This is a genomic window from Tsukamurella pulmonis (assembly GCF_900103175.1).
Lineage (GTDB): Bacteria > Actinomycetota > Actinomycetes > Mycobacteriales > Mycobacteriaceae > Tsukamurella > Tsukamurella pulmonis.
In genome coordinates this window covers 3,783,253-3,892,938 of sequence record NZ_FNLF01000002.1, presented here as the reverse complement: position 1 = coordinate 3,892,938, position 109,686 = coordinate 3,783,253, and the positions used below count along the sequence as shown (strand labels likewise).

The 109,686-nt window shown below is 68.4% G+C and carries 120 protein-coding genes, 1 tRNA gene and 1 pseudogene (2 of these 122 cut by a window edge); 67 read left to right on the top strand and 55 right to left on the bottom strand.

What is annotated here, in order from left to right; translation table 11 throughout:
* The 8 genes from BLQ62_RS19115 to BLQ62_RS19085 form a co-directional block, all read left to right on the top strand.
* Window positions 1–12, top strand: partial view of a S1C family serine protease gene (locus tag BLQ62_RS19115; RefSeq protein ID WP_068528402.1) — the end only. It extends 1,251 nt beyond the left edge of the window; the window shows 12 of its 1,263 coding nt (coding positions 1,252–1,263); the start codon falls outside the window, past its left edge; the stop codon is at window positions 10–12.
* On the top strand, window positions 9–635 hold the full coding sequence (locus BLQ62_RS19110; protein WP_082756250.1) for a MogA/MoaB family molybdenum cofactor biosynthesis protein: 627 nt from the start codon (window positions 9–11) through the stop codon (window positions 633–635). The genes BLQ62_RS19115 and BLQ62_RS19110 overlap by 4 nt, the downstream gene beginning before the upstream one ends.
* The gene (locus BLQ62_RS19105; protein ID WP_068528407.1) at window positions 632–844 is read left to right on the top strand and encodes a hypothetical protein; all 213 of its coding nucleotides are present in this window, start codon (window positions 632–634) and stop codon (window positions 842–844) included. Before BLQ62_RS19110 ends, BLQ62_RS19105 begins: the two co-directional genes overlap by 4 nt.
* A gap of 430 nt (window positions 845–1,274) precedes the next feature.
* Window positions 1,275–1,934, top strand: coding sequence for an MspA family porin (locus tag BLQ62_RS19100; protein ID WP_068528408.1), 660 nt, complete (start codon window positions 1,275–1,277; stop codon window positions 1,932–1,934).
* A gap of 67 nt (window positions 1,935–2,001) precedes the next feature.
* The gene (locus tag BLQ62_RS19095; RefSeq protein ID WP_068528411.1) at window positions 2,002–2,700 is read left to right on the top strand and encodes an MspA family porin; all 699 of its coding nucleotides are present in this window, start codon (window positions 2,002–2,004) and stop codon (window positions 2,698–2,700) included.
* Window positions 2,701–2,846: 146 nt separating this feature from the next.
* Complete coding sequence (locus BLQ62_RS19090) at window positions 2,847–4,181, top strand: hypothetical protein (RefSeq protein WP_114653481.1); 1,335 nt, start codon at window positions 2,847–2,849, stop codon at window positions 4,179–4,181.
* Between the two features lie 103 nt (window positions 4,182–4,284).
* Window positions 4,285–4,641 carry a hypothetical protein gene (locus BLQ62_RS23530; protein ID WP_133298823.1) on the top strand — a complete coding sequence of 119 codons (357 nt, stop codon included), beginning with the start codon at window positions 4,285–4,287 and terminating at the stop codon, window positions 4,639–4,641.
* A 97-nt stretch (window positions 4,642–4,738) separates the two neighbouring features.
* Entirely contained in the window at window positions 4,739–5,437 is a 699-nt protein-coding gene (locus BLQ62_RS19085) for an MspA family porin (protein ID WP_068528415.1), read from the top strand.
* 86 nt (window positions 5,438–5,523) lie between these two features.
* Here the strand turns inward: BLQ62_RS19085 and mscL are convergent, their stop codons facing one another.
* Entirely contained in the window at window positions 5,524–5,976 is a 453-nt protein-coding gene (mscL, locus tag BLQ62_RS19080; RefSeq protein ID WP_068528418.1) for a large-conductance mechanosensitive channel protein MscL, read from the bottom strand.
* 68 nt (window positions 5,977–6,044) lie between these two features.
* On the opposite strand from mscL, the gene BLQ62_RS19075 reads away from it, so the two are divergent.
* Together BLQ62_RS19075 and BLQ62_RS19070 are read left to right on the top strand one after the other, a co-directional pair.
* Complete coding sequence (locus tag BLQ62_RS19075; RefSeq protein WP_133298824.1) at window positions 6,045–6,569, top strand: hypothetical protein; 525 nt, start codon at window positions 6,045–6,047, stop codon at window positions 6,567–6,569.
* Window positions 6,569–7,567 carry a PrsW family intramembrane metalloprotease gene (locus tag BLQ62_RS19070; protein ID WP_068564597.1) on the top strand — a complete coding sequence of 333 codons (999 nt, stop codon included), beginning with the start codon at window positions 6,569–6,571 and terminating at the stop codon, window positions 7,565–7,567. The genes BLQ62_RS19075 and BLQ62_RS19070 overlap by 1 nt, the downstream gene beginning before the upstream one ends.
* A gap of 2 nt (window positions 7,568–7,569) precedes the next feature.
* On the opposite strand, the gene BLQ62_RS24395 is transcribed toward BLQ62_RS19070, so the two are convergent.
* From BLQ62_RS24395 to BLQ62_RS19055, 3 genes are all read right to left on the bottom strand, one after another.
* A complete protein-coding gene (locus tag BLQ62_RS24395) occupies window positions 7,570–8,202 on the bottom strand; it encodes an SAF domain-containing protein (RefSeq protein WP_068528427.1) in 633 nt (210 codons plus the stop codon).
* A gap of 88 nt (window positions 8,203–8,290) precedes the next feature.
* Window positions 8,291–9,094: an acyl-CoA thioesterase gene (locus BLQ62_RS19060; protein ID WP_068564599.1), complete on the bottom strand. Its 804-nt coding sequence runs from the start codon at window positions 9,092–9,094 to the stop codon at window positions 8,291–8,293.
* Window positions 9,095–9,104: 10 nt separating this feature from the next.
* On the bottom strand, window positions 9,105–9,362 hold the full coding sequence (locus tag BLQ62_RS19055; protein WP_068528434.1) for an FmdB family zinc ribbon protein: 258 nt from the start codon (window positions 9,360–9,362) through the stop codon (window positions 9,105–9,107).
* Window positions 9,363–9,436: 74 nt separating this feature from the next.
* Here BLQ62_RS19055 and BLQ62_RS19050 point away from each other — a divergent pair, with 74 nt between their 5' ends.
* Window positions 9,437–10,000 (top strand): TetR/AcrR family transcriptional regulator, encoded by a 564-nt coding sequence (locus BLQ62_RS19050; RefSeq protein ID WP_160126298.1) that lies wholly within the window; start codon window positions 9,437–9,439, stop codon window positions 9,998–10,000.
* Window positions 10,001–10,018: 18 nt separating this feature from the next.
* Here BLQ62_RS19050 and BLQ62_RS19045 read toward each other — a convergent pair whose 3' ends face one another.
* Together BLQ62_RS19045 and BLQ62_RS19040 are read right to left on the bottom strand one after the other, a co-directional pair.
* Complete coding sequence (locus tag BLQ62_RS19045; RefSeq protein WP_068564601.1) at window positions 10,019–10,921, bottom strand: DUF559 domain-containing protein; 903 nt, start codon at window positions 10,919–10,921, stop codon at window positions 10,019–10,021.
* Window positions 10,922–11,100: 179 nt separating this feature from the next.
* The gene (locus tag BLQ62_RS19040) at window positions 11,101–11,646 is read right to left on the bottom strand and encodes a 5-formyltetrahydrofolate cyclo-ligase (RefSeq protein ID WP_068530290.1); all 546 of its coding nucleotides are present in this window, start codon (window positions 11,644–11,646) and stop codon (window positions 11,101–11,103) included.
* Window positions 11,647–11,717: 71 nt separating this feature from the next.
* Here BLQ62_RS19040 and BLQ62_RS19035 point away from each other — a divergent pair, with 71 nt between their 5' ends.
* The 5 genes from BLQ62_RS19035 to BLQ62_RS19015 all read left to right on the top strand — a co-directional run bounded on the left by BLQ62_RS19035 (window position 11,718) and on the right by BLQ62_RS19015 (window position 15,993).
* A complete protein-coding gene (locus tag BLQ62_RS19035; RefSeq protein ID WP_068528445.1) occupies window positions 11,718–12,617 on the top strand; it encodes a UTP--glucose-1-phosphate uridylyltransferase in 900 nt (299 codons plus the stop codon).
* A gap of 13 nt (window positions 12,618–12,630) precedes the next feature.
* Window positions 12,631–13,872 carry a molybdotransferase-like divisome protein Glp gene (gene glp, locus BLQ62_RS19030; RefSeq protein ID WP_068528448.1) on the top strand — a complete coding sequence of 414 codons (1,242 nt, stop codon included), beginning with the start codon at window positions 12,631–12,633 and terminating at the stop codon, window positions 13,870–13,872.
* Between the two features lies 1 nt (window position 13,873).
* Window positions 13,874–14,506 carry a GNAT family N-acetyltransferase gene (locus tag BLQ62_RS19025; RefSeq protein ID WP_068528449.1) on the top strand — a complete coding sequence of 211 codons (633 nt, stop codon included), beginning with the start codon at window positions 13,874–13,876 and terminating at the stop codon, window positions 14,504–14,506.
* A gap of 142 nt (window positions 14,507–14,648) precedes the next feature.
* Window positions 14,649–15,878 carry a divisome protein SepX/GlpR gene (sepX, locus tag BLQ62_RS23905; RefSeq protein WP_068564603.1) on the top strand — a complete coding sequence of 410 codons (1,230 nt, stop codon included), beginning with the start codon at window positions 14,649–14,651 and terminating at the stop codon, window positions 15,876–15,878.
* A 42-nt stretch (window positions 15,879–15,920) separates the two neighbouring features.
* Window positions 15,921–15,993 (top strand) — tRNA-Ala (locus BLQ62_RS19015).
* Between the two features lie 54 nt (window positions 15,994–16,047).
* Here BLQ62_RS19015 and BLQ62_RS19010 read toward each other — a convergent pair.
* Both BLQ62_RS19010 and BLQ62_RS19005 read right to left on the bottom strand, forming a co-directional pair.
* Entirely contained in the window at window positions 16,048–17,322 is a 1,275-nt protein-coding gene (locus tag BLQ62_RS19010; protein WP_082756252.1) for a tyrosine-type recombinase/integrase, read from the bottom strand.
* Complete coding sequence (locus BLQ62_RS19005; RefSeq protein ID WP_160126299.1) at window positions 17,306–17,824, bottom strand: helix-turn-helix domain-containing protein; 519 nt, start codon at window positions 17,822–17,824, stop codon at window positions 17,306–17,308. The genes BLQ62_RS19010 and BLQ62_RS19005 overlap by 17 nt, the downstream gene beginning before the upstream one ends.
* Window positions 17,825–18,417: 593 nt before the next feature.
* On the opposite strand from BLQ62_RS19005, the gene BLQ62_RS19000 reads away from it, so the two are divergent.
* From BLQ62_RS19000 to BLQ62_RS18990, 3 genes are all read left to right on the top strand, one after another.
* Window positions 18,418–19,530, top strand: coding sequence for a toprim domain-containing protein (locus BLQ62_RS19000; protein WP_068564610.1), 1,113 nt, complete (start codon window positions 18,418–18,420; stop codon window positions 19,528–19,530).
* Between the two features lies 1 nt (window position 19,531).
* Window positions 19,532–20,644 (top strand): DNA primase family protein, encoded by a 1,113-nt coding sequence (locus tag BLQ62_RS18995; RefSeq protein ID WP_068564612.1) that lies wholly within the window; start codon window positions 19,532–19,534, stop codon window positions 20,642–20,644.
* A 340-nt stretch (window positions 20,645–20,984) separates the two neighbouring features.
* A complete protein-coding gene (locus BLQ62_RS18990; RefSeq protein WP_139184256.1) occupies window positions 20,985–21,221 on the top strand; it encodes a hypothetical protein in 237 nt (78 codons plus the stop codon).
* A gap of 121 nt (window positions 21,222–21,342) precedes the next feature.
* Here the strand turns inward: BLQ62_RS18990 and BLQ62_RS18985 are convergent, their stop codons facing one another.
* Window positions 21,343–21,624 carry a hypothetical protein gene (locus BLQ62_RS18985; protein WP_068564615.1) on the bottom strand — a complete coding sequence of 94 codons (282 nt, stop codon included), beginning with the start codon at window positions 21,622–21,624 and terminating at the stop codon, window positions 21,343–21,345.
* Window positions 21,625–21,951: 327 nt separating this feature from the next.
* Between BLQ62_RS18985 and BLQ62_RS18980 the strand changes: the two genes are divergently transcribed.
* Both BLQ62_RS18980 and BLQ62_RS18975 read left to right on the top strand, forming a co-directional pair.
* Complete coding sequence (locus tag BLQ62_RS18980; protein ID WP_068564617.1) at window positions 21,952–23,220, top strand: hypothetical protein; 1,269 nt, start codon at window positions 21,952–21,954, stop codon at window positions 23,218–23,220.
* Window positions 23,217–23,609, top strand: coding sequence for a helix-turn-helix domain-containing protein (locus BLQ62_RS18975; protein WP_068564619.1), 393 nt, complete (start codon window positions 23,217–23,219; stop codon window positions 23,607–23,609). The genes BLQ62_RS18980 and BLQ62_RS18975 overlap by 4 nt, the downstream gene beginning before the upstream one ends.
* 310 nt (window positions 23,610–23,919) lie before the next feature.
* Here the strand turns inward: BLQ62_RS18975 and BLQ62_RS18970 are convergent, their stop codons facing one another.
* Window positions 23,920–24,933, bottom strand: a complete 1,014-nt coding sequence (locus BLQ62_RS18970) for an HNH endonuclease (protein WP_082756255.1) — start codon at window positions 24,931–24,933, stop codon at window positions 23,920–23,922.
* A gap of 605 nt (window positions 24,934–25,538) precedes the next feature.
* On the opposite strand from BLQ62_RS18970, the gene istA reads away from it, so the two are divergent.
* Window positions 25,539–27,296 (top strand): IS21 family transposase, encoded by a 1,758-nt coding sequence (gene istA / locus BLQ62_RS18965; RefSeq protein WP_231703188.1) that lies wholly within the window; start codon window positions 25,539–25,541, stop codon window positions 27,294–27,296.
* The gene (gene istB, locus BLQ62_RS18960) at window positions 27,293–28,120 is read left to right on the top strand and encodes an IS21-like element helper ATPase IstB (RefSeq protein WP_068526535.1); all 828 of its coding nucleotides are present in this window, start codon (window positions 27,293–27,295) and stop codon (window positions 28,118–28,120) included. The genes istA and istB (BLQ62_RS18960) overlap by 4 nt, the downstream gene beginning before the upstream one ends.
* Here istB (BLQ62_RS18960) and BLQ62_RS23520 read toward each other — a convergent pair.
* Both BLQ62_RS23520 and BLQ62_RS23515 read right to left on the bottom strand, forming a co-directional pair.
* Window positions 28,117–28,368, bottom strand: coding sequence for a hypothetical protein (locus BLQ62_RS23520; RefSeq protein ID WP_133298647.1), 252 nt, complete (start codon window positions 28,366–28,368; stop codon window positions 28,117–28,119). The two genes, istB (BLQ62_RS18960) and BLQ62_RS23520, sit on opposite strands and share 4 nt — an antisense overlap.
* A 69-nt stretch (window positions 28,369–28,437) precedes the next feature.
* Window positions 28,438–29,355: a DUF6602 domain-containing protein gene (locus BLQ62_RS23515; RefSeq protein ID WP_139184255.1), complete on the bottom strand. Its 918-nt coding sequence runs from the start codon at window positions 29,353–29,355 to the stop codon at window positions 28,438–28,440.
* A gap of 150 nt (window positions 29,356–29,505) precedes the next feature.
* On the opposite strand from BLQ62_RS23515, the gene BLQ62_RS23510 reads away from it, so the two are divergent.
* Entirely contained in the window at window positions 29,506–29,964 is a 459-nt protein-coding gene (locus tag BLQ62_RS23510; RefSeq protein ID WP_139184254.1) for a hypothetical protein, read from the top strand.
* Window positions 29,965–30,517: 553 nt separating this feature from the next.
* Window positions 30,518–30,877: a DUF6247 family protein gene (locus BLQ62_RS18945; protein WP_082756793.1), complete on the top strand. Its 360-nt coding sequence runs from the start codon at window positions 30,518–30,520 to the stop codon at window positions 30,875–30,877.
* A 110-nt stretch (window positions 30,878–30,987) separates the two neighbouring features.
* Here BLQ62_RS18945 and BLQ62_RS18940 read toward each other — a convergent pair whose 3' ends face one another.
* Window positions 30,988–31,911: a toll/interleukin-1 receptor domain-containing protein gene (locus tag BLQ62_RS18940; protein WP_068567942.1), complete on the bottom strand. Its 924-nt coding sequence runs from the start codon at window positions 31,909–31,911 to the stop codon at window positions 30,988–30,990.
* An 84-nt stretch (window positions 31,912–31,995) separates the two neighbouring features.
* A complete protein-coding gene (locus tag BLQ62_RS18935) occupies window positions 31,996–32,481 on the bottom strand; it encodes a hypothetical protein (RefSeq protein WP_068567944.1) in 486 nt (161 codons plus the stop codon).
* 129 nt (window positions 32,482–32,610) lie between these two features.
* On the opposite strand from BLQ62_RS18935, the gene BLQ62_RS23505 reads away from it, so the two are divergent.
* Entirely contained in the window at window positions 32,611–33,465 is an 855-nt protein-coding gene (locus BLQ62_RS23505) for a type II toxin-antitoxin system Phd/YefM family antitoxin (protein WP_139184253.1), read from the top strand.
* A gap of 733 nt (window positions 33,466–34,198) precedes the next feature.
* Complete coding sequence (locus tag BLQ62_RS23500; RefSeq protein ID WP_115391319.1) at window positions 34,199–34,402, top strand: hypothetical protein; 204 nt, start codon at window positions 34,199–34,201, stop codon at window positions 34,400–34,402.
* A gap of 133 nt (window positions 34,403–34,535) precedes the next feature.
* Here BLQ62_RS23500 and BLQ62_RS18920 read toward each other — a convergent pair whose 3' ends face one another.
* From BLQ62_RS18920 to BLQ62_RS18880, 10 genes are all read right to left on the bottom strand, one after another.
* Window positions 34,536–35,315: a hypothetical protein gene (locus tag BLQ62_RS18920; RefSeq protein WP_139184252.1), complete on the bottom strand. Its 780-nt coding sequence runs from the start codon at window positions 35,313–35,315 to the stop codon at window positions 34,536–34,538.
* A gap of 194 nt (window positions 35,316–35,509) precedes the next feature.
* Window positions 35,510–35,722 carry a hypothetical protein gene (locus BLQ62_RS23495; protein ID WP_139184251.1) on the bottom strand — a complete coding sequence of 71 codons (213 nt, stop codon included), beginning with the start codon at window positions 35,720–35,722 and terminating at the stop codon, window positions 35,510–35,512.
* Between the two features lie 152 nt (window positions 35,723–35,874).
* Window positions 35,875–36,264 (bottom strand): hypothetical protein, encoded by a 390-nt coding sequence (locus tag BLQ62_RS18910; RefSeq protein ID WP_068567956.1) that lies wholly within the window; start codon window positions 36,262–36,264, stop codon window positions 35,875–35,877.
* Window positions 36,264–36,605, bottom strand: coding sequence for a hypothetical protein (locus BLQ62_RS18905; protein ID WP_068567958.1), 342 nt, complete (start codon window positions 36,603–36,605; stop codon window positions 36,264–36,266). Before BLQ62_RS18905 ends, BLQ62_RS18910 begins: the two co-directional genes overlap by 1 nt.
* A complete protein-coding gene (locus BLQ62_RS18900; protein WP_139184250.1) occupies window positions 36,602–37,030 on the bottom strand; it encodes a hypothetical protein in 429 nt (142 codons plus the stop codon). Before BLQ62_RS18900 ends, BLQ62_RS18905 begins: the two co-directional genes overlap by 4 nt.
* A complete protein-coding gene (locus BLQ62_RS18895; protein ID WP_139184249.1) occupies window positions 37,030–37,509 on the bottom strand; it encodes a hypothetical protein in 480 nt (159 codons plus the stop codon). The genes BLQ62_RS18900 and BLQ62_RS18895 overlap by 1 nt, the downstream gene beginning before the upstream one ends.
* A gap of 33 nt (window positions 37,510–37,542) precedes the next feature.
* Window positions 37,543–38,067 (bottom strand): hypothetical protein, encoded by a 525-nt coding sequence (locus tag BLQ62_RS23490; protein WP_139184248.1) that lies wholly within the window; start codon window positions 38,065–38,067, stop codon window positions 37,543–37,545.
* A 473-nt stretch (window positions 38,068–38,540) separates the two neighbouring features.
* Window positions 38,541–39,041, bottom strand: a complete 501-nt coding sequence (locus BLQ62_RS23485; RefSeq protein ID WP_068567966.1) for a hypothetical protein — start codon at window positions 39,039–39,041, stop codon at window positions 38,541–38,543.
* A 15-nt stretch (window positions 39,042–39,056) separates the two neighbouring features.
* Window positions 39,057–41,378 (bottom strand): ATP-binding protein, encoded by a 2,322-nt coding sequence (locus tag BLQ62_RS18885; protein ID WP_068567968.1) that lies wholly within the window; start codon window positions 41,376–41,378, stop codon window positions 39,057–39,059.
* Window positions 41,365–42,012 carry a hypothetical protein gene (locus BLQ62_RS18880; protein ID WP_139184247.1) on the bottom strand — a complete coding sequence of 216 codons (648 nt, stop codon included), beginning with the start codon at window positions 42,010–42,012 and terminating at the stop codon, window positions 41,365–41,367. The genes BLQ62_RS18885 and BLQ62_RS18880 overlap by 14 nt, the downstream gene beginning before the upstream one ends.
* A gap of 176 nt (window positions 42,013–42,188) precedes the next feature.
* Between BLQ62_RS18880 and BLQ62_RS18875 the strand changes: the two genes are divergently transcribed.
* The 9 genes from BLQ62_RS18875 (at window position 42,189) to BLQ62_RS24505 (ending at window position 49,663) form a co-directional block, all read left to right on the top strand.
* On the top strand, window positions 42,189–42,761 hold the full coding sequence (locus tag BLQ62_RS18875; protein ID WP_197467322.1) for a recombinase family protein: 573 nt from the start codon (window positions 42,189–42,191) through the stop codon (window positions 42,759–42,761).
* Window positions 42,761–43,612, top strand: a complete 852-nt coding sequence (locus BLQ62_RS18870) for a DUF2637 domain-containing protein (RefSeq protein WP_068567972.1) — start codon at window positions 42,761–42,763, stop codon at window positions 43,610–43,612. The genes BLQ62_RS18875 and BLQ62_RS18870 overlap by 1 nt, the downstream gene beginning before the upstream one ends.
* Entirely contained in the window at window positions 43,609–43,842 is a 234-nt protein-coding gene (locus BLQ62_RS18865) for a hypothetical protein (RefSeq protein ID WP_083350821.1), read from the top strand. The genes BLQ62_RS18870 and BLQ62_RS18865 overlap by 4 nt, the downstream gene beginning before the upstream one ends.
* Complete coding sequence (locus BLQ62_RS18860) at window positions 43,839–44,150, top strand: hypothetical protein (RefSeq protein WP_068567976.1); 312 nt, start codon at window positions 43,839–43,841, stop codon at window positions 44,148–44,150. The genes BLQ62_RS18865 and BLQ62_RS18860 overlap by 4 nt, the downstream gene beginning before the upstream one ends.
* 12 nt (window positions 44,151–44,162) lie before the next feature.
* A complete protein-coding gene (locus BLQ62_RS18855) occupies window positions 44,163–44,666 on the top strand; it encodes a hypothetical protein (RefSeq protein ID WP_068567977.1) in 504 nt (167 codons plus the stop codon).
* Window positions 44,663–45,094 (top strand): hypothetical protein, encoded by a 432-nt coding sequence (locus tag BLQ62_RS18850; protein ID WP_068567980.1) that lies wholly within the window; start codon window positions 44,663–44,665, stop codon window positions 45,092–45,094. The genes BLQ62_RS18855 and BLQ62_RS18850 overlap by 4 nt, the downstream gene beginning before the upstream one ends.
* Before the next feature lie 420 nt (window positions 45,095–45,514).
* Window positions 45,515–45,781, top strand: a complete 267-nt coding sequence (locus BLQ62_RS18845; RefSeq protein WP_139184246.1) for a hypothetical protein — start codon at window positions 45,515–45,517, stop codon at window positions 45,779–45,781.
* Entirely contained in the window at window positions 45,778–46,377 is a 600-nt protein-coding gene (locus BLQ62_RS23900; protein ID WP_083350820.1) for a hypothetical protein, read from the top strand. The genes BLQ62_RS18845 and BLQ62_RS23900 overlap by 4 nt, the downstream gene beginning before the upstream one ends.
* A gap of 2,743 nt (window positions 46,378–49,120) precedes the next feature.
* Entirely contained in the window at window positions 49,121–49,663 is a 543-nt protein-coding gene (locus BLQ62_RS24505) for a CGNR zinc finger domain-containing protein (RefSeq protein WP_082756796.1), read from the top strand.
* A gap of 30 nt (window positions 49,664–49,693) precedes the next feature.
* On the opposite strand, the gene BLQ62_RS18830 is transcribed toward BLQ62_RS24505, so the two are convergent.
* Window positions 49,694–50,275 carry a CGNR zinc finger domain-containing protein gene (locus BLQ62_RS18830; protein WP_068567987.1) on the bottom strand — a complete coding sequence of 194 codons (582 nt, stop codon included), beginning with the start codon at window positions 50,273–50,275 and terminating at the stop codon, window positions 49,694–49,696.
* A 101-nt stretch (window positions 50,276–50,376) separates the two neighbouring features.
* On the opposite strand from BLQ62_RS18830, the gene BLQ62_RS18825 reads away from it, so the two are divergent.
* Window positions 50,377–50,934, top strand: a complete 558-nt coding sequence (locus tag BLQ62_RS18825) for an HPP family protein (protein WP_068567989.1) — start codon at window positions 50,377–50,379, stop codon at window positions 50,932–50,934.
* Here BLQ62_RS18825 and BLQ62_RS18820 read toward each other — a convergent pair.
* The 3 genes from BLQ62_RS18820 to BLQ62_RS18810 are packed head-to-tail and all read right to left on the bottom strand — an operon-like array spanning window position 50,922 to window position 54,735.
* Entirely contained in the window at window positions 50,922–52,466 is a 1,545-nt protein-coding gene (locus BLQ62_RS18820; RefSeq protein WP_082756798.1) for an acetate--CoA ligase, read from the bottom strand. The two genes, BLQ62_RS18825 and BLQ62_RS18820, sit on opposite strands and share 13 nt — an antisense overlap.
* On the bottom strand, window positions 52,463–54,325 hold the full coding sequence (locus BLQ62_RS18815; protein WP_082756799.1) for an FAD/NAD(P)-binding protein: 1,863 nt from the start codon (window positions 54,323–54,325) through the stop codon (window positions 52,463–52,465). Before BLQ62_RS18815 ends, BLQ62_RS18820 begins: the two co-directional genes overlap by 4 nt.
* Window positions 54,322–54,735, bottom strand: a complete 414-nt coding sequence (locus BLQ62_RS18810) for a cupin domain-containing protein (protein ID WP_068568326.1) — start codon at window positions 54,733–54,735, stop codon at window positions 54,322–54,324. Before BLQ62_RS18810 ends, BLQ62_RS18815 begins: the two co-directional genes overlap by 4 nt.
* A gap of 806 nt (window positions 54,736–55,541) precedes the next feature.
* Between BLQ62_RS18810 and BLQ62_RS18805 the strand changes: the two genes are divergently transcribed.
* Window positions 55,542–55,754, top strand: a complete 213-nt coding sequence (locus BLQ62_RS18805; RefSeq protein ID WP_068567996.1) for a cold-shock protein — start codon at window positions 55,542–55,544, stop codon at window positions 55,752–55,754.
* A gap of 623 nt (window positions 55,755–56,377) precedes the next feature.
* Here BLQ62_RS18805 and istB (BLQ62_RS18800) read toward each other — a convergent pair.
* Both istB (BLQ62_RS18800) and BLQ62_RS18795 read right to left on the bottom strand, forming a co-directional pair.
* Entirely contained in the window at window positions 56,378–57,199 is an 822-nt protein-coding gene (gene istB, locus BLQ62_RS18800; RefSeq protein ID WP_068567997.1) for an IS21-like element helper ATPase IstB, read from the bottom strand.
* Window positions 57,196–57,369 (bottom strand): annotated as a pseudogene (locus BLQ62_RS18795) (IS21 family transposase); the annotation flags it as partial. The gene istB (BLQ62_RS18800) and the pseudogene BLQ62_RS18795, both read right to left, overlap by 4 nt.
* A gap of 311 nt (window positions 57,370–57,680) precedes the next feature.
* Between BLQ62_RS18795 and BLQ62_RS18790 the strand changes: the two are divergent.
* The 4 genes from BLQ62_RS18790 to BLQ62_RS18780 all read left to right on the top strand — a co-directional run bounded on the left by BLQ62_RS18790 (window position 57,681) and on the right by BLQ62_RS18780 (window position 59,785).
* Window positions 57,681–58,325 carry a hypothetical protein gene (locus BLQ62_RS18790; RefSeq protein ID WP_068567999.1) on the top strand — a complete coding sequence of 215 codons (645 nt, stop codon included), beginning with the start codon at window positions 57,681–57,683 and terminating at the stop codon, window positions 58,323–58,325.
* A 143-nt stretch (window positions 58,326–58,468) separates the two neighbouring features.
* On the top strand, window positions 58,469–58,966 hold the full coding sequence (locus BLQ62_RS18785) for a hypothetical protein (RefSeq protein WP_139184245.1): 498 nt from the start codon (window positions 58,469–58,471) through the stop codon (window positions 58,964–58,966).
* Window positions 58,963–59,088: a hypothetical protein gene (locus tag BLQ62_RS24390; RefSeq protein WP_269451330.1), complete on the top strand. Its 126-nt coding sequence runs from the start codon at window positions 58,963–58,965 to the stop codon at window positions 59,086–59,088. Before BLQ62_RS18785 ends, BLQ62_RS24390 begins: the two co-directional genes overlap by 4 nt.
* Window positions 59,089–59,134: 46 nt before the next feature.
* Entirely contained in the window at window positions 59,135–59,785 is a 651-nt protein-coding gene (locus BLQ62_RS18780) for a hypothetical protein (protein ID WP_068568002.1), read from the top strand.
* A gap of 547 nt (window positions 59,786–60,332) precedes the next feature.
* Here the strand turns inward: BLQ62_RS18780 and mihF are convergent.
* The 5 genes from mihF to BLQ62_RS18755 all read right to left on the bottom strand — a co-directional run bounded on the left by mihF (window position 60,333) and on the right by BLQ62_RS18755 (window position 63,790).
* Window positions 60,333–60,644 carry an integration host factor, actinobacterial type gene (gene mihF / locus BLQ62_RS18775; protein WP_068568004.1) on the bottom strand — a complete coding sequence of 104 codons (312 nt, stop codon included), beginning with the start codon at window positions 60,642–60,644 and terminating at the stop codon, window positions 60,333–60,335.
* A gap of 112 nt (window positions 60,645–60,756) precedes the next feature.
* On the bottom strand, window positions 60,757–61,479 hold the full coding sequence (locus BLQ62_RS18770; RefSeq protein WP_068568006.1) for a hypothetical protein: 723 nt from the start codon (window positions 61,477–61,479) through the stop codon (window positions 60,757–60,759).
* Window positions 61,480–61,617: 138 nt separating this feature from the next.
* On the bottom strand, window positions 61,618–62,079 hold the full coding sequence (locus BLQ62_RS23470) for a hypothetical protein (RefSeq protein ID WP_139184244.1): 462 nt from the start codon (window positions 62,077–62,079) through the stop codon (window positions 61,618–61,620).
* Window positions 62,076–62,612: a hypothetical protein gene (locus BLQ62_RS18760; RefSeq protein ID WP_068568010.1), complete on the bottom strand. Its 537-nt coding sequence runs from the start codon at window positions 62,610–62,612 to the stop codon at window positions 62,076–62,078. The genes BLQ62_RS23470 and BLQ62_RS18760 overlap by 4 nt, the downstream gene beginning before the upstream one ends.
* A 647-nt stretch (window positions 62,613–63,259) precedes the next feature.
* On the bottom strand, window positions 63,260–63,790 hold the full coding sequence (locus BLQ62_RS18755) for a DUF4333 domain-containing protein (protein ID WP_068568012.1): 531 nt from the start codon (window positions 63,788–63,790) through the stop codon (window positions 63,260–63,262).
* Between BLQ62_RS18755 and BLQ62_RS24220 the strand changes: the two genes are divergently transcribed.
* Window positions 63,789–64,337 carry a DUF1801 domain-containing protein gene (locus BLQ62_RS24220; RefSeq protein ID WP_231857705.1) on the top strand — a complete coding sequence of 183 codons (549 nt, stop codon included), beginning with the start codon at window positions 63,789–63,791 and terminating at the stop codon, window positions 64,335–64,337. The two genes, BLQ62_RS18755 and BLQ62_RS24220, sit on opposite strands and share 2 nt — an antisense overlap.
* A gap of 16 nt (window positions 64,338–64,353) precedes the next feature.
* Window positions 64,354–64,536, top strand: a complete 183-nt coding sequence (locus BLQ62_RS18745; protein WP_068568014.1) for a hypothetical protein — start codon at window positions 64,354–64,356, stop codon at window positions 64,534–64,536.
* A 26-nt stretch (window positions 64,537–64,562) separates the two neighbouring features.
* Here BLQ62_RS18745 and BLQ62_RS18740 read toward each other — a convergent pair whose 3' ends face one another.
* Complete coding sequence (locus BLQ62_RS18740; RefSeq protein WP_068528468.1) at window positions 64,563–64,901, bottom strand: winged helix-turn-helix transcriptional regulator; 339 nt, start codon at window positions 64,899–64,901, stop codon at window positions 64,563–64,565.
* 99 nt (window positions 64,902–65,000) lie between these two features.
* Between BLQ62_RS18740 and BLQ62_RS18735 the strand changes: the two genes are divergently transcribed.
* The 5 genes from BLQ62_RS18735 (at window position 65,001) to BLQ62_RS18715 (ending at window position 69,089) form a co-directional block, all read left to right on the top strand.
* The gene (locus tag BLQ62_RS18735; protein WP_068528471.1) at window positions 65,001–65,432 is read left to right on the top strand and encodes a DoxX family protein; all 432 of its coding nucleotides are present in this window, start codon (window positions 65,001–65,003) and stop codon (window positions 65,430–65,432) included.
* The gene (locus tag BLQ62_RS18730; protein ID WP_068528473.1) at window positions 65,429–66,070 is read left to right on the top strand and encodes an NAD(P)-dependent oxidoreductase; all 642 of its coding nucleotides are present in this window, start codon (window positions 65,429–65,431) and stop codon (window positions 66,068–66,070) included. Before BLQ62_RS18735 ends, BLQ62_RS18730 begins: the two co-directional genes overlap by 4 nt.
* Window positions 66,071–66,128: 58 nt before the next feature.
* Entirely contained in the window at window positions 66,129–66,914 is a 786-nt protein-coding gene (locus BLQ62_RS18725) for a lysophospholipid acyltransferase family protein (protein WP_068568016.1), read from the top strand.
* A 57-nt stretch (window positions 66,915–66,971) separates the two neighbouring features.
* A complete protein-coding gene (locus tag BLQ62_RS18720; protein ID WP_414929929.1) occupies window positions 66,972–67,973 on the top strand; it encodes a hypothetical protein in 1,002 nt (333 codons plus the stop codon).
* Between the two features lie 126 nt (window positions 67,974–68,099).
* Window positions 68,100–69,089 (top strand): hypothetical protein, encoded by a 990-nt coding sequence (locus BLQ62_RS18715; protein WP_068568020.1) that lies wholly within the window; start codon window positions 68,100–68,102, stop codon window positions 69,087–69,089.
* A gap of 131 nt (window positions 69,090–69,220) precedes the next feature.
* Here BLQ62_RS18715 and BLQ62_RS18710 read toward each other — a convergent pair whose 3' ends face one another.
* The 3 genes from BLQ62_RS18710 to BLQ62_RS18700 are packed head-to-tail and all read right to left on the bottom strand — an operon-like array spanning window position 69,221 to window position 70,994.
* Window positions 69,221–69,964, bottom strand: a complete 744-nt coding sequence (locus BLQ62_RS18710) for an alpha/beta fold hydrolase (RefSeq protein WP_068568023.1) — start codon at window positions 69,962–69,964, stop codon at window positions 69,221–69,223.
* Window positions 69,965–69,979: 15 nt separating this feature from the next.
* Window positions 69,980–70,306, bottom strand: coding sequence for a branched-chain amino acid transporter permease (locus BLQ62_RS18705; RefSeq protein ID WP_068568025.1), 327 nt, complete (start codon window positions 70,304–70,306; stop codon window positions 69,980–69,982).
* Window positions 70,299–70,994 (bottom strand): AzlC family ABC transporter permease, encoded by a 696-nt coding sequence (locus BLQ62_RS18700; RefSeq protein ID WP_068530295.1) that lies wholly within the window; start codon window positions 70,992–70,994, stop codon window positions 70,299–70,301. The genes BLQ62_RS18705 and BLQ62_RS18700 overlap by 8 nt, the downstream gene beginning before the upstream one ends.
* An 81-nt stretch (window positions 70,995–71,075) precedes the next feature.
* Between BLQ62_RS18700 and BLQ62_RS18695 the strand changes: the two genes are divergently transcribed.
* The 5 genes from BLQ62_RS18695 (at window position 71,076) to BLQ62_RS18675 (ending at window position 75,228) form a co-directional block, all read left to right on the top strand.
* Entirely contained in the window at window positions 71,076–71,507 is a 432-nt protein-coding gene (locus BLQ62_RS18695) for an Lrp/AsnC family transcriptional regulator (protein WP_068528492.1), read from the top strand.
* A complete protein-coding gene (locus tag BLQ62_RS18690) occupies window positions 71,504–72,451 on the top strand; it encodes a phosphotransferase enzyme family protein (RefSeq protein WP_068568027.1) in 948 nt (315 codons plus the stop codon). The genes BLQ62_RS18695 and BLQ62_RS18690 overlap by 4 nt, the downstream gene beginning before the upstream one ends.
* A 4-nt stretch (window positions 72,452–72,455) precedes the next feature.
* A complete protein-coding gene (locus BLQ62_RS18685; protein WP_068568029.1) occupies window positions 72,456–73,730 on the top strand; it encodes an aspartate aminotransferase family protein in 1,275 nt (424 codons plus the stop codon).
* A gap of 114 nt (window positions 73,731–73,844) precedes the next feature.
* Entirely contained in the window at window positions 73,845–74,264 is a 420-nt protein-coding gene (locus tag BLQ62_RS18680; protein WP_068568031.1) for a VOC family protein, read from the top strand.
* Window position 74,265: 1 nt separating this feature from the next.
* Window positions 74,266–75,228 (top strand): sigma-70 family RNA polymerase sigma factor, encoded by a 963-nt coding sequence (locus BLQ62_RS18675; RefSeq protein WP_068568033.1) that lies wholly within the window; start codon window positions 74,266–74,268, stop codon window positions 75,226–75,228.
* A gap of 31 nt (window positions 75,229–75,259) precedes the next feature.
* Here the strand turns inward: BLQ62_RS18675 and BLQ62_RS18670 are convergent, their stop codons facing one another.
* The 6 genes from BLQ62_RS18670 to BLQ62_RS18645 are packed head-to-tail and all read right to left on the bottom strand — an operon-like array spanning window position 75,260 to window position 82,980.
* A complete protein-coding gene (locus BLQ62_RS18670; protein WP_068568035.1) occupies window positions 75,260–75,934 on the bottom strand; it encodes a response regulator in 675 nt (224 codons plus the stop codon).
* Entirely contained in the window at window positions 75,931–78,477 is a 2,547-nt protein-coding gene (locus BLQ62_RS18665; RefSeq protein ID WP_068528509.1) for an ATP-binding protein, read from the bottom strand. The genes BLQ62_RS18670 and BLQ62_RS18665 overlap by 4 nt, the downstream gene beginning before the upstream one ends.
* Before the next feature lie 23 nt (window positions 78,478–78,500).
* Entirely contained in the window at window positions 78,501–79,076 is a 576-nt protein-coding gene (kdpC, locus tag BLQ62_RS18660) for a potassium-transporting ATPase subunit KdpC (protein ID WP_068568037.1), read from the bottom strand.
* Window positions 79,077–79,088: 12 nt separating this feature from the next.
* Entirely contained in the window at window positions 79,089–81,236 is a 2,148-nt protein-coding gene (kdpB, locus tag BLQ62_RS18655; RefSeq protein WP_414929930.1) for a potassium-transporting ATPase subunit KdpB, read from the bottom strand.
* Entirely contained in the window at window positions 81,233–82,891 is a 1,659-nt protein-coding gene (gene kdpA, locus BLQ62_RS18650) for a potassium-transporting ATPase subunit KdpA (protein ID WP_068528516.1), read from the bottom strand. The genes kdpB and kdpA overlap by 4 nt, the downstream gene beginning before the upstream one ends.
* Entirely contained in the window at window positions 82,891–82,980 is a 90-nt protein-coding gene (locus tag BLQ62_RS18645) for a potassium-transporting ATPase subunit F (protein ID WP_082756801.1), read from the bottom strand. Before BLQ62_RS18645 ends, kdpA begins: the two co-directional genes overlap by 1 nt.
* 92 nt (window positions 82,981–83,072) lie before the next feature.
* Between BLQ62_RS18645 and BLQ62_RS18640 the strand changes: the two genes are divergently transcribed.
* The gene (locus BLQ62_RS18640) at window positions 83,073–84,272 is read left to right on the top strand and encodes an MFS transporter (protein WP_068528519.1); all 1,200 of its coding nucleotides are present in this window, start codon (window positions 83,073–83,075) and stop codon (window positions 84,270–84,272) included.
* 67 nt (window positions 84,273–84,339) lie between these two features.
* Here the strand turns inward: BLQ62_RS18640 and BLQ62_RS18635 are convergent, their stop codons facing one another.
* Window positions 84,340–85,938: a dolichyl-phosphate-mannose--protein mannosyltransferase gene (locus tag BLQ62_RS18635; protein WP_068568039.1), complete on the bottom strand. Its 1,599-nt coding sequence runs from the start codon at window positions 85,936–85,938 to the stop codon at window positions 84,340–84,342.
* 15 nt (window positions 85,939–85,953) lie between these two features.
* Here BLQ62_RS18635 and rsmI point away from each other — a divergent pair, with 15 nt between their 5' ends.
* The gene (gene rsmI / locus BLQ62_RS18630) at window positions 85,954–86,796 is read left to right on the top strand and encodes a 16S rRNA (cytidine(1402)-2'-O)-methyltransferase (protein ID WP_269451331.1); all 843 of its coding nucleotides are present in this window, start codon (window positions 85,954–85,956) and stop codon (window positions 86,794–86,796) included.
* On the opposite strand, the gene BLQ62_RS18625 is transcribed toward rsmI, so the two are convergent.
* Both BLQ62_RS18625 and BLQ62_RS18620 read right to left on the bottom strand, forming a co-directional pair.
* Window positions 86,769–87,266 carry a hypothetical protein gene (locus BLQ62_RS18625; protein ID WP_068568041.1) on the bottom strand — a complete coding sequence of 166 codons (498 nt, stop codon included), beginning with the start codon at window positions 87,264–87,266 and terminating at the stop codon, window positions 86,769–86,771. The genes rsmI and BLQ62_RS18625 overlap by 28 nt on opposite strands.
* 35 nt (window positions 87,267–87,301) lie before the next feature.
* Window positions 87,302–88,423, bottom strand: a complete 1,122-nt coding sequence (locus BLQ62_RS18620; protein WP_231857706.1) for an aminodeoxychorismate synthase component I — start codon at window positions 88,421–88,423, stop codon at window positions 87,302–87,304.
* A 167-nt stretch (window positions 88,424–88,590) separates the two neighbouring features.
* Between BLQ62_RS18620 and BLQ62_RS18615 the strand changes: the two genes are divergently transcribed.
* On the top strand, window positions 88,591–88,863 hold the full coding sequence (locus BLQ62_RS18615; protein ID WP_068568043.1) for a hypothetical protein: 273 nt from the start codon (window positions 88,591–88,593) through the stop codon (window positions 88,861–88,863).
* Between the two features lie 158 nt (window positions 88,864–89,021).
* On the opposite strand, the gene BLQ62_RS18610 is transcribed toward BLQ62_RS18615, so the two are convergent.
* Entirely contained in the window at window positions 89,022–89,849 is an 828-nt protein-coding gene (locus tag BLQ62_RS18610; protein ID WP_068568045.1) for an endonuclease domain-containing protein, read from the bottom strand.
* Between the two features lie 145 nt (window positions 89,850–89,994).
* Here BLQ62_RS18610 and metG point away from each other — a divergent pair, with 145 nt between their 5' ends.
* Window positions 89,995–91,545 (top strand): methionine--tRNA ligase, encoded by a 1,551-nt coding sequence (gene metG, locus BLQ62_RS18605; RefSeq protein ID WP_068568047.1) that lies wholly within the window; start codon window positions 89,995–89,997, stop codon window positions 91,543–91,545.
* A gap of 37 nt (window positions 91,546–91,582) precedes the next feature.
* Here the strand turns inward: metG and BLQ62_RS18600 are convergent, their stop codons facing one another.
* Window positions 91,583–92,752, bottom strand: a complete 1,170-nt coding sequence (locus tag BLQ62_RS18600) for a DUF7373 family lipoprotein (RefSeq protein WP_068568049.1) — start codon at window positions 92,750–92,752, stop codon at window positions 91,583–91,585.
* Between the two features lie 119 nt (window positions 92,753–92,871).
* On the opposite strand from BLQ62_RS18600, the gene BLQ62_RS18595 reads away from it, so the two are divergent.
* The 8 genes from BLQ62_RS18595 to glpK all read left to right on the top strand — a co-directional run bounded on the left by BLQ62_RS18595 (window position 92,872) and on the right by glpK (window position 103,403).
* Window positions 92,872–93,720 carry a TatD family hydrolase gene (locus BLQ62_RS18595; RefSeq protein ID WP_068530306.1) on the top strand — a complete coding sequence of 283 codons (849 nt, stop codon included), beginning with the start codon at window positions 92,872–92,874 and terminating at the stop codon, window positions 93,718–93,720.
* Window positions 93,721–93,827: 107 nt separating this feature from the next.
* Window positions 93,828–95,327 (top strand): resuscitation-promoting factor, encoded by a 1,500-nt coding sequence (locus tag BLQ62_RS24385; protein ID WP_115391322.1) that lies wholly within the window; start codon window positions 93,828–93,830, stop codon window positions 95,325–95,327.
* A gap of 15 nt (window positions 95,328–95,342) precedes the next feature.
* Window positions 95,343–96,233 carry a 16S rRNA (adenine(1518)-N(6)/adenine(1519)-N(6))-dimethyltransferase RsmA gene (gene rsmA, locus BLQ62_RS18585; RefSeq protein ID WP_068568051.1) on the top strand — a complete coding sequence of 297 codons (891 nt, stop codon included), beginning with the start codon at window positions 95,343–95,345 and terminating at the stop codon, window positions 96,231–96,233.
* Between the two features lie 10 nt (window positions 96,234–96,243).
* Window positions 96,244–97,158 carry a 4-(cytidine 5'-diphospho)-2-C-methyl-D-erythritol kinase gene (locus BLQ62_RS18580; protein WP_068568053.1) on the top strand — a complete coding sequence of 305 codons (915 nt, stop codon included), beginning with the start codon at window positions 96,244–96,246 and terminating at the stop codon, window positions 97,156–97,158.
* A 172-nt stretch (window positions 97,159–97,330) separates the two neighbouring features.
* Complete coding sequence (locus tag BLQ62_RS18575) at window positions 97,331–98,281, top strand: heavy metal-binding domain-containing protein (protein ID WP_068568334.1); 951 nt, start codon at window positions 97,331–97,333, stop codon at window positions 98,279–98,281.
* A gap of 27 nt (window positions 98,282–98,308) precedes the next feature.
* A complete protein-coding gene (locus BLQ62_RS18570) occupies window positions 98,309–100,774 on the top strand; it encodes a heavy metal translocating P-type ATPase (protein WP_083350819.1) in 2,466 nt (821 codons plus the stop codon).
* A gap of 251 nt (window positions 100,775–101,025) precedes the next feature.
* Complete coding sequence (locus BLQ62_RS18565) at window positions 101,026–101,793, top strand: MIP/aquaporin family protein (protein WP_068568055.1); 768 nt, start codon at window positions 101,026–101,028, stop codon at window positions 101,791–101,793.
* An 89-nt stretch (window positions 101,794–101,882) separates the two neighbouring features.
* Complete coding sequence (gene glpK / locus BLQ62_RS18560) at window positions 101,883–103,403, top strand: glycerol kinase GlpK (RefSeq protein WP_068568057.1); 1,521 nt, start codon at window positions 101,883–101,885, stop codon at window positions 103,401–103,403.
* Here glpK and BLQ62_RS18555 read toward each other — a convergent pair whose 3' ends face one another.
* Complete coding sequence (locus BLQ62_RS18555; protein WP_068568060.1) at window positions 103,404–105,206, bottom strand: ABC-F family ATP-binding cassette domain-containing protein; 1,803 nt, start codon at window positions 105,204–105,206, stop codon at window positions 103,404–103,406. It lies immediately after the preceding gene.
* Window positions 105,207–105,280: 74 nt separating this feature from the next.
* Between BLQ62_RS18555 and BLQ62_RS18550 the strand changes: the two genes are divergently transcribed.
* Entirely contained in the window at window positions 105,281–106,303 is a 1,023-nt protein-coding gene (locus BLQ62_RS18550) for an enoyl-CoA hydratase/isomerase family protein (RefSeq protein WP_082756802.1), read from the top strand.
* 38 nt (window positions 106,304–106,341) lie between these two features.
* Here BLQ62_RS18550 and BLQ62_RS18545 read toward each other — a convergent pair whose 3' ends face one another.
* The 4 genes in view from BLQ62_RS18545 to BLQ62_RS18530 are tightly spaced (at most 51 nt apart) and all read right to left on the bottom strand, a layout consistent with a single transcriptional unit that may run on beyond the window.
* A complete protein-coding gene (locus BLQ62_RS18545; protein ID WP_068528557.1) occupies window positions 106,342–106,668 on the bottom strand; it encodes a hypothetical protein in 327 nt (108 codons plus the stop codon).
* Between the two features lie 47 nt (window positions 106,669–106,715).
* The gene (locus BLQ62_RS18540) at window positions 106,716–107,516 is read right to left on the bottom strand and encodes an LLM class flavin-dependent oxidoreductase (protein ID WP_068568062.1); all 801 of its coding nucleotides are present in this window, start codon (window positions 107,514–107,516) and stop codon (window positions 106,716–106,718) included.
* Between the two features lies 1 nt (window position 107,517).
* Complete coding sequence (locus BLQ62_RS18535; RefSeq protein WP_068568064.1) at window positions 107,518–108,936, bottom strand: hypothetical protein; 1,419 nt, start codon at window positions 108,934–108,936, stop codon at window positions 107,518–107,520.
* Between the two features lie 51 nt (window positions 108,937–108,987).
* Window positions 108,988–109,686: the 3' portion of a hypothetical protein gene (locus BLQ62_RS18530; RefSeq protein WP_139184243.1), read on the bottom strand. The gene runs 639 nt beyond the window's last position; 699 of the gene's 1,338 nt are visible here — the last part of the coding sequence; its start codon lies off the right edge, out of view — the gene reads right to left on this strand; its stop codon occupies window positions 108,988–108,990.

The window sequence follows — 109,686 nt, the reverse complement described above, 5'->3', positions numbered from 1 at the left end:
TTGGACCGATGACACGAGGAGTGGACATGACCGCGGAGATCAGCCAGAGCCGAGCAGCGAGCCCCGAGTGGCTGGAGGACGAGGCCCTGGACGCGCCGGTGATCGATGATTCGGTGCTGGACGTGGCCGGCGTGAGCGGCCGGGCCCTCGTCATCGTCGTCGACGATCACCTGCAGCCCGGCGCCTCGCGCGCGAGCGGCGCGGGCAAGTCCGTCGGCTCGCTGGTGACGGAGCTGCTGGAGGAGGCGGGCTTCGAGGTGGACGCCGTGGTCGTCGTCCCCGCCGAGGAGGTGGACGTGCGCAACGCGCTCAACACCGCGGTGATCGGCGGCGTCGACCTGGCCGTGACCATCGGCGGCGTGGGCGTGGGCGCGCGCGACGTCACGCCCGAGGCCACCGAGGAGATTCTCGACAAGAAGCTGCCCGGCATCTGCGAGGCGCTGCGCTCGTCCGGCCTGGCAGCCGGCGCGACCGACGCGGGACTCTCGCGCGGCCTGGCCGGGGTGTCCGGCAGCACGGTCGTGGTGAACCTGGCGAGCTCGCGCGCCGCGATCCGCGACGGGATGGCCACCCTCACCCCGCTCGCGACCCACGTGATCCGGCACATCGCCGGCGGCGACGACCAGGCGCGGTGACCGACACGCCCGGCGAGCCGGCGCCCCGCAAGTACTCCGCGCGCGACATCGCGCGGATCTTCGGGGACGTTCTGCCCGCGCAGACCAAGGACGATCTGCCCGACGATGCCGCACCCCGCCCGGGTGTGGCATCGCCCGTTTCCGGGTCCGACGGTGACCCGACGGAGCGGTGGTACCGGGAGAACCGTCCGCCGCATCACGGTGGCTGAAAATTCCCTTAGCCCGGCAAAACTGCAGGTAGTGTGACTGAAGACACAGACCTTGTGATGGAACCATTGGGTTACGGCTCTGGGTTATCTGAGTGAACTCTCAGACGTAGCCCACCCTAACTTCAGCCCTGGTAGGCGGGCTGATTCTGTGAGCGCAACCTAAGAAGCCCAGGTCGGCGCCCCGCGGAAAGATTCACTATCGTTATCAACAATTTCGCGAACTCACCATTTGTGAAGATCGAAACCGTTGCGCCCGCTTGAAACCTGAGGATATGCTTCGCCGGAACCGAAGGTCAGTGAGGACTTCCGGGGAACCGATAGTGACGTCCGGGCCGAAAGAACTGCTCGGAGTCGGCATGGTGGCTGATCGGGCCACTGCGTTGATGCTCCTACCGGAGCGTCGCGCCAAGATTCCTGGTGAGGGGAACGAATGAGCAAGATGAGCAAGGTTGCAGGGCGCGCTGGCGTCGCTGCGATCGCGGTTGCCGCGGCCGCCACGGTCGCTGCTGGATCGGCGAACGCCGGCCCGCTGCCCAGTGGCCAGAAGACCGTCCCGGCACCCGCGGGCTGGAGCGTCGTCCTGAAGTCGACGGGTAACTCGTCGGCGATCCAGGGCTCGCTGGCCACCGCACAGTCGCGTACCGCGTGGTACACCTCGAACGGCTCCGTCACGGTGAAGGCGCCGGCCGACGCGAAGGACATCCAGGGCAAGCTCGGCGTCGGAGTCATCGTGGGCTGCCAGTTCCCCGGCCAGATCGGCGGCGGAGTCTCTGTCACCGGTCCCGGGGCGGGCCTCAGCTCAGACGGCCCGAGTGCGAGCCTCGGTGGCGTTGGCGCTGACGTGTCGATCCCTTTGACCCCGGGCGCGACGTCGAGCGTCAGCGGCTTCGGCCGCACCGATCAGCTCGGCTCGACCGACTCGATCAAGTTCACCAAGGCCGGCACTTACAACGTGTCGATCAAGGACCAGAACATCGACATCAAGCACTGTTCGGGCTACGCCCAGGCGCGCGTCGTGACCTGGGTCGAGATCAAGGGCAGCAACCGCATCCAGGGCTTCCTATACGGCGCGCCGTTCTCGCTGGGCTGATCCACCGACCGACTGACTCTCTTGCTCGCCCCGCGGGGGCGACGATTCCCGAAGGAATGCCATTTCAATGAAGAACATCGCGATCCGTGGCGCCGCCGTCGCCGCCGCGGCCGGCGTGGCGCTCGGCGTCCTCTCCACCGGTGCGGCCAACGCCGACACCTTCATCCCGCTTCCCAACGACAGCACGACAAACAAGATCGGTGACGGTTCGGTCACTGTGAGCATCACCAACCAGAGCGCCAAGCTCTCTCCCGGTATGGTGGCTCTGCCCACCACCCGCAATGCGTGGGTCTCGGGTGTCGTGACCGCCACCGTCAACGGCGGCAAGGCCGACGGCGGCTCGATCCAGGCCGGCTACGCCGTGGGCTGCCAAATCGACGTGGGCTCTGCGGGCGTCACTGCGGGCGTCACGGGTGACACCGGCGCGAGCGTCGGCTTCAACGGCCCCACGATCGAGCCGAAGGTGACCGCAAAGACCGGCGCCTCGATCAAGCTTGCCGCGGGCAGCATCGGGACCCAGATGCTGACCTACGACCGCGCTACCTGGCCAGAGGCTGGCGACGAGGTCTCCCCGGATTGGGCTGACCCGAGCACCAGCTTCAAGTTCAAGGGCAAGTCGGGCTCGCTCGCGTTCACTGAGCAGACCATCGGCGTCGACGGCTGCGCCGGCTATGCGCAGGCCCGCTTCTTCGCCAAGGTGAAGACCAAGGTCGGCAACACTCAGGGCACCACGATCCTGTGGAGCAAGCCCTTCACGCTGGGCTGATCTCATTGCACACCAAAGACGGTGTCCACTCGGGCACCGTCTTTCGTGTCTCATCAGATTGGTACGAACGTACAAAATGGGCACGGCGCCGCCCGATGCGTACGCGACCTCCGGGCGCTGCATTAGTCCTCACGGAAGCTGACACCATGAATACGAAGGCCATTTCTCTCACCGCGATCGTGTCTGCCGCCGCGCTCGCTATCACCCCCATCTCCGGTGCGATCGCCGCGACGTCTGCGCCGGCGACCGCCCCGGCCGTCGTGGTCGCGAGCTCGACCGTAACGCCCGCGGCTGTGCTCAAGAACGTCGCCGCGGCCCCGGCCGCCGCGACCGTTCCCGCTGCGCTGGGCGCCTTCGTCGTGGTCACCGACGAGGCGGTCCAGGGGGCTACGGCCGCCGCGTCGACCGCGACCGCCCAGGCCGCCGCCATCGAGCTGCCGACGGTGCCGCAGTCCGTGACCGACATCCTCAACGTCGCCGGCCTCCCGGTGCAGGCCGTGTACCGCGTCCTGCAGACCAGTCAGGGCGTGTACACCATCTGGTACAAGATGCTAACGTCTGTGCCGCGTGCGATCTTCAAGGGCGAGTTCGGTTCGGTCCCCACTTTGTTCCAGACGGCCATTGCGGACTCGCTGACCTGGATCGCGACCGGTTCGGGCCCGAAGGTCCCCACGGTGCCCGAGACCGCCGCTACAGCTTCGACTGAGGCTGCCGCCGCGCCCAACCCGATCACCGCCGGGCTCGACGTTCTGGGCATCCCGGTCGCGACCGCCTTCGCGGGTGGCCAGGCCGCGCTATCGATCTACAAGAGCTTCTACGGGCTGCTGACCTCGGTGCCGCGTGCGGTCTTCCAGGGCAAGTTCGGTGACGCCGTGAACCTCGTGGCGGACGCGGTTTCGAAGTCGGTCACAACGATCGTCGAGTTCCCGGGCGCGCAGATCAAGGCGGCCTCGGCCAAGATCGACGCGCTGGTCGCGTCCCTGACGCCGGCTGTTAAGGCGTCGACCGTCACGTCGGATCCGGTGGCGCGGACCTCTGTCGCCGGCACTGATGAGCTGGCATTGGTGACGGCACCGGCGGGCACCGCGACGGGCGAGCAGAAGCCTGCGGCGGAGAAGGCGAAGCCCGTCGCAGAGACGGCGAAGCCGACCATCGAAGTTGCTAGTCCCGTCGCTGAGACCGCCAAGCCGGTCGTCGTTGAGACGCCGAAGCCCGCCACGTCGAAGCCGGCCACCTCGAAGCCCGCCGCGGAGCCGACGGTGACCGAGCCGTCCGAGCCGACGCAGTCGGAGACGCCTGCCGAGCAGTCGAAGCCGACCGTCGAGTCCAAGCCCAGCGCTGAACCCAAGGCCGAGGCATCGAAGTCGGCGGCCGAGGCGACGCCCGATGCGGAGCCGACACCGGCCGCCGAGTCGGGCGCGAAGCCGGATTCGTCACAGTCGGCGGAGGGGAGTACGTCGACGGGTGGCAGCGCCGAGTAGGGCGGTCCTCTCCACCATCATGCATCGCGCGTCCCGGCCTCGCCGGGGCGTGCGATGCGCTTTTCTGCATCATCGCGGCCTCCGCGTTTGCAGATACTGAGTTGTGCAGGCGTTCGTGTCGGACCACCGGCTCGAGGGCGCGAAGGTTCCGACCACAGCCGCAGGTGTCGAGCAGGCCGCCACGCCGACCGGTGAGCAGACGACCTCCTCGAAGCCGGGCGGTACGCAGCAGAGCGTGGCGACCGGGACGTCGGCCAAGGTCGACGTGTTCGGCATCGATCTCTCGCCGAAGCCGTCGAAGGGCGCTACGCCGAGCGATGACGCCGAACCCGATGCGACAGATCGCGGTTTGGGCGCCGGCGCCGGTGATGACGCGAACCGAGATTCTGATTTGCGCTCTGAAACCCTTCGGGGCGCCTCAGAAAGTGCCTATTCTGTTACAGCTTCTCGTCAGTGTTAACTCAGCGTTTCCATGGGTGTTTTGGGCGGTTTCCGGCTGATAGCTTCCCTCTCAATCGTCGACGAAGCACAGTCGGCGTATTGAAAGGACTGGGTACATGACCCTGAGAATCTCTATTTCCGCGGCGGCGTTCGCCGCTGCTGGCGCTGTGACCGTCGCGCTGCTCGCTCCCGCCACCGCGGGCGCCGATACCGTGATCCCGTTGCGGGACGCCTCGCAGTCGGTTAAGGCTGGTTCCGGCACGATCACTATCACGGTCAAAGGGCAGCGAGCCAAGCTGTCGCCCGGCATGGTCGCCTTGCCCACCACCCGGAACGCGTGGGTGTCGGGAACGGTGAGCATCAAGGTTTCGGGTGCGGATGCGGACGGCGGCTCGATCGAGGCCGGCTACGCGGTCGGCTGCCAGGTCGACGTGGGTGACGCGAGCCTGGATCTCGGAGCCGGTGTCGAGTCCGGGGCCACCGTCGGCGCTGGTGGCGGAATCACGCCGTCGGTCTCGGGCACCACTGGTGGTTCGATCAAGCTCGCGGCAGGCTCGATCGGCACGCAGTCGCTAACCTACGACCGTGCGACCTGGCCCACGCCGGGCGACGAGGTCGCGCCCGACTGGTACGCCCCGTCTACAAGCTTCGACTTCACGGGCTCGAGCGGCAGCTTCACCTACAGCGACCAGACGATCGGTGTCGACGGCTGCGCCGGGTATGCGCAGGCCCGCCTGTATGTCATCGCTAAGGCGCAGGTCGGCAACGGGAAGGGTACCGTGATCCTCTGGGGCGACCGCTTCTCGCTCGGCTGAGGCGAGTCGACCGCATCGTCAGACCTGGAAGCGAAAGCCGGCCTCCCCGTGCGGGGGAGGCCGGCTTTCGCCGTGGGGAGCTCGGATCAGGGCTGCTGCGGCTTCTGCGAGGGGAACTGGCCCGTCGGCGGCAATGCCGAGTGCGCGCCGCCCTGCGGCTGCGAGGCCTGCGCGGCGAGCAGGTCGCGGATCTCGACGAGCACGTCCACCTCGTCCTCGGTGGCCGGGCCGCTGGCGCGCTTCTTGAGGGTCTCGTACGGGAGGATCAGCACGAAGTAGACGACCGCCGCGACCAGCACGAAGTTGATGGCCGCTGAGATCACGGCGCCGAAGTCGACGATGGTCTTGTCGTTGCCGTCCACGATCTGCCAGGCGAGGCCCTGGATGTCCTGGCCGCCGCCGATCGACGCGATGAGCGGCTCGACGATGTTGTCCGTGAATGCGGTGACGATCGCGGTGAACGCGGCACCGACGACAACGGCGACCGCGAGGTCGAGCACGTTGCCCTTGAGGAGGAAGTCCTTGAATCCCTTGAGCATGTTGGTCGTCCTTCGTGAGGTTGTAACGCCAGTGACGCGTGTGGCAATTTCGGACTTATGCTAGCCGTATGAACCGAATCCGCGCAGTGGACGCGGGCGTTTCGGCCGGTGTGATCTTCGCCGTCGGCGGCCTGGCCGCCGGTTGGTTCGGGATCGAACGCGCCGTGCCCACGCCGCACACCCCCGTGAGCGACTCCGCCTATCGTGTCGGGAATCCGTACCAGGGCGTCGAATTCCGCGCGCCGACGGGGTGGGAGAAGGTGCCGTCCGGCCGGGCCGATGTCACCCGGTTCGTCCATCCCAGCGGCAGCTCCTTGTCCGTGCGGCTGACGACCGGGATGACCGATTTCGATTCGGCCGCCCCGCGCCGGCTGCGCGAGTTCGAGGTGGGCGGCGTCGAGGCCCGCTTCACCGGGGAGATCCGCGGTGCGCAGTTCAGCGGCCGCAGCTGCACCGCCTCCGGCGGGGGCCGGGCGGGGGAGTGCGCGGTCGTCGGCAGGGACACGCTGTTGGTCACCGTGCTCACGCTGCGCGGCCCCGACGGTGCCGCACCCGACGTGCCCGCGCTCGTGCAGAGCATGCGGGAGGTCTGATGCGCGCACGGACGACGACGATCTCCTTCTGGGTGTTCGTGGCAGGGCTGCTGTGCGGCGGGTACGTGCTCGCGCGCGACCTCGTGCCCCGGCTCGCCGACTCCGGCGCGGCCCTCGCCGTGGCCGCACCCATCATCGTGATCGCGGCGGCACTGATCGCGGTGATCATCTGGGCGCTGGACCGCTCGCACGCGCAGGTGCGCAGCGCCTGGGCGCTCGCCTTCGCCTGGGGCGCGATCGGCGCGTGCGGGCTCGCCCTGCAGGTCAACGGCTTCGCCTCCGACGCCGTGAGCGACGTCCTCGACGACCCCGGCGCCACCGTCTGGGGCGCCGCCCTGATCGGGCCGCTGGACGAGGAGACGATCAAGGGCGCCGGCGTCGCCCTGCTGCTGGTGATCTTCCGCGACCGGCTGCACCGCCCCCTGCAGATCTTCGCCGTCGGCGCGTTCGCCGGCCTCGGCTTCCAGGTGGTCGAGAACCTGTCCTACGCGATCACTTTCGCGCTGCGCGACGCCCAGTCCGATGCCCGGGGCGCGCTCACCGTGACGCTGCTGCGCGCGCTCTTCGGTTTCCAGTCGCACTGGGTCTACACCGCCTTCTTCGCGCTGGGGCTCGCGCTGCTGCGCAGGCGTCCGGCGCTGGCCGCGGTGGCCGTGGCGCTGTCGTACCTGATGCACTTCTGGTGGAACGCGCCCAGCGGCGAGAACCCGCTCGTCGTCTTCGGGCTCATCGTGCTCAAGTGCGCCGTCACGGTGACGCTGCTCGGCCTCGCCTGGTGGTGGATGATCGTCGAGCAACGGCGGTGGCTGCAGGGCGCCATCCGCACGCCGGAGGCGGCGAAGCTCGCCCCTCCCGCGGAGCTGGCAACCCTGCCCACCCGCGCCCAGCGCCGCGCGGGCGAGGAGTACCTGCGCTACTACTACGGGCCCGCCGCAGCCCAGGTCGCGCGGCAACGCCAGACGTGGCTGATCCGCGAGCTCACCGACCGCGTGGGCTGAGCTCACCGGAACACCACCGAGAGAGGGGAACTGAGCGCCGCGGCCGCCACCGCGTGCGCCTCGGACTCGGACATCGCCAGCATCGCGGTGCGGGCCTGCTGCCGGCCGGCCTGCGCCGCCGGCGCCACGGCCACCGTCGCCGAGCGGGCCAGGACCGCGGGCGCATCGTCCTTGCGCTGCGCCACCACGTCCACCACATCGCCCGGTCGCAGCAGGTCCATCGTGGCCGAATCCTGCAGTGAGACGGGGACCAGGCGCGCGCCCGGCCGGATCTGCCCGGCCGTGCGGTCGGTGAGAACCCGCCGCCCCGTGAGGATCTCGCCGGCGCCGACGGGGCCCGTCACCGATCTGCCGACGGCGTCGTCGGCCGCGTCGAGGGCGTCCTGCGGCGCCAGCTCCGCCGGGACGGTGCGCACCGCGACGTCCTCGGCGGTGAGCTTGCCGCCCGGCCCCAGTTCGCGCGCGGCCACGAGGACCTGCGCCTGTGGCCCGCTCGGCCGGCTGGTGAGAGCCACGACGAGCGCGAGGAGGGCCAGCGCCGCGGCGGCGGCCCGGCGCGCCGTCAGCGTGCGGGCCCACCCCGGCCGCAGCGCGGCCCGGATCCGTTCCGCCCCGGTCGGTTGCAAGGAGTCCATGCCCGCACGCTACGACGGCGGACCGTCGGGAAACGCCCGGCGTGAGGGCACCTGTGGATAACCCCGAACCTGTGGAGGAAGCGGCCGATCAGGCCTTCGGATCCTTGTAGTAGACGATCTGGTGCGTGGTCGCCAACAGCGCGCCGTTCCGGCCCCAGACCTGCGCGTACTGGTCGAAGTGCCCGTGCCCGAAGCGGGCGCCGCGGGCCTGGCCGAGGAGGTAGTCGTCGCCCTGCTCGGCGAGTTCCGTGGGGCTCGCGTGGAAGTAGGTGGTCAGCGAGATCGTCCCGGCGGGCAGGTAGGTGCCGCGGCGCAGGAAGACGCGGGGGAAGAAGGCATCGGTGATCGACGCCAGCGCCGGGTAGTCCAGCGGGCGGGCCGGCTTGTCGCGCAGCCACAGCGTGCTCACCGACGAGTCCTGCTCGCCCTCGATGTCCAGGCTGCCCTCGATGAACCGGGTCTCGTAGTTCTTCGCCCACTCGATGAACTCGGGGAAGGGGACCTCGGGGTAATCCTCCGGAGCGCCGACCTGCGGGAAGGCGATCTCCGTCGCGCCCCAGGTGTCGCGACGGGTGCCGAACACCGCGGTCCCCGAGGCGACGGCACCGTCGCCCTGATCGATCAGGAAGGTGAAGTGCTGATTGGTGCGGTTGGTGCGCAGCACCGTGATCGCGATGTCCCACGGGCCGTTGCCGATGGGCGCGGCGTAGTTGATCGTCAGGCTCAGCGGGTGGCCCTGCGCCTCCGGATGCGCCTGGAGTGCGGCGACCACCGTCGCGGCGGTGATCCCGCCGAACGGGCCGACCATGTTGTTGTAGGCCGGGTGCGTGTGGGCGCGGAAACCACCGTCGATCGGCTCGAGGGCCGCCGCCTCATCGAAAACGTGCGTCATGGCGTCGACTCTAGGAGGTCGCTTTGTCCACCTTCGCGGCGGTGTCCGAGGAACTCTTGGTCTCCGACTTGGCGGTCGTATCGGCCTTCGAGCTGCGGGAATCGGTGCGGTAGAAGCCGCTGCCCTTGAAGACGACGCCGACGGAGTTGAAGAGCTTGCGCAGCGGGCCACCGCAGTTGGGGCACACGGTGAGCGGATCGTCGGAGAACGACTGCTGGGCGTCGAAGGCCTCGCCGCACTCCTTGCACTGATACGAATAGGTAGGCACCTGCTGATTCTACCCCTCGATTTAGCACTCCGTTGATTCGAGTGCCAAGGATGTGAGCGGATACGATGGCGGTCATGACCGATCTACCGCGCACGCCGTCGCCGGCTCGGCGGATCGTGGACGCGGCCCGCGAGGTGATCGCCGCGAACGGCATCCCCGGCGTCAGCATGGACCAGGTCGCCAAGCAGGCGCACGTCTCCCGCAGCACCCTGTACCGGATCTTCCCCAACCGCGATCAGCTGATCGCCCGCGTCGTGGCCATCGAGATCCGCACGCTGCGCCGCAAGCTCGATAAGACGATCGTCGGGTACACGCCGCAGCAGACGCTGGTCGAGGTGTTCGTGTTGAGCATCGAGCAGGCCGAGGCGAACATGGCCGTCTCGAAGGTGCTGGCCGCCGAGCCCGAGTACTTCCTGCGCATCCCGCGCGGCGTGTGGGACCTGCTCATCCAGGGCATCGTGATCCGCCTGCGCAACTCCGGCGCCGAGCAGGACTACGCCGAGCTGTGCTCGGTGACCGACCTCATGCTGCGGATCACCGGCTCGTTGCTGTCGAACTCACCCACCGGCCTGGACGTCAGCGATTCCGCCGCCCTGCGCGCCTACGGCGAGAAGTACGTCGCCCGCCTGCTCGTGTAGATCCGGAGATTCCGCGTTCTACGCGGCACCGAAGCCGGATTCCGGCTCGGAGGCGATCTCAGTGCCGAATCTCCGGGTTCGGCCGAGGTGCCGGTCGGTTCGCACGATGTCCAGGATGTCCTCGCGCACGGCCGCCCAGTCCGACATCACGTCCTGGTAGTCGATGCGCATCACGCGGTAGTCCCCACGGACCGCGATCCGGTCGCGCCGTAGATCGGCACGTCGCCTGCTTCCACCGTGGAAGTCCTCGGAGTCGCACTCGATGACCAGCTTGTCGCCCACCAGCAGGTCCACGCGGCCCCACGGGAGCCGGACCTGTGATCGGACTCTGATCCCGAGGCAGTGCAGGCGGTAGCGGGTGATCGACTCGGTGCCGGACTCGGCCGCCGGATCGAGCAGGCCGAGCAGCCGGCTGATCCGCTGCGGCGCACCCGCGAAGAGCTCCTGCAGATCGTCGACCGACATCGGATCGGCCCGGCGGAGCACCGAGTCGAGCACCGCGACCATCTCCTCGTCGGGTAGGCAGTTCGCCGCGCACAGCAGCGCGAGCGGTAGTGGGTCGACCGCGCGGATCGGTGCCGGAAGCGTTCTGAAGGCACGGCACCGCCGGTGCGTCCGCTGCTTCACCAGGTGCCGGGGCCAGCGCAGGTGCGTGGCGGCCCGGCCCGGTGGGAGCCACACGCCCGAGTGGAACGACAGTGCCGAGACGCAGGTGACCGCGGCACCCGCCGTGACTGCGGCCACGACGACGGGCCGCGCGGCGGACACCGCGTACCAGCCGGGCCTGATCCCGGTGATCGTCCCGCTGCTGCGCAGCTTCTCGATCTCCGCGGCGTCGGCCCCGTTGCGGAGCAGTGCGCGACGCGAGACGACTCCACCGTCGGCGCGCGCCATCCGTTCGATGATCTCGATCGTGTTCATGAGGTGATCCTCGGACCACGCGACCGCCGGAACCGGGCGCCGAGGGCCTGCCTGTGGAGAAAAAAGGTTTCGTACGCTTCGTTGTGGATAACCGTCGGTGGCCGGAGAATTCGCAACGGGATCGGGTCCGAAGCCGGATTCGGCTTCGGAGGCCGATTCACCGCGGAATCGTCGGCCGCTCAGAACTCCACGAGCCCCGACGGGGTGAGGGCGCCGTGCACCGGCACATCGGTGGGCTCCGACGGCAGGTGATCGACCAGCTCATGGTCGTAGACGACCGCGATCAAGCGGGGACCCGGGCGCAGCGACCGGTCGTAGTAGCCGGCGCCGCGACCCATCCGCACCCCGTCGCGCGCGACGCCCAGCGCGGGTAGCAGCACGGTGTCCACTCCGGCGAGCGCGTCCTGCCCGAGTCGCGGCCCCACCGGTTCGAGCAGCCCGAAGGGACCGGGGGCGAGATCGCCGGACCAGGCCCAGTCCAGCGGGCCCGGCTCCGCGGGGGTGACCGGCAGCAGCACCGGCCGGTGCAGGCGCAGGGCGGGTTCCGACCCGACCGGCACGTACGCGGCCACCTCGCCCAGGTCCAGGCTCGCTGCGAGTGCGGTCAGCGCGGCGCCCGCGTCGGCACGCTCGGCGGGGCTCAATGCCGCGCGACGGCGGCGCAACCAGGTGCGCCAGGCCTGCTTGGACGCCGCGCGGGAGGGCGGATCACCGGAGTCGAGCATCACACCAGTCTCCCATCGTGATCTACACACTCCGATCGTTACCTTTGTGTGACCTAGCCTAAGGTGGGGGAATGACCACTGCGCCGTCCCTCCCGAAGACCGCGATCGTCCCCGCCGCCGGCCTGGGCACTCGCTTCCTCCCCGCGACGAAGACGGTGCCGAAGGAACTGCTCCCGGTGGTCGATACCCCCGGCATCGAGCTGGTGGCGGAGGAGGCCGCGGCGGCCGGCGCCGAGCGGCTGTGCATCGTGACCAGCCCCGGCAAGGACGGCGTCGTCGCGCACTTCGTCGAGGATCTCGTCCTCGAGGGCACGCTGGAGAAGCGCGGCAAGACCGCGATGCTCGACAAGGTGCGCCGCGCCCCCAATCTGATCCACGCCGAGGCCGTCATCCAGGAGAAGCCGCTGGGCCTGGGCCACGCGGTGGCCTGCGTGGAGCCGGTCCTCGACGACGACGAGGACGCCGTCGCGGTCCTGCTGCCCGACGATCTGGTGCTGCCCAACGGCGTCCTGACCACGATGGCGAAGGTCCGCGAGAAGCGCGGCGGCTCCGTGCTGTGCGCGATCGAGGTCAGCCCGGAGCAGATCAGCAGCTACGGCGCCTTCGACGTCGAGACCGTGCCCGACGCCACCAATCCCGACGTGCTCAAGGTCAAGGGCATGGTCGAGAAGCCCAAGGCCGAGGACGCCCCGTCGAACTACGCTGCGGCCGGCCGTTACCTGCTGGACCGGGCGATCTTCGACGCGCTGCGCCGCATCGACACCGGTGCGGGCGGCGAGATCCAGCTGACCGATGCCATCGCCCTGCTCATCAGCGAGGGGCACCCGGTGCACGTCGTGGTGCACCGCGGAACCCGACACGACCTCGGAAATCCCGGTGGCTACCTCAAGGCTGCGGTTGACTTGGCGTTGGACCGCGACGACTACGGTCCCGGTCTGCGGGCGTGGCTCGAGGATCGACTCAACCGATAGGGAGGCCGAGAGCATGCGCTCCGTGGAGGACCATCTGGCACGGGTCACAGCGGCGGCGGTGGCGCCCCGGCCGGTGCGCGTGGGGATCTCCGAGGCGCAGGGCCTCATGTGTGCGGAGGAAGTGGTCGTCGAGAACGCCCTCCCCGCCTTCGACCAGGCCGCGATCGACGGGTACGCCGTGCGCTCCGTCGACGTGGCGAGCGCCGGCGAGACCGACGAGGAGACCGGCGAGCAGATCGTCGTGAGCCTGCCGGTCGTCGGCGAGGTCCGCGCGGGCAACCGCCAGCCCATCCGGCTGCAGCCCGGGCAGGCCGTCAAGGTCGAGACCGGCGCGCCGCTGCCCACGCTCGCCGACGCCGTCCTCCCCGACAAGTGGACCGACGGTGGCCTGTCGAAGGTCCGCGTCGGCCACTCGGTCCGCTCCGGGCAGTACGTCCGCCGCACCGGCGACGACGTGCAGCCGGGCGACGTGGCGGTGCGCCGCGGCACCGTCGTCGGGCCGGCGCAGGTGGGCCTGCTCGCCGCCGTCGGCCGCGACAAGGTCTCCGTGCACCCGCGTCCGCGCGTCGCGGTGATCTCCGTGGGCCGCGAACTCGTCGACATCGATCGCGACACCGGCGCCGGCCAGGTCTACGACGTGGCCTCCTACGCCCTGGCCGCGGCGGCCCGCGACTGCGGCGCCGAGGTGCACCGGGTCGGCATCGTCAGCACCGACGGGGTGCGCGAGGCGGTCGAGGCGCAGCTGCAGCGCTCCGAGGTGGTCATCGTGACGTCCGCGCTCGGCGGCAGCGCCTCCGACGACATCACCTCCGCGCTGACGGAGCTCGGCGATCTCGCGGTGGAGCGCATCGCGATGCACCCCGCGTCGGTGCAGGGCTTCGGCGCGCTCGGCGACGACCAGGTGCCCACCTTCCTCCTGCCCTCGAACCCGATGAGCGCGCTCGTGGCCTTCGAGGTCATGGTGCGCCCGCTGATCCGCATCGCGCTCGGCAAGCGCCAGCCGATGCGCCGGCTGGTGACGGCCAAGAGCGCCGCGTCGCACCAGTCGCCGGCCGGCCGCCGCGAGTACGTGCGCGGCCAGCTCATGCGCGACGAGGACAGCGGCGAGTTCATGGTCGCGCCGATCCCCGACAACGGATCCCACCTGCTGGTGAGCCTGGCGGAGGCGAACTGCCTCATCGTCGTGGATCCGGAGGTCACCGAGGTGCGCGCGGGCGACGACGTGGTCGTCGCCTTCCTCGCCCAGCGCGGCTGACGTGTTCTTCGGAACGGACTGGCAGGTCGAACTCGGCCCCCTCACCACGGCCGCCGGGGTGGTGCGCCTGCGCCCCATCCGCGCCCGCGACGGTCGGCAGTGGTCGCGCCTGCGCCTGCTCAATCGCGCCGAGCTCGAGCCGTGGGAACCGTCGGGCGAGGTCAACTGGCAGCGCCGGCACACAGCCTCGCAGTGGACGCCGCTGTGCGCGTCGCTCCGGTCGCAGGCCCGGGCGGGCACTATCGTCCCGCTCGTCATCGAGGTCGACGGTGACTACGCCGGCCAGATCACCATCGGGAACATCACGCGCGGGCAGCTGCAGAGTGCCTGGGTGGGGTACTGGGTGGATCGTCGGTTCACGGGCCGCGGGGTGGCGACGGTGGCCGTCGCGCTCGCCGTCGATCACTGCTTCGGGCCGCTGGGCCTGCACCGCGTGGACGCGACGGTGCGCCCGGAGAACGGCGGATCGCGTGCGGTGCTGCGTCATTCGGGCTTCCGCGAGGAGGGGCTGCTGCGCCGGTACCTGCACGTCGACGGAACCTGGCGCGATCACCTGCTGATGGCGATCACGGCCGAGGAGGTCGCGGATTCGATGGTCGCGCGGGTGGTCCGGTCGGGGCGTGCCCGGTTCTGACCCGTGTGACTGAAGTGACTGTTTGAGATTTTTGGGGTTTCGCTACGGCGCGTCGGGCGCGCTGATCCACCCTGGTGAAATAGCCTTCGAGGCGACTTACACGGATGTGATCCGTGCTCGCTGATTGCCGGAGGGAGCCGACATGATCCCGCAGACACTGCTCTGGGTGGGGCTGATCGTCGCGTGGCTGGTGGTGCTCGTTCCGATGCTCGCCGCGCGGCACCCCAAGGTGAACCAGGTGTCCGACGCGACCCTGAAGACCCGACTGCTGCATCGCGGTGGCTCGGCCACGCGCGCCGTGCGCCGCCGCATCCGCCCGACGGGGCTCGTTGCCGCCGAGCGCGCCGACGAGGACCGGGACGCCGCACCGCTGGACCGCGACGACGACCTCGACGAGGATCTCGACGACGGCCGCATCGTGTTCGGGGCGGCCGGCGCCCCGGACGAGGAGCTCGCCGACGAGGAGGCCGAGGCGCACGCCTACGTCGACTCCGACGTCGACGACCTGCACGGCTCGAGCCCGATGGACGGCGACACCACGCCGATCCCCACCGTCGAGCGCGCCGCGATGCGCGCCAAGGCGAAGATCGTGGACCTCGACGATCTGGACGACGACCTGCCCGCCGCGACGCCCGTGCTCAAGGCCGAGTCCGACGCCGCCGCCCCCGAGGCGGAGCCGATCGTCCGGCGCGTGACCGAGCCGGAGGAGGCCGTCGAGATCGAGGAGATCGAGGCCGAGGCCGACACCGTCGACGAGGCCGTGGAGGACGTCGTCGACGAGGTGCCCGCGGACGACCAGCTCACCGAGGAGCTCGCCCCGGTGGCGCGCCCGTCGCGCGCGGACGACGACGAGCTCGAGGACGAGTACGACGAGGAGTACCCCGCCGCCGAGTTCGAGGACGCCGAGGCGGAACCGCGTCGGCGCCGCGGCGGCTACGACCCCGAGAACGACGCCCGCCTCACCGAGGCCCGGTTCCGGTTCCGTCAGCGCGTGACGCTCGTGCTCGGCGTGCTGGCCGTGATCGCGCTCGGCGCGGGCCTGATGAACGTGCCGTTCGCCTGGTACGGCCTGGGCGCCGTGGTGCTGGCGCTCGTGCTCTACCTGACCTACCTGCGCCGGACGGTGCGCATCGAGGCGGAGATCCGTCGCCGCCGCATGGCGCGGCTCGAGCGCGCCCGCCGCGAGCGGGCCCGCGAGGCCGAGGTGCGCGACGGCGTGCCGGCGCACCTGCGCCGCGGCGGCTGCATCGTCATGGAGATCGACGACGAGGACCCCGCCTTCGATCACCTGCCGCGCTACCGCGCCGAGGAGTTCGACTTCCTCGATCGCCCGTCTGACCTGCGCGAACCGCTCGAGCGCAAGGTCGGTTAACAGTTTGTCCGCGGAGCTTGCTAAGGTATTCGAGTTCCGCAAGGGGCTATAGCGCAGTTGGTAGCGCGCCTCGTTCGCATCGAGGAGGTCAGGGGTTCGATTCCCCTTAGCTCCACCCCAGGAACACTGCAGGCCAGGAGGAAATTTCCTCCTGGCCTGCAGTCGTTCTCTACGGAGTGCCGGTACGCGGTACGTTCTCGGTACGTGGCAGGCGAGATAGGGCATCGCTTACGAGTACATCGAGCCGAACCGCTACTCCGTCGAGATCTTCATCGAAGAGGTCAGCGTAGGTGTCGAGCGTCATAGACGCCTTGGCGTGGCCCAGTGCTCGTTGAAGCGCCTTGACGTTCGCTCCGGCACTGACTGCCAGGGACGCGTATGCGTGGCGCAGATCGTGCGGTGTCACGGTCGGGAACGGCGGTGTCGGATTTTTGACTGCGCTCGCCACCGTTGCCTTGGCCTCCTCAGTCCTGATCGCTTCAGTTGCCGACTGGACTCTCGCACGGGCTTTATTGAAGGTCCGAGGTCTCCAGTTGCTGACGAGCAGGGGAGTGCCCGATGCGGTGTGGAACACATGGTCGGCGCGCGCCTTGCCATGCATCTGCGCGGCCAGCGGCTCCAATAGGCGCGCGGGAATCGGAATCCACCGCCGCTCGTGGTCCTTCACGTTGCCCTCGATAACCCCCTGCTCCTCCGACTCCGTGATCGCTCGATGGACATGGAGCCGCTTCCGCAGCATGTCGCAATCCTCAACCCGAAGGGCGATCATCTCGCCCCAACGGAGACCGGTGAACGCAAGAAGGCGGATCACGAGGCCGCCCTGCGCATCGATTCGATCACCTTCCGAGACGACCGGAAGATCTTCAACGGTCCGCGCCAGCGCCTCGACCTGCGGCGCGGTGAGGTACGGGCGCGGCTTCGTCTGCCGCTTACCAACGGGGATCTTGTCAGCCGCGTTCGCGACCGCACGCCTATCATCAATCGCGAGATCAAGAATCCCGCGTAGAACGCCTACAGCCTTCTCGATGGTCGGCACTCCTACGCCGTCCCGTTTCATCGAAGCGACCCACGCCTTGACCTTGGGGCGACCGATGTCTCCGACGGCTGTCTTGCTCCACTGAGGCTTCACATGTTTGCGCCAGATAGCTTCACGGCTCTCCTTTGTCCGTTGCGTGATGCCGCCATCCATGGCACTCCATCGCACCCACAGAGCCTCGATGGTGGTCTGCGCCGCCTTCTCGTCGACGTACTTGCCAATGGTGAGGTCCGTCGTCAGCTCGCGCCGGTACAACTCCGCCTCCGCTTTGCGGTGGAACGACTTCGACTTCCAGTCGCCGTCGACTTCCCAGCGCACGCGCCATCGCTTACCTCGTCCAGCGCGCGCTGATTCTGACCCGTCGGACTTGCGCCACAGGTCCTCGGTGGGGCTAATCGTCGACGGCATCGGTGCCCCCTTCTGGCAGTACCGACGCGACCACTATCTCGTCGATCAGAGCTTGAAGTTCCGTCCGGAGTGCGTTCGCTGCGGTCGCCGTGAGGGCGACGTACTGGGTAGGGCCATGGAGTGATGCGAGGGCCGTTTCGAAGTTCGCTAGGCCCTGCTGCGATGCCAACTCAGGTGCCTCATGGAACGCTGCCGCTAGTTCTGAGATCGCGCTTGCGTAGTTGACGAGCGCATCTGTCGCTGTTGAGCGCACCCCGCCCGCGAGCGCCGTCTGCTGTGACGGATCGGGCGCTGTGGCCGCTGTAACCAGCGCTTCGGGCGTGGTCCTAAGTGCCTGGGCGAACTTGCCTAGTTCCGTCACCTTGAGGCCCCGATCGCCGGCCTCGATGCGGCTCACGACGAACTGTTTGAGTCCTAGTAGGTCTGCCAGCCCCTCTTGCGTAAGTGCCAGCTCTTCACGGCGGCGTCGCACGTATCTCCCCAGCAGCTTGTCGCTGATCATGGGGCTCACCATAGCCTGAACATGCCCAAAAACACTAGACCTTACTCAGAAAGCTTGACCCGGCTCGCGGATCCTGATAAACATGGAGTATGCGAAAAAGCAATGATCATGCAGATGCGGGGGAGGTGGATGTGGAGGACCAGCTTCTGACGCCGCGGTTCGTCTCAAACGACGTCGGGAAGTCGACCAAGACGCTCAGTGCGTGGCGAGGTGTCGGGACCGGACCTCCGAGTGTGAAGGTCGGTGGCTCCGTTCGATACCCGCGGGGCGCCTACTACGCCTGGAAACGGCAGGTCATCACGGAGACGCTCCGTGGCGACGGTGTCGTCCTTGCCGGCTAGGCCACTGACCAGCGCCAAGCAGCATCAAACAGCCCCACATGAGGAACCGCGTTCCAGCGAAGGGCTGGACCTGGGGGACCGACTGATCTGAAGGCCCCGGATGGGATCCATCCGGATCAACTTGCGCGGTTCGACTCCGCGCCGGGGCACTAGGGCCAAGTGGCCCAGAGACACGAAAACCCCCGGTGGGCGGGGGTATTTCGCTTCAAGTGTCTTGTTCCACCAACCGCCAAGCAGGGGACCGACACCACCATGGTAGCTCACCAGCGCGCGTTCGACCGCCTTCGTGACCTGTTCCAGGCGCAGGGTCGGAACTTCCGCGACGAGGGTCGGGACCGATTCCGGGTCGCGACCCCAGGGCACTCGGATACCGACGACGGCACCGTCGTCTGGGAGCCCGAGCCGGGGCGTGCCGCCATTCATGCCTTCAACGGCGAAGTGGCCGACGTGATGGCCGAATTCAATCTGACGTGGGCGGACCTCTACGACGAGCCCCGCAAGGGCGTCGTCTACTCGTACCTCGACGGGCATCGCGTCCACCGTCGCCCCGGACGGAACGGCAAGTCCAAGGCCATCAGCCAGGACCCCGGACGGAAAGGCAACGCGCTCTACGGGATCCCGTTCCCCGACGGGGAGCCCGTGTACGTCGTGGAGGGCGAAGGGAACGTCGAGGCCGTCAAGCGTGCGGGGGCGGTGGCCACAACGTCCTGCGGCGGTGCGAAGTCGGCGCGGAAGGCCGACTGGGCACCCCTCGTCGGCCACGAGGTGACCATCGTCCGCGACCGCGATGCCGCGGGCAAGGAGTTCGTCCGCCAGGTCGCGGAGGCGCTCGATGCACTCGGCGTCACCTACCGCGTGGTCGAGGCTGCTGAGGGCGCACACGATGTGGTCGATCACCTCGGCGCACTCGGGCTCTCGCTGGACGACCTGGTTCCGGTGGAGCCGGATCCGGAACCCGCCGATGTCATCTCGATCAATCGGGGTACGTCCAAGCGGAACTCCGGTGACGAGATCCCGTTCGACCCTGCTTGGTACCCGCCACCGGGCGCACCCTACGACGTGGCCCAACGGCTCATCGAGGACTACTGGACCGATCCCACCACAGGACGCGCGACCCTCATCCGCTGGCAGGACGCGTGGCGCGAATGGTCCGGGACGGCCTGGCCTGCCACCGAGGACGCCGACTTACGTGCCCGGATCTACCACATCCTCGCCGGTCAGACGTACTTCAAGGCGCCGCAGTTGACCACCCCAGCGAGCGTCGCCCGGTGGAACCCGATCCCGAAGACGATGAACAGCGTGCTCGACGCCCTCGCCGCCCATGCCCACCTGTCCGCCAAGACCGAAACGAATCGAAGGATCTAGCATGCTCATCCCCGTCGCCAACGGGCTCCTCGACCCCGGAACACGTGTCCTGGAACCGCATACGCCCCACTTCTTCAACCTCTCATGCCTACCGTTCGATTTCGACCCCGATGCAACCTGTCCCGAGTGGGAGCAGTTCCTCGGCTCGGTCTTCCCCGCCGATCGAGAAGCGCTGATGCTGCTGCAGGACTGGTTCGGGTACCTGGTGAGCGGCCGCACCGACCTGCATAAGGCGCTGCTCATCCTCGGCCGTCCGCGCTGCGGGAAGGGCACGTGCCTCAAGATCGCCGGTGAGTTGATGGGCCCCGAGGCTTCGGTGTCACCGAAGATCACCAGCCTGGGTGACCGGTTCGGCCTCGCGCCCCTTGCGGGCAAGTCGCTGGTCACCTTCGGCGATGTGCGGCTCGACCGTCGCAATGAACGATTGGTCGAGTCCCTTCTATCGCTCATCGGCGGTGACTGGATCACCGCCGACCGCAAGGGAATCACCCCGATCACCTTCCTTCCAACCGCGCGCCTGATGGGGGCGTCGAACCTCTCACCCCGTTTCCACGACCCGACGGGCGCGGTCGCCACCCGCTGGGTAATCCTGCCGATTAGCGTCTCGTTCTTGGGCCGCGAAGACCTCGGCCTTCTCGACCGACTTAAGCGGGAACTGCCAGGGATCTTGAACTGGGCGCTCGACGGCCTCGACCACCTCAATGAGACTGGTCGGCTGATTGAGCCTGCGAGCGCGGCGGAGGAGCGCCGGAAGATCGCTCAACTCGCATCCCCGACCGATGCATTCATCGAGGAGCTGTGCGTGCGCCATCCCGCGGCGTCGATCACCGCGAAGGAGCTGTACTTCGCATACTGCGGCTGGTGCTCCGCTTCCGGCGAGGAGGCCGGGTCGCTCGCATCCTTCTCTGCGGCGATCTCCGCACCCGGCAGCGGGATACGGAGCGGCGTGCGGCTCGTACGGGGAAGCTCTCGTCCCTACGGCTTCAAGGGCGTCGCACTCGTCGCTCCCGCGCCCGAGGTCGACGGGCAGGCGAACCAGACGCCTCTGGGAGGGGGCGAAGAGATGGCTCCGCCGCCCGAGCCGGACGTGCAGGAGGCGATGAACTGGCCGTGACGGGTACGCGCAGGTACGTACGTCCATGCTACGTCCATCCAGAAACGGCCTCTGACCTGCGCACGTCCATTACGTCCATACCTCACACAACTCTTAGCGTGAGAAGGATGTTGTTGAAGGTAGTTCGAGAGGTAGGGACACACTCATATCCGTTAGTAAGGGGAAGAGTGTCTCGAACCATGGACGTTACGGACGTTAGCCCGCTGACCTGCAACGACAGGCCGCGTGGCGATGGACGTGACGTGGACGTACGTACTTGAGCGTCCATCCCCACACCGCTCCTGGAGTCAACCGGCCCCGGGGGAACGGCCCACTGGGCCACAACCGAAGGAGAAACATGATGACCAATCCGACGACCGAGCAGGACCCGTACGGCGACACCTGCCGCACATGTGAGCGCGCGGCCCTGGCGGTACGTATGAAGCAGGCGAACCCGTTCGCGACTCCGCCGGGCGGGGAGCCGCCGGTGACGCTGTACCAGCCTGTGAGCATCGAGCCGATGCTGGACGGGTCCGAGCGCGCGACCTACCGGTGCCCGGCTGGACATGAGTGGTTCACGTCGTATCAGGCTGCGTGACAGAAGCTCCCGGTCGTGACCGGGAGCTTCTTGCTCGGTGGATCGTGCACGCTTGGTAAAAATTACCGAGCAGGTGGGTCCTTGGGCCGGCGTTTCAGCCTGGTTACGTGCCCGGTTGGCGTTACGTCCGGTTGATCCGCACCGTCAGGAGGTTGGATGCAACCGCGGTCTCAGATCCGAGGTTCTGTAGGGCAATCTCAATCATCGACTCGATATGGCGGTGTAGCTCACTGCCTGTCTCGAACGGCACGCTGCCGAGTAACCGGTTGCTTTCGCGGTTGAAGACCACGGTCGCGATGTCGGCCGCAGACGCCCCGCTGGGGAAGGGCTCGCTCCACGTTGGGGGCTTGAGCTGGCCGTTCTCGCTTGACCAGCCGTGGTACACGTCAATGATGGTTGCCATGCTTCCGGACGCTACCCGACGGGCGGCTGGTCGCCGGTCACGCGGATGAGTTCGGGCCCGTCGAGGCCCAGTCCGCATGACGGATCTCCCCGGTCAGCCGCCCCGCTGGATGTGAACCTCCTGAGAGTCTCGGGGCCGTGGAAGGCGAGATCCAGGTTTATGCAGCTCAGCGGCACTACACCACAGAAACGCAAATGAGAACCTGTGGGGGACAAGGCTATTGGGCTTGCGTGACGAGGTTGACGCATCTAGTGTTGGTTTTACACACACGAACCATCGGGGAGCCCTTGGTGCAGCAGAAATACTGCTGGCCGGAAAGGTTCTCAAATGAACATCTCACAACGCGAGGTCGTAGGCCGCGGCTGGACGAAGAATCTCATCGTGAAGTACCTGCGCCCCTATGGGATTCGGGACGATGTCGCGGCAAATGACCACACATCGCCGTGGTCGTTCGACCTGGAGGCGGTCGAACGACTGGAGGCCGAGGAGCCGGAGATTCGGGAGCTTGTCGAGGCTCATGCCCAGGCCGCACAGCGTGCTGCATCGACGGAGAAGCTCCGCGCCACCCTCGCGGCCAAGAAGGAAGCTGCCGCCGAGCTGGACCGGGCGTTGGCTCGCGACGCGGGGTTCCCGGAGTCGTCGGCGTGGCTCCAGGGCCTCGCGCCGAAGGTTCTCAAGTCCGCGCCTGCGTTCACCAGCGCCAGGGGTGCCGGGTGGCGGGTGCTCGCGAAGGCGGGGCCGGTGGTCGGGGATCGGATCGAGGTGAATCTGGCTCCCCAACAGGGACTCGCGCGCCCACCGAAGGAGCAGGAGGTGACCGCCGTCAGTCCGCTCGGCGCGCGCGATGGCGTGCTGTGGGTGCTGCTCGGTGTCGATGATCCGGAGCGGCTCGTTGAGAAGCGTGCCGCAGCTGAGAAGGCGGCGAAGGCGAAGGCTGAGGCCGAGCGCATCGAGGCTCTCAAGCGCGCCAAGGCGGCGCAGGAGGAGGCGTTGAGGAAGGCTGAGGCGGATGCTCGGCAGGCGGAGGTTCTGGCTCGGTCGAAGCTGGCCCACCGGGAGGAGACGGAGCGGGTCAGCTCGCTCTCGGTCGAAGCTGCACGCGACGAGGTGGTGCTTCACACGGAGCAGTGTCTCCGGCAACTGGAGATCGCGCCGGAGGCGCTACTGGACCTCCGGCTGCGGCGCGACGCTGCCGTAAACGGGAAGTCCGAGATGCGCATTCGATCAATGGCGGTGGAGGTGGCTGTGGCGGGCAGGCTTGACGTACCAGCGAACCCGGGCGACCTGTTTGGGTGGCGCACCGTGGTTGCTGACGTCGAGGAGGCATTCCGTAGGGCTCGGGCTGGTCGGTTGCCGATGACGGTGCTCAACAAGCGCCGGACCAAGGAGGTCCCCGTTGCGGCCAGGTTCGTGAGCCTGTCGGGGGATTGGCGGATCGTGGCCCACTCTGACGCGATCCAGGGCGAGCACGTGACCGTGACGAAGAATGGCGGGGAGAGGAAGTCGATGCTCATCAACTCCGACCTGGTGCACCTCGGCCAGTTCGATGGCCGCGACCTGCTGCTGATACTCGACTTCGAGGACGTGCAGTCGTGAGGGGGACCGACTTCATCACCCTGACCAGGGCGGGGCGCATCCTGAGCCGCGACCCGCGGACGGTTGCCTCGATGATCCGCAGGGGCGAACTGGCGGCTTTCGAGGTGGCGGGCCGCAGGGTGGTGAAGGAGTCCGACGTGCGCGCACTTCTGAATCCCGTGCCGGTCGCGACGCAACGGCTGTCGTTGAGCCCGTCGCGGGCGGGTAAGCGCCTCGGAATGTCCACATCGACGGTGACGCGTCGGGTACACGACGGGGAGCTGGCCGGGTATCGGGTCGGCAGGTTCATCCGGATCCCGGAGGCCGAGGTCGAGCGGTATGCCGACGAGCTGATGGTGCAGATGGTCCGGGAGGACGAGGCCGGGATCGAGGACGATCCCAACCGGTGACGGGTCCCGCACGCAGCAGCCCCTGACCACGCTGGTCAGGGGCTGTTCTTGTGTCCGTCGGTCCCCTCGCCGGCCTTCGCGTTTCTGTTCCTCTGGTGTAGCGGACTCGAGCCTGCTCGGCCCAACATGTGAGGCATAACCGACGACGGGATCGACCCCGTACTCGCGCCCGTCCGTGACTTATTGCACCAAATCAGCGCGGCCGGGGCTGACAGGCCGCGGTGTACCTGGCGTGGCAGATCGAGGCGCTGGGCGCGGTGGTGAACCAGCTACGTGACGAGCTGCAGTGACCATCGGGTCCGCCGGGGGCCTAGGCCGGCATCTTGTTTGACTTCGAACGGTTGCATCGCCAGCAGAGTGCCTGGAGGTTGTCGGCGGTTGACATGCCGCCGCGCGACACCGGGATGATGTGGTCGATCTCCAGGAGCAGGCTCGGCTCGACCGCTACCGATGCCGAGCAGTTCCGGCAGGCGTACCCGTCGCGTGCCTTGATCGAGTTCCGCAGTGAGGAGGTCATCAGTGCGCGTTGGCCTGCGGCGCTGTTCCGGAACCGGATCCGCTGCGCCATCATCTCTATCAGCGCGTCGATGGTCTGGCCGTGCATGTCGACGACGGTTCGTTGGGAGCTGTTGCCTCCCGCGCTGACGTACTCGAATACATAGCGGGGGTAGGGGACCTCGATGGGCGAAAGGGCGACGCCGACCTGTTTCATGAACTCGTCCGCGTAGTGCTTGAGTATGAATGCTGGTGGGGTGAACGACTGGGTGATCTGCTGCTCGCGCGTCTGGAGGTTCGCGAGCGCGTTCTCCAGGCGGCTGATGTCCCGACCGGACGCCTCAACCGCCGTGAGGTGCTCTTCATCAGGCTTGATGCTGAAGTACTTCATCACGTACTTGAGTGGGTCGGAGCTGGCGCTGCGCACGACCTGGAGTGAGCAGTTGTGGACATTGGTCGCCCCGTAATCCGCGGTGTTGCGGTCACGCTGGTACTGGTGCCTGCTGGTGTTCTCGAATCGTGCGAGGTGCGCGTGTTGCCCGGTCGACGATCTGCCCAGTTGGAAGGATCCCGAGTGTCGAATCTCGCTGACGTAGCTGGCGATCTCGTTGTGCTCGTTGACTACGCCCGCGATACGAACCTTCTGCGCTTGGAAGGGCTCACTGGCGAAGTAACGCTTCATCCGCATGTAGCGGATCGCGCGGTACGTCACGTAGACAGCGGCGGCTGCGCCCGCGACGGCGAGCAACGTAGGCAGCAGCTTCAGGATGAACTTGACGACGGCGGCGATGATCGCAATGACGATGATGAGTGCTACGAGATATGGCATGTGCGGCGTGGGTCCTTCGCGTGTTTCTCAGCGTGAGCGAACGGACATTATCAATTCCTGGGTGCCCGGGATCCGCGAACCGTCGTGAAGGGGTGCTCAACGCGTGAGGGGCTGTTGTTGTTCCTGTCGGTCCCCAGGCCGGCGTTCGCATTCCTGTTCCTCTGGTGTAGCTCCCCGAGTCCGGTCAGCGCCATCGCGGCTACGATCACGCCACACCAGGTGCGTCACCACGGCGACGGTGTGGCCGCAATCGCGGCAGTACAGGGTGCGCCGCCGGGTGAGGTTGTCGAAGCCGAGGAGAACCCGACGTGGGCGGTACGGCACGCCGCACTGCGGGCAGCTCATCGGCAGCTTCTCGACCCAGGGCATGGCCGGACGTACGACCGGGGACCGACACGCCTGGCTAGTACAGGCGGTCCCACTCGGGTAATTGATCTGCGCCGTGGTGCAGCCATTTGGCTATGACAGCTTGAAGAGGCCCCGGCTCGACGGCTAGACCTGGCCCCGTTTGCGACTCGCCGGTGGTGTTGCGACGGTTTGATCTGGCCCCACCTGATGGTTGCTCGTGAACATCGTTTCCGAGCCGAAGCAGGTGGTGGCCAATGATGGGATCGAAGGTGGAGCTGTTCGCGCAGATCCGGCGGGACGCCCGGGTCGAGGGCATGAGTATCCGGGCGTTGGCTCGCAAGCATGGCGTGCACCGGAGGACGGTGCGGCAGGCGTTGTCATCGGCGGAGCCGCCGCCGCGGAAGACGCCGGAGCGGTCGTCGCCGCGGTTGGACCGGTTCAAGGCGGCGATTGATGAGATGTTGCGGTCGGATCTGGATGCTCCGCGTAAGCAGCGGCACACCGCGACGCGGATCCGGGAACGCCTGGCGATCGAGCACGATGCGGTCGAGTTGTCGTATTCGACGGTGCGGGACTACGTGCGGGTCCGGCGGGCGCAGATCGAGGTGGAGGCCGGCCGCCGGACGGAGGTGTTCATCGCCCAGGACCACGCCCCGGGCGCGGAGGCGGAGGTCGACTTCGGCGAGGTCTGGGTGATCCTGGGCGGGGTGAAGACCAAGTGCCACATGTTCGTCTACCGGCTCTCGCACTCGGGCAAGGCCATTCACCGGGTCTATCCGACCGGCGGGCAGGAAGCGTTCCTCGAAGGGCACGTCGAGGCGTTCCGCGAGCTCGGCGGGGTCCCGACCCGGCATATCCGCTACGACAATCTCACCTCGGCGGTGGTCGCGGTCCTGCAGGGCGGAGACCGGCGGCGACAGGAGAACCCGCGGTGGACGTTGTTTCACTCGCACTACGGATTCGATCCGTTCTACTGCCAGCCCGGCATCGCCGGGGCGCACGAGAAGGGCGGCGTTGAAGGCGAGGTCGGATGGTTCCGCCGCAACCGGCTGACCCCAATGCCGCAGGTCGAGTCCCTCGATGAGCTCAACGAGCAGATCAAAGCCTGGGAGGACCGCGACGAGGGCCGCCGGATCGACGGACGACTGCGCACCATCGGCCAGGACTACGAGCACGACCGAGCAGCGCTCGCGCCGCTGCCGGTGGAGGATTTCGACCCGGGCCTGATCCTCACACCACGGGTCGATCGGTCGGCGATGATCACCGTTCGGATGGTGAAGTATTCGGTGCCGGCGCACCTGATCGGCCGCCGAGTCCGCGTCTCACTACAAGCCTCCCAGCTGCTGGTCTACGACGGCCGGACCCTGGTCGCGCGGCATCCACGGGTCGCCGGCCGCGGCACCGCGAAGATCGACCTCGACCACTACCTCGAGGTGCTCAAGTTCAAACCCGGTGCCCTGCCGGGATCAACGGCGTTGGCGCAGGCCCGCGCTGCCGGGGTGTTCACCGCCAGCCATGATGCGTTCTGGGCCGCCGCCCGACGAGTCAACGGCGACACCGACGGCACCAGCGAGCTGATCGACGTCCTGCTGCTGCACCGCAGCCTGCCCGCCGCGGCGGTGATCGCCGGCATCGATGCTGCATTGCGGGTCGGGGCGGTGAGCGCCGAGGTCGTCGCCGTTGAGGCTCGCCGCGCCGAAGCCCGCCTGCTCGCGCACGCCTCGGTCGCTGCCGACCAGACAGGTGGGGCCAACGCTGGCCGTCATCTCGATCGCCATGCCGAACGACGCGAGCAACGAGTTGTCAGCCTCACCCAACGACGGCTCGCAGACCCCGCGGCGGTGATCGCCGGCCTGCCACCCGACCGGCGACCGCTGCCCAGCGTTACGGCCTACGACCGCCTGCTCCCGCAGCACCGGCGACGCACTGCCTCCGACGCGCTACCTGCGTCGCTGGACCCACCACCGATTGAGTCGCTGGACCCACCACCGATTGAAAGGCCCACCCGGCTATGACCGCAACCGCCAATAAGAACCAGACGAATGCGCTGGCCCCGTCGTTGCGCCGCCGGGGCGGCCTCACCGAAGAAGCCGCCCTCGCCGCCGTTGACCAGGCCTGCCGGCGCCTACGCCTGCCGACAGTGCGGTCGATGATCGACCAGCACCTCACCGCCGCCGCCAAGCAGCAATTGTCCTACCAGGGGTTCCTCGCCGAACTCCTGCTCGCCGAAGTCGACGACCGGGACCGCCGCTCCACTGTTCGCCGCGTCAAAGCCGCGGGGTTCCCGCGGGAGAAGTGGCTGGCGGACTTCGACTTCGACGCCAACCCCGACATCGAACCCGCCACCATCCACCAGCTCGCCACCGGCGACTGGATCCGCCACGGACTGCCGCTCTGCCTCATCGGCGACTCCGGAACCGGCAAATCCCATCTGCTGATCGGATTGGGAACCGCTGCCGCCGAGCAAGGCTTTAGAGTCCGCTACACCCTCGCCACCAAACTAGTGAACGAGCTGGTCGAGGCCGCTGACGAGAAGCAGCTCGCGAAGACCATCAACCGCTACGGCCGCGTTGACCTGCTCATCATCGACGAGCTCGGCTACATGGAACTCGATCGCCGCGGCGCCGAACTGCTCTTCCAAGTCCTCACCGAACGCGAAGAGAAGAACAGCGTCGCGATCGCTTCCAACCAGTCCTTCTCCGGCTGGACAGACACCTTCACCGACCCACGACTCTGCGCCGCGATCGTCGACCGGCTCACCTACCGCGGCACCATCATCGAAACCGGCACTCACAGCTACCGCCTGGCTCACACCGAAGCAGCAGCTACCGCGGGCTAAGCGCGGCGTTCGTCCTTGACTACCGACAGATGCCGGCGCAAGGCCCGGTTCTGGTGAGTGACATAAACCACGGTCCACCGGGTCGTCAGGTTCGGCAGTGGCTCCCCGTCTTTAATCTTCACCCGGACCGATACCTGATCACCGAGCTGATCATCACGCGCGATCACGAACTCGGCATACGCACGCACCGACTCGCGATCCCAACCAGTCGGCGCAACCACACTGCGCACCCGCGGCCGCCCATCCACACCCCGGACTCTAGCGGCTCAGGGCCCCACTCAGGTGGGGCCGAATGAAACCGCCCTACCGGGGCCAGATCAACTTGACATAGCCAGCCATTCGAGTGTTTCGGCACTGAGGGCATCTTCGAGGGGCCATCGGTGCCCTACGCGTAGTCGAGATGAACCTGACGGCAGCAAACCCTTGAGCGCGGTAGCTATCGGACGCAGGGTCGGATCGAATTTTGCGAAACGCCCGATGACGTGTGCGACGAGCACCCCGAGTGGTGGATCTGCTTCATTCGAGAAGAGTCCGTCGCTTACATGTGGGCTGTCGACGACTGCCCCGCCCGACTGAGTCTGGATCGCAGCGAGCAGGTGATCGAGCATGACGAGCGTCAGCCTGGTCCAGCAGCCAAGGTCGGCCACGCACACGACATCAACAGACTCCCGTGGGTTGCGAGGCGCGTACTCCTGGAGGACTCGCTCGATGTTCGCAGCAGGACGTGAGGTTGCGCCCTGCCAAGCGTGTGAATGGGCGAGGACGCCGAACAGGATTGGCGAGATCAGCTCGTCTCTGAGAGTGCGATCGGGAGTTGGCATAAGCGCTCGGAGCTCGGCCGCGGATTCGCACGCTTCTCTGATGCCAGCCGCATCGAGAGTCATTTTCACGCTGAACGCTGCAACGACCCCCGAAGCGAGCACGTGCGGTTGGTCGCGGAAGCCCTGAGGGTACGACGGGTGGTACACGATCAGGTCTACCTCCTTGGACAGGGCTGCACCGGCGCGAGAGTCCGCGACCAGGTACTTCCGTGTGCCAACGTGGTATTGAGGTGGCAGCCACTGTTCGAGGACCCTGCGCCATCCGGCCTCACCTATGTGACCTGCCTCTTGGTTCGAAGCGCCATGGGACTCAACGTACCGGTTACGGGCGCGGACGTAGTCCTCGGCAAGCCGGCGAGTGAACTCGTCGAACCACGTGGATCGGTCGGTCTCATTGAACTCTGGAGTCGGCACGGAGTGATTATCGCCGCGCTTGGGACGCCCGGTGGGTATTCCTAGCGCGGGGGTAGCTTCTCGACCCAGGGCATGACGGGGACCGACATCGGGTGAACTAGATCGCCTGGTTTCTCGGGCTGCGTCGGCAGCACAGTCGAGAATGGTGGTATGGAACGGCGGATCGACTTCTCGCGTGACCGGCACATGCTGTGCGACCGGTGTGAGCGACGGTGGCGGGTGGACCTGGCGTGGCTCGAACGTTGGGGTGAGGGAGCCGAGCGCTGCCCCGGCTGTGGCGTGAACTGTGAACCGGAAGACGCGCCTCGCGTCACTGTCGATCCTGACGACGCAGCCTTGGATGACGAGCTGGTGACCAGGCTCTTCTGGTATCACACCAGTACGTTCTCTGACTGGCCTACCAGGAACTTTGACCCCGCGGCGGATCTAGACGCGCGAACGCGTCGGATGCTGGGCGGGCCCCGGGTGGTCAAGGAATGGTCCGCTCGGCAACAGGCCAAGGCGCTTCACGTCGGCACGTACGAGGCTGCCGTCGAGAACATGCTCAGGCGTATGAGGAACCAGAACGACCTCGCGAGTCAGTTCTACCTTCTACCGGGTGCACCCTGAACCGTCGGCGGTGGTTCGAGAGGGGTGGACGCGTGAGACCAGTAACGGTGCTGGTGATGTCCCCCTCGATGAGATCTGCCCGCCTGGGATCCATATCGCGAGGTACCTCAACTACTTCGAGGACCGTGGCGGCGTCTCCCTGGCCTTGGGGCGCGATGCCATCGCAGGCGTACAGCGGATTGAAGTGCCTCTAGACGATGCAGTGGACACTGATTGGGTGCGCCGCGTTTCGGGTGATCGAGGCGGCATCGCCCGACGCGCCCGACAGAGAAGCTAGCGACCTGCTAGGGCGCAATGACCTTCTCAGGTCCTTAGCGCCGCCGCTGCCGTCTCCGCGGGTCCTGACGGCGGGTCGTCATGCCTCCAGTTTGGTTGAGCTGTTGCCCGTAAACCTCCAGGGACCGTTCGCATCCGTGATCGGCTTCGACGGCGATGACCCGGCTCGATGGGCTCGGTGGGTCAGCTCGATGTTCAGCGTCGTCGCCCACCCGGGACGTGTGCTTGCAGCACTTGACGCCCAAGAGATCCAACCGCGCTGATAGGAGGATTCAACGTGATCGAGCGCACCGGACCTGCGATCCGTGAGGCCCTGCGGGAGGCTGCGCCCGACGAGCTGCCCGCGTTCGAGGTGGAGTTTCGTGCGGCGCTCGCGGACACCGAAATCGACTTCGATGCCGCTCGTATCGATGAGGTCCTCACCCGGTGGTGGGCCGCGGCAGTCCTGGCGTCAGATCCGGTCCCGGTGGAGGAAGTGGCGTTTGCTCACCGATGCATGTCAGAACCCGGATTGACGCTCGGGCAGGCAGCGAAGCAGCTTGGGGTGTCCTGCGACGAGGTGGAGCGGCGAGTCCGCGACGGTGCGCTCCGCGGGTACTGGCTGGGCCATCCGCCCAGGCGCTTCCGCATCTCTTGAGCGAGGTAGAGCGCGCCTAGACCAACTGATGGTCCAGATGGTCCGGGCTGACGAGGCCGGGATCGAAGACGACCGCAACCTGCGAGATGCGGTTCCGACGAGCCACCGACCTACGAAGCGGCGACGACCTTCCATCGGATCTCGACGAATGGAGCGGTGTATTCGCCGCCGTAGATGTTCTCGTGTTGAACCTTGATGATCTCCACGGTGGCTAGTCGCCCGTGCTCGTTCATGAGCACCACGGTGTCGCCTTCGCGCGCTATCACGCTGCGTCCGGGTACCAGTTGTCCAGCGAGTTCGTGATCGTCGACGCCATCGGTTCGGAGTATCCCGACAGCTTTGATCTGGTCCTTGTACACGTAGATCGAGTCCGGTCCGTGGGAGGTCGCTTTGAACGCGAACTCGGAGTCTCCGAGACCCCATCGGTATGCGTTACCTGGCGCGTCGGCGAATGCGAAGCGCACTTCGCCTTCCACTGACGGATTCCGCCACTGGGACGGCTCAGTCCGCAAAGCCTGCCTTTCGAGCCGCGCGGCCCGCTCCCGCAGTGTGGCGACAGGTGTGGCGCTGTCACGGTTCGCGGGTAGTCCCTCGATCCACCGCCACAGGTCCTCGACCTGTTCGGAGCCGGGGAAGTCGGCTGGCGAGGACGGATCGTAGTTGAACGAAATCCCTTTCGGTTGATCCTCCGCAAGCCACGCCGGGAGCCGGAAATTCAGGTTGTCCTTGAATAGCACGGCGACCCAGGTATCAGGCCGCTCGGCGTAGACCTCCGAGATTGATCGGTTCTCCTGGCTCACACCCGAATCGGGACGATTGTCTGCTCGATCCACGTAGTTGTCATCCACGATGAGCAGCACGTGCCTGCTGTCGACGACGCGGCGCATGAAGCCCGTGAGCTGGTCACCGTAGTCAAGATCGGCATCGATGAGCACGTCGAACCCGAGGGCCTTGAGTTGGCTCGCGAGAAGCCGCACCCACTGGCGGTGCTGGTCCGAGGTCCACGCATACGAGATGAACAGATCTGCGCTCACGGTTCTCCTATCGGTCGGCCTCCGCCGAGGTTCCCAGATTTGGGCGGGTCGCCGGGCTGAGTTCGCGGACCGACACCCTCCCAGTCAGAGGTCGAACCACGGCACCGAGTGTTGCGCGATGTGCGCTGTTACCGCGGACGGGACGACCGTCAGGTGCAGCGCGCCGGTGTCGAGCTGGTGGAGCCGAACCTCGTATCGACCGGGATCGACGGGAAGTCGCGTCGAGTACGTACCGATGGGCTGCTCGTCCTCGAACTGCGCGGCCATCGTGATCTGGGTGTAGTCGGTGAGCCAGAGACCACCTTCTGCGACATCGACGACGGACGACGCCTCGCGAGCCACCACAGCAGACAGGGCCGGTGGGCCGTAGGTGAGTTGATGTAGCGCAGCGTCCTGGCCGACGTACGCGGCGAACATCGATCTGGCCGTCATCTGCTCGGTGAAGCGGGTCGTGATCTGTTCGAGGGTCCAGTTCCTGTCGATGTAACTGTCGTAGCTGTCGGGGGTGATGAGCAGCACGAATCCGTCGTCGTCGACTTGGAAGTTGGTCTCGTTGTCGAGGTCAGTCACGCCTGAAGGGTATGTGTCTCGACGGGCTCGTGCGCATCACGTGGCGCCCGTTCAGGCCCGTGTCGGGCCTGGGAAGTCATCCAGCGAAGCACGTTGCACAGCCGTGTACAGTTTCGTACAATTATGTACATGACTCATGCTGAGCCTGTTTCAGCGAGCGACGCTCGTGCAAAGTTCGCGTCGATGATCGCTACTGCGCAGGCAGGGGTCGTCGTCCCCATCACTTCTCACGGACGCGTCCAGGCGTATCTGACGCCTCCCTCGTTCGTGGAGGGAGAACAGCCAGAGGGCGTACTTGTGCCGTATGGCGTCTTCGGAACCTATGCCCTCAGGGCGCTGTTGCATGAGGCGAAGTGGCTCGTCGAGGTGGGAAACGTCCTTGGGGCTGGAGATCCGGCCGGATCGATCTTCTGGCACCTGTGGAAGGAAGAGCGCGCTAGCCTGGTCGGCTACTTCGCGGACTACTTCGTGGAGGTTCTGCGAGGCTTCGAGGAGGCTGCGGATACCGGCAGCCAAGTAGGTGTGCCCGCCGTGGAGGATGTCGTCCACGCTGTAACGATGGGGCTGCCCCACGCTGCCCATGCCGTTGAAGGCGATATCCGCGATCACCTACTGGCCGGCATGCGGAGCAGGCTTGTTGGAGCGGAGGCTGCGTTACTGCTGGGTGTAGCTCCCTACGCATGCGATCTTGGAGACATTCAGCGTGTCCCCGACATAGATGATCCCAATCCTGAGCCATACAGGCGTCCTCCGCGGTTCATCCCCGACGAGATGCTGAACATGACTGGTATCGATGCCTGGCGAGAACGCAAAGCGTCCGTTCTTCGCTGGGCTGCCCGTCGTCAGGAACCTTGGACACTCGCGACTGCGGCGAAGGTGCTCCCGGCTGATCTGCTGCCCCATCTTGCTCTGATACTGGCAGAGCTGGTCGACCAAGGCCGGCTCGCGTGCGAGAACGGGTGGTACTCGGCGCAGCCCGCCTAGAAGCAGGATCGGGCCGCGGAGGACAAGTGGTTGCAGCGGGGACCGACATGTTCCTATTCTGATTCGCTTGGTGTAGTCAAAGTTATTGGGCCACAATATGACACGCTCACGTCAGTCGGGTCGCGATGGTACTGTGGATCCCGAGCGAGGTTAGGGACCCACTCATTCGGTACCAGTGCGGCAACAGCCCGGGGGTGTGTGCCCCGGGCTGTTGTGTTTCCGACCAGGTCGGTTGGCGTCAGAAGAGGCCGTCAGCATCGAAGCTGACGGCCTCTTTCGCATGTGTCCTAGCGCGGTCCCGCCGGGACCGGAGTCCCGTAGGTCCCCGCCCCGGCCGGGATCGGTACCGCGGATTCGTGCGACAGGCACCCAGCAGGGGCGCTCCCGCTTCCCGAGGGCGGGCACGTGACAACGTGCACCCGCTGGTGTGGAGTATCCAGGCCGACCCCGGCGGCGTGGGCCTGGCACAGGTCAGACGGGTTCCCCTCGCCCGGCGAGGGGCAGTAGATCGTTCGAGTGCTTGTGCTGCTGGTCGGTCCCCCTGCTGCGGCGGGGCGCTCGGGCGGCAGCGAGCAACTGGTGACCGCGACGACGCTGAACAGGGCTGCGCCGCAGGCCAGGCGGGTGAGAAGCTTCATGGGGCCTCCGAGATCAGGTATCGACTGGTGTCAACTGTAGTTGACGAGGCGCGAATGTGCCAGCGCTACACCATGTCTCAAGAAATAGGAACCTCATGACGAGCGACCACGACGCCCAGCGGGAGTACGACGAGAGCCCCGAGCTGCGCGAGACCCTCCGCCGCGCCGCCGAGGAGCCGACGGTCCGGCGCACGTACCAACACCGCGATCTGCCGCCAGAGGTGCAAGAGATCGTCGAGCGGGGACTGTCGGTCCCCCGTGAGGGCCTGCAACCCCGACCACCGCGCCGTCACCGGTGACCTCCTCGGTGCGGCGCTGATCATGATGATCTGCAGGACGTTGAGGCCAGTGCGCGGTGCTACCGAGTTCTGCCCTTCGACCTGCGCCTGGACCGGCCGCCGATAGCGGGGTCGACACGTTGACAGTGCCGGGTTACAGCCCCCACTTTGCGAGCATATCGCCTTCCTCGTCACGCACCCGCCGCACATCGACCGCATGCGCATCGATACCAGACCGCAGTACCGGATCGTCGCCGTAGCGCTGGTAAGCCCAGTTTAGCCAGTGCTCCAAATCTGACGCCGACTGCTGATTTGCATAGTCAACGTCTCCTTCGGTGTGCGTCTTCCATGGAAGGCCGCGTCCGCGTAAGAAGCGGTCAACTGCCACGAGCTCGCGCAGGTCCTGCTCAACGTCAGATACGTGCACAGAATAGATTTCATCAAGCACAGGGTCTGCGAGCTCGGCTAGCAACGTCGCAGCCGGGATCGACGAGACCCCGTCGACGTCTGCAGCAACTATCGCGTCCCAGATGTCTCGCGCGATCAGAGCGTGCACCAACGGCACACCATCAAGTGAAGCCATCGACCCACTGTCGTCACTATCGCCATTCTCGGCTCGCCACGCGAACCAGAGGGCGGTGTTCTCCGCGATCGGGGCGCAGACCTCCGCAATCGTATCTTGCCGATACCGGTAAAACTGATCCTCCAGGGACAGCCGCTCGCTATCGAGCCCATTGAAAAACGCCACTAACGGAGCCGTGTTCGCCGAGTCCACCATGCTGTTGATGCCGCCGTACCCGTCGTAGCGGCCCTTCATTGCAAGCCCCAGCGGTCGACAGCCTTGCGGTCCCAACCACCGTAGCGGTACCCACACCGCCTCCGAATACCCGAGGCACACACTGGTGATCGCGCAATTGACGTCGAACGTCCCCATAGCGGCGATCCTACGCCGCCTGCCGGGAGCGGCGGGGGTGCCGCAGTCGAACGCGGCCTGCTCGGCGCGGTGATGACCAGGCCGGTGTTGTTGCCGATGGAACGCGCGGCGTCACGTGTGGTCTGGTCTATACCGCTGGGCGCGACCTGATATTGAATCATCAAGGGCCCTGCACTCGGCGTTCCAAACCGTGCTCACCGGTGCCCGCTCCTGTGAGGCACCGGGACACCGGCACGGCGCAGTCGGCTTGCGGTGTTCGCGGCGGCGCGGCGGTCCGACGGCGTCGCGGCTAGGTTGATCCAGCGGGCGTCGGTCCCCTCGGGCGGCATGAGCTTGTAGTGCTTGCGGCCCTTCACGAGCGTCCACCCGGCGGCCTGGGCAGCAGCGATCATCCTGGCGCGGTCCACGTCAGCGCCCCTCGGTCTCAGGGGACCGACTCGCCGGCCCCCGGCTGGTCCGCGTGCCGGCGAGGACCCGACGGAGCCAGGGCCAGCGGGGAGGAGCCAGATCAGCAGGATCACGAAGGCCATGTACCCGAAGAAGATGATCTCGTTGGTCCTCACGCCGCAGCCTGCGCCGTTGGCGGCTCGGGCACGGTGACCCCGGCGCGACAGAGCTTCCCGGCGAACCGCTTCACCGACGTGAGGTTCCCAGGATCGATGGCCGCGAGCTTGATCCACGGGGTGTCGGTCCCCGCCGGCGGGTCGAGTGGGAGGCCGTGATGGATCCCCGGGCGGCGAGTCCACCCGGCCTCGAACGCGGCATCAAGCACGTCGAGGAACCAGACCCGGGTTGCCTGATACTCCGCGAGCAAGTCCATGTAGCCCGTCACCAGATCCTGCACGTCACCCGCCTGGATCCGCTGGGCCAGGTGCGTATGGAACTCCAGCGGCGGCAGGCCCATCCGTGCCGCCGCGGCCTGCAAGTCGTCGATGAGGCCCCCGCTCATCAGATGAACCCGTCGGCGTCGGGCGTGAGATCCTTCGGGGCGAAGGGCTTCGCTGCGAACTGGTCCTCATTGGGTGAGCGGTCCTTCGGGTCGAACTGGCCCTGGCTGGTGTCGGTCCCCTTAGGCGCGGAGGGTGCCGACGGTGCAGTGGGCGCAGACGGAGCCGTCGGCCCAGGCTGCGTGGTGCCGATCGGACCGAAGTCGCCGTACGGGCGCGGCATCGGCGGCGGAGGCCCGGGATCGTCCTGGTGCTTGGCATCCCACTGGACCACCAGGTACAGCAACACGACGGCCACGATGATGCCGAGCGGCACCCACTTCAACACATCGACGACGCTCATGCGGCGCTCCTTCCAGCGGAGATGGCGGCGGCGAGGATCTCGGGCGGTGGCGGGGGAGCAGGAGGTGCGGGTGCGGTGGCCTCGTCGCGACGGCCTGCGTCCCAGAGCCAATTGCGATACGTGACTGTTTCATCCATGAGCGCCGTGTAGTAGTCCATCAGGCCATCCGTGATCCTGGTGCGCTGCGAGTCGCTCATGCTCGCCACATCCGGGCGCGCGTGGATCTCCTCGACCCTGGGCCACACCGCGGGCATGAAGACCTCGTAGGTGATTGCGCGCGACCGCTCGACGATGCGCTCTTCCATCGTCGGGACCGGTGGACGGAGGGCCGCGCGTCGCTTCGACTCCTTCTGCCCCCGGATCCCGCCCCACACGAACAGGCCGACCAGCACGACGACGAGGATGGCGATGCCGATGTCCTCCATCACGCCGCCTCCCGCCAGGTGCTGTACCAGCGCGCCAGCTCGACCATCGCGATCTCGGTGGCCACCTGGGAGACGAAACTGCTGTCCGTCGCGGCCCACACCTGCTCGATGGCGACATGGCTCTCCTTGCCCGCTGGGGCGAACGCAGCGGCCTTGACCGCATCCATGAGGGCCGGGCGGCGATGCTCGATCAGCTCGTGCGCGCGATGCCCAGCGACATCGCCGTCGAAGAAGCTGAGGTTCGTCGCGTACACACTCGCGGCCTGGTGCGCGCGGGCGTTGAGCAGGTCTGCGACGGCCATCCAGAGGTCGTCCCATGCCGAGGCGGGGCCGTCGACGGCCCGGTCGCCTGTGGAGGTTGCGGGGGTGGCGGCGAGGGCACGGACGGCGTCGTTGTGCCGCTGAGCATGCCCGGGTGTGGTGGGGTGCGCGGTCAAGTACTCCAGCTCCGCGATGGCCCAGTCTCGGATGTGTGTCATGTATTTCTCCATTTCATTTTGACAGTTTGTGTTTCAGCTGTGCCAGCCATGTTCGGCGGCATGTGCCCGCTGGGCGGTCCGATTCTGTCGGTCCCGGCGGGCCCTTATCCAGAACCCCAAGATGGTGACCGCGACCAGTCCGATAATCCCGAGTCCCACCGCCTTCACGGTATCTCCGAGGTCCGACATGCGTTCGGGGACAGAGGCCACCTCGGCCGCATTGGTGGTGTCGGTCCCCGGCGACGGAGTGGATTCGCCGGAAGAATTGTTGTTCGCGGTGATCCGAGATGCCACGGAAGGGCAGTACCGTGCGAGTTCTTGGAGGCTGCTGATCGGGCTCGCGGGGTTCTGCGGGATGCACTTCTCCAAGTCCGCGGAGCTGGCGCTGAGCACGGTGCCGCAATTGCTACCAGAGCCGCCCGAGGTGTACACCTTCATGCAGATCACGTCGGTGAATACCCGTTCGTTGAGTGGGCGACTCTTCTCGCTGCACCCCGCCACCGATGAGGCGAGGACGCCGACGGTGACAACGGTGGATGCGAGCTTCTTCTGGTTCACGGATCTCCTTTCTTGTCCGTCCCTGATTTTAGTGATCCGGAGGGGCCTGTGCCGACGAGTTTCTGAGCCCTGAGGTCCTGGCCGGCGACCTATCAGTTCCTAATAGTTTCGTCGGCCACTGGCAGGGATACTCGTGCTGGCAGAGCCATTTCTCAGACCGGGCCGAGGGGTGCAACCCAGGACTGCTCGACACAGAGCGTCTGTGTGGTCGGGCCGGGTGCCGCGGCGGGCCCGAACAGGCCCAGATCCCAGATCGACCGAGGGGGCCATGTCAGCCGTATTGGCCCCCTCGGAGGGAGCCCCAACCGTCGAAAACCCACCTACCAGACCCCCACGGTGCAGATGCGCACACCGACCGGCCCGCCGGGGACCGACCCCCAGAAACATCCCGAGGATCCTTGATCCACCTGAGCGGGCGGGCACCTGCGCGCACCCACGCACGTCACGTGCGCACCCGCCCGCACGCACACGCATCAGGTGGATACCTCACCGTCAGGATCAACAGAATCCGGAAACCACAGTTCCCAACCGACAACCTGGGGAGAAATTTTTTGAACAACAAATCGAAAATCTGAAAAATCAGAATCCGCACCCCCCGTACCCCTCATATGGGTATCTACACGGACGAAGTTGACACCCTTCGCCCGACTGATCGGATGCATACTGAGCCGAGCCTTCGTCTTCGAGTACGCCGTGTGTGAAGCGCGCGCAATGTACTCCACGCTGGACCCGGCGGGGCGGGTTGCAGCAAGCAGTTCCCATTTCATCTCTTCGCTTGCTTTCAGCGCCAGATGAAGCTCGTGGAGGACCTGGTGAACCTCGTTGATGGTGGGCTTGTGATCGTCGGCCCGGCACTTCTTGGCCAGCTCGATCAGAGGCTTCACTGCGCTGGTCAGCTCCTCCGTGTACGCGGGGACCAGGTGCTGCATGAAGTCGCGCGCGGCGCGGTTCGCGTGGGGATCCTTACGAGGCATGTTTCTGGTATCTCCTTATTCGATAGAGGCGTGGTTGCCGGAGGACTTACTAATGCCTCCCAGGTACTCGGAGCTGGTCGGGTCGTAGATCGCCCGTTCCGGAACGGGGATCCAATCCCCGTTCTCGTCCTGTCGGTCGAGGTTGATCGGTCGGATCATTTCGAGGTCTTCCCAATCCATTTCCTGCCAGGGATTCGCTGCTCCGGCGACGCCGGTCTCGAAGGCCCATCCGATGCGCGACTGGATCCGCGGCGTGGACTCCAACGCGGTCTTCCACCGTTCCCAGTTGGCCAGCATCTCGGGGGTCGCCTTGTCGTACTCACCGGGCTTCGCGCCGGGGGAGTAGATGTAGGGCATCTGGATCAGCTCGACCTCGCCGGTGTCGGTGTCGAGGACGACCCCGCGACCCTTCATCGACTTCGCGATGCTGGCCATCGCTTCGGCGGCGGCCTCGGATCCGTCGAACAGCTTCGAAAGCGCCATGTCCTCCTTCTCTCCGAGAGCGATACGGCTGCTGACCTGCGCCAACAAGGCGTTGGAGAAGCTCTTGTCCTCCACCCGCTGCGACGCGCCGATGAAGTGCACGCCGAGCGACCGACCGACCAGGGTGATCTTCTCCAGCGCACGGAGGTATGACCTGAGTGCGGGGTCGGTCGCCATGGCCTTCGTGAAGTAGGCCTGCTCTTCAAAGAGGAGCACGAGCGGCGTGAACGACTCGGGGTTCACGCCCCGTTCGACCAGGTTGTTCCGGCGCTGCGTCTCGTGCAGGACGTACGCCACCGCTCGCAGCATGCCGCCGCGCGAGGTGGCGACGTGGAGGACCCCGGGCGACTGCCCCGGGGCCATGAGCTTCATCCACGTGTCGGCCTTGGCGGCGCAGACGATGATCTGCGCACCCTGGACACAGAGGGCGGTGACGCCGCTCATCATCGTCCGGGTCTTGCCGCAGCCGGTGGTGCCGCAGACCAGGGTGTGCGGCACGGTCGCGAGGTGGTTCTCCAGGCGCCGCCCCTCCGCGGTGACGCCCAGCGGCCAGACGAGATCGCGGTACGCCTTCACCACGCTGGCTTCCGAGTTTCCTCTGATCGGGCGGGTGAAGTCCTCGGGCTCCGCCGAGACGAAGGCGGGGAACTGGAGCGGCTTGGTGTTGAGGTTCAAACGCGCCGTTTGCCCCCCGCCGCTCACGTCGACCCGGAGGTCCGGGCAGCGCAGGACCGACGCCAGCCGGGAACCCCGGGACTGGATGTCTCCCACGGTCTGGCCGCGGGCGTGCACAGGCTCGATGTCGATCCACGGGCCGCGCAGGCCGACGCCAGCATCGACGAAGCGGGGAGCGGCATGGGATTCGTAGGCGACGGCCTTGCCGCCCACCACCTTCTGGCGGGTCTCCGACCTCGTGATTTCTCCGTACTTTGCGACCTTGCGCCACCGGTTGAAGCCGGGAGTGTCGCGGTCCGCCAACGCCGCGGCGAGCACGGGCGCCTCCGCCGCGATCACGTCCATCGGGTCGGGCGGCTCCGGCGGTGGGGTGTGGAAGTCGAGGTCCCAGATCTTCATCGCGGCCCCCAGCTTGACCTTGATATTCCAGGTTTCCCCGCCCCCGTCGCGGGGATCCGGAGTCTCGATGGTGGACTGACTGGCCGTCATGTCGGTCCCCCACGGGTTCGACATTTGGATCACGGCCCCGGGGAAGGTGCAGCGGAACACCACCGCATCCAAGGTCGGGGTGAGCAGCACGTCGACCAGATGGGGGAGAGCATCACGCGTGGATCCGGCGAGGTGCACCTGCGCGAACAGGCTCAAAGCGGCGGTGCGCTCGCGCCACCGCGCTTGGTTGCCCACGTAGGTGTTGCGTAGAAACTGCCGCGTGAGCTGGGCTTCCTGCTCCGGCGGCAGGTCGCGCCGCAGGCTCTCACCGACACGCGTCCGCTTGTGCACCTGGGTCTTCGGCATGTCGCGGAGGATCTGCGCGGACCGTGCACGCATCTTCTTGAGAAGTTCGGCGTCGCTGGCCGCGTCGGGCTCGGGTGCTAGCTTCTTGGTCTTGCCGCGTCCCTTCGGCTTCGGGGCCTCGTCGGCGTCGTAGCCCTCCGACTGGATCACCTTCCCGCTGCCGCCGACCTGTTCCCCCTGTTCAGAGGCGATCTTGTCGAAGGTCGGTTCCGGCTTGGTTCGCTCGGGTTCCTCGGGAGCCGGGCTCGCCGGCCTATCGGTTTCTGATAGGTCCGGCTTGTTCTTGGGCGCGGAGGTCACGAACGGGTTCTCATGCGCCGGAGCGGGTTCCGTCTGCTTCGGCTTGTCCCAGTTGAGGAAGTCGTCGAAGTCAGAGCCACTCATCGTGGTCTCCCTTGAGGATCGGGCCGTCGTCGAGTGGTCGATGCGTGTTGGTGACATGGATCGAATACCGCTGTCCCACATCGTGATGCCGGTGGACCTCGCCCTCGATCCGCATCGCGCCGAACTCCGCGAGCCCGATAGGGGCGAAGCCTTGGAGCGGAGCTTCGTGGAGGCCGTCGTGCGTGGGTTCTAGGACGAGCGTCATGTCCCCGTCCTCGCGGAACTGGCCTCCGACGATGCAGAAGTGGGGGACGAACACCGTCTTACCTGGGGCGATCTGCCACTCGCGGTGTTTCGTGACCGCGCTGAACTTCATGCCGCCGACGGTGATGCGGTCGAACAGTCCTGGGCGCTGGTGCCAGACGCCCCAGTTCGCCCCTTGGGCGGCGCGGTTCCAGCTGGCCTGGGCCGGGCCGAGGGATCCGCGTCGGTCGGTGAGGGTCGTTGCCGCGCCGGTGGGGACCACGCCGGAGGTGTCCTTGCCTGCGGTGATGTACCAGAGAATGCTCCCGCCGATGGGAATGAAGAATCCCCATATCCCGGCGACGGACGCGCCGAACCCTCCCGCGACGACTCCGATCATGATCCTCCACATGATTCCAAAGTAGCCCTCTGAGGGGGCTGTTTCTAGCAAGGGTTGCCATTGTTCCTATTTATATTCATGTGGTGTAGCGGTGCAGTTCAGGCGGGGTGTGTGTCAAAAACGAACGTTTAACGTACAGGTCGGAAAGTCGCCTGTTTTCGGCCCGGAATCTGTGCCACAATCGTGTCCGAATGATTCATTGATCAGCGCCCCGTTAATGACACAGAATGGAGGTGATCGAGTCGATGGCGACCCTCGGATACGCGCGAGTGAGCACGCACGACCAGGACCCGCAGCTCCAGCTCGACGCCCTGGAGAAGGCCGGGTGCCAGCGCACCTGGGTCGACCGAGCCTCGGGCGCGAAGGCCGCCCGGCCCGAACTCGAAGCGCTCCTGTCGTACGCGCGCGAGGGCGATGTGATCACCGTGTGGAAGCTCGACCGCCTCGGTCGGTCCCTCGCGCATCTTCTTGCGACCGCCGAGCGGCTGGAGAAGGAGGGGGTGCAGCTCCGTTCCATCACGGAGGCCATCGACACCACCACACCGAGTGGACGCCTCGTGTTCCACACCCTCGGTGCCGTCGCCGCGTTCGAGCGGGACCTGATCCGCGAGCGGACCAATGCGGGACTCGCGGCAGCGCGTGCGGCAGGCCGGATCGGCGGTCGCCCGTCGATTACCGAGGACCAGAAGAGGAGCATCCTCGATCTCGCAGCCGCCGGCCGCCCGCGCACCGAGATCGCTCGGGTGCTCGGTGTCGCGCGGAGCACTGTCTACCGGGTGATCGAAGGAGCGGCGGCGTGATGATCGAACTGATCAAGCCGGTCCGTCGGTTCCTATGGGTACTCCTGATCGCGGGCACAGTCGGGTCGGTCGCGGCGAACGTGGCCCATGCGCACCCGGGGATCGGCCCGCGCATCATGGCCGTCGCCGCGCCGATCGCTCTCCTGGCCTTCACCCACCTGGTCGGTCTCTGGGGCCGGATCCGCGCGAGTGGCGTGACGTACTGGGCGATCCTCGTGACGGTGGCACTGATCGCCGCCGGTGCCGCGCGGGTCAGCTTCGCGGCAGTGCGCGACCTCGCCCTGGCCTACGGCTACGGTCCGCTCGACGCTGCACTGTTCCCGTTGATGCTTGACGGCGGTCTGGCGGTCACGGCGCTGGCGCTGGTGGTCCTGAGCCGATTCGAGGCGGAGACCGCGACGGGTGTGGACCAGGAGATGGACCGCGTGGACGACGCGGCCGCGCGGCCCACATCGGTGGTCCAACGGGCCCACGAACCGGAGCACGCGGTGGCCCACACCGCGCCGGGCACGCGTGACATCGACTTGGGCGACACGGTGCCTGTCGCCGCCGATAAACCGGTACCGGCCCACGCTTGGTCCACGGTGGACCACCCCGTGAACAGCGCAGATGACGGCGATGGGCCAGTTAGCGGGCCGACTGATCCGGTGGTGGCTCAGGCCGCGGACCTCGTGGCCCGTGAGGTGGTCCAGGTGGATCAGGCGGTCGTGGAAGAGGTCATCCGCCGGCTCAACGCACGTGAGTCGGTGAGGTCCATCGCCGCCGCGGATATTGCTGCGCGCGGCACCGTGACCAAGATCCGTGACGCCCTTCCGGCTACCGATGGACCGGCGATCAGGGTGGTCGCGTGACTCGCCCGATGCCCGCGGCACCTCCGCCGACCGGAGCCGCCCACGATGCCGAGCACAACCTCATGATGAAGCTCGGTGAGGCCGTGAACGCGGCGCACCACCTCGCCGCTGTGGCACCCGAGGAGGCTCGCGCGGTCGGTCTCGACGACATGGTGGATCGGTGGGAGCGGGAGTTGGCCGTCTTCTACTGGCGGACTGTCGGTCCCCGCGGCGAGAAGAGCCATCGATGAGCGACGGATGGCCGGACGAACTGATCGTGCGCGCGGAGAAGCTCGACGCAGAGGCTGCGCGGCTCCGCCGCGCAGCCGATGAAGCCAGGGATTCGGCTGCGTTGTACGCGGCGCTGGAACCAATTGCGGAGATGCGCAGCTGGTCCGAGGTCTTCTATGGCGCGAAGCGTGTCGAGCAGATCGCCGTGGCGGGCCTCGGTGAGCTTGAGGACTGGGAGTCTGTACTGCTCGTTGAGCGGCTCCTCGGGGAGTCGTACGGATCCTCCGGTGACCTGTGGACCTTGTGGCGAAGTGAACGCGATGAGTGAGGCGGAGATGAAGTGAACGAGGAGCAGATCCGGAGGGCCCTCGCGGGTGAGGTGCCCGTCGAGGACCTGTCGGAGGCAGAGCCCCAGAGCGTGATTCCGCGCCAGGATCCCGGGCAGTACACACGACCTGATCGAGAGCCGTACCGGGACCCGACGGGGACCGACACCGACATCCATTGGATAGTGCCCACGGACGTGGCGGTCGACTTCGAGCGCTCCGACAGCTTCTACGGTGACCCGCCGACCGTCTACTTGGTGGCACTTCCGGTCCACCTCGCCCCGGGCTACGACGTGCAGATCCAGCCTGACCTCGGCTACTTCCTCGACCCGCACGAGGCAGCGGCGGAGGCCCGGCGGCGGTTGGAGTTCCAGGTGGAGCACGCGTCGGTGGAGCACCGGCACAATTTCGCGGTGTCGGGCGCGGCGGTGATCCCGGTGAGTCCCAACGGATACGAGCCGGGGTTGCCGCTGAAGCCTTGGTCGGTCCGACTCGCCCGGAAGGGGGACCGACAGTGACCAGTGATCCCGCTGATCTGCACGACGGCGTCGTGCAGATCCTCGACGGCGTGACCGATGTGCGACGACACCTGGCTGCCCTGCGGCACCAGTACCTCGCTCTCACCGACGACCACCTCGATGTCGACGACCTGGGGCCAGCAGTGTCGGTCCCTGAGGCCCTGGCGGCGGTGCACCAGGGGCTGATCAGCGTCGATGAAACGCTCCGGACCGTCACTGAAGCCACGTACGACGCGATGCGGCTCACGTCGCGGCTCAAGGGCCGGGACCTGGAGGACCAGCGTGCGAACGCGGACTTCGAGCTGACCGGCGACACCCCTGAGGCTCGCCGCATCAGCGCCCGAATCCTCGTCAAGCTCGCCCGACAAGAGGGCGAGGAACCGGAGCCGTGGGTACTCGCGGTCGCCGAAGGTCGCCTGAACGCCTGAAGAAAGGACGCCTTATGAACCAAGACATCTGGATCATCGAGGGGCCCACGATCGACGCGCATGGAGAGTGGGAGGTCTACAGAGGTGCTGGATACTTCACCGATCCCGACGACGCTGCGGCAGCCGCCGAGGATGCGCTGGTGAACCTCATCCGCATATGCATGAGGATCGGTGGCGACATGATCGACCTCGGAGATTCCTTCGCGATCTCGGGGATCGATCAGGCGACCGAGGTCGCATGCATGGGGGCGCGCGTGATCCACCTGCCCCCCCGCAGGCTCCCCGCCGCCGGACCCTCCGCGGCACATCGCGGTACCGGGCGGGCCGGAGGTCGCCGTCGCCGCAGCGTGGGCGCACGTGGCTGCTCACGCCGAGCCTGCGGAACCCGTGCGCCCGACCTCCGCGGAGGTTCCGGCCGCGGTGATCGATCCGCTCGATCTGAACGCCGCCGTGGCGGTGCTCGGTGCGGCAGTCGAGGAGGCTCACCGCAAGGCGCGTATCGTCCTCCATCACCTCGGCGGCGACGGACGCGGGTTGACCACAGCTTCGTCGATGTCGGTCCCCGAACTGCTGGCATCGGTACGCCACAACGTGGAGCTTGTGGAGCAGGCGCTGGCCGACGCCCACAGCTGGGTGTTCGGGGCCAATCGCTACGTCAAGAAGCTTGAGAGTGGGGACCGACAGTGAACAAGAACGTAGTCATCGGCGCGGTCGTCGTAGTCCTGTTGGTCGGCGGAATCGCGCTGTTCCGAGATGATCCCGCGCCTGCACCACGTGCGGCGGTGTCGGTCCCCACCACGATGCCGGCCAGGACCTCCAGCGCCATGCCGACGACCGCGACCAGCACAATCACGACCACGTCGACCAGCTCAGCGGCATCGAGCACCGCAGCGGGGCGGGCGGAGACCAAGGAGCTGTGCGACGCGATCGACGCCGCTGACGACCGTCGGATCCCGGTTACCGATGCGCTATACGACCACCTGCGCTGCACTGGCGGTTGGACATGGCCCTCGGTGAAGCCGCACGCCTCCGCTGCGGCTACGGAGCTCGATTCGGAATCGACCACGCTGCTCGATACGATCCGGCGCAGCGATGCCCCCAACACCGTGAGCAGCGCGGCCCGGGACTACGCGGATGGTCTGGGGGACTGGGCCGAGTCGCTGCGGAGCGACCTCGCGGCACTGAGCAGCGAGGGGTTCACACGCACTGACGCGCTCAAGCCACACCTCAAGAAGCTGGCTCAGGAGCTAGTAGAGCAATGTAAGACGATGGCGGGCAAGTGAATCAGGCTTGGACGTGTCCACCGGCATCGATCGGCTCGCTGGGTATTCAACGCTAGCGTCGGAGAACTTGACCGGCAGCGTATTGGGCTTACTCAACCTTGCGCGATCCTTCTCTCTTCCAACGTCGTGGCTGTCGTCTGGGCGAACGCAGCTTCACGAACGCGACGAGCGGCCAGACTCGTTGCGAGTGTCGCAGTGGAACCCGTGGAGCGGTACAGCGCTAGAGCTGCGTCCATAGTTGAGCGCAGCAGCTCGCCTCGCGCAGCTGGAATCTCTTCTGCCTTTGATGCGTCTCCAGTCGCCACATCAAGGCGGTTGCGCAGGTTGGTGCGGGCTGCTCGTGCGATTTCGGCGGATCGCGGGTCGACATGCTGGAGGTCCGTCGCTATTCCTGCGAGCAAGCCGAGTCCGAGAGTGGCGTTCGCACGGGCCGAGGCTGGGGGAGTCTTGGTCCCAGATGGGCCGGGAATCGAGGTCAGGATCTGATCGGGAGAGACTCTCCACCCACCGTCGGCGAGGGTGCCGGACGGACTTCCTACGCTCAGCGCAACTGTGGCGGACGCATTTGCTGCTAGCAGGGTGAGAGTTGTCGACCGGGTCTCGGGTTGCTCCTGAGGCGAAGGAACAGCGAAGGCGTACACGCGGTCGGTTTCCTCGTTGTAGGCCCAGGCGATTAGTAGTCCGATCCAGGGCCACGAGGTCACGAACCGTGCTTGGCCTGCGAGGATCATTTCGCCGTTAGCTTGGCGGTGGCACCTGAGGCTAGCGCCGTGGCTCGGAAGCCCGCTGTAGGTCACGCCCGCGATCGTGGTGCCTGCGAGAAGCGGCGGTAGCCACTTGTCCCGGCTTGGGCCTGGCGCCGAAAGCAATCGGAGTACCGCTCCTTGATGTTGCGCCCACACGAATCCGGTCGCCAGGCATGCCGCTACGAGACTCTCGCCGATGTCGAAGACCAGCGGTATGGGTGCATCTGCCGCGAGCACGCTGAACAGACCCGAGTCTCTGAGCGCCGCCAAGTGGTCGGTCGGCAGTTGGTCGAGAGTGTCTATCTCCCCGGCGGCAGGCCGGAGCAGATTCTTGGAGAGATCGTCCGCCGCCTGCCGGAGGCGCGCTGTACTAGCTACCACTGGAAGAATGTAACCCATGCGTAAGAACTCGACCGGGCCGCAGAGTTGGTCTTGCGCCGGCTACTGACCGAAAGTGGAGGCTGAGCAGATGGAATCGATGAGGGTTGTCACCCTGGGCGGCGACGGTGAGCTTCGACTGCTGGCGGTCGATGGGACTCGCTCGACAGGTAGGCGCTTGGTAAACGCGGTCCGAGGGGCTGTATTTCGATCAATCGACAGCACAGCACGCGCGGTACTCGACAGGTCCACGCCTGTGTCGGGGGACGCGGGAACGGGGTATCCGGTGTTGCATCCGACGGTCGGCACCGCTCTGGCAGCGGTAGTCGCGTCTGGTGACAGGGCAACACCAGAGGCGCTACGAGAGTACGCCTCGCGGCTCGCCTTGTGGGTGTGGTCAAATCCCGTTGGCGGCGGACCTCCGCGCCTCCACCTGTCAACCTCGGCGATGGATTTGCTTGGGGTGGCAGAGGACCATCGCGATCGCGTAGTGCACGGTCCTGCGGATTTTTTCACACGCGTTCCCGCTCTCGGCGACGCTGTGCGCCATCTCGACTGGCTGACCGCGGCGGACCAAGAACGCCAACTTGCCGTCGGTAGGAGCGCAGGTTCAGATCGGACCGACCGTGTCACGAGAGTGGCTGATCTAGGGGTCGTAGGGGACGATGGGGGGCGCGCCACTGTGGAGGCAATCGAGGCACGACTGCCCTCCGGCGACGTCCTGGGCATGGGGTGGGCCCGACCTGAACTTGCCTATCCCAGCAACCTGGCGGATGCAATCTGCGCCGACAGCAACGCACGCGCGGCGCATGTACACATCGCGATCATGGATTTGAGATTCCCCGCCGCTCCTTACGTCCTTCGCTGGCTGGGCGGGCCGCCCGAGGGGATCGGGCACGGCTTCAGTACTGGTCAGAACAACGGCATCCATCCAGACGATCGCGACGCCGTGACATCGGCCATCGTCGAGGCTGCGACCCGCCCTCCTACGTCGCCAGTTCCAGTCTCAGCTCGAGTGCGCGCTCTGACCGGAGGCTGGATGGAGGTCATTGCGAAAGCCTGGTTCGTCGACCACAGAACAGCGCCTGGAATCGTCGCGGTGAGCATCGACTGCGGGTCAGGGCCAGCCGTCTAGCGCGGTCGGTGTCACGCCCTACTCGGTTGCATCGCGAGTTGGGCTTGGCTACCGTCACTATTGACTTCGCAAGCAGACAACTGTGGTTTCGGCCCGACTCGCTGATCCGCCCGTGCTCGTGAAGCCCGCAGCAGGTCTTCTTCGAAGACTGCTCATCGTCGGCATCCCCTCCGGGTGCTCGACCCATGCGGCAACGCAGCGACTAGCCATCTTGTGGCATCAGTCGCTGCGCTACCACTGTGCGCCAGCGTGGCGCTCAGGTGACGTCAAGCATGGGGTGACACCGGATGGACCAAGAATCAGAACTACCCAACACGACCTCGCGGACATCCGTGTGCGTGTTCGTACCTGTCGGCGCCTCGTCGTGGCTGCAGAGCTATCGCATCGGAATTTCGTCCGTTGGTCGCCAGCGTACTGTCGGCGTTCCTGGAGGCTCATAGTGTCCAGGGCTACTTCAAATCCATGGTCAGCTAAGAGTATTGGCATGCCTGTGGCGGAACAGCCGGTGGCTGTCAATCTCATCAATACGCGAACGAACTTTCGCGGAGCTCTGGTGGATCAGTTGTCGGATCTTGACGCGGCCAAGGACTGGCTATGGGCGCTGGCAACACATTGCAGGCAGCCCCACTGCTCCTGGGTGGTCGACAAACGGCGTCTCCTGCTCTTGCGAGCCACGCGGTTTGCGATTACTCATCTTGCGTCCGTCCAGACAGGGCATGCCAGCCCGTCGGACGAGACTCGGAGTGCGGTCGCCTATCTCAACCGAAATCGTCTGGCTGCAAGGTTTCTAGTGAGCGATACGGGGGTGTCGACGGCATTCGGCGCGGGAGACGCTTTCGAAGCCTTCAGGCAGTCGGTGATCGACTCGGCCGCTGCTACGCTGGCGGCGCCACCTCAGTTGGCGCTGCGCCACTGCGCTCATGCTGAATGTCTCCACTACTTCGTTCCATACGTAACTCGGCAGAAGTGGTGCAGCTCGGCTTGTGGCAATCGAGCCAGGGTTGCGAGGTACGAAGGCCGCGCTTGACGGTGCAAATGAGAGTTACGCTCCCGATGCCTACTTCGTCTTGCTTGCGCGGGAGACCCGCACTCGATTGCCGCACACGTCGCTGCACCAGTGCTGCCGCGAGTTGTGTTGGGTGAAGTAGAGGACGCACCTCGGCGCCTCGCACTTTCGCAGGTGTTTCGCAGCACGTCCAGTGGTGGCCAGCGCCGCAGTGACTGCGATCTGAGCGGTGAGTTCGACGAACGGGTTCGTAGGCTCCGTAGACCAAGTCGCCACGGCGGCCTCGTCATTGGCTGTAGCGAGCGCTCCAAGCTGGATGCTGGCACTGGCCAACACCGAGTTGAGGTGCTCCGCGGCCTGGGCGGCGTCCTGGTCGACGGTGGCCCGGTAGAGAGACTCGACGGTGTCGCGGAGCTGGCGCAGAGCAGCCATCTCGTCGTCATTCGGAGCGAAAGAGGTTCGGGGGAAAAGGATTTCGATTCCGAGTGTTGACATCCATCGGTGCGCTTCGCTGGAGCTCTCGAGGAGGTCGACGATGCCTCGACCGTCGTAGAACCGAGTACTCAAGAAGTTGGTGGCGGGAGCTTCCAGGGGGCGGACTAGGACCCCTTCGGTGATGTATTGGGTGCGCACTTCCCGACCTGCCTTGCTGTCCTCTGTGTCACTGCGGTTGCACTGCCCTCATGATACCCCTAGGCTCATGGCTAATGCCTTAGCCATTAGTTAGGAGTCGTATGTCAGCCTCAAGCTCGATCAACGTGCCGTCCGCACAGTCCACCGGAGCCCCGGCGGAGCCGCGAAAGCCGTGGTGGGAGTCCTCGGCGCCTCCGAGGCCGCCGGTACGGACCATCGTGGTTGCATTGGTCGCTGCGGCCGCCGGGCTCATGGCCTTGGCCGCCCTGACGCATCTCACCGACCTGCCGTGGTTGATACCGCCGCTGGCGGCAAGCATGGCGCTCATCGTCGGAGCTCCAAAGTTGCCACTCTCCCAGCCGCGAAACGTCGTCGGTGGGCAGATGATCTCCGCGCTGGTGGGCGCACTGGTCGGACTTGCTGGACACTCGCTTTGGTTGGGCGCTCTGGCCGGGGCGCTTGCATTGGCGGCCATGATGGCCACCCGCGTCCCCCACTCGCCGGCAGCGGCGACGGCAGTCATTGGTGCGACCACGGCAGCGGTGCCAGGTTGGGAGTTTGTTCTCCTTGCTGGTGCCGCTGCCGTGGTGCTTGTTCTGATCGGCGTGGTCGGGAACCGTTACAACGGCGCTCGTGACTACCCGATCTACGTTTGGTGAGTCCTTGCAAGGAGCGATCGCTGCACCTTCCCGTTGATTGAACGGGGTAGTTGATCGACCACTGTGACGGATGCCAGGTCGACCTCAAGCGGCAGTCTCGCGTTGGCCCACGCGCGGACGTCTTCCGGAGTGCTCTTGTGGCGGAGCACTACGAACGCCACAGGACTCAGGTCGCCGTCGGCGGATCGGTGTGCGGTAACAGCGGCGGCCGAGACATCGTGGTGCCGCTCGAGGAGAATCTCGAGTTCTGTCGGGGCTATGAGGTGACCGTTGCTCCGGAACACATCATCCCCTCGGCCGAGGATGCGGAGGCTCCCGTTCGCAGGATTGCCGGTGGCGAAGTCTCCGGTCCACTGGCAACCGTCGGTCAGTTGTGGTGGGGAGATCGATCCGTCGTCGCGCAGGTAGCCGAGAAAGGACCCCCCGGGAAGCGCCGAGAAGGTGAGTCGGGCCGCCGGTTCGCCCGGATGACGCGCCAGATCAACCTTGTACCCAGGTAGCACGGATAGCGCGCCGGGCCTTGTAGCGAGCTCCCCGAGGATCGCCGTCGCCTCAGTCTGCCCGTACCCTTCGCGTAATCCCACACCCCAGGTGGATTTCATGAGCTCCCTGAGTGTGGGGGGAACGGCCTCTCCGACTGAAGTGACGTCGCGGACTCGGACTCTCGGAGAGTGCGTGAGTCTACATCCGCGGAGGAATGCTACGGGCGCGCAGACCGACTCGACGGAGTGCGTCTCGACGAACTCCTGGAACGAATCGGGGCCCAGATCCTCCGGACGGACGACGACAGTCGCACCTGCGGTGAGAGGGACGAGGAACGAGCTCCAGAAGAACTTTGCCCAGCCAGGACTGCTCACGTTCAGGTGGCGTTGGCCGGCTTCGAGGCGATTCCAGTAGAGGCTGGACAGATGGGCAATGCCGTGGGTCCTGTTGCTGTGAAGCGCGAGTTTCGGCCGTCCTGTCGTGCCTGATGTGAAGCAGCCGAATGCCGGCGCATCCGCGCTGATGCTTGCCATGTGAAGATCCTGGTTGCTGCAGTTCCAGTCCACCAGTGCAGCTGCAGGTAGTGTTCGCCGGTCATCGATAGCTGCGTCTGTCAGTATCCGGTGCGGCGAGGCGACTTCGAGGCGGTCAGCCAATGCTTCCGGGTGCAGTCCGTGGTGAACTGGTATTGCAACGCCGCCGGTCTTCAGCACCCCCAGGATGACTGCATACAGTTCGACTGAAGCGGGCATGTCGATGACAGTGCGGTCCCCAGTCGCAGCACCCTCTTCGATGAGCTTCATGGCCACGCCGTCGGATGCTGCTGAAAGCTGGGCGTAGCTGACTTCCAGCCACTCTCCACCCGCTGATGGTCCGGAGAGGGCGACGTCGCTTCGTCCCCGGCTGTATCTGTCGAACCAGTCGTGAGCCCAGTTGAAGCTCTGGACGGCAGGGAAGGTGAAGTCCTCCACCGCCTCAGGCAAGTCATAGGAGTCGATCAGGTGCCGGCGTGCAAGCGCGAACAAATCTCCAGCTTCGAGTTCAGTCATACCGTGTGCACTTCCCTTGCAACGATGAGAGCAGACCGCGCGGCCTTCTCGGCATCGACGGTGAATCCGCTACGTACGGAAGGGCGGCCATTGCCGATCTGCGTGAACCAGCGCAGGCGCTCTGTTGGGATCCCCAAGAGCACCAGCCCGGGAACGACTTCACCGTTCGCGCCGATGGCGTACCCAGTCTCAGGGTCGACGTCGCATGCACCTGTCTCAACCGATGCTGTCGCCCCAACATGGCGAAAACGGCGAACCAGGCCGTCGGCCAGGAGCTGCGGGTATAGGACGGATTGGCAGCGTCCCACTTCGTATTTGGGGATGCGCGCGTCAATAACCCGCTCAACCGCTATAGCTCCGGGCACGGCGGGTGACCGTACGGCCAAGGTCCGACCATCGTCTACGATGCGGGCGCCTGGGCCTGCGATCGTGACAATGCCGGCGCGAATCAGTGCCAGTAGCTCCTCGATTCGCCGCGGGGGTGGGCCCGCGACGAGCAGTGAGTACATGGGAACGAACCGACCGAGGAACGCGTCCTCGTGTGACCTTGGCGTGATGCCCCCGAACTCAACGGCCGCTCGCAACGACGGACGCAAGTCGCGCAGTGTGTCGAGGGCTGCCTTTAGAGGGTTGGTTACATTTCCCTCCCGAGCATGACGCAGGTCGGTTTCCAGATAGGTGACAACTGCTTCGTGCCAGCTGCCCCTCGAGCTGAAATCGACGCCATCGAAGGGACGGCCCAGTGATTCCAAGGTCGGCAGCCGCTCCTCGACGCCGAACGTGTTCGCCAGCTCATATACGGCGCTGACCGGGTCTGGCCCCTGAATCGTGATGAGCTGCGAGGCGAACTCCTCTGCCAGAGCCGGAGAGCTGCCGTTGGCGATCTTGGTCAAGCAGAAGGACGCGGCCGCCTCGGCCAGCACCCAAGGAGCGACTTCGCGCTCGAAGTCGACCTGTCGGTCTCGGCGAAGCTCCGCCATCCGATCAACAGTGCACAGTCTTGGGGTGAAGGTGAAGTTGGCCGGCTTCTGATTTCGCCCACGACTCGGTATGGGCAGGCCGGAGCGAGAAATTCCGACAATCGACGGCTCTTGTCCACTCGGGCGGTAGTCCAGTCGGCCGAGGTCATCCCGGTCAAATGTTCCCCCACGTCCCTGCGTGAGGAGCGCGACCAGATCGTGGAACGCGAGTCCCATCCCCAGCGCCGCCACGTTCTGGCCCGGGAGTACTTCATCCAAGGGCAGATCCGCAGCGGAGTCACCAGCTATGACCCGCGCGCTCCCTGGTCTGTGGGTTGCCACCACGCCGCCATCGAGCGGCTGAGGATGACCGGTGGCCAAGACAACCGCGCGATAGACCTGAGACTGTCCTGATGTGGTTTGTACGACGAACTCTTTCGTTTCGCGGTTTCGACGTATGGACGTCACCGTGTCTGTTCGTTCGTTCACGGTCACTCCGTCCGGAGCATTGGCGACCACCGCCTCGAAGGCGAACCGCAGGTACTTTCCGTAATCGGCTCGGGCCGCGTAGCCGCTGTAGACCCCGTCGTCCGGGGCAAGCCACTGCTCCAACGACGGGCCTGCGCCAGCCCGTACAGGGCCGTCGTCCATCGGACCGGAGAAGATCGTGACCTCGGCCGCGTGGGTGTTCATCAGCAGGTGAGGACTCTGCGCGGGATGCCAGATCCGCCCGCCGCCTACGAAACGGGAATCAAAGACGTCGATCGTGATCGGCGAGTTGCAAGCGAGAATCAGTTGCTCAACTACCGATAGGCCACGTGGTCCGCCGCCGACAACGGCGATCCGGACCGGCGCTGGTCCCTCGCGTCCACGCAGCGCATCGTGAGTGCATGCAGTCAACGCTGTGCCTCCAGGATCTCGGTCGGCACTTCAGGGGCATCTTCCGGCCTCGGGTCCGCGGGCTTAGTGCGGATGGCAAGGATGGTTGCGCCTTCGACGGTTGCCATCCGATGGAAGGTGCCGGGTTCCTCAACGATGAGGTCGCCGGCCACGAAGGTCTGCCCGTTGCTGTGCTCGAGAGTCCCTTCAAGGACGAGCATCAGCTCGTACCCGAGGTGTTCGTGGTAGTCGCCGTGCGCACCGGCCGGATACCGCACCAGCATGCCAACCGAAGTCTCCTGCGCGCTTGGGACCCACAGCGGGTAGCGATCGACCCCCACACGCCCCGGTTCCTGCCACTTCCCCCAATCCAGCTCCGTCATCTCGAAGCCGGAGCGAAAAACGTTGTTGATGACCTCAATGTCCGCCACTTGGGACACCCTCCTTCGGGATCGATCCTGGCCGTCTCTCGGCACCCCGAAAGGTAGGAGCTGCTCCGTGCTTGTGGCAGCGCAAGAGCGTCAGTCGAGCAGCGAAATAGACCCCCCACCTGCATCGACATGGCTAATGGATTAGCCATTAGATAGTGCTCGAAGGGTGGCCGTCCTGGATGCGGGCAAGCGGGTACCTGCTGGGGCAAATGCCTGAGATTCAGATGCAACTGCATCCTGAGAGGTGATCAATCTGAGGTTCCGACGCGCATCGTCCGCCGGCTGGATTCGGTCGGCGAGGGTCGGGTGGCTATGTCAACTAGGAGTGGCCCCACGAGGGCGGGTTGATTTGGCCCCGGTGGCTGTGGACGAGGTCTGGGGTGACACCACACCTGGCGGCGGGTGATCGTTATGGCACTGTGGAAGTGACGCTCATTGAGTCGTGGCGTCGTTCTAGAGGGTAGGAGTGGAAGTTGACTGAAGATCTAGAGCAAAGTGGTCCCGCGCGGGGGCGTCGCAAGTGGCCGTGGATCCTAGGAGCGGCGGTCGCCGCGTTGCTCGCGTGGAGCATGAGCTGAGTCGCTCGATCGAAGTCGGGAGGTGCTAGACCTAGCCGCTGATCGGGATGTCTGCTACGGTGAAGTTGGTTGATTTTCTTGGTGGCTCGTTTCGCGAAGATTTTCCGCGGCGGACACATCCCAAACTCCGTGAGTAGTCCCGGTAGCTTTGTTTTCGCGTACCTCCGCAATACCCAAGATCGAAACATTCGGTCTTGCAACACTTTTGATACTCAGGAGAGTAATCGCATGGCTCAGCAGGGCACCGTCAAGTGGTTCAACGCCGACAAGGGCTTCGGGTTCATCACCCCGGACTCCGGTAGCAAGGACCTCTTCGTTCACTTCTCCGGCATCGTCGCCAATGGTGGCTTCCGCAGCCTCGACGAGAATGACCGCGTCAGCTTCGAGGAGGAGGCCGGCGACCGCGGCCCCCAGGCCGTCGCTGTGCAAGCACTGGCATAAGGCGCAGCGAATCACCGCTCCTGCACTGGAATCAACGGATAGGGCATCAGCATGACGCACGCACGCGACAACAGTTCCCTACCCGACACACCTGAGCAGGAGGACGCCAGCTGGTGGACCCGGCTGCGCGCCAAACTCGCTGAAGTCAATAGTCGCGAAGACTACGGAACGAAGCTCTATCCGTAACTCCGCACCGCAGCGACCTGTCCGAAGCCCCGCCTGACCATCAAAGGGTCAGGCGGGGCTTCGGCGCTTTCGCTCGCCCAACGCACGTAGTCCGGTTTGTCAGGGTGGCAGCACGGGAGTGCGTAGCCCCCGGAGACTGCACATCCAACCGAGATCAAATCCTCACAGAATCCCGATCTAAAGGAGAGCAACATGATTGAGCTAGCCGATGGTGTAGAAGCGATCACTACGCGACAGGTGTGCCTAGGTAGCGGCGCGACGGTGTGGAGCACGGGAAGCGGGACGGTTCACTGTCCTCAGTGCAACAAGATCACACCCACCCACGGAGGCAGTGATGGTGTCGGGTTCATGCCCATCATCGGGCACGACACCAACGGTGAACCGTGGACGGGCAGCACGAACGGCACCGCGGGACGCAAAGCCTAGGCCCCGCCCAATCACACGTCCGCAGCCTGCGTGTGTGCGAGTCGGTAGCTGTGGGTGCCGGTTTCGATGATGGTGCCGCGGTATGTGAGGCGGTCGACGATGGCTGCGCAGAGGCGGGGGTCGGTGAAGGTGTCGGTCCAGCCGGAGAAAGACTGGTTGGAGGCGATCGCGACGCTGTTCTTCTCCTCGCGTTCGGTGAGGACTTGGAAGAGCAGTTCGGCGCCGCGGCGGTCGAGTTCCATGTAGCCGAGCTCGTCGATGATGAGCAGATCGACGCGGCCGTAGCGGTTGATGGTCTTCGCGAGCTGCTTCTCGTCAGCGGCCTCGACCAGCTCGTTCACCAACTTCGTGGCGAGGGTGTAGCGGACCCTAAGGCCCTGCTCCGCAGCGGCGGTGCCCAAGCCGATCAACAGATGAGACTTGCCTGTCCCGGAGTCGCCGATGAGGCAGAGCGGTAGGCCGTGGCGGATCCAGTCGCCGGTGGCGAGCTGGTGGATAGTGGCGGCTTCGATGTCGGGGTTGGCGTCGAAGTCGAAGTCCGCCAACCACTTATCCCGAGGAAACCCCGCGGCGTTGACGCGTCGAACGGTCGAACGCCGGTCCCGGTCGTCGACCTCCGCCAGGAGCAGTTCGGCGAGGAAGCCCTGATAGGACAGCTGCTGCTTCGCGGCGGCGGTGAGGTGCTGGTCGATCATCGACCGCACCGTCGGTAGCCGCAGGCGCCGGCAGGCTTGGTCAACGGCGGCGAGGGCGGCTTCTTCGGTGAGACCTCCGCGGCGCCGCAGCGAGGGCGCCAGCTTGGTGGCCTGCGATTTCGAGGTGGTGGTGCTCATGGGTGCCTTTCCGGGGTTGCTGGTGGTGGAGCATCTGAGGCGGTGCGCCGGCGAAGGAGCCGGTCGTAGGCGGTCACCGTCGGCAGCGGCCGACGGTCGGGTGGAAGGCCGGCGATCACCGCGGCCGGATCGGCGAGGCGTCGCTGGGTGAGGCTGACAACTCGTTGCTCACGCCGACCAGCGTGAGGAAGGTGATGACGGCCGAAGCTGGCCCCACCCATCTGGTCGTCGTCGGCAGCCGAGTCCCGTGCCGATCTCGATGATCTGCCTGAAGGGCTCACAGAGCTGTCGACAGTTGAAGCTCTGCAGCACCTTCGCGGCGGTCACTTGGACGCGGAGAGGCGGAGCATTGCGCGAATCGAGGATGACCCATCTAACTGAGGCATGGCACGGTCTCGGCTCACTGAAACTCGTTCGCGGTGTCGGTCCCCGTGGCGATAGGCTGGTCGGCTTTGCTCCCGTCAGCTCCAGGAGGCCCGCCGTGATCACGTTCAAGCTCAAGTTCGGTGTCGGCATCCGCCATGACCCCGCGGTGACCTCGTGGATGGCGCGGGGTTTCGCGCTGGACTTGGGGGACCGACTGCATCTCGAGTTCCGACTGCGCGCGGACTGGGACCCGAAGTGGTTCGGACGGAGCCACGAGCAGGGCGGTATGTTCACCGGCTACACGGGCTGTGTCGGCCCCCTCGCGCTGGAACTCGACCGGCGGCACCTGACCTATGGGGAGGCGGTCGGTGCACCGTCGTACCTGCGGGATCCGGCGCTGGATTGGGTGATCGATGAGTTCGACTCCAGCTTCAACGCGCTGGCCATCGCGAGCCTGAGGTACCACCGCGACTGGTCCATCTGCGACATCGGTGACGAGCGCCGCGCCGAGTTCCAGCAGCTCATCGCGCGCCTGTCCGAGCCCATGCCGAAGTACACCGAGGAGGAGCAGGCCGCGTTCGTCGCCGCTGGGGACCTGTTCCCAGAGGCTGAGGTGGGCGAGCGAGTCACGATGCGCCCGTTAACCCCGGCGGAGCAGGCGGCGCACGAGGCGTGGCGGATCCGCGAGGCCGAGTGGGAGCAGCGGATCGACGAGGCTCGCCGGGACTTCGTCGGGATCATGCGGTACCTGTGGTCCTGAGGAACTAACTGCCGGAATGTTTCTCGTTTCCGAGTGGTGGTGTAGTGCCGGCGAATGTCGGTCCCCTCCGCGCATCCTGATCCTGTGGGAATCTACCGGCGTGTCGCCCCACGGGGCTCGCCGTGCCCATAGCGTCGTGAACCATGACAAAACAGCAGTTCACACGTCCGACCGTCGCCCAACTTCGCGCCGCACACGCCGCTGTACCAGCAGGGCCGCTCGCCCGTCCCGCGGTCCGCGAGGCTCGTCGGGAGTTGGCACGGACCATCCGATGTATCCGCACCGTGTTCCCCGCGACCACGGTGGCCTCCCTGCTCGACGTGACCGATGCCGAGGGGCGGAGGCTCACCCGCGATGTGCTGCCAGAGAAGGCTGTCGAGGCTCTGACCAGCATCTACCAGACGCAAGGGCTCCCCTTGTTCGGCGCAGCCGTTGACGTGTGCCAGGCTGCCGGATGGTCCTTGTGGGACATCGCTGCTGTCGTGGGCCTGACAAAGAAGCGGGTGCTCTACGCCCACTCGAAGCGCGCCGACCAGACGATGCACGTACCGGGCCTGGCACGCCGGAAGATGCCGCCACCCAGGCCCGGCATCGAAGTGACTGTCGGTCCCCCGCGACGCAGCTCGCCGACCTGCCTATGACCAAGGGCGGAGCGCTGGCTGGATCGGGCGGCTGCTCTCCATGGCGGACAAGCGCGCCGCCCGCCAACGGGGTGCCGGACACCAAGTCCGCGGGCACCACGAACGTGCTCGACGAGGGCTGATCAAGCGAACGCACTGCATGTTCGCGATTGTGGATACGATTGCCTGATGGATGATGCGAGCGAGGAGGCCGACGCCGGCGGCGCAGGCGGATGGCGCTGGGTGGTGGCCCTTCTGTTCGGTCTGCTGCTGCTGGTGGTAGCGGTCCTCGCGCTCGCGTGGGCTCCGGATCTGCATCGCGCGGCGGGCCGGATCCGCGAACCCGGGGCGACGTGGTTCGGGCGGACCTGGCCGGGCTGGTTCACCGCCGGAATGTGGTGGATGACGGCCGCGCTGGCGGTCGGGCAACTGCTCGCGTTGGCCACTGTCTACGGCTTCGCTCTCATGGCGTCGGTGCGGAGGTTGTACTGGTGCGCGCACCGACGGCGCGCAGTGCGGCGCTGGCGCCCGATCGCCGCGGCCGCGGGGATCGGTCCGGTCCGGCGGTGGATGGCGCTGAGGATCGGGACCAACGCGCCGACGAAGAAGTCGATCCGGCGACTGTGGGCCGCGCGTACCCCCTCGTGGCTCGGCCGCGGCCTGTTCCTCATCGGCTTTGTCGCCACGCTCGGGGCATGGGTCGCCATGGGGGCGGACCTGACCTCCATGCCGTCAGGGATCTTCGTCTTCGTTCTCGTGGTTCTCGTCTACCTGTCGGACGATCGCGCGCCGAGCGTTTTCATCTCGCGCTCCGCCGGGCGACACGCAAAAGCCGAGTGAACGTGCACGATCGGCGACGAGAGCAGAACTGGTAATAACAAAGCGCGCGGGGTGTTCCGGGGTGCCCGTTGACGGGCAGGTGTTCCCGACGCGAAGGGGCACGACGGTGACGCCTGACCCCACGGGAATCTCCCGGCGTGTCGCCCCGCGCAGCTCCGCGACGCACCGGGATGGATCACGAGCGGGCGCAGTGTCCCGCTCTACGGGCGAGGGGTCAGGGACCACCTCGCGGCGGTACCCCGCCACGTCGGGAAGTGTGTGCCCGACCGGAGTGAGCCAGTGAGCCAGTCCTGGACCACGACTGGTGCCCAGACCTCGGCTGCGCAGGTGAGAACGAGATCGAGGTCCGCCTGCTGCTGGTCGTTCATGGCTCCAGTGTCACCGGCGGACCAGTAGGCGCACCAACTCCACGACGAGCGACCATGTCGGCCGTTGGCGTGTCCGCGACGGTATGAGTCAGTCCGCCCCCCTTAGACGGAGGACCATCCGACGCAGAAGCCCGCCGCCTCGAACGCTGAGGCGGCGGGCTTCTGTACCTGCGGGGTTGCTACGCGGCGAACCTCTCCAGCAGATGGGCCCGCTGACGCTCCCCGAGGCCAGCGACACGACGGGTGTCGGCGATCTCCAGCTCCGTCATGATCTCGGTGGCCTTGACCTTGCCGACCTTCGGCAGGGCCTGCAGCAGCGCGAGGACCTTCAGCTTGCCGACGGCGGGTTCGTCTGCGCGGTCGAGCACCTCGGCCAAGGTGGTGGTGCCAGCCTTCAGATCGGCCTTGATCACGGCGCGTGCTGCGCGGACCTCGGCGGCCTTCGCGAGGGCGTTGGCGCGCTGTTCGGGGGTGAGAGTGGGGAGAGCCATGGTGTTCCTCCTGGTGAGCCGGATAACGCTGTCGGAGCGCACGCTAGCGACCTGGGCTGACAGAAACGGTGCACGGTCGCGAGTCGGTCCCCTCGGCCACGGCGGAGCCGGGTTACCGGCGGTCCAGGAGGAGCACCAGCTCCGCCACGAATCTCTCCGTTGGCCGCTGACCACCCTTGCCCTGCTCCAAATCGACCTGCTCGCACACCAGAATCTTGCGCGCGGTGTCGAACCCGAAGCCCACTTCCCGCAGCCGGAGGAGCATCCGATCCTTCACGGGATGGTTGCGACGCTGGTACAGGAGCTTTGGATCCGCAGCCACCGCTTCAACCAGCTCCTTGTGGGCCTTGATCAGGCGTGGATCTGGACCATCGAAGTACAGCTCCCGCGCGGCGGGCGAGATCGGGCCCAGTACCGCGCCCATCTGAATCGCGCCCAGGTCCGCGTCCCGGCGGGGCCGCGGGAACATGCCCGTCTCCACCAAGTACGCGAGGAGCGCGATGAACTCGCAAGTCGTGGTGATGATGTCTTCGGGCATCAACAGCTCGACCGGCAGCCGGGCGGGTATCGTCGCCGCGCACCAGCGGGGGAGCACATTGGCCTGAGCGGTGGAGAACAGCCCCATCTTCGTCACGGCCTCGTGAAGCGCCAGGGCCTCCGGATCCTCGTGCGCGTTCCGCGTCGAGCCCACCCGGCCCACGTGGACCTCCGCCAGTGCCAAGTACGCGGCGACGGCGTCCGACGGATCCGCGTCGAGCACCCGCTGGATCGCGCCCGACGACACCGACGGGGACAGGCTGAGGCGGTCGGCGGCTTTGAGGACCTGGGCTTCCATGACCTCGAATCTAGCGGCAGGGTGTGACAAGTTTTCGGGTCTGACCTGGGGAGATTAGGGGACAGGTGGATCCGGAGCAAGGGACGGCGAGTCGGTCCCCGGGCCACCCGGCCCGAGGACCTGCACCCGCTGTAGGTGTCACCAGCCGCCGCTGCTTGACCCGTCCGACGGGGCTGGGACTGTCTGGACCGCCTCGTTGAGATGGCACTGCTCCTGCACCGGCCCTGAGAAGATCAACTTCCGACCGGGGTTGCGCCGCGCGGTGTCGATCGCGTCTTGCTGCTTCTGCGGGCAGTCGGTAATAACGACGGCCACAGGTGGTGACCCGCCGCCCTTGTCGGTAAGCATCCCGAAGCCGCCCGCGATAGTGACACCCGTGATACCGCAGAGCCCTGTGATGACTGCCGCCACAATCGCAGCGCCGCCAAATTTCTCGACCCAGCTCGTAGCCTGCGTTGGTGGTTCATCCGGCGGCAAGGGGGCAGGGGGCTGCGCCGGGGAAGGTTGAATCGCCGCCGGATTCGACGGCGCGTTCGCGCTCGACCAGTCCAGAATCGCGCGAACCTGCTCGGCGGTGTATGTCCGGCGCGGATCGCTCATTCGGTCACCACGTTCAGGAGGTCGCGGGAATCGTTGAGTTCGGCACGAGCGGTGTCGACCAGCTCGCTCAGGCGGTGTCCTAGCAGCCGCCTTGTCGCGCCCTGCTGAACAGCATCCGCCCAAAGGGTGAGGAGGCATCCGGCCATCGCGAAGACGAAGGTGGCACCCCCGAATAGGACCACGGCGACCTGTGCAACGTTGTGCAGACCCCCGCCGCTGAGTGCTTGAACTGCGCCGACTAGCAGGGCACCGAGAACCGCCAGGGAAAGGGCGATCGACACCTTGGCTCGGAATTGCACCCGTTGCGCGGCGCGCGCTTGGTTCAGGGCCTCGCTGAACCTTGCCCACGCGGTCAACGACGATGCGGTGTTGCGTACCCTTGCCTGCTGCGCGCGCAGCACCTCTTGAACCCGGTTCGGCTCGGGGCCGGAGTCCACGTCGGCATCTGCTTCGCCGAGTTTGATGTCGACGACGGCCAGCTCCTGACGGAGGTCATCTATCCTGTTGGCGACGACGTCCCAGTGATCACGCATAGGTGCAGATGGTGCCACATAGTGTGCAATCACGTGTGCTTCAGTCAAATCCAGCGCATGCCAGAGTCACCCGCTGTGGTTCCGCGCATGCAAGGCGCTGTTGCCCTTGGTGCTCTCGCGGTGGAGTAGTGAGAACGTGATCCACTGCGTGCCAAGTCGGCCGCAGCTGTGCGTCGTCGCGCGGTGTTCCTGGCGAAGCCTGAACCGCAACTCCATGATCGTCGGGCTCCGAAAAAGGCAGGGGTTCCGTTTGAGACGGACACACGCTTGGAGGAGTTCCTGGGCGTCGTCGGAGATGGCCCATGATCAGGCGCTGGAGGAAGCTCCTCAAGTTTCGGTTCGAGGCCAATCGGTATGCCGCCAGTTCGCTTGGATACGAACCTGGCTCGGTACGTGCCGGTACGTGCTGGGTACGTGGGCGTCCAGGCAATGTTGAGACCAACGAGATGTTTGAGCACCTCAGAACCGCCTTGCTAGCTGGACCGATTTCAAAAAGGCATGAGAATGTGCAGATAGAATAGTCCCAGCTCGCACCTTCCAACTCTCGTTCGCATCGAGGAGGTCAGGGGTTCGATTCCCCTTAGCTCCACAGACAGAAACCCCCTCCGCCCGGCACCAGCCGGACGGAGGGGGTTTCTTCGTCAGCGTTACGCGTCGCGGGATTCCCAGCGGTCCTCGCCGGTCATCGGCCCGACCTTGTAGTCGATCTTCAGCCGGTCGGTGGGGTCGGCCTCGCTCGCGACGGTGCACGGGAAGCTCTCGCCGGGGGCGGCCGCCGCGAAGCCGGTGCCGCAGTCCACGGTGACCGGCCGGCCGATCTGCTTCTCGACGCCCGCGACGATGTTCGGGCCCAGCGCGGCGAGGTCGTAGAGCTTCTTGGTCGGGGCGAACCGGATGCGCATGTCGTCGTCCATCACGGTGACCTCGACGGGGACCGTCGTGCCGCGGACCCGGGAGTCGCAGGTGAACGTGGCACCGGGCGCGGGTCTGTTCGTGCCGGGATCGCAGGAGACCGAATCGACCGTGATCCCCGCCGAGGCGTACCGGTTGTTGAGGTAGTCGGTGATCTCCGATTCCGCCGTGCCGGTGTCCAGGACCGTGCCGCCGAGAAGCGAGCAGCCGGCCGTGGCCGGCGCGAGTGCGAGGATTGCCGCGATTCCGCCGAATTGTGCCCTCATGAATATCGACTGTAGTGGTGAGGACTACCGGTTGCCGGGTGAGCGTGTCCGTGGCACGCCGTCGGCGTCCGCCGAGCCGGAGGCGCGATTCCGCGACGAGGAAGCCTCCGCTGTCGCCGGCGCCTCGACGACGGCGATCGAGCGGTGGCCGCCGTGTCGGCGCGGTAGCGTGACGATGTCGATCCGCTCGGAGGGAGTCCGCGCTGTCATGTTTGGTAAGAAGGGCGATGCCGCAGTGCTCGCGAAACTCCGTGCGATGCCCGCGCCGTACGCGGAGATCGGGGAGCGTGTGCACGCGATCATCCGTGAGAACGCGCCGGGCCTGGAGCCCGTGGTCCGGTGGGGCCTTCCGTTCTACGTCGGTGGCGGCGAGGACGTCTGCTATATCAAGCCGGGCGAGACCTATGTCGCCTTCGGCTTCGGGGAGAACGTCAATCCCGCCTTCGAGGAGGGCGCGACCATGCATCCGATCGTCTGGAACATCACCGCGTTGGACGCCGAGACCGAGGCGCGGATCGCGGCGCTGGTCGCGAAGGCCGTCGCCTGATCGCGGTGGGGCCGTCGTGACGACGAACCCCGTCGAACAGCTGCAGCGCTGGGAGGACTCCGGCGGCACGTGGGCCGTGCTGCGCAGGTCGGGGGAGGGGGCCGTCGTCGCGCTGATGCGATGCGACGGTGGCGAGATCGCCGACCGGATCGAATCCGCCGACCCCGCATTCCTGGCGCACCTCGACGCCCGGGACTGACGCCGTGGGCTGCCCCGCCGGCGTCGTCAGGCGCCGGCGGCGACCGTTGGCATCGCGGCCTGCACCGCGTCGGCCAGGCGCAGGACCGCCTCGGCGATGCCGACGCCCGTGGGGGTGAGCCGGTACTCGGTGTGCGGGGGATTGGTGCCTGCGGAGTAGCGGGCGACCAGCCCGTCGTCGACGAGGGTGCGCAGCGTCTGGGTGAGCATGCGGTCGCTGATGCCCTCCACCTGGCGCCGGATCTCTCCGAAGCGCTGCGGCTCTGTGTTCAATCGCCCGAGCACGAGGGCGCCCCAGCGCCCGGTGACGTGTGCGAAGACATCGCGCGAGGGGCAGTCCTTCGCGAAGACGTCGAAATCGGCCATGTCGAAACCTTACACGTACGGAAGTATTGCGCTTACGAATCGTCTGTGCTTCTATGGTAACCGCCAAAGCTTGAAGCTTCAACCATCTTAGGAGTTCTCATGGTCAAGAGACTGGTCACCACCCAGTTCACCCTTCTCACGCTCGCGCGGGTCATCCTCGGCGTGGTCTTCTTCGCCCACGGCTGGCAGAAGGTCGTCACCAACGGCCTGAGCGCCACCGCCACCGGCTTCGAGGGGATGGGCGTCCCGGCTCCGACCCTGTCCGCCTGGTTCGCCGGCCTCGCCGAGCTGCTCGGCGGCGCGCTGCTCATCGTCGGCTTCGCCGTGCCGCTCGTTGCGATCGTGCTGATCATCGACATGCTCGGCGCCATCTTCACCGTGCACCTCGACAAGGGCTTCTTCGCCATGGACGGCGGCATCGAGCTGCCGCTGGTGCTGATCGCCGGCCTGCTCGCCGTGGCCGCGGTCCCGCAGACCTCGCTCGGCGTCGACGCGCTGGTGCTCAAGAAGCGGGCGGAGGCGGCCAAGTGAGGATCACCGTCTTCGGCGCGTCCGGCTACTCGGGCGGCCACATCACCACGGAGGCGCTGAACCGCGGCATCGAGGTCGTGGGCGTCGCCCGCGACGTCGCGAAGGTTCCCGCCGGCGCGACCGCCGAGGCCGGCGACGTGACCGACGCGGCCTTCGTCGCCCGCGCCGTCGAGGGCGCTGCCGTCATCGTCTCCGCCCTGCCGACCGCGGCACCGTCGGGCGAGGGCACCGAGCTGCGCACCGCCGTCGAGGCGCTGGTCGCCGCGGCCCGTGCCACCGGCGCCCGCCTCGGCGTCGTCGGCGGCGCCGGTAGCCTCCTGGTCGCCGAGGGCGGCCCCAAGCTGGTCGACACCCCCTCGTTCCCCGACGCGGTCAAGCCCATCGCCCAGGAGCACGACCGCGCGCTGGACTACCTGCGCACCGTCGAGGACGTCGACTGGTTCTACCTGAGCCCCGCCGCGAGCTACGGCTCCTTCAACCCCGGCGAGAAGCGCGGCACCTTCCGCACGAGCGGCGATCTGCTGCTCACCGACGCCGACGGGAACTCGGAGATCTCCGGCGCCGACTACGCCACCGCGTTCGTCGACGAGATCCTCACCCCTGCGCACGAGCGGGAGCGGTTCTCGGTCGCGTACTGATCCCGGCCCGCGCCGCGTCGTCGTATCCTCGGCTCACGAATCGAGCACAGGGGGTGTGATGGCGCGGCGCGAACCCGTCTACGAAGTGGTCCAGGTCCTGGCGAAGGGAATCCTCGGCGCGCAGGGCGTGCGCGTGGACTACCGCGGGCTGGAGAACATCCCGGCCGAGGGCGGCGTCCTGCTCGCGGTGAACCACACCAGCTACGTCGACTTCCTCGAGGCGGGCCTCGCCGCCCGCCGCGCGGGGCGCTGGCCCCGCTACATGCTCAAGGCCGAACTCAAGAAGATCCGCGTCATGGCCTTCCTCATCAAGCACTGCGGCGCCATCGGCGTCGACCGCGAGCACGGCGCCGAGAGCTATCACGAGGCGGTGACCGCGCTCGAGGCAGGCGAGGCCGTGATCGTCTACCCCGAGGCCACCATCAGCCGCAGCTTCGAGCTGAAGGAGTTCAAGTCCGGAGCCGCGCGGATGTCCATCGAGGCGGACGTGCCCATCGTTCCGCTCATCGTGTGGGGGACGCAGCGCATCTGGTCCAAGGGCACGCAGCGGCGCGCCGGCCGCCACCGCTTCCCCGTCGTCGTGCAGGCGGGTCCGGCGATCCGGCCCGACGGTGACGACCCCGCGGCCCTGACCGCCCGCCTGCGGACCGCGATGGGGGAGGCCCTCAAGAGCGCGCAGCGCGGTTTCCCCGCTCCCGCGGGAGAGGATTGGGTTCCGGCCCGGCTCGGCGGCGGCGCTCCACCGCCCGACGAGGCGCTGCGGCTCGAGCAGGAGGAATTCGCCCTCCGGAAGGCCAAACGCGAGGCGAAACAGGCGGCCAAGCGCCGCTCCGACGAAGCCTGAGTGACTCCTGTGGTGCACATCACCTGCGGTTGGTAGGTTTGCCGGGATCGTTCATGAGTGATGGAGGAGACCATGACGCAGCCGCCGAACTACCCTGGCGACGACCAGGGCGGCTATCCGCAGAACCCCCAGGATCCGCAGCAGGGCGGATACCAGCAGGGCGGCCACCCGGAGCAGCCGCAGCAGCCCGGGTACGGGCAGGGCGGCTACCCGCCTCCGCCTCCCGGTGGTTTCCCGCCCCCGCAGCCCGGCCCGGGCTACCAGCCGCAGCCCGGCCAGGGCTACCAGCCGCAGCCCGGGCAGGGCTTCCCACCGCCCGGTGAGTACCCGCAGGGTCCGGCCGGCTACGGCATTCCGCAGTACGGCGTACCGCAGCGGTTCAACCTCGGCGACGCCGTCTCGTGGGCCTGGAACAAGTACACGAAGAACGCGGCGAGCCTGATCTTCTCCCTGCTCGCCCTCGCGCTTCTGCTGGGCGTGATCTCCACCGTGCTGTTCCTCGTCTACGGAGCGCTGTTCGGCACATCGGACGACGACGGCAGCTACTCGGTGTACGTCTCCACGGGCACTGTCGGCGGTGCCTTGTTCACGCTCGTCCTGGGGATCGTCGGCTACATCGCGTACGCCGCCTACTTCTCCGGGCTGCTCGACATCGCCGACGGCAAGCCGGTGGGCTTCGGCTCGTTCTTCAAGCCCCGCAACGTGGGTCAGGTCGCGGTGGTGGCGGTGATCACCGCCGCCGTGATCGCGCTCCTGAGCTTCATCCCCTACGTCGGCGGCATCCTGGGGATCGTCGTCAGTTTCATCGCCGTCTTCGCGCTGCTCGGCGTCGTCGACCGTGGCGTGTCCGCGATCGACGGCTTCAAGGGCGCTTTCGGCTTGGTGCAGAAGGACCCGGGCAACCTGATCCTGGCGTACGTGATCGCCGGGCTGATGATGATCGCGGGCGGAATCCTGTGCGGCGTGGGCCTGTTGGTCGCGGCGCCGGTCGCGGGTCTGCTCCTGGTGAACGCGTACCGCCTGATCTCGGGCGGCACGGTCGTCCCGCCGACACCGTAGGTCCGAACCGACGGCCCGCCTCACATCATGTGGGGCGGGCCGTTCTCGTCGGTGGGGAATCTGGTGGCGCGGCTGCCCAGTTGATAGGTTTCCGGCAGTGAATCGTCACACCACTGGAGGAGAAGAATGACGCAGCCGCCCATCAATCCCGGGGACTACCCGGGCGGCATTCCGCCCCAGCAGGATCCGCAGCACGGCGGGTACCAGCAGGGCGGCTACCCGCAGCAGTCGCCGCAGCCGGGATACGGGCAGGGCGGTTACCCGCAGCAGCCGCCGCAGCAGCCGGGGTACGGGCAGGGTGGCTACCCGCCCCCGCCCGCCGGTGGTTTCCCGCCGCCGCAGGGCGGCTACGGCCAGGGCTTCCCGCCCCCGCCGCAGGGTGGTTTCCCGCCGCCTCCCGGCGGCGGCTACGGCGCACCGCAGTTCGGCGGACCGGCGCCGTTCAACATCGGCGACGCGTTCTCGTGGGCGTGGAACAAGTTCAGCAAGAACGTCGGATCGGTGCTGGTCGCGGGCCTCATCTACGGCGTGATCCTCTACGTCGTGATCGGCCTCGCCTACGGCCTGCTCCTCGGCGGGGTGCTCGCCTCCGGCGACCTCACCTACAACGCGGACACGCAGCAGTACGAAGGCGACGTCTCGTTCGCCGCGACCCTGGGCGTCTCCCTGCTCTTCGGTCTCCTCGTCGGCATCGTGCAGTACCTGATCCACACGGCGCTGCTCTCGGGCCTGATCGATCTGGCCGACGGCAAGCAGGTCACGCTCGGCTCGTTCTTCAAGCCGCGCAACACGGGCTCCGCGCTGCTCGCCGCGCTGGTGGTCACCCTCGCCGTGACCGTCGGCACGTTCCTCTGCATCCTCCCCGGCCTGGTGGCCGCGTGGCTGCTGATGTTCACCCTCGTGGCCACCGTCGACCGCGGCCTCGGCCTCGGAGATGCGCTGCGTGCCAGCTTCGAGACCGCGAAGAACAACGTGGGCAACTCGCTGCTGGTGTGGATCCTCACGTCGCTGATCATGGGCATCTGCGCCATCATCACGCTGCCGATCGCGCTGCTGGTCATCGTGTACACCTGGCGTCGCCTCTCGGGCGGCGAGGTGGCTCCGCTCACCCCGTAGTACCTCGTGGCAGCGCGAAGCCCGTCCCGCCGCCGGTGGGGCGGGCTTCGTCGTTCTGCCGGCCGGGTTCTCGAAGGTCGGAGATCGTGCCCGTCGGCGGAAGGGGAGTCGCACCCCGGCACCCGCGCCGGCTAGGGGAGGAAGCCCAGCACGGCGCGCGCGAACTCGGCCGACGCCTCGCGGTGAACGGTGTGTCCGCCGCGCAGCTCGGCGTACTCGCCGTGGGGTAGGGCGTCCGCGACCAGCCTCAGGTACTCGGGCCGCAGGAAGTCGCGCGGGCCGCCGGAGATCACCAACGTCTCCTGCGGGGTGCTCGCCAGCCGCTCCCACCATGCCGGGTCGGGCTGGAACTGGGGCGAGACGGAGTCCATCATCGTGCCGTCGAACCGCGAGAGCGCGCCCGGCGTCTGCACCAGCTGCTTGATCCCCAGCCACACCCGCCGGGGCGTGAGCGGCAGGTCCATCGTCTCCTCGACCTGCGCGGAATCCTGCGCGACCGGCGGCATCTCCTCCAGGACGAGGCGACGGACACCGTCGGGCAGGCGCCACGCGAGGCGTAGCGCGGCCTGGCCGCCCAGGGAATGCCCGACGACGTCGAACCGGTCCAGGCCCGCATGCCGCGCCACCTGTTCGGCGTCCTCGGCGAGTTCGTCGAGGAGGTACTCGGGGCTGTGGTCGCTGCGCCCGTGCCCGCGCTGGTCGTAGGTCACGGTGTCGCGCCCGGCGGCGGCCAGCGCCCGGACGGTGCGCCGCCAGGTCCGGTGATCGGCGGCCATGCCGTGGATGAGCAGCACCGGCGGGCCCGACGGCTGCGGAACGCGGCGGTGCTGCACCCGCAGGCGCACCCCGCCGGCGGTGATGGTCTCCTCGCGCATCAGCTCATGGTGCCACTAGCCCAGTGCGGAGCTGAGCGCGACGCACACGGCGGTGCCCGCGATGATGCTGAGCACGGCGTTGCGGCGCCACAGGTGCGCGAGCACCGTGGCGGCGACGCCCGCCAACTGCGGAACGCCGTGGGCGGGAGCGGCGTAATCGACGGAGGCCACGCAGTACACCGCCAGCACGATCGCGGCCCCGGCGGGCATCCAGCGCCCGAAGTCGGCGAGCAGGGGCGAGCCGCGCAGGACGCTCGCCAGGCCGAACGGCGCCACGCGCAGGCCGAAGGTGACCGCGGCGGTGACGGCCACGCCGGCGAGCAGGTACGAGGTCTCAGGCATCGACGGTCTCCGTCTCCGGGATCGGGGCGGGGTCGCGGCGGCGGCCCGCGTAGTGCCGCACCACCAGCAGCCCGGCGAAGGTCGTCATGGCGACCAGCAGCATCGCGCTCGGCGAGACGATCACACCCACCGCCGCGGCGCCCGCCGCCAGGGCGGCGGTGAGGCGGTCTCGATCGGCGCTGTAGGCGTCCATCACGAGCACCACGAACAGGGCGGTCAACACGAAGTCGATCCCGGGGACGTCGCCGAGGAAGGCGCCCCCGACGAGCGCGCCGCACAGCGAGCCGGACACCCACGAGGCGTGTAATCCGGCCTGGGTCATCAGGATCCGCCGTCCCGTCATCGTCCCCGACGGTGCCGTGGTCACCAGCACGTAGGCCTCGTCGACCAGGGCGAACACGCTGTAGGTCTTCGCGAGCCGGCCCTGCACCGCGTGCAGCGGAAAGGTGAGGCCGTAGAACAGGTGGCGCGAGTTCACCAGGAAGGTCGTCGCGGCGATGGCCGCGAGCGGCGTTGCCGCGGTGAGCATCCCGATGAGCAGGAACTCGACGGAACCGGCCAGCACGAACGCCGAGGTGATGATCGCCATCCACCAGGGGAGACCGTGGCTGATGACGACGACGCCGAAACCGAGTCCGAGGACGAACAATCCGAACCAGACGACGGCGATGCGGGAGGGAACCTTCACGCCCACAATCCTATTTCGAAGTCCGCGCAATAGGGTTGCCAATATTGGCTCGATGGGCGGCCTGTGCGCAATAATAGTGCGGTGGATGCGTTGGATAGGGCAATTCTGGACGAGTTGGTCAAGGACGGGCGCCTGACCAACCAGGAACTCGCGCACCGCGTCGGACTGACACCGGCGCCGTGCCTGCGTCGCGTGCGCCGACTGGAGGCCGACGGCGTGATCACCGGCTACACCGCCGTCCTCGACCCCGCGGCGCTCGGCAAGGGCTTCGAGGTGCTCATCAACGCCGATCTCACGGCCAACGACCGGGCGTCGGTGGAGGCCTTCGAGGCCCGCGTCGCCGCGATGGACGAGGTGATCGAGGTGCGCCGCATGTTCGGCCTGCCCGATTACCTGATCCGGGTGCGCGTGGCCGATACCGAGGCCTTCGAGAAGTGGCTCACCACCAACCTCATGGGTGATCCCGCGATCGTCCGCGTGGACTCGCGCATGACGATGAAGGTGGTCAAGTGACGCCGGAGGGCGATGCGGCCGTCGCCGCCCGGATCCTCGCGGCGCACTGGCCGGGGGCGGCGCCGGAACCCCTGGTCGAGAGCGAGAACGCCACCTTCCGGGTCCGCGGCGGCCCGCGGCCCGCGGTGTTGCGCCTGCACCGCCCCGGCTACGTCGCCGACGCGGCGATCGACTCCGAGCTGGCGTGGATCGCGGCGCTGCGCCGGGACACCGCGGTGCCCGTGGTCGAGCCGCTCACCGGCGTCCTCGTCGACGCGCCGACGGGACGCCGCGCTGTGCTGTTCGCGGAGCTGCCCGGCGGCCCCGTCCCCGACGAGGCGCTCGACGCCGCGCACTTCGCGGCGCTCGGCGACATCGCGGGCACCTTCCACGAGCACGCCGAGAGCTGGCGCCGGCCCGACGGATTCACCCGGTTCGACTGGGGAGTCGACGAGATCGTCGGCGCCCGGCCGCGCTGGGGCTCCTGGCGCGACGGTCTCGCCGTGACCGAGGCGCACCGTCGGGCGATCGAACCGGCCGCCGCGCAGGCGACGCAGCGGGTGCACGAGTTCGGCCGCACCGCGGACCGGTTCGGCCTCATCCACGGCGACCTGCGGGCCGCGAACCTGATCGCCGCCGGGGCAGACGCGGGTGCCGGCTTCACCGTGATCGACTTCGACGACAGCGGATTCGGCTGGCACCTGTTCGAGTTCGCGGCCGCCGCGTCCTTCGTGGAGACGGACCCGCGACTGCCGCAGTGGGCGCGGGCGTGGGCGGAGGCGTACCGGCGCCGCCGGCCCCTGCCCGACGCGCATGCCGCGTTCCTCCCGGACTTCGTGCTGCTGCGGCGATTGCAATTGCTCGGCTGGCTCGGCACGCACGGCCATGTGCTGGAGGCGGATCCGGGATTCGCCGACGGCACCGTCGACGTGGCCGGGGCGTACCTCGCCGGGCGGCTACTGTGAGGGCGTGAGCTTCTCCGAATCCGTCGCCGCGCACGTCGTGCGCTACGGCGGCACCTTCGCGCCCCTGCCCATCGACCGCGCCGCGGGCACGTACGTGTATTCGGGGGAGCGCCGCTGGCTCGATTTCACGTCCGGGCAGATGAGCGCCATTCTGGGACACAGTCATCCGGCGATCGTCGAGACGGTGCAGCGGGAGATCGCGACGCTCGACCACCTCTTCTCCGGGATGCTCTCGCCGCAGGTGGTCACCCTCGCGGAGCGGCTCGCGGCCACGCTGCCGGAGCCGCTGAGCCACGTGCTGCAGCTGACCACGGGCGCCGAGTCCAACGAGGCCGCGCTGCGGATGGCGAAGCTGTACACCGGCAAGCACGAGATCGTCAGCTTCTCGAAGTCCTGGCACGGCATGACCGCCGGCGCCGCCGCGGCCACCTACTCGTCCGGCCACAAGGGCTACGGCCCCACCGCACCCGGCAACTTCGCGCTGCCCACGCCGAACGCCTACCGCTCGCAGTTCGTCTCCCCGGATGGGAAGTACGACTGGGAGTCCGAGCTGGACTTCGGCTTCGAGCTCATCGACGCCCAGTCCACGGGCTCCCTCGCCGCCTGCCTCGTGGAGCCGATCCTCAGCTCCGGCGGCATCATCGACGTGCCCGTCGGGTATCTCGCAGCACTCAAGCGCAAGTGCGAGGAGCGCGGGATGCTGCTCATCGTCGACGAGGCGCAGACCGGGCTGTGGCGCACCGGCGAGGCGTACGCCTTCGAGCGCGACGGCATCGTCCCCGACATCCTCACCCTGAGCAAGACGCTCGGGGCCGGCCTGCCCATCGCCGCGGTCGTGACGTCCGCGGAGATCGAGCGGGTCTGCCACGAGCGCGGCTTCCTGTTCTTCACCACCCACGTCAGCGATCCGATGGTGGCCGCCGTCGCGACGACGGTGCTCGACGTCCTCGCCGACGGTGTCGCCGACGGGGTCGCCGCGCGCGGCGCGCGGCTGCGTGCGGGGCTCGACGAGCTGGCCACCCGCCACGAGGCGATCGGCGACGTGCGCGGGCGCGGCCTCATGCAGGGCATCGAGCTGGTGACCGACCGGGAGAGCAAGGAGCCCGCGAACGAGCTGGGCGGGCTGGTCACGCAGCGGTGCTACGAGCGTGGCCTGCACATGAACGTGGTGCAGCTGCCGGGCATGGGGTCGATCTTCCGGATCGCGCCGCCGCTCACCGCCACGGACGCCGAGATCGACAAGGGCCTGGAGATCCTCGACGGGGCGCTGCGGGGGTAGCTCCGAGGTGGCCGGAAAAAAGTTCCGGCGGAACCGATGAGTTCCGGCGACGCGGGCCGTCTCACCATGTGACGGTATTCGAGAGACGGATGCCGCGGACCAAGGAGCGACGCCATGCACAAGATGATCTTCGTGAACCTGCCCATCGCCGATGTCCAGCGTTCGCGCGACTTCTTCACCGCCGTGGGCTACACCATCAACGAGCAGTTCAGCGACGAGAACGCCATCGCGGTGGAACTGGGCGAGAACATCGCCGCGATGCTGCTCACGACCGACTTCTTCGGCACCTTCCACGAGGCCACCACCGCCGCCCCCGGCGTCAAGGAGACCCTCATCGCGCTCAGCGCCGAGAGCCGCGAGGAGGTCGACGAGATCGTGAACCGGGCTGTCGCCGCCGGCGGCAAGGAGGGCCGCTCCGAGGACCACGGGTTCATGTACGGCCGCTCCTTCGACGACCCGGACGGCCACTGCTGGGAGATCATGTGGATGGATCCGGCGGCGGCCGCCGGCGGGCCCGAGGGCGCGCAGGGCTGACATGACCGTCGCCGACGCCGGTTTCGACGAGATCACCGCCCCGCTGCGCAGGGAGTTGCTCGCGCACTGCTACCGCATGTCGGGCTCCGCGTCCGACGCGGAGGATCTCGTGCAGGAGACGTACCTGCGGGCGTGGAAGGCCTTCCACCGCTTCGAGGGCCGGTCGTCGGTGCGGACGTGGATGTACTCCATCGCCACCAACGTCTGCCTCACCGCGGCCACGGCCCGGCGGGTGCTGCCCGTCGGGCTCGGCGGCGAGCCGTCGAACCCGCTGGAGCCGGTCGCACCGTCGGCCGAGGTGCTGTGGCTGCAGCCCCTCCCGGATCGCGCGCTCGGCGACCCGGGGGAGGCCGCGGTCGCGCGGGAGGGCATCGGGCTGGCGATGGTCGCGGCGCTGCAACTCCTCCCGCCGAAGCAGCGGGCAGCCCTGATCCTCCGGGACGTGCTGCAGTTCTCGGCCGCCGAGACCGCCGCCGCGCTCGAGACCTCCGTCGCGTCGGCGAACAGCGCCCTGCAGCGGGCGCGGGCCTCCATCGGCGACGGTGCCGCCCGCGACGGCCGGAAGGCCGCCGAGCTGTCCGAGCACGAGAAGCAGGTGTGGGGCGAGTTCTGCGCCGCCTTCGAGCGGCACGACATCGACGGGGTGGTGCGCATCCTCGCCGCCGACGCCACCTGGGAGATGCCGCCGATCCCGGGCTGGTACCGCGGGGCGCAGGCCATCGGCGAGTTGTCCCGGACCCAGTGCCCCGCGCAGGTCGCCGGGGACCTGCGGATGATCCCGACGGTCTGCAACGGCCTGCCCGCCGCCGCGATGTACCTGCGCGACACCACCGGCGGCGATGTCTGGTCGCCGTTCCAGCTGGACGTGCTGACCTTCACCGACGGCGCTCTCACCCACGTCTGCGCCTTCCTCGACCCGGCGGAGTTGTTCGCGCTCGCGGGCCTGCCGGCCGAGCTGCACTGAGCCCGCCCGCGGGCGGAGGACGGCGCGGGCGCTACGGGATGAAGCGGTAGCCCATCCCCGGCTCGGTGACGAAGTAGCGCGGGTTCGACGGGTCCGGCTCGAGTTTGCGGCGCAGCTGCGCCATGTAGACGCGCAGGTAGTTGGTCTCGCGCGAGTACGACGGGCCCCACACCTCGTGCAGCAGCGTCTGCTGGGAGACGAGGCGGTCGGCGTTGCGGACCAGCACGTCCACGATCTTCCACTCGGTGGGGGTCAGGCGCACCGTCGTGCCGTCGCGGGTGACGGTCCGCGCCTCGAAGTTCACCTCGAACGCCTCGGTCTTCGCAGGCGCCGGGGCGTCGACGAGGCCCGTCCGCCGCACCTGCGCCCGGACCCGGGCGAGGAACTCGTCCATCGCGAACGGCTTGGTCACGTAGTCGTCCGCGCCGATGTCCAGCGATTCGACCTTGTCGTCGCTGCCGTGCCGCGCGGAGAGCACGATCACCGGCGAGGTGCAGAACTGGCGCAGCTTCGCCAGCACCGCGGTGCCGTCGAGATCGGGCAGTCCGAGGTCGAGGACCACCACGTCGGGGGTGCGCTCGCGCGCGATCTGCAGCGCGGAGCGCCCGTCGGCCGCCGTCTCCACCTCGTACCCGCGGGCCTTGAGGTTGATCCGCAGGGTCCGCAGGATCGCGGGCTCATCGTCGACCACCAGAACGAACGTCACGAGACCACCTCACCACTGGACACCGGGTGCGCCGCGGGCAGGTCCACGATCATCGTCAGGCCGCCGCCCGGGGTGTCCTCCGCGGTGAGCGTGCCGCCCATCGCCTCGGTCAGGCCGCGGGCCACCGCCAGCCCCAGCCCCACGCCGTTCCCGGCGGGCGCGTCGCCCATCCGCTGGAAGGGCTTGAACATCGCCTCGCGCTGCTCCTGCGGCACACCGAGCCCGTGATCGCGCACGTGCACCTGCAGGCGGTCCCCGTCGGGCGTGTGCACGCCGGAGACGCCGACGGTGACGGGCCCGCCGCGCGAGTGCCGCACCGCGTTCTCGACGAGGTTCGCCAGCACCCGCTCCAGCAGGCCGGGGTCGGCGAGCGCGGTCGGCGCGTCCTCGGCGAAGTCGAAGGCGAGATCGGCGTCGGGCAGCGCGGTCCAGATCGCCGGCAGCACCTCCTCGATCCCCACCTCGCGGGTCAGTAGGGTCAGCGAATCGGACTGCAGCCGCGACATGTCCAGCAGGTTCCCGACGAGCGAGTCGAGCCGGTCGGCGCTCTCCTCGATGGTCGCGAGCAGCTCGGCCTCGTCCTCGTCGGACCACTCGACGTCGTCGCTGCGCAGCGAGGAGACGGCCGCCTTGATGCCCGCGAGCGGGGTCCGCAGGTCGTGCGAGACGGCGCTGAGCAGCGCGGTGCGCGCGCGGTTGCCCTCGGCGAGGGCCCGGGCCTGTTTCGCCTCGGCACTGAGCGCCTCCCGGTCCAGCCGGGCCGCCGCGTGCGCCGCGAAGGCGACGAGCAGGCCGTGCTCGGAGGCGCTGAGGCGGTCGCCGTTGACGACGAGGGCCACGTTGTCGCCCACCGGCGCGGTATCGGTGCCGTCCTCGGGCGTGAGCGGCGACTCGCCCCGGCCCGCCACCACGGACCACGGGTCATCGGGGGTGTCCCGGCGCAGCAGCGATGCGCCGCGCAGGCCGAAGGTGGCGACGGCCTGCTCCAGCAGCGCCGGCAGCTCGTCCTCCGCCGTGAGGAGCGTGTCCGCGAGCGACGAGAGCACATCCGCCTCCGCGCGGGCGCGGGCCGCCCGCGCCGTCTGCCGCGCCGCGATCGAGACCACGGCGCTCACGGCGATGGCCGTCAACACGAACATCGCCACCGCGAAGGCGTTCTCGCCCGAGGCGATGGTGAACGTGAACATCGGCGGGGTGAAGTAGTAGTTCAGCAGCACCGAGCCCAGCAGCGCGGCGGGGACCGCCGGGCGCAAACCTCCCACCAGCGCCACGACCACGGTGAGAACCAGGTAGAGCATCAGCTCCGTCGGCATCGAGTGCCACTGCCGGGTGTGCGCCAACGCGGCCGTGAGCAGGACCGGCCCCGCCACGGCGAGCACCCAGCCCGCGATGGTGCGCCGCTGCCCCAGCAGCGCCGAGTCGGTGCCGTCCACGCGGGGCAGGCCCCGTCGCCGACGCGATCCGGCGGCCCGCTCGTGCGTGACCACCTGCACGTCGATGTCGCCGGACCCCTCGACGACGGCGTCCGAGACGGGGCGGCGCACCACGGTGGACAGCGCGCGGTGCCGGGACTTGCCGAGCACGATCCGGGAGGCGTTGACGGAGGTGGCGTACTGCAGGATCGCGGCGGCCACGTCGTCGCCGGTGACGATCTGGAAGGTGCCGCCCAGCGATTCCGTGAGCTGGCGCAGCTGCGCCAGCGAGGCGGGCGAGGCACCGGAGAGGCCGTCGCTGCGCGCGACGTACACCGCGCGCAGTTCGCCGCCCGCGCCCTTCGCCGCGATCCGGGCGCCGCGGCGCAGCAGCGTGCCGCCCTCGGGCCCGCCGGTCAGGGCCACGACGGTGCGGTCGCGCGTCGGCCAGGCCGCCGAGATGCCCTGCTCGGAGCGGTACTGCTCGAGTTTCTCGTCGACCCGGTCGGCGAGCCAGAGCAGCGCGAGTTCCCGCAGCGCCGTGAGGTTCCCGATCCGGAAGAAGTGCGAGAGCGCGGCGTCGACCTTGTCGGGGGCGTAGATGTTGCCGTGCGCCATGCGCCGGCGCAGCGCCTCCGGCGTCATGTCCACGAGCTGCACCTGCTCGGCGCGCCGCACCACGGTGTCGGGGATCGTCTCGCGCTGCCGGACGCCGGTGATCGACTCGACGACGTCGCCGAGGGACTCCAGGTGCTGGATGTTGACCGTGGTGATCACCGTGATCCCGGCGTCGAGCAGCTCGGCGATGTCCTGCCAGCGCTTCTCGTTGCGCGAGTCCGGCGCGTTGGTGTGGGCGAGCTCGTCGACCAGCGCCACCGTCGGGTGCGCGGCGATCACCGCGTCGACGTCCATCTCCTCGAGCACGGCGCCGCGGTACTCGGCGCGGCGGCGGGGGATCACCTGCAGGCCCTGTACCTGCGCCTCGGTCTGCGGGCGGCCGTGCGTCTCCACGTAGCCGACCACGACCGACGTCCCGCGGGAGGCGCGCCGCGCGCCCTCGGTGAGCATGGCGTAGGTCTTGCCCACGCCGGGTGCGGCGCCCAGGTAGACGCGAAGAAGCCCCTTCGGCATGTGTCTCCTCCTGAAGGCCCGAGTTACTTCGCCTCGGTGAGCGCGACGTTCAGCTTCACCACGTTAACCCGCTCCTCGCCCAGGTAGCCGAGTTGCCGGCCCTCGGTGTGCGCGCCGACCAGCGCGCGCACCCGCTCCGGCGCCAGCCCGCGGGCCCGCGCGACGCGCTCGACCTGTTGCCGCGCGTACGCGGGGGAGATGTGCGGGTCGAGACCGGAGAAGCTCGCCGTGACCGCGTCGGCGGGGACCGCGGCCGGGTCCACGCCGTCCTCCGCGGCGACCTTCGCGCGCCGCTCGGCCACCAGCGCGACGAGTTCCTCGCTGTTCGGGCCGAGATTGCTGCCGCCGGAGGCGAGGGTGTCGTACTCGCCCGCGGACGGGCGCGGGTGGAACCACTGCGCACCGTCGAAGCGCTGCGCGAGGAGCTCGGACCCGACGACCCTCCCGCCCTGCTCGATCTGCGAGCCGTTCGCCTGCGCGCTGAACGCGACCTGCCCGACGCCCCAGATCACCAGGGGGAAAACGCCGCCGACGACGACGGTCATCACGAGCAGCATGCGCAGGCCGGCGAGCAGCTGGCGCGGTGTGGAACTGAGCATGGGACGTGCCTTTCAGGAGAGCCCGGGGATCAGCTGTACGACGAGGTCGATCAGCTTGATCCCGAGGAAGGGGACGACGATGCCGCCGAGGCCGTAGATGGTGAGGTTGCGCGCCAGCAGCTTGTCGGCCGACTTGGCGGTGTACTTGACGCCGCGCATCGCCAGCGGGATCAGCGCGACGATGATGAGCGCGTTGAAGATCACCGCCGAGAGGATCGCCGACTGCGGGCTGTGCAGCCGCATCACGTTGAGCACGTCGAGGCCCGGGGCCAGGGGTACGAACATCGCGGGGATGATCGCGAAGTACTTCGCGATGTCGTTGGCGATGGAGAAGGTGGTCAGCGCGCCGCGGGTGATGAGCAGCTGCTTGCCGATCTCCACGATGTCGATGAGCTTCGTCGGGTCGGAGTCCAGGTCGATCATGTTCCCGGCCTCCTTCGCGGCGGAGGTGCCCGTGTTCATCGCGACGCCCACGTCGGCCTGCGCGAGCGCGGGCGCGTCGTTGGTGCCGTCGCCGGTCATCGCGACCAGGCGCCCGCCCTCCTGCTGCTGCTTGATCAGCGCCAGCTTGTCCTCGGGGGTGGCCTCGGCGAGGTAGTCGTCGACGCCGGCCTCCTCGGCGATGGCCTTGGCCGTCAGCGGGTTGTCGCCGGTGATCATGACGGTGCGGATGCCCATCTCGCGCAGCTGCGCGAAGCGCTCCCGCATACCGGCCTTGACCACGTCCTTGAGGTGCACGACACCCTGCAGCGTCGGTGCGGCACCGGGTTCGGCGTACGCGACCACGAGCGGCGTGCCGCCGGAGGCGGAGATCTCGTCCACCGCGAGCCGCACGTCGACGGCGCCCAGCGCCTCGCTGACCGCCTCGCCGAGGGATTCGGCGCCGGTATCGCCGTGGTGCTCGGCCGCGGCCCACGCGAGCACGGCCGCCGAGGCGCCCTTGCGGATGCGGGTGCCGTCGGGCAGGTCCACGCCGGACATGCGCGTCTGCGCGGTGAACGGCACGAACGAACCGAGCGCCGTCGGGCCGGCATCGGATTCGCGGCTCGCCGCGGTATGACCGTGCTCGGTCGCCAGGTCGACGATGGACCGCCCCTCGGGCGTCTCGTCGGCGAGGGAGGCGAGCAGAGCGCGCCCGGCGAAGGTGTGCTCGTCGACCCCCTCGACGGGGTGGAAGGACGTGGCGCGGCGGTTGCCGTAGGTGATGGTGCCGGTCTTGTCGAGCAGCAGCGTCGAGACGTCGCCCGCGGCCTCCACGGCGCGACCGGACTTGGCGATCACGTTGCGCTGCACCAGCCGGTCCATGCCGGCGATGCCGATCGCGGAGAGCAGGGCGCCGATCGTGGTGGGGATCAGGCACACGAGCAGCGCCACGAGCACCACCACGTCGACCGCGCCGCCCGAGTAGATCGCCATCGGCTGCAGCGTCGCGACGGCCAGCAGGAAGATGATGGTGAGCACCGTGAGCAGGATGTTCAGTGCGATCTCGTTCGGCGTCTTCTGCCGGTTCGCGCCCTCCACGAGGCCGATCATCCGGTCGATGAAGCTCTTGCCCGGCTCGGTCTTGATCTCGACCACGATGCGGTCGCTCAGCACGCGGGTGCCGCCGGTGACGGCGCACCGGTCACCGCCGGATTCCCTGACCACGGGCGCGGATTCGCCGGTGATCGCGGACTCGTCGACGGTGGCCATGCCCTCGATCACGTCGCCGTCGCCGGGGATGACCTCGCCGGCATCGACGATCACCAGGTCACCGACCTTCAGTTCCGAACCGGCGACCTGCGTCTCGCCGGAAGCGGTGCGCACGCGGGCGATGGTCTCCGTCTTCGCCTTGCGCAGCGACTCGGCCTGGGCGCGTCCGCGTCCCTCCGCGACCGCCTCCGCGAGGTTGGCGAAAAGCACCGTCGCCCAGAGGAAGAGGGCCACGGACCAGGCGAACACGGAGGGCTGCACGATCGCCAGTGCGGTGGTGTACACCGAGGCGATCCACACCACGAAGACGACGGGCTGCCGGATCTGCGTGCGCGGGGCCAGCTTCGCGGCGGCGCGGGGCAGCGCCGCGCGCAGCTCGGCGAGCGAGAAGGCCGAACGCTTCTTCGGTGCCGGGGTGACGGCCTTGGGGTCCGACGGGGTGGGGGTGTCGGTCAGTGTGTTCGTCACTGGGTGACCTCCGAGATCGGTGCGAGCGCGAGGGCGGGGACGAAGGTCAATCCGGCCACCAGGACCACGACGCCCACGGTGAGGCCCACGAACAGCGGGCGGTGAGTGGGGATGGTGCCCGCGGTCGCGGGCACGGGGTGCTGCTTCGCGAGCGTCCCGGCCAGGACGAGGATCGCGACCATCGGCGCGAAGCGGCCCAGCAGCATCGCCGCGCCCAGCGTGTAGTTGAACCACGGGGTGTCGACGGCGAGGCCGGCGAACGCGCTGCCGTTGTTGTTGGACGCGGAGGCGTAGGCGTAGAGCACCTCGGACAGGCCGTGCGCCCCGTCGTTGGTCATCGCGGCCGTGCCCTGCTCCTGCACCACGGTGGCGGCGGTCCCGACCAGCACCAGCGCGGGCATGACCAGGATGTAGAGCGCGGCGAGGGTGATCTCGGGGCGACCGATCTTCTTGCCCAGGTACTCCGGCGTGCGGCCCACCATGAGCCCGCAGAGGAACACCGTCAGGACGGCGATGACGAGCATGCCGTAGAGGCCGGAACCCACACCGCCGGGGCTGATCTCGCCGAGCAGCATGTTCACCAGCGCGGCGCCGCCCGAGCCGGGGGTCAGGCTGTCGTGCGAGGCGTTGACGGCCCCCGTCGACGTGCTGGTCGTCGAGGTGGCGAACAGGGCGGTGCTCCAGTTGCCGAAGCGCACCTCCTGCCCCTCGAGCGCGGCGCCCGCGGCGCGCCCGGCCGCGCCCTGGTTGCCCAGCTGCGCGCCGATGGAGATCGCGGTGGAGACGGCGAAGATCACCGTCATCGAGCCGAGGATCGCGTAGCCCTGCCGGTGGTTGCCGACGAGGTTGCCCAGCATCCGCGGCATCGCGACGGGGATGAGCAGGATGAGGAAGATCTCGAACAGGTTGGTCGCGGCCGTCGGGTTCTCGAAGGCGTGGGCGGAGTTGGCGTTGAAGTAGCCGCCGCCGTTGGTGCCGAGCAGCTTGATCACTTCCTGGCTCGCGACGAGCCCGCCGGTGAGAATCTGCTTCTGCCCGTCGAGACCGACGATCTCGTGGCGCTGCCACAGCGTCTGCACCACGCCCTGCGCCATGAGGATGACGGCGCCGATGACGGCGATCGGCAGCAGCACGCGCAGGGTGATGCGGGTCAGGTCCACCCAGAAGTTGCCCAGCCGGTCGGTGCGGGAGCGGACGAAGCCGCGGATCAGCGCGACCGCCACCGCGATGCCGACGGCCGCGGAGACGAAGTTCTGCACCGCGAGGCCGATCGCCTGCGCGATGAGGTTCATGGCGCTCTCGCCGGAGTACCACTGCCAGTTGGTGTTGGTGACGAAGGAGATCGCGGTGTTGAGCGCCTCGTCGAGGCGCCACTGCTTCGGTGAGGTGCCCGGCAGCCACCCCTGGACGAGCAGCAGGATCGTGAGCGCGACGATGCTGACGGCGCTGAACGCGAGCGCGGCAACCGCGTAGACGCGGTAGCCCTGCTCGGCCTCGGGGTCCGCGCCCACGACGCGGTAGACCAGGCGCTCGACGCGCCAGTGCTTGGGCGTCGTGACGACGTGCGCCAGGTAGTCGCCGAGCGGGCGGTAGGCGATCGCCAGTGCCGCGACCAGGGTGCCGATCGTCAGCAGGCCGGATGCGGTGCCGCTCATCAGAAGCGCTCCGGGCGCAGCAGGGCGTACAGCAGGTACGCCAGGGTGGCGATCGTCGCGGCCAGGGCCAGCGCGTTGGAGATGTCCATGGGCTCCACCAGACCACCGGAAACGCCCGTTTTCACGGCGCCTTAACGCCCCCGATGCGGGTCTTGACGCGTTCTTAGCGGATGATGATTCGGTGACCTCAGCTGCTCCCTCGACGCCCGCGCGGGTACCCGCCGAGGTCTGGGTACTCGTGGCCGCCAGCTTCGTGATCGCCCTCGGTTACGGCGTGGTCGCGCCCGCCCTTCCGGCCTTCGCCCTGACCTTCAACGTGGGTGTCACCGCGGCCTCCGCGGTGGTGAGCGCCTTCGCGATCATGCGGCTCGCCTTCGCGCCGGCGACCGGCCCCTTGGTGAAGGCGTTCGGCGAGCGGTGGATCTACATGGCGGGTCTGCTGATCGTGGCCGCGTCGACATTGGCGGTGGCGTTCGCGCAGACCTACTGGCAGCTCATCGTGCTCCGCGGGCTCGGCGGCGTGGGTTCGGTCATGTTCACCGTTTCGGCCATGGGGCTGATGATCCGCATCGCGCCGCCCGACATCCGCGGCCGCGTGAGCGGCGTGTACTCGTCGAGCTTCGTGCTCGGCGGCATCTGCGGGCCGCTGCTGGGCGGCGCGCTCGTCGGCTTCGGTCTCAAGGTGCCGTTCATCGTCTACTCGGCGGCCCTGGTGATCGCCACCCTCGTGGTCGGGATCGCGCTGCGCGGCAGTTCCCTCGCGGGCCGGGTGGAGGAGTCCGGTGAGCCGGGCACGACGGTGCGCGAGGCCCTCGCCGATTCCGCCTACCGGGCCGCCCTGTTCACGGCCGTCGTCTTCGGCTGGGTGTACTCGATGCGGGTTTCGCTGCTGCCGCTGTTCTTCGCCGCGGTGCTCGACCAGCCCGCCGCGATCGCCGGCTACGCCCTGGCCGCCTACGCGGCCGGCGACGTGCTCGCCATGTTCCCCGCGGGCCGCGCCTCCGACCGCTACGGACGCCGCCCGTTCATCGTCACGGGATTGTTGGTCATCGCGGTGGGGACCGTCGCGCTGGGGCTCACCGATTCGGTGCTGATCGCCTTCCTCGTGACCGTCGTCGCGGGCATCGGCACCGGCCTCGTCGCGCCGACGCTGCAGGCCACCCTCGCCGACGTCGTGCAGGGCAAGGGGCGCAGCGGCGGCGCGCTCTCGGCGTATCAGATGGCGCAGGACGCAGGCACCATCACCGGCCCGCTGCTCGCCGGCGCGATCGCCCAGTACCTCGGCTTCTTCTGGGCCTTCGCCGTTACCGGCGCCCTCTGCGTCGTCGCCGCGATCGCCTGGATGATGGCCCGCGAGACCCGCGTCCCCGCGACGGTCTGAGCACCGCTCCGTCTGCACCGCCCCGCCAGGAGCCGGCGTTTCGCGGGGGTACTCGGTGCCGAGCGGGCTACTGCCAGCTGGGCAGCCAGAGCTCCAGGCGCCACCACCACATCGGGATGGGGGTGGCGGTGAGGATCGGCCACAGCCAGGCGAAGTTCAGCACCACGAGGGTCGTGTAGATGACCACGAGCCACCGGCCCAGTTGGAGTCTCTCGAACCCGAAGTACCGGGCGCGGCCGTCCAGGCCCAGCACTTCGCGGCAGATCAGCGCGATCATGATGCACAGGAAGGGCATCAGCGTCAGCGCGTAGAAGTAGTACATCTGCCGGTCGAGGTTGACGAACCACGGCAGGTAGGTCGCGAAGTACATCGTCACGGGCGCGGTGTACGCCCAGTCCCGCTTGACGAACATCTTCCACAAGGCCCACAGCAGCACGGGGACCGCGATCCACGTCAGCGCCGGCGTGCCGACGGCCATCTCCGCGCGCACGCACGGACCGTCGCCGCACATGCCGCCCGACTGGTCGGCCGTGTAGTGGTAGAGCATCGGCCGCAGGCCCATGGGCCAGGTCCACGGCTTCGACTCCCACGGGTGATGGTTGCCGGCCGAGTTGGTCAGCCCGTCGTGGAAGTCCAGGATCGTGGTCTCGTAGTAGAAGAGGGAGCGCAGTGCGTCGGGCACCCAGCCGAACGGCCCGCCCTCGCCGACCTGGTTGCCCACCGCGTACCGGAAGACCGCGGTCTCGGAGGAGAACCAGGCCCAGAAGGTGCCGAGGTAGACGAGCACGGGCAGCACCGCCAGCGACATGCCCGACGGGACCAGGTCGCGCAGCAGCACCCCGCGCCACGGGCGGATCACGCCGTACTGCCGGCGGTTCGCCACGTCGAAGCCGAGCGAGAGCACCAGGATGCCGATGAGGAAGTAGAGGCCCGACCACTTCACGCCGCACGCGAGGCCCACCATGATCGCGGCGGAGAAGCGCCACCAGCGAAAGCCCAGCCGCGGCCCGTAGAGCGTGTCGGTGATGCGGCCCTCGATCGCGGCGCGGTGCAGGCGCTCGCGCATCTGATCGCGGTCCACCAGGATCATCGAGAACGCGGCGAAGCCGAAGAAGACGAGGAAGATGTCCAGCAGAGCGACGCGCGAGGAGACCATCGTCAGGCCGTCGCAGATGAGGAACAGGCCGGCCAGGCCGCCGATCAGCGTGGACCGCGAGAGCCGTCGTGCCGCGCGGATCACCAGGAACACCAGCAGCGTCCCGCAGACCGCGGACATGAACCGCCACCCCATCGGGGTGTAGCCGAACATCCACTCGCCGATCGCGATCATCCACTTGCCCACCGGCGGATGCACGATCAGCCCGAAGCCGGGATTGTCCTCGATCCACTGGCCGCCCGTGAGCACCTGCCAGCCCTGCGGCGCGTAGTGCTTCTCGTCGAAGACGGGCGTCTGCACCGGTGTGCTGCCGAGGAATCCCGCGTTGCTCGGGTAGCCGAGGTTGAAGAACCGGGTGGCTGCGGCGACGGCCGTCAGCACCAGCGTCACGGTCCACCCGAAGGCGCGGTCGGTGGCGCCGAACACGGCAGGCGGCAGCGTCGGGCCCGGACTGACGACGTCGCGTTCGGCGTCGGCTTGCGGGGATGCCACGGCGGTCACCCGACCCATCGTAGGGTGTGTGCCGTGGGAGCCGAGGACGCGAGCGCAGTGCTGATCGTCGCCGGGGTGCCGATGGGCAACCCGGGCGACGCCACCGCGCGGTTGATCGCCGCGCTCGGGGAGGCCGACGTGATCGCCGCCGAGGACACCCGGCGGGCCCGGTCGCTGGCCGCGTCCCTGAACGTCGAGACCCGGGGCAGGATCCTCAGCTTCTACGACCACAACGAGCAGGGCCGCATCCCGCAGCTGCTCGCCGCCCTCGATGCCGGCGAGACCGTTCTGCTCATCACCGACGCCGGGATGCCGTCGGTCTCCGACCCCGGATACCGCCTGGTCGCAGCCGTCGTCGAGGCGGGGCACCGGGTCACCTGCCTGCCCGGACCGTCGGCCGTCACCACCGCCCTGGCCCTGTCCGGGCTGCCCGTCGAGCGGTTCCTGTTCGACGGTTTCGCCCCGCGTAAGTCCGGCGCCCGCCGGTCCTGGCTCACCGAGCTGGTGACGGAACGTCGCGCGGCGGTCTTCTTCGAGTCGCCGCACCGCCTCGCCGAGACCCTCGCCGATGCCGCGGAGGTCCTCGGAAACGAGCGTCGCGCCGCGGTGTGTCGCGAGCTCACCAAGACCTACGAGGAGGTCCGCCGCGGTTCGCTGGGTGAGCTCGCCGCGTGGGCCGCCGAGGGTGTGCGCGGCGAGATCACCGTCGTCGTCGAGGGCGCCGCGGCCGTCTCCGCGAACCCCGAGGACCATGTCGCCGCGGTCCTGCGCCTCGTGGACGCGGGGGAGCGGCTCAAGGACGCCTGCGCCGCCGTCGCCGCGGAGACCGGCGCCTCCAAGCGCGAGCTCTACGAGGCGGCGCTGGCCGCGCGCTGAACCCCGCTCGTCCCGGACGCTGGGCGGCTCAGGATCAGCCGCAGCGCACCCACCACGAGGAGGCCGCCCACGGCGAGGTCGAGGTAGTGGCACGCCATCGCGCCGAGGTAGGTGGGGCCGCCCCACGCGTTCACGGTGAAGTTCGGGTCCAACCCGGCGAGCACCTGCACCCCGGCCCGGAACGCGGCGAAGACGAGCAGGCCCAGCAGCGGCGCCGCGAGCGCCAGCCGCGCCGGGGTGAGGGCGGGCGTGCGGGGCGGCCACCGTCGGGCCCGGATCCCGAGGACGAGCACCGCGCCGACCACGGCCACCACCGCGTGCTGCGGCCAGGCGGCGGTCCACCCGACGAAGCCCGCGACCTCCGGATCGCGCCGGGTGAAGAGGTAGCCGCCGAACACCACACCGGCGGCGAAGGCCACGGCCAGTAGCTGCAGGAACCGGCGGAGGGCGGGAACGCGGAAGTCGACCATGCCCCCAGCGTCGCGCCGGAGGGCGCCCGCCGTCCTCACCCGCGCGGGTGAGATCCGGGGCGGTACCCGACGATCGTCGCGGCCTTGTCCAGGCACTCGCGCCACTCCGCGTCGGGCTCGGAGTCGATGGTGATGCCGCCGCCCACGCCGAGCCGCAGGGCGCCGTCGCGCGCCTCGACGGTGCGGATCGCCACGTTGAGGTCGAGCCCGGTCAGCGGGTGGTCGATGCCGATCGCGCCGCAGTAGGTGCCGCGGGTGTGCTTCTCCCACTGCCGGATCCGGCCGCGGGCGGAGAGTTTCGGGGTGCCGGTGACAGAGGCGGGCGGGAATGTCGCCTCCAGGAGGTCGGCGCGGGTGGTGCCGGGTCGCTGCCGGGCGGTCACCGTCGAGACCAGGTGCCAGACGCCGGGCGCGGGCTCGACCCGCAGCAGTTCCGGGGTCCGCACGGAGCCGGTGCGCGCGACGCGGCTCAGGTCGTTGCGCACCAGGTCGACGATCATCACGTTCTCGGCGACGTCCTTGACGCTCGCCCGCAGTTCCTCGGGCGGGCGGATCAGCGGCAGCGTCCCTTTGATCGGGCGCTCGGTGAGCAGGCCGTCGCGCTCGGTGAGGAATGTCTCGGGGGAGAAGGAGGCGACCGCGCCCCAGTCGCCCTCGAGGTAGGCGGCCTTCGCGGGCCGGGTCGCGGCGGCGATGTCGGCGAACATCTCGAGCGGATCGCCGGTGAGCGCGCCGTCGAACCGGGTGCACACATTGACCTGGTAGACGTCGCCCGCCCGGATCGCCTCCTGGCAGGCGAGGACCGCGGCGCGGTGATCGGCGCGGTCCGGCGGGGTCCAGGTGGCCGACCACGGCCGTGCGGCGGGGGCGGTGTCGGGGACCGCGAAACCGAGATCGGTGCAGGTCCAGCGACCGTCGCCGTGCTGGAGCAGCAGCGGACCGGGATCGCCGCCGATCGTCTGGGGCAGCAACCGGGCTTCGTCGGTGGCGTCCGGGTAGCCGACGATCCCGAGCCACGGAGCGCCGTCGGGGGCGGTCCCGGGAGTCAGGCGTGGCGCCGGCGCGATGACGGCCCGGTAGCCGCCCCACGCGCCCAGCAGAGCCGCGGGCCGGTGGCCGCGCTCCCGCAGCGCCCGCAGCATGTCGACCGGATGCACCGCGCCATCCTGTCATGCCCGCATCCGACGAAAGTGGGACGGATCTCGGGGAGAAATGGGTAATTAGCCGGATGTGCCGGGCCGCGCGGAACGGAAGAGTAGGGCGTGGCCGGCGGATCTCTCCCACTCACCTGATCCGCCCGCCACCCATACCACGAGGAGGAGCGATGAACTCGGTGATCGACGGCGGCACGGATCTCGGTGGGCGCCTGGCCTGGGTGCACGTCGCCCACGGCGAGCGCAGCCAGGTTCGCTTCTACGCGGAGGGCGAGTTCGCCGGTACCGCGACCGAGGCGCCGACCGTCGACACCGAGGTCATCGGCGTGGACTACGACGTGGTCTACGTGCGCTACGGGCGCGACATCGCCCGCTTCCAGCTCGACGGGACCGGCGCGGTCATCGCGCTGGACGCGGTACCGTCCGCCGTTCTCGCCGGCTGACGAGCACCGCGACCCCGCGACGATCCCCCACGCGATCGCGAGCTATCCGAACGCCCCGCACAAACGTCGTCCCCGGCGGCGCGACCCCGGCGTTTCCCCTGCTCGTGGAATCCGAGCGCCGCTGGGGACGACGTTTGTGCGCTTATCTCCAGTAGCCGTCAGGGCACGTAGTCGGTGGTCCGCAGGTGGTCGCCGTCCGCGATCTTGCGCGCCAGACCCGCGGCGACCTTCGGGAACTGGTGGAAGACCTGGTCGTACGACACGCGCAGCACCGCGAACCCCAGTGTGGCCAGGGTGAGGTCGCGCTCGCGATCGGTCTCGATCGCCTCGCCGCCGTGATGTTCCTCGCTGTCGCATTCGATCACCAGGCTCTTTCCCACGAGCAGGTCCACGCGTCCCACACCGGGGATGAAGACCTGTGTGCGGTGATCCAGTCGCTCGCGCCTGACGTGCAGACGCACCCGGGTCTCCGTGCCGGATTCCGCTGCGCCGTCCACGGCCAGCAGCGCGCGATGTACTCGTCGGGGGCCGCTCCTGAACAAGCCGGTCAGTTCGCCCGGCTGCAGGAGCCTGCGATGGAGTACCGAGTCGAAGACCGCGGTCAGCTCGCCGCCGTGCACACAGTCGGCGGCGGCGAGGAGGGCGGTGGGCACGTTATCGACCAGCGCGATGGGCCCGCCGATCGAGGCTCCGCACACCGTGACGCCCTTGGGGTGGTGGCGCCGTCGGGCGCGTTCCGGCAGCCGCACGTGCAGGCCGCGAGCGGATTCCGGCACCCACACCCGGTGGCGTGCCAGCGCGGACATGCAGCTGACGCCGCCGCCGATGGTCACCGCCCGCACGACATCCGGATCGGCGCCGGGCTCGGCGAACCAGCCGGGCCGCAGGCGCATCATCCGTTCGCTGTGCACTGCGGCGCGGATCGCCCGCGGCGTGTGCCCTGCGGACTCGAGTTCCGCCCGTGAGATGACTCCGTATTCCCCCATGCCCGCATCGTGGGCCCCGCGACGGCCGCCGACCCCCGCGGACGGCGGCGCCTGTGGAGGGATCCAGCTCGTCCACAGGCGCGCCGCGAGGGGTTGACCGGCTCACCGAATCGTGCTTGCGCGATGCCGATAAGCTGGGCGCACCATGGCTGCAGACAAGGCTTTCTACATCACCACGGCGATCGCCTACCCGAACGGCGTGCCCCACATCGGGCACGCCTACGAGTACATCGCCACCGACGTGATCGCGCGCTTCCAGCGACTCGACGGCTTCGACGTCTTCTTCCTGACGGGCACGGACGAGCACGGTCTGAAGATGCAGCAGACCGCCGCCAAGGAGGGCATCGAGACCAAGGCGCTGGCCGACCGCAACGCCGCCGCCTTCGAGGCGCTGCAGCGCGCCGTGGGATCGACCTTCGACCGGTTCATCCGCACCACCGACGCCGATCACTACGAGGCGTCGAAGGCCATCTGGCAGAAGATGGTCGACGCGGGCGACATCTACCTGGGCAAGTACTCGGGCTGGTACTCCGTGCGCGACGAGGCGTACTACGCCGAGGACGAGACCACCGTCACCGAGGACGGCACCCGCGTCTCCACCGACACCGGCACCGAGGTCGAGTGGACCGAGGAGGCGTCGTACTTCTTCAAGCTGTCCGCCTACCAGGACCGGCTCCTCGAGCTCCTCGACCGCGAGGGCGGCTACCTCGAGCCGGCCACCCGCCGCAACGAGATCGTCAGCTTCATCAAGGGCGGCCTCAAGGACCTGTCGATCAGCCGCGACACCTTCGACTGGGGCGTGCCCGTCCCGAACGACCCCGACCACGTCATGTACGTGTGGGTGGACGCGCTGACCAACTACCTGACCGGCGCCGGCTACCCGGACACCGAGTCGGAGCAGTTCCGCACGTACTGGCCGCCGAAGCTGCAGATCATCGGCAAGGACATCATCCGGTTCCACGCCGTCTACTGGCCCGCGTTCCTCATGAGCGCCGGCATCGAGCTGCCCGAGCGGGTCTTCGCCCACGGCTTCCTGTTCAACAAGGGCGAGAAGATGAGCAAGTCGGTCGGCAACGTCGTCGACCCGCACGCGTTGATCGCCGAGTACGGCCTCGACGCGCTGCGCTTCTTCCTGCTCCGTGAGGTCAGCTTCGGCCAGGACGGCAGCTACAGCCACGAGGCCATCGTCGGCCGCATCAACGCCGACCTCGCCAACGAACTGGGCAACCTCGCCCAGCGCTCGCTGTCGATGATCAACAAGAACTGCTCCGGCACGGTCCCCGACCCCGGCGCGTTCGCGCCCGAGGACGAGGCGCTGCTCGCCCGGGCCGACGGGCTGCTGGAGACCTCGCGCCGGCACGTCGGCAACCAGGCGCTGAACCTGTACCTGGAGGCGATCTGGGAGGTCCTCGCCGAGACCAACCGCTACTTCTCGGCGCAGGAGCCGTGGAAGCTCAAGGCCAGCGACCCCGCGCGCATGGGCACGGTGCTGTACACGACCGCCGAGGTCGTCCGCCAGGTCGCGCTGCTGCTGCAGCCGGTGATGCCGGAGTCGGCGGAGGAACTGCTCACCCTGCTCGAGCAGCCGAAGGACGCGCGCACCTTCGAGGCCGTCGGCACCCGCCTCGTGCCCGGCACCGCGCTGCCCAAGCCGCAGGGCGTCTTCCCGCGCTACGTCGAGCCCGAGGCCGAGTAGCCGCACCGGGCGCGGTCGTCCGCGCCCGGCCCGGCGGCTACGGCGTGGTCGCGAGGATCGAGAACTGCGCGGCGGCCTTCTGCCGGGCGACGGCGGCGTTCGTGTCGTCGACCGAGGCGACGTACCGTCCGACGGGCATCCAGCAGTAGGTGCGGTCGCCGCCGCTCATGCACTTCACCGCCGGCAGTTGCGGGATGCCCGCGACGGCGGGGTTCTTGCTCGCCGCCGTCTGCACCATCGTGGTCGCCGCGGCCGCGTCGCGCGTGCGGTAGACCACGCTGCCGGCCTGCCCGACGAGGTCGACGCCGGCGGCGGTGATGGTGCCCAGGTTGCTGATGTCGGCCACGCGATGCTTGTACCCGGCGAGGTCGTACCAGTTCTCGAACAGTGCCGCCTCGGCCTGGTTCGACTGCGGCAGTGTGCGGGAGAGGATGCCGTCCTTGTCGATGTCGAGCGTCTGGATCTTGCCGACGGGGGTGGGCGTGAAGCCCTTGAGCTTCGGCAGTTCCAGGCCGAGGGCCTTGGTCACGAACTGCGCGCCCTGGTCGGTGGAGGGGCCGGTGCCGCTGACGTTCACGACGAACGGGCCCTGTACGACGTACGCGTCGACGGTGCCGGGCTTGAACTCGGAGGCGATCACCTCGGGCGCCCCGTCGACGGTGACCTTCACGGGACGCGCGCCGGCGGTCGCGGTGCGCACGGCGTCCGCCGCCTTCTTCGCCGCCTCGTCGGTGTCGAACCGGTAGAGGCCGATCCGTACGGCGACGTTCGGGTCCTTGAGCGCGTCACCGCGCGTGGTGGTCATGCCGACGCGGAAGTCGTTGGCGCCGAACGCGGCGGCGGTGGCGTCGGGGACGCGGGTGTTCAGCCCGGCGGTCTCGACGATGGGGTACGAGCGCAGCGCGGCGCCGCCCATGGTCAGCCGCGGATCGACCTCGTCGGCCTGGATCAGTGCCTCGTCGCCCATCCGATTGCCCTCGGCGACCCACGACCGCTGCGCCGAGACGGTGATGGTGCGGGCCTTCGTCGGGTAGCCGCCGACGTCGAGGCCGGCGGGGACCGGGACGGTCGGGTTCGCGGGGGCGCTGGACGTCGCGGACGACGGGGCCGACGACGGGGCGGCCACCGGGTCGCCGCCCGTGGTCCCGCAGGCGGCGAGCAGGGCGGCGCCGCCGACGAGGGCGACGGACAGGACGGACTTCTTCATGCGTTTCTCCTCGGGTGTGCTGCGACGAGCACAGCAGGCGCGCCTTCGCGGGCGCTTAACGGGCGATTAAACATGGTCCGAACGAACCCGGTGCGAGGACGACCGGAACAATGGACGGCATGGGTAAGAAGAAGCCGCCGCCTCCGCTGCCCGCGCCGCTGCCCGGCCTCGTCGATGCGCACACGCACCTCGACGGCTGCCGCGCCCGCACGCCCGAGGCGGTGCGGGAGCTGGTCGACCGGTCGGCGTCGGTCGGCGTCGACCGCGTCGTCACCGTCGCCTGCGACCTCGAGCAGGCGCGCTACGTCATCGACGCGAGCCGCTGGGACGAGCGCGTCTTCGCGGCGGTGGCCCTGCACCCCACGGACGCGCACCAACTCGAGCTCGACGGTGCGCCGGAGGAACTCGAGCGCCTGGCCTCGGACCCGCGGTGCGTGGCGATCGGGGAGACCGGCCTGGACTGGTACTGGCTCGGCAAGCGCGAGGACGTGGCGACCCCGGCGCAGCAGCACGCGGCCTTCGAGTGGCACATCGACCTGGCGAAGCGGCTGGGAAAGCCGTTGATGATCCACAACCGCGAGGCCGACGCCGACATCCTGGCGGACCTCGAGCGGTTCGGCGCCCCCGAGACGGTGATCTTCCACTGCTTCTCCGGCGACGCGGCGATGGCGCGCGAGTGCGTCGATCGCGGCTACGTGCTCAGCTTCTCGGGCACCGTCACGTTCACCAACGCCACCGAGCTGCAGGAGGCGGCGCGCCTGGTGCCCGACGATCAGCTGCTCGTCGAGACCGATGCGCCATATCTCACACCCCACCCCTACCGGGGTACGCCCAACGAGTCGTATTGCATCCCCTACACCGCTCGCTACCTCGCTGACCTGCGCGGAGTCGCGCCCGAGCAGATCGCGGCGGCCACCACGGCGACCGCGGAGCGCGTGTTCGGGGAGGGCTTCGCACGCGCGAAATGAACAGAAGCTGGCACGACCCCCACTTCTCCGTTACCGTACTGTGATGTAACGGCGACCGAAACGTCGCCAGCGGTTCCACCTTGCAGTCCACCCATGGGAAGTCACCAGTGCCTGAGCTCGACGCAGACGACAACACCACCACGGTGGATCAGCCCACCTCGCACCCGCGCCGCGGGGCCTTCGGCGCCACGGGAGAGCGCACCGCCGAGTTCGACGTGACCCGCGTCTTCGCGCGGTTCGGCGACGTCGCCGGCACGCAGCTCGACACGGAGGCCGATCTCGAGATCCTCGAGCTCGAGGCCGAGGTCTACGGCGACGAGGCCGTCGAGGAGGCCGAGAGCCTGGCCCTGGCGGCCGAGGCCGAGTACGCCGCGCAGCACCAGGCCCCCGCCGCGATCGTCGAGCCCGCCGTCCTCGACGAGGACGACGAGGTCGAGCCCGAGGCGCAGGCCGAGACCGGCGAGACCAAGGGCGGCGTCATCGACGGCCTGTCCGCGCGCTTGGAGAACACCCCCGTCCGCGCCGTCACCGGCGCGATGCTGGTGGCCCTGATGGCCACCGGTGGCACCGCCGCCGCGCTGTACCAGGACTTCACCGTCACCGTCGACGGGCAGGTCCGCGAGGTCTCGACGATGAGCCGCTCGGTGAAGTCGATCCTCGGTTCGGCGGGGATCTCCGCCGACGCCGCCGACAAGGTGAGCCCCGCCCTGGGCGAGTCGGTCAAGCCGGGCGAGTCGATCACGGTGCAGCACGCGCGCGACGTGGCCGTCAACGTCAACGGCAAGGTCCGCACCGTCAAGACCACCGACCTGACGATGGGCGCCGCCCTCGCCTCGGCCGGCCTCGGCGATGCGAAGAACTTCGTCTCCGTCCCGCTCGACACCCAGGTCCCGCTCGACGGTGCCGCCGTCTCCGTGATGACCCCGGTCACCGCCACCGTCCTCGACGCCGGCGGCAAGGTCACGGCCAACGCCGCCGGTCGCACCGTCGGTGAGTACCTGGCGAAGATGGGCGTGCCGCTCATCCAGCAGGACTCGGTCAAGCCGAGCGCGGGCACCCCCGTCACCCCCGGGATGACGATCAAGGTCAACCGGAACCGGACGGCGGACGTCACGGTCATGGAGCCGTACACGGCGCCGCCGAAGAAGGTCGACGATCCGAAGCTGACCAACGGCAAGACCGAGATCAAGGATCCGGGCAAGCCGGGTAAGCAGGAGGTCCAGTACCGCGAGCACGTGGTGGACGGCAAGGTCGTCTCCCGCGAGAAGATCGGCTCGAAGGTGATCGACGCGGGCGTCGCCGGCGTCACCGCCGTCGGCACCGCGCCCGGCGCGCCGTTCGTGCCGGCCGGGTCCGTCTGGGACCGCCTGGTGCAGTGCGAGGCCACCGGCAACTGGGCCATCAACACCGGTAACGGCTTCTACGGCGGCGTGCAGTTCACGCAGCAGACCTGGATGGCGTTCGGCGGCGGCAAGTACGCCCCGCGCGCCGATCTGGCCACCCGCGAGGAGCAGATCGACATCGCCCGCAAGACCCTCAAGGGGCAGGGCTGGGGAGCGTGGCCGTCCTGCTCCTCGAAGCTGGGCCTCTCCGGCAACTCGGAGTAAGTAGACTCGAGCGCTGTGACCGGCGCCGAATTCAAGAATCAGGCACGACTGCTCGGCCCCGCGGAGATCCGCGCGCTGGCCGGGCAGTTGTCCGTTCGTCCCACGAAGACGCTGGGACAGAACTTCGTGCACGATCCGAACACGGTCCGCAAGATCGTCGCCGCCGCGGACGTGCGGCCCGACGACGTTGCGCTCGAGGTCGGCCCGGGGCTGGGCTCGCTCACCCTCGCGCTGCTCGACGCAGCCGCGTCCGTCACCGCTGTCGAGATCGATCCCGTGCTCGCACAACAGCTTCCGATGACGGTGGCAGAGCGGGCGCCCGAGCTGGCGGGGAACCTCACCGTGATCGGCGAGGACGCGCTCAAGGTCTCGGGGGAGCAGCTCCGCACCCCGTCGCCGACGGTGCTCGTCGCGAACCTGCCCTACAACGTCTCGGTGCCGGTGCTGCTGCACCTGCTCGCCGAGGTCCCCACCCTGCGCACGGTCCTGGTCATGGTGCAGCTCGAGGTGGCGGACCGGCTCGCCGCCGCCCCCGGCTCGCGCGTGTACGGCGTCCCGTCGGTCAAGGCGGCCTATTACGGGCGTGTGCGCAAGGCCGGCACCGTCGGGCGCGCCGTCTTCTGGCCCGAGCCCAACGTCGAATCCGGGCTGGTCCGGATCGACCTGCACGGACCGGGCGAGCGTCCCGACGTGGACCGCGCCCGGCTGTGGGCGGCGGTCGACGCGGCCTTCGCGCAGCGCCGCAAGACCCTGCGCGCCGCCCTGGCGGGCTGGGCGGGATCGCCCGCAGCCGCGGAGGAACTGCTGGTCGCCGCCGGTATCGACCCTCGGGAGCGGGGCGAGAAGCTCTCCGTCGAGCAGTTCGCCGCGCTCGCTTCCGTCCGGCCCGCCGCCGCGGCCCCGTAGTCTGGACCGCGTGCTTTCCGTGGTACCGACACCCCTGACCGTGCGGGCGCCCGCCAAGGTGAACCTCCACCTCGGGGTGGGCGACGTGCGGCCCGACGGCTTCCACGAGCTGGTCACCGTCTTCCAGGCGCTGTCGCTGCACGACGACGTGACCCTCACCCCGGCCGACGAGCTGAGCCTGCACGTGACCGGCGACGGCGTGCGCGACGTGCCGACGGACCCCACCAACCTCGCCGCACGCGCCGTCGTCGCCCTCGCCGAGCGGTACGGGCGCGACCCGAACATGCGCATCGACATCGTCAAGGGCATCCCCGTCGCGGGCGGCATGGCGGGCGGCTCCGCGGACGCCGCCGCGGCGCTGCTCGGCGCCGCCACCCTGTGGGGCCTCGACATCGGCCGCGACGAGCTCGACGAGGTGGCCGCGACGCTCGGCTCCGACGTCCCCTTCTCGCTGCACGGGCACACCGCGCTCGGCACCGGCCGCGGCGAGCGGCTGATCCCCGCCCTGGCGCGTGGCGAGTTCCACTGGACCCTGGCCCTCGCGCGCGAGGGCCTGAGTACCCCCGCGGTGTACCGGGAGCTGGATCGGCTGCGCGAGGCCGGCGATCCGCCGCGCGCCGGCAGCCCCGACGAACTCCTCTCCGCAGTAGCCTCGGGCGATCCGCACCGCCTGGCGCCCCTGCTGGCGAACGACCTGCAGGCCGCCGCCCTCTCGCTGCAGCCCGGACTGCGCCGCACACTGCGCGCCGGCATGGAGGCGGGCGCGCTCGCGGGCATCGTCTCCGGCAGCGGTCCCACCTGCGCCTTCCTCTGCGCGGGCGCCGACGACGCCGTCGACGTCGGTACCGAGCTCGCCGGCGCGGGCGTCTGCCGGACGGTGCGCGTCGCCTCCGGTCCGGTGCCCGGCGCCACCGTCGTGCCGTAGCGGCCGCTCGCTCCTCGCCCGCGGCCCCAGTCCGGCGACCCACCCGTCTTCACGGGCGTTTCCGCACCCTTGTGCGATACCCCCTAGGGGTATACATTCGGAACCAGATACCCGTGAGGGGTACCCCGTGAACCGAGGAGGAACCATGGACGGCCGGACCAAGCGGCTCTCGATGAACCCGGCCGCCAAGCTGGCGGTCTACGGCGCCGGTCTCGTGCTGGCTTTCGGCGGTGCCTACGGCATCGCGGGCGCGGTCGTGCCCGAGAGCACTGTCGCCGCCTGGAACGCGCAGGCCGGCGAGGGGCACGGCGACCACGCGACGTCCGCGGCCCCCGCTGCGCAGGCCGCTCCGAACGGCGTGGCGCTCAGCGCCGACGGCCTCGCCTTCGCCCCCGTGAGCGCCCCGCGCGTCGCGGGCGAGGCCGGGGTCCTCTCGTTCCGGATCGAGGACGCCGCGGGTGCCCCGGTCACCGCGTACACCACCACGCACGAGAAGGATCTGCACCTCATCGCGGTCCGCTCGGACGGCACGCTGTTCCGGCACGTGCACCCCGTGCTCGACCGCGCCACCGGCACCTGGTCGGTGCCGTGGAGCTGGGCGCAGGGCGGCACCTACCGCCTCTACGCCGACTTCGCCCCGGCCACCGGCTCGCCGGTCACCCTCGCGCGCACCGTCGAGGTAGCGGGCGACTACGCCCCGGTCGACCCCGCCCCCACGCGCACCTCCCAGGTCGACGGCTTCACCGTCGCACTGGAGGGCGATCTCGTCGCCGGCGCGTCGAGCCCCGTCACGCTGCGCGTCACCCGCGACGGCGCGCCCGTCACCGCGCTGCAGCCCTACCTGGGGGCCTTCGGCCACCTGGTCGCGCTGCGCCAGGGCGACCTCGCCTTCCTGCACGTGCACCCCGAAGGCGCCGAGCCGAAGCCCGGGGACACCGGCGGGCCCGCCATCGCCTTCCAGGCGCAGGCGCCCACGACGGGGCGCTACCTGCTCTACCTGGACTTCCAGGTCGACGGGGTGGTGCGCACCGCGAGCTTCGTCGTCGACGCGGGCGCGCCCACCGGGACGCAGCCCGCGGCACCCGCCGCCACCCCGCCGGCCGACGGCCACGGCGGCCACTGACATCCACGGACGAGGAGGAACACGACCATGAGCACACCCGGCAGCGGCACCGGCGACGCGAGCATCGAACTGGAGATCGGTGGCATGACCTGCGCCTCGTGCGCGAACCGGATCGAGCGGCGCCTCAACAAGATCGACGGCGTGAGCGCGACGGTCAACTACGCCACCGAGAAGGCGAAGGTCACCGCCCCCGAGGGTATCGACCCGCAGCGGATCATCGACGAGGTCGTCGGCACCGGCTACACCGCCACCCTCGCGGGTGCGGCGCAGTCCGGCGCGGACGGTGAGGACGCGAGTCCCGCCGATGCCGAACTCGCCTCGCTCCGAACGCGATTGATCGGCGCGGCGGTGCTCGGCGTGCCCGTCATCGCGATGGCGATGATCCCGGCGCTCCAGTTCACCTACTGGCAGTGGGCGTCGCTCGCACTGGCCTCGCCCGTGATCCTCTGGGGCGCATGGCCGTTCCACAAGGCCGCGTGGGCCAACCTCAAGCACGGCACGGCCACGATGGACACGCTCATCTCGATGGGCACGCTCTCGGCGTTCCTGTGGTCGCTGTACGCCCTGTTCTTCGGGACGGCGGGGGAGCCGGGGATGAAACACCCGTTCACCCTCACGCTCGCCCCGTCCGACGGTGCCGCCAACATCTACCTCGAGGTGGCCGCGGGCGTCACGATGTTCATCCTCGCCGGCCGCTACTTCGAGAAGCGCTCCAAGCGGCAGGCCGGGGCGGCGCTGCGGGCGCTGCTCGAGCTCGGCGCCAAGGAGGTCTCGGTCCTGCGCGACGGTGCCGAGGTCAAGATCGGCATCGACGAGCTGCGTGCCGGTGATGAGTTCGTCGTGCGCCCGGGGGAGAAGATCGCCACCGACGGCGTCGTCGTCTCCGGCACGTCCGCCGTCGACGCGTCGATGCTCACGGGCGAGTCGGTGCCCGTCGAGGTCGGCCCCGGTGATGCCGTCACCGGCGCGACGGTCAACGCCGGCGGCCGGCTCGTGGTGCGGGCCACCCGCGTCGGCTCCGACACCCAGCTCGCGCAGATGGCCCGCCTGGTGGAGGAGGCGCAGACCGGCAAGGCCGAGGTGCAGCGCCTCGCCGACCGGATCTCCGGGGTCTTCGTCCCGATCGTCATCGCGATCGCCGCGATCGCCCTCGGCGGCTGGCTCGGCGCGGGATTCCCCGTCTCGGCGGCGTTCACCGCCGCGGTCGCGGTCCTCGTCATCGCCTGCCCGTGCGCGCTGGGGCTGGCCACGCCGACGGCACTGCTGGTGGGCACCGGCCGGGGCGCGCAGCTCGGCGTCCTCATCAAGGGCCCCGAAGTGCTGGAGTCGACCCGCCGCGTCGACACCGTCGTGCTCGACAAGACCGGCACCGTCACCACCGGCCGGATGACCCTGGTCGACGTGATCGCCGAGGAGGGCGTGGACCCGACCGACGTGCTGCGCTACGCCGGCGCACTGGAGGACGCCTCCGAGCACCCGATCGCGCAGGCCATCGCCAAGGGCGCCGCCGAGAAGTTCGGAACGCTCTCGCCCGTCGAGGGATTCGCGAACATCGAGGGGCAGGGCGTGCAGGGCGTCGTCGACGGGCACGGCGTGATCGTCGGCCGCGAGTCGCTGCTCGCCGACTGGGCGCTGCACCTGTCCGCCGGGCTCGCCAAGACCAAGGCGGACGCCGAGGCGCAGGGCGCGACGGTCGTGGCCGTCGGCTGGGACGGTGCGGCGCGGGGTGTCCTCGTGGTCGGCGACACCGTGAAGCCGACCAGCGCCGAGGCGATCCGCGAGCTGCGGGCCCTGGGCCTGACCCCGGTGCTGCTCACCGGCGACAACGAGGCCGCCGCCCGGCACATCGCCGCGCAGGTGGGCATCGACGAGGTGATCGCGGAGGTCCTGCCGCAGGACAAGGTGGCCGTGGTGACCCACCTGCAGGGCGAGGGGCGCGTGGTGGCGATGGTCGGCGACGGGGTCAACGACGCCCCCGCGCTCGCCGCGGCCGACCTGGGCCTGGCGATGGGCACCGGTACCGACGTCGCGATCGAGGCCGCGGACATCACGCTCGTCCGCGGCGATCTGCGGGCCGCCGTGGACGCGATCCGCCTCTCGCGCAGCACGCTGCGCACGATCAAGACGAACCTGTTCTGGGCGTTCGCGTACAACGTCGCCGCCATTCCGGTGGCCGCCCTCGGCATGCTCAATCCGATGCTCGCGGGCGCGGCGATGGCCTTCTCCAGCGTCTTCGTCGTCGGGAACAGCCTGCGCCTGCGCGGCTTCCGCGGCGTCGCGGCGAAGTCGCCCGCCGAGTCGGCACCGGTCCCGGCCCCCGCGGACGAGAAGACCACCTGCCCGGTGATGGTGGGCAACCCCGTCGTGAAGTCCACCGCGGAGGCCGCCGGACTGTACCGGGACTACGACGGTGAGCGGTACTTCTTCTGCTGCCCGTCCTGCGCCCCGAAGTTCGACGCGGACCCGGCGAAGTACGCGACGCACCACGCCTGAACCGCACCCGCCCGTCGAAGGGGCGGAACGGGATCCCGCAACAGCCGGTGCGAAAGCCGCACCACTGGCACGCTGGACGCGATCGCAACTTCGACGGAGCGGGACACGATGACGGAACGGAACCAGCGGACCCACGGCGCAACCCGCGCGCACCTCGGCGGGCACGACACCCCGGTGACCGGCGACGGCACCGGGGTGTCGTGCTGTCCACGCCGTGTACCGCGTGGCCCGCGGCCGGGGCGGACGATGCGATGACCGGCACCACCCTCCTCGCCGCGCCGGCCGCGCCCACCTTGCCGGCGGTGTTCACATCCGAGGTGCTCGGCACGGCCATCCTGCTGCTGCTCGGCTGCGGAGTGGTGGCCAACGCCGCTCTGCCGAAGACCAAGGGCGGCAACGCGAACTTCCTGATGGTCGGCTTCGGCTGGGGCCTGGGCGTCTTCGCCGGCGTCTACGTGGCCTACCGTTCCGGCGCGCATCTCAACCCCGCCGTCACCGTCGGCATCCTGACCAGCGGCGGTGACGAGTACGCGCCCGGCGTCCCGGTCACGCTCGCCACCACCCTCGTGTACTTCGCGGCGCAGCTGCTCGGCGCGTTCCTCGGCGCCGTCGCCGCCTGGCTCGCCTATCGGCAGCACTTCGACGAGCCGGGTCCGGCCGCCGACAAGCTGGGGGTCTTCTCCACGGGGCCCGCGCTGCGCTCCTACCCGCTCAACGTCCTGACGGAGGTCATCGCGACCTTCGTCCTCGTCTTCGCGGTGCTGGTGATCGGCAAGACCCCGTCGGGACTCGGCCCGCTGGCGACCGCGCTCATCGTCGTCGCCATCGGCATCTCCCTCGGCGGCCCCACCGGGTACGCCATCAACCCGGCCCGCGACCTGGGCCCGCGGATCGCGCACGCCGTGCTGCCGATCAAGGGCAAGGGCGGCAGCGACTGGTCCTACGCCTGGGTCCCGGTCGTCGGCCCGTTGCTCGGTGCCGTGCTGGCCGGTCTGACGGCGGGCCTGTACGTGGGCTGAATCCGACGGTCCGCGCCGGAACAGCGCGGCCACCAACGACTCCCGGCGTCACCGCAGAACCCGCCGGATCCGTACGAGAGGATGCATCGATGAGCGAGACCACCTACGTGATGGCGATCGACCAGGGGACCACCAGCAGCCGGGCGATCGTCTTCGACCACGCCGGCCGGATCGTCTCGACCGGCCAGATGGAGCACGAGCAGATTTTCCCGCGCGCGGGATGGGTCGAGCACGATCCGATGGAGATCTGGGACAACGCCCGCGCGGTCGTCGCCGCGGCCATGTCGTCGGGCGACGTCTCGGTGCACCAGATCGCCGCCGTCGGCATCACCAACCAGCGCGAGACGGTCGTGGTGTGGGACCGCCGCACGGGCGAGCCGGTCTACAACGCGATCGTCTGGCAGGACACCCGCACCAAGGAGATCGTGGACCGGCTCGGCGGCGACGAGGGCCCGGACCGGTTCAAGGCGACGGTCGGCCTGCCGCTCGCCCCCTACTTCACCGGGCCCAAAGTGACCTGGATCCTGGAGAACGTCGAGGGCGCTCGCGCCCGTGCGGAGGCCGGCGATCTGCTGATGGGCACCACCGACAGCTGGCTGCTGTGGAACATGACGGGAGGCGTGGACGGCGGCGTGCACGCCACCGACGTCACCAACGCCTCGCGCACCATGCTGATGAACCTCGAGAGCCTGGAATGGAATCCCGACATCTGCGCGGCGATGGGGATCCCGATGTCGATGTTGCCGGAGATCCGTTCCTCGTCGGAGGTGTACGGCCATGTCCGGGCCCACGGCATGCTCGCGGGCGTCCCGATCGCCGGGATTCTCGGCGATCAGCAGGCGGCCACGTTCGGCCAGGCCTGTTTCGAGGAGGGCACGGCCAAGAACACCTACGGCACCGGTAGCTTCTTGCTGCTCAACACCGGCACCACCCCGGTGCACAGCACGAACGGGCTGCTCACCACCGTCTGCTACAAGATCGGCGACGCCCCCGCCCGGTACGCGCTGGAGGGCTCCATCGCCGTGACCGGCTCACTGGTGCAGTGGATCCGCGACAACCTAGAGATGATCACCGACGCCTCGCAGATCGAGGAGGCGGCCGCGCGGGCCGAGCACAACGGCGGCGCGTACATCGTGCCCGCCTTCTCCGGCCTGTTCGCCCCGTACTGGCGCTCCGACGCGCGCGGCGCGATCGTCGGGCTCACCCGGTTCGTGCGCAAGGAGCACCTGTGTCGCGCGGTGCTGGAATCGGTGGCGTATCAGACCCGGGACGTGGTGGAGGCGATGAACGCCGACGCCGGCACGGACCTGACCGAGCTGAAGGTCGACGGCGGCATGACCGCGAACGCCTTGCTCATGCAGTTCCAGGCGGATCAGCTCGGCGTCCCCGTGGTGCGCCCGCAGGTCGCCGAGACCACCGCATTGGGTGCGGCGTACGCGGCCGGCATCGCCGTCGGCTACTGGGCGGGGGAGCAGGACGTCGTCGACAACTGGGCCGAGGACCGGCGCTGGACTCCGGAGACCGACGACGCCGAACGCGAACGCCTCTACCGGAACTGGAAGAAGGCGGTCAAGCGCACCCTGGACTGGGTCGACGATGACGTGCTGTGATCAGCCCTCGAGCGCCTCGGACAGCTCGAGCCAGCGCAGCTCCTGCTCGGCCAGCTCGTCCTCGAGCGCGGAGATCTTCTTCATCTCGTCCGCGAGGCCCGCGTAGTCGCCCTGATCGTGGTCGGCCAGCGCGAGTTTCGCCTTCTCGACCTGATCGGTGAGCTTGGCCATCCGCCGCTCGACCGCGGAGACCTCCTTCTGCGCCGCGCGCAGTTCCGCACCGCTGAGCCCGGATTCGGACGGCGCGCTCGTGCTCGTCGCGGGTGCCGCGGCGGTACTCGCACCGTGCTGGGCGCGCCGCAGGGCGAGGTACTCGTCGACGCCGCCGGGCAGGTGCCGCAGCCGCCGCTCGAGGATGCCGTACTGCTGATCGGTCACCCGCTCGAGGAAGTAGCGGTCGTGCGAGACCACGATGAGCGTGCCCGGCCACGAGTCGAGGAGGTCCTCCATCGCGGCCAGCATGTCGGTGTCGAGGTCGTTGGTCGGCTCGTCGAGGATGAGCACGTTCGGCGAGTCCAGCAGGATGAGCAGCAGCTGCAGCCGCCGCTTCTGCCCGCCGGAGAGGTCCTTGACCGGGGTCGAGAGCTGCGCGGAGGCGAAGCCCAGCCGCTCCAGCAGCTGCGACGGGGTGAGCTCCTGCGCCTTGGACCCGCTGCCCACGGTGAAGCTCGTGGCGAGGTTCGCGAGCACCACCCGGACGGGATCGTCCCAGTGCTGTTCGAGCTCGTCGAGCCGCTGCGTCAGGGTCTGCACCTTGACGGTCTTGCCGCGCTTGACGGTGCCGGTGGTGGGCTGGACGGCACCGTCGATCAGGCCGAGCAGCGTCGACTTGCCCGCGCCGTTGACGCCCAGGATGCCGGTGCGCTCGCCCGGCGCGATCCGCCACTCGATGTCGGAGAGCACCTGCTTGTCGCCGTAGGCCACGCCCACGTCGAGGATGTCCACGACGTCCTTGCCGAGCCGCGAGACTGCCAGCGATTGGAGCTCGGTCTTGTCGCGGATCTCGGGGACGTCGGAGATGAGGGCGTTCGCCGCGTCGATCCGGAACTTGGGCTTGCTCGTGCGGGCGGGGGCGCCGCGGCGCAGCCAGGCCAGCTCCTTGCGGGCGAGGTTCTGACGCTTCTGCTCGATCGACGCGGCCTGCCGGTCGCGCTCCACGCGCTGCAGGATGTACGCGGCGTAGCCGCCCTCGAAGGGCTCGACGATGCGGTCGTGCACCTCCCACGTCGCGGTGCAGACCTCGTCGAGGATCCACCGGTCGTGGGTCACCATGAGCAGGCCGCCCTGGTTCGCGGGCCACCGGGTCTTGAGGTGGCCGGCGAGCCACTCGATGGCCTCGACGTCCAGGTGGTTCGTCGGCTCGTCGAGGATCAGCACGTCGTGCTCGCCCGCGAGGAGCTGCGCGAGCTGCACGCGGCGGCGCTGCCCTCCGGAGAGCTCGCCGAGCCGGGCGTCCCACGGCAGGTCGGTGAGCAGGCCGGCGAGGATGTCGCGCACCTTCGGGTCGCCCGCCCAGACGTGCTCGGGGGTGTCGCCGACCACCGCGTGGCCGACGGTGTCCTCGTCGTCGAAGAGGTCGGTCTGGGTGAGCACGCCCACGCGGACCCCGCCCCGCCGGGTGACGCGGGCGGAGTCGGGCTCGCGGGTTCCGGCGAGCATGCCGAGCAGGCTGGACTTGCCGTCGCCGTTGCGGCCGACGATGCCGATCCGGTCGCCCTCGTTGACGCCGAGGGAGACCGAATCGAAGACCATCTTGGTCGGGTACTCGAGGTGCAGCGCATCCGCGCCGAGAAGATTCGCCATCGCGGGTCCAGGTTACGCGGGTACCTGGCATACTGATTTAGTTGGATATCCGAGTAAACGGTGGAGGAGTGGCAGTGACCGACAGCGCGGCGCAGAACCCCGGTGGCGAGATCGTCACCACCGTGGCCGGGGGCACCGGCCACATCGAGCTGAACCGTCCCAAGGCGCTCAACGCGCTCACCATGGACATGGTGCACGCGATCGACGCCGCGCTGCGCGCGTGGGAGAACGACGACGCGGTGACCCGCGTCCTCATCACCTCCGCCTCGCCCAAGGCGTTCTGCGCCGGCGGCGACATCCGCGCCATCCGCGACCAGGTGGTGGCGGGGGAGGACTTCACGCACTTCTTCCGCGACGAGTACGCGATGAACCAGCGCCTCGCGGACTTCCCCAAGCCCGTGATCGCGCTCATCGACGGCGTGAACATGGGTGGCGGCGTGGGCGTCTCGATCCACGGCTCGCACCGGGTCGTCTCCGAGAAGGCGATGATCGCCATGCCCGAGGTCGCGATCGGCTTCCTGCCCGACGTGGGCGCCACGTACCTCCTCGGCCGCCTGCCCAAGGGCGTCGGCGAGCTGATGGGCATGACCGCGGCCCGCATGGGCGCCGGTGACGCCCTCGCTGTCGGGCTGGCCACGCACTTCGTCCCGTCGTCGGCGATGCCGAACGTCAAGGAGGGACTCCTGGCCGGCGAGGATCTCGACGCCGTCCTCGCCCGCTTCGGCGACACCTTCCCCGCCGCGCCGCTCCCGCTCGACGAGGTCGCCGAGGTCTTCGGCCGCGACTCCGTCACCGAGATCCTCGCGGGGCTCGCCGCCACCTCCGGTACCTGGGCCGACACCGCGCGCGAGCAGCTCACCACGGCCTGCCCCACCTCGGTGTTCGTCACCTTCGACCTGATCCAGCAGTCGCGCGGCCGCACGCTTGCCCAGTGCCTGGCCGACGAGGCCGTCGTCGGTGCGCGCCTGGTGCGCCGCCCCGACTTCGTCGAGGGCATCCGCGCCGTGCTGGTCGACAAGACCCGCGATCCGCAGTTCTCGCCCGCCACCATCAGCGACGTCGAGGACCACGAGATCGAGGCCATCCTCGCCGGCTGATCCGCGCGTTCCGCTCGCGCGGTCCTCGGCCAGTACGGCTAGCGGCCCCGAATCGCTGTGATCGTGCCGGTGAGCGCCGGCCACGGCGGCTGCCGCAACACGGCGAGCGAGGCCAGCGTGGCGGCGATGAGGCCCGTCGCCACGCCGACCAGTGCGATGCGGTCCGCGTCGACGGCCGGCGACCACACGGATCGCCCGTCCCGCACGGTGTAGACGCCGATCGCGGAGACCCTGTCGGCGCCGTTGCGCCGGCGCCGCACGCGCGAGACGGTGATCACCGTCGTGCCATCGGGCGTGACGTGCGGTTCGCCGAACACCACTCCCCGCGGGGCGGCACCGGGCACGGACCTCAACTCTGGGCGCATGCCTCCATCATGCGCGCGCACCGTGGGGGACGGGCACCGTCGGCGGATCACGTCCCGGCCAGGCGCGAGACCACCGGGCGCATCGCCTCCACGGTGTGCCCGCCGAGCGCGATGAGCGAGAAGCCGTACTCCTCGCGGCGGCGGATCAGGGTCTCGCAGATCTGCTCCACCGAGCCGTCCACGAGCGCGGGGGAGTCCACGGCGCGCAGCGCGTCGAGGTCAGTCCCGATGAACGCGCTCACGTAATCGGGTGCCATGCCGTTGACGGCGAAGATCGAGGTCGCCAGCTCCACCCGGTCCCGCAGGGGCGCCGTGAGCGCGGCGAGCTGCTCGGCCGTCGTCGTCGCCGGTGCCGCGATCGCGACGGTGTCGGCCCGCTCGCGACCCACGGCGAGTGCTCTGGGGCCGCCGGCGGCCATGAGCACCGGGGTGTGCCCCGCACCGTCGAGCGCGGCGAGCGCATCGAGGGTCTCCACGACCCGGGCGAGGCGCTCCGGTCCGGTGCCGAACGGAACGCCGAGCGCGGCGGCGTCGCCGGCCACGTCGGGTCTGCCCGTGCCGATGCCGAACCGGAAGCGGCCGCCGCTGATCGTCCCCAGCGAATGCGCCTGCCAGGCAGCGTGCTTCGGGTCGTGCAGGGGAGAGGCGACGACGTAGTTGGCGACCTCCAGCGTCGACGTCGCGCCCAGCGCGACCGCCGCGGAGGTGAAACCATCGGGCAGCGGGTAGTTCTCGGGGAGCGCGAGCACGTCGAAGCCGTCGGCCTCGACGGAGCGGGCGTAATCCGCCCAGTCGCCGAGCTGCGGCACCGGTAGCGCCGTCACCGCGAAGCGGAATGGTCTGGTCATCTCATGAACCTCCTTGGCCCGGAAGGGGGTCGGTGGCCCCGTCGGGTTGGATGAGTCGGAAGTGCGAGCGGTCGCGTTCCATGAACCGCCGTGCGTAGTCGCCCTCGATGCGCTTGCCGTTCACCGTCGCGGAAAGGTGCAAGGTATCGCCGTCGACTCGCGTCGTGAGCAGTAGTGGTGCATCTCCCTTCCGCTTGCGGAGCTCGAGCACGTCGCCCTTGGCCTCCAGTAGCCAGGAGGTGATGTAGCCGGACGGTTCCTGCGTGACGACGCTGTCGTACGACTCCGCGACCGGCTTGATGGCGGGCGAGTCGGAGCCGCGCATCGTGATCGCGAGAGTGCTCCACGGTGCGGGATCGCGCTGCGTCAGCCCGGCCGGTGCACCGTCGATGGTGAACGAGGTCGCTCGCCATTCGCCGTCGAGCGGCGTCCGGGGCGTGTGGATGATGTAGACCCCGAGGATCCCGTTCCCCACTCCGGCCATCACCAGGTACGCGGCGAAGACGTACTTGACCGTCACGCCGGTGATGCGGAGACCGGATCGGCGGGCACCGGCGACCGGTAGATCGGACACCGGTCCGCGGACCGGGCGATTGAGGCCGACGTCGAGCAGGTTCGGCCAGTAGCGCGCCGTCAACGCGAGGGCGATGAGGAGTTGCTCGGTGGCGACGATCTTGACCGGCACGTCGTAGAAGAAGTTGAGGAGGAAGATCTGCGCCGCGGCGACGACGGCCAGCAGTGCGCCGAGGAGTGAGGTCCGCTTCCACAGCAACAGGACCCCGGCGGCGACCTCCACCAGTCCTGTCGCCACCGAGTACCAGGTCGAGGCTCCCATGAAGCCCCACAACGTGTTGAACAGGCTGGTGTCGCCCGTGAGTTGCATCTGGTAGGTCGGCAGGATCATGAAACCCATCTGGGTGGGCAGAACCTTGATCAGCCCGTACTTGATCATGGTGAGTGCCAGCCCGACCCGGGCGAACACGCCGAGCAGTCCCAGGAGCGAACGGTGGTTCGGGCGAGCCCCGTCGAGGAACGTCCAGATCGCGACGATCACGAGACTCACGACGATCCAACCCAGGTGCCAGCACCAGACCCACAGCGGATCACCGTTGTTGGAGAGGAACACGTCGACGCCCTGGCCTCGCGTCAGATAGCTCCCGATCTGCGCGAGGGTCCAGAAGATCCCGGAGAAGTACCACAGGATGCTCAGTCCGAGGTTGCCGTAGATCGAGAGGACCAGGAACCCGCCGCCGATGACGAACAGCAGCCGGAAGGCCAGCTTCTGCGCGCTCGACCACCGGGGCTCCGGCACGGGAGGGGCGGGTGGGCCGGGCGGTGCCGCCGCGAACGGCGGCGACACCGACAGGGGCGCCGAGGCGGCCGGTCCGATCGATTCCGTGGGGCGCTGGGGCTCGCTCATGTCGTCATCGTAAGTGTGACTCACGATCCCTCCTAGCGATATCCGGGCGGGTCAGGGGAAGTTGAACACCGGTACATCCTGGTCCGGTACCGGGTGGGTGAACAGGATTCGTTCGGACTGCCGCGCCATCGGGCGCCGCTCGTACTCCGCGGCGATCTCGCGCCCGTCCACGCGACCGGAGAGGGTGAGCCGATCGGCCCGGGGCTGCGTGTACTGCAGGACGGTCTCGGCTCCGGCCTTGCGGGGTTTGACCGTGAGCGTGGTGTCGTCGACGGCGAGGAGCCAGGGGGTGACCCGCGCCGCGGAGTCCTGCGTGACGAGCGAGGTGTAGCTGTCTCCTGCGGCCTTCCATAGTCCACGCCCGCGGTGGGTGATGGCCACGTTGATCCACGCGGGATCGTCGGCGAGCGTCGCCTCTCGGCCGTCCACGCGGAAGGACGTCGCGTGCCAGGTGCCGTCCAGGTCGCTCGCAGTCTCCGCGAGCGCGGCCTTCATCATGATCCCGGCGGCCAGGCTGACCCCGGTGATGGCGACGACGGCGAGTGCGGAGAGGGTCTTCCCGGTGCGGCGCAGCCAGGTTCGGTCGGCCCCGGCAGCGGACCATACGGCGGGCATCGGTCCGGTCGCCCGCCCGAGGGCGGCGCGGATCAGATTGAGCCATTGCGGCGCGAGCAATACGACCGCGATGAGCAGGAACTCGAAACAGAGGAACTTCACGGGCACGTTGTAGAAGGTGTCCATCAGGAGCAC

What these genes read in the sequence shown, in the direction of transcription:
- BLQ62_RS19110 (WP_082756250.1), top strand. Translation starts at nt 9, where the DNA reads ATGACACGAGGAGTGGACATGACCGCGGAGATCAGCCAGAGCCGAGCA.
- BLQ62_RS19100 (WP_068528408.1), top strand. Translation starts at nt 1,275, where the DNA reads ATGAGCAAGATGAGCAAGGTTGCAGGGCGCGCTGGCGTCGCTGCGATC.
- BLQ62_RS19095 (WP_068528411.1), top strand. Translation starts at nt 2,002, where the DNA reads ATGAAGAACATCGCGATCCGTGGCGCCGCCGTCGCCGCCGCGGCCGGC.
- BLQ62_RS19090 (WP_114653481.1), top strand. Translation starts at nt 2,847, where the DNA reads ATGAATACGAAGGCCATTTCTCTCACCGCGATCGTGTCTGCCGCCGCG.
- BLQ62_RS19085 (WP_068528415.1), top strand. Translation starts at nt 4,739, where the DNA reads ATGACCCTGAGAATCTCTATTTCCGCGGCGGCGTTCGCCGCTGCTGGC.
- mscL (WP_068528418.1), bottom strand. Translation starts at nt 5,976, where the DNA reads ATGCTCAAGGGATTCAAGGACTTCCTCCTCAAGGGCAACGTGCTCGAC.
- BLQ62_RS19075 (WP_133298824.1), top strand. Translation starts at nt 6,045, where the DNA reads ATGAACCGAATCCGCGCAGTGGACGCGGGCGTTTCGGCCGGTGTGATC.
- BLQ62_RS19070 (WP_068564597.1), top strand. Translation starts at nt 6,569, where the DNA reads ATGCGCGCACGGACGACGACGATCTCCTTCTGGGTGTTCGTGGCAGGG.
- BLQ62_RS24395 (WP_068528427.1), bottom strand. Translation starts at nt 8,202, where the DNA reads ATGGACTCCTTGCAACCGACCGGGGCGGAACGGATCCGGGCCGCGCTG.
- BLQ62_RS19060 (WP_068564599.1), bottom strand. Translation starts at nt 9,094, where the DNA reads ATGACGCACGTTTTCGATGAGGCGGCGGCCCTCGAGCCGATCGACGGT.
- BLQ62_RS19050 (WP_160126298.1), top strand. Translation starts at nt 9,437, where the DNA reads ATGACCGATCTACCGCGCACGCCGTCGCCGGCTCGGCGGATCGTGGAC.
- BLQ62_RS19045 (WP_068564601.1), bottom strand. Translation starts at nt 10,921, where the DNA reads ATGAACACGATCGAGATCATCGAACGGATGGCGCGCGCCGACGGTGGA.
- BLQ62_RS19040 (WP_068530290.1), bottom strand. Translation starts at nt 11,646, where the DNA reads ATGCTCGACTCCGGTGATCCGCCCTCCCGCGCGGCGTCCAAGCAGGCC.
- BLQ62_RS19035 (WP_068528445.1), top strand. Translation starts at nt 11,718, where the DNA reads ATGACCACTGCGCCGTCCCTCCCGAAGACCGCGATCGTCCCCGCCGCC.
- glp (WP_068528448.1), top strand. Translation starts at nt 12,631, where the DNA reads ATGCGCTCCGTGGAGGACCATCTGGCACGGGTCACAGCGGCGGCGGTG.
- sepX (WP_068564603.1), top strand. Translation starts at nt 14,649, where the DNA reads ATGATCCCGCAGACACTGCTCTGGGTGGGGCTGATCGTCGCGTGGCTG.
- BLQ62_RS19010 (WP_082756252.1), bottom strand. Translation starts at nt 17,322, where the DNA reads ATGCCGTCGACGATTAGCCCCACCGAGGACCTGTGGCGCAAGTCCGAC.
- BLQ62_RS19005 (WP_160126299.1), bottom strand. Translation starts at nt 17,824, where the DNA reads ATGATCAGCGACAAGCTGCTGGGGAGATACGTGCGACGCCGCCGTGAA.
- BLQ62_RS19000 (WP_068564610.1), top strand. Translation starts at nt 18,418, where the DNA reads ATGGTAGCTCACCAGCGCGCGTTCGACCGCCTTCGTGACCTGTTCCAG.
- BLQ62_RS18995 (WP_068564612.1), top strand. Translation starts at nt 19,532, where the DNA reads ATGCTCATCCCCGTCGCCAACGGGCTCCTCGACCCCGGAACACGTGTC.
- BLQ62_RS18990 (WP_139184256.1), top strand. Translation starts at nt 20,985, where the DNA reads ATGACCAATCCGACGACCGAGCAGGACCCGTACGGCGACACCTGCCGC.
- BLQ62_RS18985 (WP_068564615.1), bottom strand. Translation starts at nt 21,624, where the DNA reads ATGGCAACCATCATTGACGTGTACCACGGCTGGTCAAGCGAGAACGGC.
- BLQ62_RS18980 (WP_068564617.1), top strand. Translation starts at nt 21,952, where the DNA reads ATGAACATCTCACAACGCGAGGTCGTAGGCCGCGGCTGGACGAAGAAT.
- BLQ62_RS18970 (WP_082756255.1), bottom strand. Translation starts at nt 24,933, where the DNA reads ATGCCATATCTCGTAGCACTCATCATCGTCATTGCGATCATCGCCGCC.
- istA (WP_231703188.1), top strand. Translation starts at nt 25,539, where the DNA reads ATGGGATCGAAGGTGGAGCTGTTCGCGCAGATCCGGCGGGACGCCCGG.
- istB (WP_068526535.1), top strand. Translation starts at nt 27,293, where the DNA reads ATGACCGCAACCGCCAATAAGAACCAGACGAATGCGCTGGCCCCGTCG.
- BLQ62_RS23510 (WP_139184254.1), top strand. Translation starts at nt 29,506, where the DNA reads ATGGAACGGCGGATCGACTTCTCGCGTGACCGGCACATGCTGTGCGAC.
- BLQ62_RS23505 (WP_139184253.1), top strand. Translation starts at nt 32,611, where the DNA reads ATGACTCATGCTGAGCCTGTTTCAGCGAGCGACGCTCGTGCAAAGTTC.
- BLQ62_RS23500 (WP_115391319.1), top strand. Translation starts at nt 34,199, where the DNA reads ATGACGAGCGACCACGACGCCCAGCGGGAGTACGACGAGAGCCCCGAG.
- BLQ62_RS18920 (WP_139184252.1), bottom strand. Translation starts at nt 35,315, where the DNA reads ATGGGGACGTTCGACGTCAATTGCGCGATCACCAGTGTGTGCCTCGGG.
- BLQ62_RS18910 (WP_068567956.1), bottom strand. Translation starts at nt 36,264, where the DNA reads ATGAGCGGGGGCCTCATCGACGACTTGCAGGCCGCGGCGGCACGGATG.
- BLQ62_RS18905 (WP_068567958.1), bottom strand. Translation starts at nt 36,605, where the DNA reads ATGAGCGTCGTCGATGTGTTGAAGTGGGTGCCGCTCGGCATCATCGTG.
- BLQ62_RS18900 (WP_139184250.1), bottom strand. Translation starts at nt 37,030, where the DNA reads ATGGAGGACATCGGCATCGCCATCCTCGTCGTCGTGCTGGTCGGCCTG.
- BLQ62_RS18895 (WP_139184249.1), bottom strand. Translation starts at nt 37,509, where the DNA reads ATGACACACATCCGAGACTGGGCCATCGCGGAGCTGGAGTACTTGACC.
- BLQ62_RS23485 (WP_068567966.1), bottom strand. Translation starts at nt 39,041, where the DNA reads ATGCCTCGTAAGGATCCCCACGCGAACCGCGCCGCGCGCGACTTCATG.
- BLQ62_RS18885 (WP_068567968.1), bottom strand. Translation starts at nt 41,378, where the DNA reads ATGAGTGGCTCTGACTTCGACGACTTCCTCAACTGGGACAAGCCGAAG.
- BLQ62_RS18875 (WP_197467322.1), top strand. Translation starts at nt 42,189, where the DNA reads ATGGAGGTGATCGAGTCGATGGCGACCCTCGGATACGCGCGAGTGAGC.
- BLQ62_RS18870 (WP_068567972.1), top strand. Translation starts at nt 42,761, where the DNA reads ATGATCGAACTGATCAAGCCGGTCCGTCGGTTCCTATGGGTACTCCTG.
- BLQ62_RS18860 (WP_068567976.1), top strand. Translation starts at nt 43,839, where the DNA reads ATGAGCGACGGATGGCCGGACGAACTGATCGTGCGCGCGGAGAAGCTC.
- BLQ62_RS24505 (WP_082756796.1), top strand. Translation starts at nt 49,121, where the DNA reads ATGCCTGTGGCGGAACAGCCGGTGGCTGTCAATCTCATCAATACGCGA.
- BLQ62_RS18825 (WP_068567989.1), top strand. Translation starts at nt 50,377, where the DNA reads ATGTCAGCCTCAAGCTCGATCAACGTGCCGTCCGCACAGTCCACCGGA.
- BLQ62_RS18820 (WP_082756798.1), bottom strand. Translation starts at nt 52,466, where the DNA reads ATGACTGAACTCGAAGCTGGAGATTTGTTCGCGCTTGCACGCCGGCAC.
- BLQ62_RS18805 (WP_068567996.1), top strand. Translation starts at nt 55,542, where the DNA reads ATGGCTCAGCAGGGCACCGTCAAGTGGTTCAACGCCGACAAGGGCTTC.
- istB (WP_068567997.1), bottom strand. Translation starts at nt 57,199, where the DNA reads ATGAGCACCACCACCTCGAAATCGCAGGCCACCAAGCTGGCGCCCTCG.
- BLQ62_RS18785 (WP_139184245.1), top strand. Translation starts at nt 58,469, where the DNA reads ATGACAAAACAGCAGTTCACACGTCCGACCGTCGCCCAACTTCGCGCC.
- BLQ62_RS24390 (WP_269451330.1), top strand. Translation starts at nt 58,963, where the DNA reads ATGACCAAGGGCGGAGCGCTGGCTGGATCGGGCGGCTGCTCTCCATGG.
- BLQ62_RS18780 (WP_068568002.1), top strand. Translation starts at nt 59,135, where the DNA reads ATGGATGATGCGAGCGAGGAGGCCGACGCCGGCGGCGCAGGCGGATGG.
- mihF (WP_068568004.1), bottom strand. Translation starts at nt 60,644, where the DNA reads ATGGCTCTCCCCACTCTCACCCCCGAACAGCGCGCCAACGCCCTCGCG.
- BLQ62_RS18770 (WP_068568006.1), bottom strand. Translation starts at nt 61,479, where the DNA reads ATGGAAGCCCAGGTCCTCAAAGCCGCCGACCGCCTCAGCCTGTCCCCG.
- BLQ62_RS23470 (WP_139184244.1), bottom strand. Translation starts at nt 62,079, where the DNA reads ATGAGCGATCCGCGCCGGACATACACCGCCGAGCAGGTTCGCGCGATT.
- BLQ62_RS18760 (WP_068568010.1), bottom strand. Translation starts at nt 62,612, where the DNA reads ATGCGTGATCACTGGGACGTCGTCGCCAACAGGATAGATGACCTCCGT.
- BLQ62_RS24220 (WP_231857705.1), top strand. Translation starts at nt 63,789, where the DNA reads ATGAATATCGACTGTAGTGGTGAGGACTACCGGTTGCCGGGTGAGCGT.
- BLQ62_RS18755 (WP_068568012.1), bottom strand. Translation starts at nt 63,790, where the DNA reads ATGAGGGCACAATTCGGCGGAATCGCGGCAATCCTCGCACTCGCGCCG.
- BLQ62_RS18740 (WP_068528468.1), bottom strand. Translation starts at nt 64,901, where the DNA reads ATGGCCGATTTCGACGTCTTCGCGAAGGACTGCCCCTCGCGCGATGTC.
- BLQ62_RS18735 (WP_068528471.1), top strand. Translation starts at nt 65,001, where the DNA reads ATGGTCAAGAGACTGGTCACCACCCAGTTCACCCTTCTCACGCTCGCG.
- BLQ62_RS18725 (WP_068568016.1), top strand. Translation starts at nt 66,129, where the DNA reads ATGGCGCGGCGCGAACCCGTCTACGAAGTGGTCCAGGTCCTGGCGAAG.
- BLQ62_RS18715 (WP_068568020.1), top strand. Translation starts at nt 68,100, where the DNA reads ATGACGCAGCCGCCCATCAATCCCGGGGACTACCCGGGCGGCATTCCG.
- BLQ62_RS18710 (WP_068568023.1), bottom strand. Translation starts at nt 69,964, where the DNA reads ATGCGCGAGGAGACCATCACCGCCGGCGGGGTGCGCCTGCGGGTGCAG.
- BLQ62_RS18705 (WP_068568025.1), bottom strand. Translation starts at nt 70,306, where the DNA reads ATGCCTGAGACCTCGTACCTGCTCGCCGGCGTGGCCGTCACCGCCGCG.
- BLQ62_RS18680 (WP_068568031.1), top strand. Translation starts at nt 73,845, where the DNA reads ATGCACAAGATGATCTTCGTGAACCTGCCCATCGCCGATGTCCAGCGT.
- BLQ62_RS18675 (WP_068568033.1), top strand. Translation starts at nt 74,266, where the DNA reads ATGACCGTCGCCGACGCCGGTTTCGACGAGATCACCGCCCCGCTGCGC.
- BLQ62_RS18665 (WP_068528509.1), bottom strand. Translation starts at nt 78,477, where the DNA reads ATGCCGAAGGGGCTTCTTCGCGTCTACCTGGGCGCCGCACCCGGCGTG.
- kdpC (WP_068568037.1), bottom strand. Translation starts at nt 79,076, where the DNA reads ATGCTCAGTTCCACACCGCGCCAGCTGCTCGCCGGCCTGCGCATGCTG.
- kdpA (WP_068528516.1), bottom strand. Translation starts at nt 82,891, where the DNA reads ATGAGCGGCACCGCATCCGGCCTGCTGACGATCGGCACCCTGGTCGCG.
- BLQ62_RS18645 (WP_082756801.1), bottom strand. Translation starts at nt 82,980, where the DNA reads ATGGACATCTCCAACGCGCTGGCCCTGGCCGCGACGATCGCCACCCTG.
- BLQ62_RS18635 (WP_068568039.1), bottom strand. Translation starts at nt 85,938, where the DNA reads ATGGGTCGGGTGACCGCCGTGGCATCCCCGCAAGCCGACGCCGAACGC.
- BLQ62_RS18625 (WP_068568041.1), bottom strand. Translation starts at nt 87,266, where the DNA reads ATGGTCGACTTCCGCGTTCCCGCCCTCCGCCGGTTCCTGCAGCTACTG.
- BLQ62_RS18615 (WP_068568043.1), top strand. Translation starts at nt 88,591, where the DNA reads ATGAACTCGGTGATCGACGGCGGCACGGATCTCGGTGGGCGCCTGGCC.
- BLQ62_RS18610 (WP_068568045.1), bottom strand. Translation starts at nt 89,849, where the DNA reads ATGGGGGAATACGGAGTCATCTCACGGGCGGAACTCGAGTCCGCAGGG.
- metG (WP_068568047.1), top strand. Translation starts at nt 89,995, where the DNA reads ATGGCTGCAGACAAGGCTTTCTACATCACCACGGCGATCGCCTACCCG.
- BLQ62_RS18600 (WP_068568049.1), bottom strand. Translation starts at nt 92,752, where the DNA reads ATGAAGAAGTCCGTCCTGTCCGTCGCCCTCGTCGGCGGCGCCGCCCTG.
- BLQ62_RS18595 (WP_068530306.1), top strand. Translation starts at nt 92,872, where the DNA reads ATGGGTAAGAAGAAGCCGCCGCCTCCGCTGCCCGCGCCGCTGCCCGGC.
- BLQ62_RS18575 (WP_068568334.1), top strand. Translation starts at nt 97,331, where the DNA reads ATGAACCCGGCCGCCAAGCTGGCGGTCTACGGCGCCGGTCTCGTGCTG.
- BLQ62_RS18570 (WP_083350819.1), top strand. Translation starts at nt 98,309, where the DNA reads ATGAGCACACCCGGCAGCGGCACCGGCGACGCGAGCATCGAACTGGAG.
- BLQ62_RS18565 (WP_068568055.1), top strand. Translation starts at nt 101,026, where the DNA reads ATGACCGGCACCACCCTCCTCGCCGCGCCGGCCGCGCCCACCTTGCCG.
- glpK (WP_068568057.1), top strand. Translation starts at nt 101,883, where the DNA reads ATGAGCGAGACCACCTACGTGATGGCGATCGACCAGGGGACCACCAGC.
- BLQ62_RS18555 (WP_068568060.1), bottom strand. Translation starts at nt 105,206, where the DNA reads ATGGCGAATCTTCTCGGCGCGGATGCGCTGCACCTCGAGTACCCGACC.
- BLQ62_RS18545 (WP_068528557.1), bottom strand. Translation starts at nt 106,668, where the DNA reads ATGCGCCCAGAGTTGAGGTCCGTGCCCGGTGCCGCCCCGCGGGGAGTG.
- BLQ62_RS18540 (WP_068568062.1), bottom strand. Translation starts at nt 107,516, where the DNA reads ATGACCAGACCATTCCGCTTCGCGGTGACGGCGCTACCGGTGCCGCAG.
- BLQ62_RS18535 (WP_068568064.1), bottom strand. Translation starts at nt 108,936, where the DNA reads ATGAGCGAGCCCCAGCGCCCCACGGAATCGATCGGACCGGCCGCCTCG.